94 protein-coding genes (2 of these 94 cut by a window edge) are annotated in these 115,343 nt (G+C 60.2%); 54 read left to right on the top strand and 40 right to left on the bottom strand.

Annotated features, from left to right (window positions below; translation table 11 throughout):
• The 5 genes from QD356_RS07320 to QD356_RS07300 all read right to left on the bottom strand — a co-directional run.
• A protein-coding gene (locus QD356_RS07320) for a polyketide synthase (RefSeq protein WP_279877359.1) crosses the window boundary here: on the bottom strand, positions 1-402 show its start. It extends 7,860 nt beyond the left edge of the window; 402 of the gene's 8,262 nt are visible here — the first part of the coding sequence; it begins with the start codon at positions 400-402; the stop codon falls past the left edge of the window.
• Positions 399-2,120 (bottom strand): LTA synthase family protein, encoded by a 1,722-nt coding sequence (locus QD356_RS07315; RefSeq protein WP_192839515.1) that lies wholly within the window; start codon positions 2,118-2,120, stop codon positions 399-401. Before QD356_RS07315 ends, QD356_RS07320 begins: the two co-directional genes overlap by 4 nt.
• 377 nt (positions 2,121-2,497) lie before the next feature.
• Complete coding sequence (locus QD356_RS07310) at positions 2,498-3,382, bottom strand: SDR family NAD(P)-dependent oxidoreductase (RefSeq protein WP_225996697.1); 885 nt, start codon at positions 3,380-3,382, stop codon at positions 2,498-2,500.
• A gap of 132 nt (positions 3,383-3,514) precedes the next feature.
• Complete coding sequence (locus tag QD356_RS07305; RefSeq protein WP_279877353.1) at positions 3,515-4,885, bottom strand: capsular biosynthesis protein; 1,371 nt, start codon at positions 4,883-4,885, stop codon at positions 3,515-3,517.
• Positions 4,886-4,987: 102 nt separating this feature from the next.
• A complete protein-coding gene (locus QD356_RS07300) occupies positions 4,988-7,354 on the bottom strand; it encodes a capsular polysaccharide biosynthesis protein (RefSeq protein ID WP_225996695.1) in 2,367 nt (788 codons plus the stop codon).
• A gap of 369 nt (positions 7,355-7,723) precedes the next feature.
• On the opposite strand from QD356_RS07300, the gene QD356_RS07295 reads away from it, so the two are divergent.
• From QD356_RS07295 to QD356_RS07195, 21 genes are all read left to right on the top strand, one after another.
• Positions 7,724-9,484, top strand: coding sequence for an SLC13 family permease (locus tag QD356_RS07295; protein ID WP_192839514.1), 1,761 nt, complete (start codon positions 7,724-7,726; stop codon positions 9,482-9,484).
• A 146-nt stretch (positions 9,485-9,630) separates the two neighbouring features.
• Positions 9,631-10,479: a 3'(2'),5'-bisphosphate nucleotidase CysQ gene (cysQ, locus tag QD356_RS07290; RefSeq protein WP_192839513.1), complete on the top strand. Its 849-nt coding sequence runs from the start codon at positions 9,631-9,633 to the stop codon at positions 10,477-10,479.
• 161 nt (positions 10,480-10,640) lie between these two features.
• Positions 10,641-11,582 (top strand): sulfate adenylyltransferase subunit CysD, encoded by a 942-nt coding sequence (gene cysD, locus QD356_RS07285; RefSeq protein ID WP_035158792.1) that lies wholly within the window; start codon positions 10,641-10,643, stop codon positions 11,580-11,582.
• A gap of 165 nt (positions 11,583-11,747) precedes the next feature.
• Positions 11,748-13,664 carry a sulfate adenylyltransferase subunit CysN gene (gene cysN, locus QD356_RS07280; protein WP_165873953.1) on the top strand — a complete coding sequence of 639 codons (1,917 nt, stop codon included), beginning with the start codon at positions 11,748-11,750 and terminating at the stop codon, positions 13,662-13,664.
• A 62-nt stretch (positions 13,665-13,726) separates the two neighbouring features.
• Positions 13,727-14,155: a DVU3141 family protein gene (locus QD356_RS07275; RefSeq protein WP_192839359.1), complete on the top strand. Its 429-nt coding sequence runs from the start codon at positions 13,727-13,729 to the stop codon at positions 14,153-14,155.
• 251 nt (positions 14,156-14,406) lie between these two features.
• A complete protein-coding gene (locus QD356_RS07270) occupies positions 14,407-16,050 on the top strand; it encodes a polysaccharide biosynthesis/export family protein (RefSeq protein ID WP_225996653.1) in 1,644 nt (547 codons plus the stop codon).
• 26 nt (positions 16,051-16,076) lie between these two features.
• Positions 16,077-16,907, top strand: a complete 831-nt coding sequence (locus QD356_RS07265) for an ABC transporter permease (RefSeq protein ID WP_192839374.1) — start codon at positions 16,077-16,079, stop codon at positions 16,905-16,907.
• A gap of 3 nt (positions 16,908-16,910) precedes the next feature.
• Complete coding sequence (locus tag QD356_RS07260; RefSeq protein ID WP_192839357.1) at positions 16,911-17,993, top strand: chain-length determining protein; 1,083 nt, start codon at positions 16,911-16,913, stop codon at positions 17,991-17,993.
• A 3-nt stretch (positions 17,994-17,996) separates the two neighbouring features.
• The gene (locus QD356_RS07255) at positions 17,997-19,118 is read left to right on the top strand and encodes an ABC transporter ATP-binding protein (protein WP_192839356.1); all 1,122 of its coding nucleotides are present in this window, start codon (positions 17,997-17,999) and stop codon (positions 19,116-19,118) included.
• 123 nt (positions 19,119-19,241) lie between these two features.
• Positions 19,242-20,234, top strand: a complete 993-nt coding sequence (locus QD356_RS07250) for a glycosyltransferase (protein ID WP_192839355.1) — start codon at positions 19,242-19,244, stop codon at positions 20,232-20,234.
• Positions 20,227-21,060 (top strand): beta-1,6-N-acetylglucosaminyltransferase, encoded by an 834-nt coding sequence (locus tag QD356_RS07245; protein WP_192839354.1) that lies wholly within the window; start codon positions 20,227-20,229, stop codon positions 21,058-21,060. Before QD356_RS07250 ends, QD356_RS07245 begins: the two co-directional genes overlap by 8 nt.
• Before the next feature lie 20 nt (positions 21,061-21,080).
• The gene (locus QD356_RS07240) at positions 21,081-21,884 is read left to right on the top strand and encodes a capsular polysaccharide synthesis protein (protein WP_192839353.1); all 804 of its coding nucleotides are present in this window, start codon (positions 21,081-21,083) and stop codon (positions 21,882-21,884) included.
• 95 nt (positions 21,885-21,979) lie between these two features.
• Positions 21,980-22,795: a sulfotransferase gene (locus tag QD356_RS07235; RefSeq protein ID WP_192839352.1), complete on the top strand. Its 816-nt coding sequence runs from the start codon at positions 21,980-21,982 to the stop codon at positions 22,793-22,795.
• A complete protein-coding gene (locus QD356_RS07230; RefSeq protein ID WP_192839351.1) occupies positions 22,795-23,610 on the top strand; it encodes a hypothetical protein in 816 nt (271 codons plus the stop codon). The genes QD356_RS07235 and QD356_RS07230 overlap by 1 nt, the downstream gene beginning before the upstream one ends.
• 20 nt (positions 23,611-23,630) lie before the next feature.
• A complete protein-coding gene (locus QD356_RS07225; RefSeq protein ID WP_192839350.1) occupies positions 23,631-24,650 on the top strand; it encodes a glycosyltransferase family 2 protein in 1,020 nt (339 codons plus the stop codon).
• A gap of 2 nt (positions 24,651-24,652) precedes the next feature.
• The gene (locus QD356_RS07220; RefSeq protein ID WP_192839349.1) at positions 24,653-26,866 is read left to right on the top strand and encodes a beta-1,6-N-acetylglucosaminyltransferase; all 2,214 of its coding nucleotides are present in this window, start codon (positions 24,653-24,655) and stop codon (positions 26,864-26,866) included.
• A 77-nt stretch (positions 26,867-26,943) separates the two neighbouring features.
• Positions 26,944-27,960 carry a phytanoyl-CoA dioxygenase family protein gene (locus QD356_RS07215; RefSeq protein ID WP_192839348.1) on the top strand — a complete coding sequence of 339 codons (1,017 nt, stop codon included), beginning with the start codon at positions 26,944-26,946 and terminating at the stop codon, positions 27,958-27,960.
• A 441-nt stretch (positions 27,961-28,401) separates the two neighbouring features.
• Positions 28,402-29,475, top strand: coding sequence for a dTDP-glucose 4,6-dehydratase (gene rfbB, locus QD356_RS07210; protein WP_192839347.1), 1,074 nt, complete (start codon positions 28,402-28,404; stop codon positions 29,473-29,475).
• A 321-nt stretch (positions 29,476-29,796) separates the two neighbouring features.
• Positions 29,797-30,723 (top strand): glucose-1-phosphate thymidylyltransferase RfbA, encoded by a 927-nt coding sequence (rfbA, locus tag QD356_RS07205; protein WP_192839346.1) that lies wholly within the window; start codon positions 29,797-29,799, stop codon positions 30,721-30,723.
• Positions 30,724-31,047: 324 nt separating this feature from the next.
• The gene (locus tag QD356_RS07200; protein WP_192839345.1) at positions 31,048-32,100 is read left to right on the top strand and encodes a glycosyltransferase; all 1,053 of its coding nucleotides are present in this window, start codon (positions 31,048-31,050) and stop codon (positions 32,098-32,100) included.
• A gap of 192 nt (positions 32,101-32,292) precedes the next feature.
• The gene (locus QD356_RS07195) at positions 32,293-32,967 is read left to right on the top strand and encodes a DUF938 domain-containing protein (RefSeq protein WP_192839343.1); all 675 of its coding nucleotides are present in this window, start codon (positions 32,293-32,295) and stop codon (positions 32,965-32,967) included.
• A 182-nt stretch (positions 32,968-33,149) separates the two neighbouring features.
• On the opposite strand, the gene galU is transcribed toward QD356_RS07195, so the two are convergent.
• The 5 genes from galU to QD356_RS07170 form a co-directional block, all read right to left on the bottom strand.
• The gene (galU, locus tag QD356_RS07190) at positions 33,150-34,034 is read right to left on the bottom strand and encodes a UTP--glucose-1-phosphate uridylyltransferase GalU (RefSeq protein ID WP_107334490.1); all 885 of its coding nucleotides are present in this window, start codon (positions 34,032-34,034) and stop codon (positions 33,150-33,152) included.
• Between the two features lie 511 nt (positions 34,035-34,545).
• Positions 34,546-34,722, bottom strand: a complete 177-nt coding sequence (locus QD356_RS07185) for a hypothetical protein (RefSeq protein WP_159055698.1) — start codon at positions 34,720-34,722, stop codon at positions 34,546-34,548.
• 131 nt (positions 34,723-34,853) lie between these two features.
• Positions 34,854-35,171 (bottom strand): hypothetical protein, encoded by a 318-nt coding sequence (locus QD356_RS07180; RefSeq protein ID WP_192839341.1) that lies wholly within the window; start codon positions 35,169-35,171, stop codon positions 34,854-34,856.
• 86 nt (positions 35,172-35,257) lie between these two features.
• Complete coding sequence (locus QD356_RS07175) at positions 35,258-35,626, bottom strand: PH domain-containing protein (RefSeq protein ID WP_192839340.1); 369 nt, start codon at positions 35,624-35,626, stop codon at positions 35,258-35,260.
• Positions 35,627-35,906: 280 nt separating this feature from the next.
• The gene (locus tag QD356_RS07170; RefSeq protein WP_192839338.1) at positions 35,907-36,803 is read right to left on the bottom strand and encodes a LysR family transcriptional regulator; all 897 of its coding nucleotides are present in this window, start codon (positions 36,801-36,803) and stop codon (positions 35,907-35,909) included.
• 454 nt (positions 36,804-37,257) lie between these two features.
• Between QD356_RS07170 and QD356_RS07165 the strand changes: the two genes are divergently transcribed.
• The 11 genes from QD356_RS07165 (at position 37,258) to QD356_RS07115 (ending at position 53,783) form a co-directional block, all read left to right on the top strand.
• The gene (locus tag QD356_RS07165) at positions 37,258-38,775 is read left to right on the top strand and encodes a CoA-acylating methylmalonate-semialdehyde dehydrogenase (RefSeq protein WP_107334494.1); all 1,518 of its coding nucleotides are present in this window, start codon (positions 37,258-37,260) and stop codon (positions 38,773-38,775) included.
• 74 nt (positions 38,776-38,849) lie between these two features.
• Positions 38,850-40,649, top strand: coding sequence for a GMC family oxidoreductase N-terminal domain-containing protein (locus tag QD356_RS07160; RefSeq protein ID WP_192839336.1), 1,800 nt, complete (start codon positions 38,850-38,852; stop codon positions 40,647-40,649).
• Positions 40,650-40,675: 26 nt separating this feature from the next.
• Positions 40,676-42,088: a CaiB/BaiF CoA-transferase family protein gene (locus QD356_RS07155; protein ID WP_192839335.1), complete on the top strand. Its 1,413-nt coding sequence runs from the start codon at positions 40,676-40,678 to the stop codon at positions 42,086-42,088.
• A gap of 168 nt (positions 42,089-42,256) precedes the next feature.
• Positions 42,257-43,018: an enoyl-CoA hydratase-related protein gene (locus QD356_RS07150; RefSeq protein ID WP_131433075.1), complete on the top strand. Its 762-nt coding sequence runs from the start codon at positions 42,257-42,259 to the stop codon at positions 43,016-43,018.
• Between the two features lie 68 nt (positions 43,019-43,086).
• Positions 43,087-43,455 (top strand): tautomerase family protein, encoded by a 369-nt coding sequence (locus QD356_RS07145; protein ID WP_131432289.1) that lies wholly within the window; start codon positions 43,087-43,089, stop codon positions 43,453-43,455.
• A gap of 205 nt (positions 43,456-43,660) precedes the next feature.
• Complete coding sequence (locus QD356_RS07140) at positions 43,661-45,298, top strand: BCCT family transporter (RefSeq protein WP_192839333.1); 1,638 nt, start codon at positions 43,661-43,663, stop codon at positions 45,296-45,298.
• Between the two features lie 86 nt (positions 45,299-45,384).
• Positions 45,385-47,895: a CoA transferase gene (locus tag QD356_RS07135; protein ID WP_192839332.1), complete on the top strand. Its 2,511-nt coding sequence runs from the start codon at positions 45,385-45,387 to the stop codon at positions 47,893-47,895.
• 688 nt (positions 47,896-48,583) lie between these two features.
• A complete protein-coding gene (locus QD356_RS07130) occupies positions 48,584-50,191 on the top strand; it encodes a BCCT family transporter (RefSeq protein WP_192839331.1) in 1,608 nt (535 codons plus the stop codon).
• 710 nt (positions 50,192-50,901) lie between these two features.
• A complete protein-coding gene (locus QD356_RS07125; RefSeq protein WP_279877330.1) occupies positions 50,902-52,440 on the top strand; it encodes a catalase in 1,539 nt (512 codons plus the stop codon).
• Positions 52,441-52,622: 182 nt separating this feature from the next.
• Complete coding sequence (locus tag QD356_RS07120; RefSeq protein ID WP_225996652.1) at positions 52,623-53,213, top strand: ankyrin repeat domain-containing protein; 591 nt, start codon at positions 52,623-52,625, stop codon at positions 53,211-53,213.
• Between the two features lie 18 nt (positions 53,214-53,231).
• Entirely contained in the window at positions 53,232-53,783 is a 552-nt protein-coding gene (locus QD356_RS07115) for a hypothetical protein (protein WP_192839329.1), read from the top strand.
• Between the two features lie 330 nt (positions 53,784-54,113).
• Here the strand turns inward: QD356_RS07115 and QD356_RS07110 are convergent, their stop codons facing one another.
• From QD356_RS07110 to QD356_RS07100, 3 genes are all read right to left on the bottom strand, one after another.
• The gene (locus QD356_RS07110; RefSeq protein WP_192839327.1) at positions 54,114-54,809 is read right to left on the bottom strand and encodes a fibrobacter succinogenes major paralogous domain-containing protein; all 696 of its coding nucleotides are present in this window, start codon (positions 54,807-54,809) and stop codon (positions 54,114-54,116) included.
• Positions 54,810-54,858: 49 nt separating this feature from the next.
• Positions 54,859-55,809 (bottom strand): SDR family oxidoreductase, encoded by a 951-nt coding sequence (locus QD356_RS07105; RefSeq protein WP_192839325.1) that lies wholly within the window; start codon positions 55,807-55,809, stop codon positions 54,859-54,861.
• Positions 55,810-56,219: 410 nt separating this feature from the next.
• Positions 56,220-56,894, bottom strand: a complete 675-nt coding sequence (locus QD356_RS07100; protein ID WP_192839324.1) for an HAD-IA family hydrolase — start codon at positions 56,892-56,894, stop codon at positions 56,220-56,222.
• A gap of 276 nt (positions 56,895-57,170) precedes the next feature.
• Between QD356_RS07100 and QD356_RS07095 the strand changes: the two genes are divergently transcribed.
• Both QD356_RS07095 and QD356_RS07090 read left to right on the top strand, forming a co-directional pair.
• Positions 57,171-57,617, top strand: coding sequence for a MarR family transcriptional regulator (locus QD356_RS07095; protein ID WP_225996651.1), 447 nt, complete (start codon positions 57,171-57,173; stop codon positions 57,615-57,617).
• Positions 57,610-58,356, top strand: a complete 747-nt coding sequence (locus tag QD356_RS07090) for a siderophore-interacting protein (RefSeq protein WP_192839321.1) — start codon at positions 57,610-57,612, stop codon at positions 58,354-58,356. Before QD356_RS07095 ends, QD356_RS07090 begins: the two co-directional genes overlap by 8 nt.
• Positions 58,357-58,511: 155 nt before the next feature.
• Here the strand turns inward: QD356_RS07090 and QD356_RS07085 are convergent, their stop codons facing one another.
• A complete protein-coding gene (locus QD356_RS07085) occupies positions 58,512-59,411 on the bottom strand; it encodes a LysR substrate-binding domain-containing protein (RefSeq protein WP_192839320.1) in 900 nt (299 codons plus the stop codon).
• Between the two features lie 118 nt (positions 59,412-59,529).
• Here QD356_RS07085 and QD356_RS07080 point away from each other — a divergent pair, with 118 nt between their 5' ends.
• A complete protein-coding gene (locus QD356_RS07080; RefSeq protein WP_192839318.1) occupies positions 59,530-60,612 on the top strand; it encodes a tartrate dehydrogenase in 1,083 nt (360 codons plus the stop codon).
• 81 nt (positions 60,613-60,693) lie between these two features.
• Positions 60,694-61,968, top strand: coding sequence for an SLC13 family permease (locus tag QD356_RS07075; protein ID WP_192839317.1), 1,275 nt, complete (start codon positions 60,694-60,696; stop codon positions 61,966-61,968).
• Between the two features lie 132 nt (positions 61,969-62,100).
• Here QD356_RS07075 and QD356_RS07070 read toward each other — a convergent pair whose 3' ends face one another.
• Entirely contained in the window at positions 62,101-64,056 is a 1,956-nt protein-coding gene (locus tag QD356_RS07070) for a TonB-dependent receptor (protein ID WP_192839315.1), read from the bottom strand.
• Positions 64,057-64,337: 281 nt separating this feature from the next.
• Here QD356_RS07070 and QD356_RS07065 point away from each other — a divergent pair, with 281 nt between their 5' ends.
• Together QD356_RS07065 and QD356_RS07060 are read left to right on the top strand one after the other, a co-directional pair.
• Positions 64,338-64,772, top strand: a complete 435-nt coding sequence (locus QD356_RS07065; RefSeq protein WP_192839313.1) for a MarR family transcriptional regulator — start codon at positions 64,338-64,340, stop codon at positions 64,770-64,772.
• A gap of 81 nt (positions 64,773-64,853) precedes the next feature.
• On the top strand, positions 64,854-66,107 hold the full coding sequence (locus tag QD356_RS07060) for an FAD-dependent oxidoreductase (RefSeq protein WP_192839312.1): 1,254 nt from the start codon (positions 64,854-64,856) through the stop codon (positions 66,105-66,107).
• Between the two features lie 203 nt (positions 66,108-66,310).
• Here the strand turns inward: QD356_RS07060 and QD356_RS07055 are convergent, their stop codons facing one another.
• From QD356_RS07055 to QD356_RS07040, 4 genes are all read right to left on the bottom strand, one after another.
• Positions 66,311-67,855, bottom strand: a complete 1,545-nt coding sequence (locus tag QD356_RS07055; RefSeq protein ID WP_192839310.1) for a tripartite tricarboxylate transporter permease — start codon at positions 67,853-67,855, stop codon at positions 66,311-66,313.
• Between the two features lie 3 nt (positions 67,856-67,858).
• Positions 67,859-68,443 (bottom strand): tripartite tricarboxylate transporter TctB family protein, encoded by a 585-nt coding sequence (locus QD356_RS07050; protein ID WP_192839308.1) that lies wholly within the window; start codon positions 68,441-68,443, stop codon positions 67,859-67,861.
• Between the two features lie 113 nt (positions 68,444-68,556).
• Positions 68,557-69,651, bottom strand: coding sequence for a tripartite tricarboxylate transporter substrate binding protein (locus QD356_RS07045; RefSeq protein ID WP_225996650.1), 1,095 nt, complete (start codon positions 69,649-69,651; stop codon positions 68,557-68,559).
• Between the two features lie 129 nt (positions 69,652-69,780).
• Complete coding sequence (locus QD356_RS07040) at positions 69,781-70,527, bottom strand: ribonuclease activity regulator RraA (protein ID WP_052384648.1); 747 nt, start codon at positions 70,525-70,527, stop codon at positions 69,781-69,783.
• 503 nt (positions 70,528-71,030) lie between these two features.
• Between QD356_RS07040 and uxuA the strand changes: the two genes are divergently transcribed.
• Positions 71,031-72,206 (top strand): mannonate dehydratase, encoded by a 1,176-nt coding sequence (uxuA, locus tag QD356_RS07035; protein WP_192839306.1) that lies wholly within the window; start codon positions 71,031-71,033, stop codon positions 72,204-72,206.
• 175 nt (positions 72,207-72,381) lie between these two features.
• On the opposite strand, the gene QD356_RS07030 is transcribed toward uxuA, so the two are convergent.
• From QD356_RS07030 to QD356_RS06990, 9 genes are all read right to left on the bottom strand, one after another.
• Entirely contained in the window at positions 72,382-73,251 is an 870-nt protein-coding gene (locus QD356_RS07030) for a DUF4437 domain-containing protein (RefSeq protein WP_192839305.1), read from the bottom strand.
• Positions 73,252-73,666: 415 nt separating this feature from the next.
• On the bottom strand, positions 73,667-74,974 hold the full coding sequence (locus QD356_RS07025; RefSeq protein WP_054557135.1) for a TRAP transporter large permease: 1,308 nt from the start codon (positions 74,972-74,974) through the stop codon (positions 73,667-73,669).
• Positions 74,971-75,588 (bottom strand): TRAP transporter small permease, encoded by a 618-nt coding sequence (locus tag QD356_RS07020; protein WP_192839303.1) that lies wholly within the window; start codon positions 75,586-75,588, stop codon positions 74,971-74,973. Before QD356_RS07020 ends, QD356_RS07025 begins: the two co-directional genes overlap by 4 nt.
• 118 nt (positions 75,589-75,706) lie before the next feature.
• Positions 75,707-76,798: a TRAP transporter substrate-binding protein gene (locus QD356_RS07015; RefSeq protein WP_192839302.1), complete on the bottom strand. Its 1,092-nt coding sequence runs from the start codon at positions 76,796-76,798 to the stop codon at positions 75,707-75,709.
• Between the two features lie 190 nt (positions 76,799-76,988).
• Positions 76,989-78,131: a LacI family DNA-binding transcriptional regulator gene (locus QD356_RS07010; RefSeq protein WP_192839300.1), complete on the bottom strand. Its 1,143-nt coding sequence runs from the start codon at positions 78,129-78,131 to the stop codon at positions 76,989-76,991.
• Between the two features lie 145 nt (positions 78,132-78,276).
• Complete coding sequence (locus QD356_RS07005; RefSeq protein WP_225996649.1) at positions 78,277-79,329, bottom strand: D-glycerate dehydrogenase; 1,053 nt, start codon at positions 79,327-79,329, stop codon at positions 78,277-78,279.
• 61 nt (positions 79,330-79,390) lie between these two features.
• Positions 79,391-80,419, bottom strand: a complete 1,029-nt coding sequence (locus QD356_RS07000; RefSeq protein WP_225996648.1) for a sugar kinase — start codon at positions 80,417-80,419, stop codon at positions 79,391-79,393.
• 183 nt (positions 80,420-80,602) lie between these two features.
• The gene (locus QD356_RS06995; RefSeq protein ID WP_192839298.1) at positions 80,603-82,195 is read right to left on the bottom strand and encodes an aldehyde dehydrogenase (NADP(+)); all 1,593 of its coding nucleotides are present in this window, start codon (positions 82,193-82,195) and stop codon (positions 80,603-80,605) included.
• Positions 82,196-82,403: 208 nt separating this feature from the next.
• A complete protein-coding gene (locus QD356_RS06990; protein ID WP_192839297.1) occupies positions 82,404-83,180 on the bottom strand; it encodes an SDR family oxidoreductase in 777 nt (258 codons plus the stop codon).
• Positions 83,181-83,828: 648 nt separating this feature from the next.
• On the opposite strand from QD356_RS06990, the gene QD356_RS06985 reads away from it, so the two are divergent.
• The 4 genes from QD356_RS06985 (at position 83,829) to QD356_RS06970 (ending at position 87,660) form a co-directional block, all read left to right on the top strand.
• Positions 83,829-84,794, top strand: coding sequence for a tripartite tricarboxylate transporter substrate binding protein (locus QD356_RS06985; protein ID WP_192839296.1), 966 nt, complete (start codon positions 83,829-83,831; stop codon positions 84,792-84,794).
• 59 nt (positions 84,795-84,853) lie between these two features.
• Positions 84,854-85,324: a tripartite tricarboxylate transporter TctB family protein gene (locus QD356_RS06980; RefSeq protein WP_107334525.1), complete on the top strand. Its 471-nt coding sequence runs from the start codon at positions 84,854-84,856 to the stop codon at positions 85,322-85,324.
• Entirely contained in the window at positions 85,324-86,844 is a 1,521-nt protein-coding gene (locus QD356_RS06975; RefSeq protein ID WP_043334188.1) for a tripartite tricarboxylate transporter permease, read from the top strand. Before QD356_RS06980 ends, QD356_RS06975 begins: the two co-directional genes overlap by 1 nt.
• A 114-nt stretch (positions 86,845-86,958) precedes the next feature.
• Positions 86,959-87,660, top strand: a complete 702-nt coding sequence (locus QD356_RS06970; protein WP_107334526.1) for an FCD domain-containing protein — start codon at positions 86,959-86,961, stop codon at positions 87,658-87,660.
• 138 nt (positions 87,661-87,798) lie between these two features.
• Here QD356_RS06970 and QD356_RS06965 read toward each other — a convergent pair whose 3' ends face one another.
• Positions 87,799-88,551, bottom strand: a complete 753-nt coding sequence (locus QD356_RS06965) for a GntR family transcriptional regulator (RefSeq protein WP_192839294.1) — start codon at positions 88,549-88,551, stop codon at positions 87,799-87,801.
• A 151-nt stretch (positions 88,552-88,702) separates the two neighbouring features.
• Between QD356_RS06965 and QD356_RS06960 the strand changes: the two genes are divergently transcribed.
• Together QD356_RS06960 and QD356_RS06955 are read left to right on the top strand one after the other, a co-directional pair.
• Entirely contained in the window at positions 88,703-89,527 is an 825-nt protein-coding gene (locus tag QD356_RS06960) for an amidohydrolase family protein (RefSeq protein ID WP_192839292.1), read from the top strand.
• Between the two features lie 52 nt (positions 89,528-89,579).
• Positions 89,580-90,881, top strand: coding sequence for an SLC13 family permease (locus QD356_RS06955; protein ID WP_192839290.1), 1,302 nt, complete (start codon positions 89,580-89,582; stop codon positions 90,879-90,881).
• A 147-nt stretch (positions 90,882-91,028) separates the two neighbouring features.
• Here QD356_RS06955 and QD356_RS06950 read toward each other — a convergent pair whose 3' ends face one another.
• Positions 91,029-92,315, bottom strand: a complete 1,287-nt coding sequence (locus QD356_RS06950) for an FAD-dependent oxidoreductase (protein WP_192839289.1) — start codon at positions 92,313-92,315, stop codon at positions 91,029-91,031.
• A 235-nt stretch (positions 92,316-92,550) separates the two neighbouring features.
• Positions 92,551-93,978: a sodium:solute symporter family protein gene (locus QD356_RS06945; RefSeq protein ID WP_192839287.1), complete on the bottom strand. Its 1,428-nt coding sequence runs from the start codon at positions 93,976-93,978 to the stop codon at positions 92,551-92,553.
• A gap of 206 nt (positions 93,979-94,184) precedes the next feature.
• Between QD356_RS06945 and QD356_RS06940 the strand changes: the two genes are divergently transcribed.
• Positions 94,185-95,123 carry a LysR family transcriptional regulator gene (locus QD356_RS06940; protein WP_054557146.1) on the top strand — a complete coding sequence of 313 codons (939 nt, stop codon included), beginning with the start codon at positions 94,185-94,187 and terminating at the stop codon, positions 95,121-95,123.
• Positions 95,124-95,132: 9 nt separating this feature from the next.
• Here QD356_RS06940 and QD356_RS06935 read toward each other — a convergent pair whose 3' ends face one another.
• The gene (locus QD356_RS06935; RefSeq protein WP_192839286.1) at positions 95,133-97,193 is read right to left on the bottom strand and encodes a CocE/NonD family hydrolase; all 2,061 of its coding nucleotides are present in this window, start codon (positions 97,191-97,193) and stop codon (positions 95,133-95,135) included.
• 259 nt (positions 97,194-97,452) lie between these two features.
• Entirely contained in the window at positions 97,453-98,682 is a 1,230-nt protein-coding gene (locus QD356_RS06930; protein ID WP_192839285.1) for an aromatic ring-hydroxylating dioxygenase subunit alpha, read from the bottom strand.
• Between the two features lie 146 nt (positions 98,683-98,828).
• Between QD356_RS06930 and QD356_RS06925 the strand changes: the two genes are divergently transcribed.
• Positions 98,829-99,698 (top strand): LysR family transcriptional regulator, encoded by an 870-nt coding sequence (locus tag QD356_RS06925; RefSeq protein ID WP_192839284.1) that lies wholly within the window; start codon positions 98,829-98,831, stop codon positions 99,696-99,698.
• A gap of 59 nt (positions 99,699-99,757) precedes the next feature.
• Here the strand turns inward: QD356_RS06925 and QD356_RS06920 are convergent, their stop codons facing one another.
• Entirely contained in the window at positions 99,758-101,323 is a 1,566-nt protein-coding gene (locus tag QD356_RS06920) for an aldehyde dehydrogenase family protein (protein ID WP_225996647.1), read from the bottom strand.
• Positions 101,324-101,326: 3 nt separating this feature from the next.
• Positions 101,327-102,262 (bottom strand): NAD(P)-dependent oxidoreductase, encoded by a 936-nt coding sequence (locus QD356_RS06915; protein ID WP_192839283.1) that lies wholly within the window; start codon positions 102,260-102,262, stop codon positions 101,327-101,329.
• Positions 102,263-102,390: 128 nt separating this feature from the next.
• On the opposite strand from QD356_RS06915, the gene QD356_RS06910 reads away from it, so the two are divergent.
• The gene (locus tag QD356_RS06910) at positions 102,391-103,395 is read left to right on the top strand and encodes a LysR family transcriptional regulator (RefSeq protein ID WP_192839281.1); all 1,005 of its coding nucleotides are present in this window, start codon (positions 102,391-102,393) and stop codon (positions 103,393-103,395) included.
• Here QD356_RS06910 and QD356_RS06905 read toward each other — a convergent pair.
• Positions 103,375-104,298, bottom strand: a complete 924-nt coding sequence (locus tag QD356_RS06905) for a LysR substrate-binding domain-containing protein (RefSeq protein ID WP_192839280.1) — start codon at positions 104,296-104,298, stop codon at positions 103,375-103,377. The genes QD356_RS06910 and QD356_RS06905 overlap by 21 nt on opposite strands.
• Before the next feature lie 133 nt (positions 104,299-104,431).
• Between QD356_RS06905 and QD356_RS06900 the strand changes: the two genes are divergently transcribed.
• The 5 genes from QD356_RS06900 to QD356_RS17835 all read left to right on the top strand — a co-directional run bounded on the left by QD356_RS06900 (position 104,432) and on the right by QD356_RS17835 (position 109,280).
• The gene (locus QD356_RS06900; protein WP_192839278.1) at positions 104,432-104,908 is read left to right on the top strand and encodes a nuclear transport factor 2 family protein; all 477 of its coding nucleotides are present in this window, start codon (positions 104,432-104,434) and stop codon (positions 104,906-104,908) included.
• A gap of 87 nt (positions 104,909-104,995) precedes the next feature.
• Positions 104,996-105,637, top strand: coding sequence for a glutathione S-transferase (locus QD356_RS06895; RefSeq protein WP_192839276.1), 642 nt, complete (start codon positions 104,996-104,998; stop codon positions 105,635-105,637).
• 28 nt (positions 105,638-105,665) lie between these two features.
• Positions 105,666-107,819, top strand: coding sequence for a pyridoxamine 5'-phosphate oxidase family protein (locus QD356_RS06890; protein ID WP_192839274.1), 2,154 nt, complete (start codon positions 105,666-105,668; stop codon positions 107,817-107,819).
• Positions 107,820-108,057: 238 nt separating this feature from the next.
• The gene (locus QD356_RS06885; RefSeq protein WP_192839273.1) at positions 108,058-108,615 is read left to right on the top strand and encodes a DUF2628 domain-containing protein; all 558 of its coding nucleotides are present in this window, start codon (positions 108,058-108,060) and stop codon (positions 108,613-108,615) included.
• Positions 108,616-108,641: 26 nt separating this feature from the next.
• Positions 108,642-109,280, top strand: coding sequence for a cold shock and DUF1294 domain-containing protein (locus tag QD356_RS17835; protein ID WP_192839272.1), 639 nt, complete (start codon positions 108,642-108,644; stop codon positions 109,278-109,280).
• 94 nt (positions 109,281-109,374) lie between these two features.
• Here QD356_RS17835 and QD356_RS06870 read toward each other — a convergent pair whose 3' ends face one another.
• Entirely contained in the window at positions 109,375-110,316 is a 942-nt protein-coding gene (locus QD356_RS06870; protein WP_192839271.1) for a 2OG-Fe(II) oxygenase, read from the bottom strand.
• Positions 110,317-110,514: 198 nt separating this feature from the next.
• Positions 110,515-112,209 carry an L-lactate permease gene (locus QD356_RS06865; protein ID WP_192839269.1) on the bottom strand — a complete coding sequence of 565 codons (1,695 nt, stop codon included), beginning with the start codon at positions 112,207-112,209 and terminating at the stop codon, positions 110,515-110,517.
• 758 nt (positions 112,210-112,967) lie between these two features.
• Here QD356_RS06865 and QD356_RS06860 point away from each other — a divergent pair.
• Positions 112,968-113,930 carry a DMT family transporter gene (locus QD356_RS06860; RefSeq protein ID WP_192839267.1) on the top strand — a complete coding sequence of 321 codons (963 nt, stop codon included), beginning with the start codon at positions 112,968-112,970 and terminating at the stop codon, positions 113,928-113,930.
• 212 nt (positions 113,931-114,142) lie between these two features.
• Here the strand turns inward: QD356_RS06860 and QD356_RS06855 are convergent, their stop codons facing one another.
• Positions 114,143-114,826 carry a hypothetical protein gene (locus QD356_RS06855; RefSeq protein WP_192839265.1) on the bottom strand — a complete coding sequence of 228 codons (684 nt, stop codon included), beginning with the start codon at positions 114,824-114,826 and terminating at the stop codon, positions 114,143-114,145.
• A 175-nt stretch (positions 114,827-115,001) separates the two neighbouring features.
• Positions 115,002-115,343: the 3' portion of a YkvA family protein gene (locus QD356_RS06850; RefSeq protein ID WP_192839264.1), read on the bottom strand. Its footprint extends 99 nt past the window's final position; 342 of the gene's 441 nt are visible here — the last part of the coding sequence; its start codon lies off the right edge, out of view — the gene reads right to left on this strand; the stop codon is at positions 115,002-115,004.

Raw genomic sequence — 115,343 nt, 5'->3', positions numbered from 1 at the left:
GTCATCCGCCATGCGATAGGAATAATCCAGGCTGGCGATGCCCATGAAGACGCCACAGCGTGAGCCGCGCATCTTCTCGGCGGGGATGCCGGCGTGCTCGATGGCTTCCCAGCTCATCTCCAGCAGCATGCGCTGTTGGGGGTCCATGCTGGCGGCTTCGCGCGGGCTGATGCCGAAGAAGGCCGGGTCAAAGCCGGTGATGTCGCCCAGTGAACCTGCGGCGAAGCTGTAGCTCATGCCCGGGGCTTTCTTGTCCGGGTGCGAGAGAGACTCCTTGCTCCAGCGGTCGTCGGCGACTTCGGTCACCATGTCCTTGCCGGCCAGGAGGTCGTCCCACAGGGTGGCCTGAGTGGTGCCGGGGAAACGGCTGGCTGCGCCGATGATGGCAACGCGTCGGGTCATGACAAGCTCCTGAACTTCTGAGTCACGGCACTGTGGCGAGCATGTTTCGCGGTCGCCTTCAGCAGCGCACTTCCTAATGTATCGATATTGATGACGCGCGGGTCGCCCTTGCGGCATTGCTCGTCAGTCTTGAAGGGCCCTTCACAATCGAGGGCCCACTCCATCAGCTCCGGGTCCTTGTCGCGCACGGCCGCCATGGTCTGGCGGGCGGTGTCGTCGGACTCCGGCAGGGCGCTGGACCAGATGAAGCTGTCGGTCACGCCATTGGGCTCGCCCAGGGTCGCATAGACCTCGGGCATGATCGGCACATGGTCTCCATAGAAACACAGCAGCCCGCCGCGCGGCAGTCGCGCCAGCGCGGTGGTGAGCTGATCGATCATCGCGTCGGCATTCACCAGATGACGCAGATAGATGCCCAGTTCCTGACAGTTCTCCGGCAGGTTTCCGTCATACCATTCCGGCAGACGTGCGCTGTCGAAGGTTTCCAGATGCAGCGGGCCGTGATTCTCCATGGTGATCACCTGGATGAACAACGGCGTGTCGCCGGCTTCCAGCAGGCAGTCTTCCACCTTGGCGGCCACGGCGGCATCGCTGATGTACTGGCCGCTCCTGTCGGCATCGCTGAAGTGGGCGATGTCGAGGAATTCATCGAAACCGAGCTGTTTCAGCACCTGATTGCGCAGATAGAAGGTGCCGGGATAGGGATGGATGCACAGCGTGCGATAGCCCATTGCCTTGTAGCTGGCGGCCAGATTGGGCACGGCGCGACGCGCCAGCTGATGGTAGGGATTGAACTGGTGCACGCCGAGCTCCTCGGCGGTCAGCCCCGTCAGGAAGGCGGTCTCGGTGCGCACGGTATTGGCGCCCCATGCCGGCACGGCCAGACGGCCACACGGCAGCCCCTGGGCCAGGGCGGTGAAGTGGCAGCGATCCAGGTTCGGCAGCAGATCGTCACGTACCCGGGGATAGACGCGGCGGGCATCGAAGAAGGATTCGCTCTGCACGCTGACCACATGGGGCAGTGCCTTGGTGGCATCCTCATCATCGAGTTCGCGCAAGGTGGCGTCGAGTTCGCGCTGTGCCTCCTCCAACGGATTGCGCAGCGGCGTCAGCGGGCGACGCGCCAGCCGCGCATAGGCCAGCAGATAGGGCACCATGCCCAGCTCGCTCAGGTCGAACTCGGGGACCAGCATCACCTTGCTGGCCAGACGGTTGCCCAGGGCGTAGACCAGGAGGCTCGCGCCGAGCAGTACGCTGATCAACGGCACCAGCCATAGAGCGGCGTTGCCTGAGTAGGCGACGGAGAAGCCCAGCGCGGGCTCGAGCCAGAGTCCCAGACCGATCGCCAGCGCCCCGGCCGTGGTCGCGGCGATGGTCAGCCCGATACCGAAGAAGGGGATGTACAGGCGCGGGTGCTTGATGGCGTCGGTGAAGTACTCGAAGTCCTGGCTGAGGAAGGGTTCGCGCAGCGACACGTACTTGGTGTGGCTGACCTGAAGCACCACCAGCCACAGCGCATTGACGACGATCAGCGAGAACCAGGGGCGCTGGGTGATCAAGGTGCACAGTGACCAGCTGGCGCACCAGTAGCCGACATGTGCCAGCCTGGCGCTGACGGGGCGACGCCAGAATGCGGCTGGCGGTGTTGTCATCTGTTTCAGCAGCAGATGCTCAAGCCCCAGCGTCAACCCGAGGCCGACCAGCAGTGGCCCGGCCATGAAAGACACAAACGCAATGACAAACTCCATGTAATGCCGACCTCGTTAGCCTCTGCCGTCGCAGGGCTGTGTAGTGTCCGGTCGAGTACTCGACCCTGATCAAGATCCATGGCGACGAGGGGAGTGACAAGTCGGCCCCTCGCCGCAGTATTTTCAGGCGCTCTGGTGTCCAGATCCTGATCGTTCCAGCGTGTCCAACTGCCGCTATGGCGTTCCCGCCACTGTCTTCCTTATCGATCCTGCACGATGTACTCCAGTGGCAGGTGCTGGGGTATTACGCTAACTCATTGTCATGACAATGGAAAAATGCTGAGCCATCGCCTGCTGCTCATGGCGGGCCGGCTCGCGGTTCAGGCTCACGAAGACGCAAGCCCCGATCAATGAGTGTAATTGAACCACCCGAGCAGGCGCTGGGAGATTCCGGCGGGCAGGACACTCAACCACCAGCACCCGAAGTTGAGCGGGAAGGGGAAGCTGATACGCGCCCGGTTACGCGCTGCACCCTTGAGGATGCGGCGTGCGGCCTCCTCGGGTGGCATCTCGAAGGGCTTGGGCCCCGGCATGGCCTCACACATCGGCGAGGTGACATAGCCGGGCATGACGACGGTGACACCCACGCCATGGGGTTTGAGCCAGCTGCGCAGGCCTTCGCCATACGCCTTGACCGCCGCCTTGCTGCCGCTGTAGCTGGGCGTCAATGCCAGGCCATGCCACGCCGCGAGGGAGCTGAGCAGTACCAGCTGACCACTGCCGCGCTGCTTCATCGCCATGGCCAGATGATGGGCCATGCCCAGGGTGCCAATCACGTTGGTCTGCAGCAGGCGGCGTGAATCCTCCCAGCGCTCTCCGTTGCCCTGGGGGCCGATATCGGTATTCATGCCGGCGTTGGCGATGGCGATGTCCGGCACGCCGCGCGCGCAGACTTCATCCAGCCAGGTGAACAGGGTCTCTTCATCACACAGATTGAGTACCGTGCATTCCACCTCGGCGCCCAGCTTGCGGCAGTCGTTGGCGATCGCATCGAGCTTGCGCTGCTTGCGGCCGGTGAGGATCAGCGTGGTGCCCGTCTCGGCGTAGGCGCGTGCCAGGGCGCCGCCGATCTCGCCTGTGGCACCGGTGATCAGGACGCGTCGCAGGCGGCTGGCATCCTGCGTGGCTTTCGCACTGGCGTCGCTCTCTGCAGGCCGGCTATCCGCTCGGTGAGTGCCAGTGTCGCGCTCAGCGTCGCTAGGCTCTGGCTGCTGGGGGGGCATGGCCGTCATCTTTGGTCTCCTTGAATCCCGACACCGAAGGTCGGCAGTTCCCTTGCGTTTCTCGTTATGGTCGGGTGAGAGAGGCTGCCATCGTTGGCGTGTCTCACCGTTGTTGCGTGGTCCAGCAGTCTTTTCGCATGTTCAGCAGCGGCTCAACATGTTCTCCAGCGGCGAGCGTTCGGCGCACAGTATCTTGGAGGCGCCCAACACGGCCAGTTGCATACCCGGCTTGCAGTAGAAGCCGCCATTGAGCTGCACGGTATGAATCACCGTATTGCGGAAATGTCGGAAGAGCGTCGTGTCGGGGCGCTGGCCCTGGGTCCAGAAATCATGCAGCGAACCCTGGAAGGTCAGGCCCGGCAAGTTGAAGATCGGGTCACCCATGCAGAAGGTCGGGCAGCGATACTGCAGCGCCACGTTGCCGGTCGTGCTGTTGACCGTGATCATGCCCTTGGCCTGCTGCAGCAGCTTCTCCAGATTGCCGCTCTCCAGGTAGACGATACGCCCGATAAGGTCGTAGCGGCGCTCCAATGAGCGAATCAGCCCCGGGTAATCCACCAGGCCCATGTCGAGGGGATGGTTCTTGATCACCAGGCGGGCACCGCGTGGCGCATTCAGGGCGAAGCTCTTCATCACCCGCTGGATGACTTCCTGCATGTTGGCGAAGCGCGAGTGGTGGCGTATCTGGGCATCGGTATTCAGCTGCAGCGGCAGCATGTAGTAGGGCGCGCCACTGCCCATCAGCTGATCGATACGCTTGGCGTCACGTCGCTTGTACCAGCGCATCAAGGGCAGTCGTGTCGCATAGCCCGCGTATTCCTGCACGGCGTGAATGCTGTGCGGCCGGTAGCGCGGGAACAGCAGCGGATTGGCCGCGCCCGCCAGGTGGTAGGTGATGTCATGACGCGCACGCTCACGGAAGTAGGACTTGAAACGCTGCGGCGTGGGGGCATCTTCGAGGTGTTTGCCTGCCTCACGGAACCAGTCAGGGTCGCGTGGCAGCAGGGAGTGGCCATTGACGCCTTCGCGCTCCAGTGTCACCCAATAGGGACGGAAGTAGCCTTCTTCGAACACGTGGGTACGGATGCCGAGGTATTCCGCCTTGAGCACGGCATCACGATGTACCGGGCGTCGGTCGCCGAACAGCACCTGATCGGTGACGTGATGCTTGCGCCAGAGTTCGGCGATCCAATCCCCGAGGTCCTCGAGCTTGCCGCGATAGGCATACGCCTTGTCGTGGCGCCAGTAGAAGCTGTCGCCGCTGTTGAAGTTGACCTTGATGACCTCATGGCCATCCTGCTTGAGCTTTTTCGCCAGCTGCAGGAAGAAGGGCGAGCACACCCCCTGCAGCAACATGAAGACGCGCCGGCGTCCCCCCTCACGGGGGCGCAGCTGGATATCGGGTGCCTTCGATACTGCCCAGCCATCGCTGATGAGAGGGGCTGAAGGCTGATTCAGCGGGGGCGTCAAGACGGCATCATCAGACAGCTTTGCAAGAGCGCCATCGCTCATGATCCGCTCCAACGCCTGGCCAAGCCTTCCGCTGACAGGTATGTCGGCTCCGGTTGGTGGCGTGAGGCTGAGGGTTGGTGTCAGACGTCCATGTTCCATGAGTCAGTGCTTCCCGATGAACAATGCTCGATAGCCGCGATATAGCCGGGTTTTCCAGGGTAATGAAAGTCGCATGGTGCCATTCCTGAGCATGGTTCGTTGGCGTTCAAGTATCGTGACGACTGTTTCGGCATTGCATAAGTCCCCCCGATCGGGATCCACGTAGATCGGATATTCGATCAGCGCACCAGCGACAAGGGCATCCACGCTCAAGGTGCGCGTCCGTCTTGGACAGTCGATCTGGTCTTCGGTCAACCCCCAACCGGCATAGAAGGGCAGGCCATGGGTCGTGACGGGCACACCTCGTATCAGGGCTTCAAAGCCGGCCAACGAGCACAGCGTATGCAGGCGGTCGATCTGTGTGAACAGATCACTGATATTGCCCTTTGAAAGCTCGAGGTCATAGGTGCCGGGCGTTTGCGACACTTCTCCCACACGGCCTCCTGATACAACGTCAGGATGCGGCTTGTAGATCACGTAAGCTTCAGGATGCAATTCGCGCGCCGCCTCAAGCAAAGCCTGGTTGGTACGAATTCCGGGGCAGGCATGGCGAATGGAGGCGTCCGATTCCACCTGGCCCACCACAAGGACAATCTCCCGATCCTGAGCAAGCTCTCGTAAGTCGGGCAACGTGTCGTCCTGAGAGTTGTACTTGCTCAACCCTAGCGAAATGATGCGCTCTCTCAGCCGGCGTGCACGGGCCAGCTCTGCATCACTTGGCTCATGATGCTCCAGCCACTCTTCTAGCGTGCTGGCTCGACTGGCATCGAAATGCATGGCCTTGTCGTCAACTACCAGCGACAGGGGGCGGGTGAGGTCGACACCCAGGCCGACTGAGCGCAGAAAGCCATCTTCCATCATCCAGAGTTCACCACCTGCCTCTTTGACCTGCGCCTGGCGCTCTGGCGGCGTACGGCCAGCCCAGCTCAATATTCTCTGGGGGGGCGAGCCGGTGTCCTGCGGAGAAAGACGTTGCAGCGCGCGTTCAGGCTTCTTCTCGAAACGCAGCTGAGACCAGGGGCCAAGGAAATAACCGATGAACTTCTGCTTCCAGCCAGAAAACTCGAGCCCCTGCCAGTGACCTGCCAGTCTGGTAGCCATTCGCTTCTGGTCTGCAAGCAGCTGAATGATCTCTTCGAGCGCCGCGGCCTGCTGGGTATAGGGATTGGCATAGCGGCTGTATTCGAGATAGGCCGCGGCAAACACCTGCTCAAGCGTGCGTGACTCGCCTCGGCGCGGACATTGCTGCCGATCTACCGTCAGACCCCATCCGGCATAGAACGGCATGCCGTGGCAGGTCACCGGCAGGCCTGCCATCAGGGCCTCGAACCCAAGCTGGCTGGTCACGACATGGACGCCATCGACCTGTTCGAACAGGCACCAGGGGTTGATGTCGTCACTCAGAAGCGTGCAGCCAAGCTTGCGCGCCTCCTCCAGCAGATAGCCGCGCTTCTTGCCGGCGATCACATCCGGATGCACCTTGACCCACACCTCGGCTCCCTCGATGGCGCAGGCCTCCCTCAGCATGGCAAGGAAAGTCTCCGGGCTGGCCATGCCGCCCACGACAGACGCATCCTCGGCGGTCTGATCCACGATGAGAAGTCGCTGCATGCCAGGCTTTCGGGCAGGCAGCTTGCGCTCTGGTGCATGGTTGTACTTGCTCAAGCGATGCATGCGGAGGCTTTCGAGAGCCGCGCGTGCGCGCGCCAGCAATGCCTCTGCCTGACGCGTCGGCGCCTCACTGATCAGTTGCTCGAGATCGCTCGGTTGGCGCGCATCGTAATAGATGCCCTGATGATCGACCACCATCGCCATGCCAGGGTAACCGGCGCTTGCCAGGGTCAGAGAACGCAGGAAACCATCTTCCAATGCAACGTAGGGCAATCCATGTTCAAACGCATATTGGCGCGCACGTTTCGCCGTGGGTTTATGTCCCCAACCGACGACACGCATGATGTTTGTCGAAGATGTCTGGCCCACGAATTCTGGCGCAGTATTTATCCCTTTCGATGCCCCGAGTTCTGGCAAAGAATCAGCCTCGCTCGCTGATGGATGTTGTTCTTTTCCTACATTTTTTTTGCTCAGTGTGCCCGTCGGGGCACGTCGCCTGGCAGCGAAAGATAAATTCTTGAAGGTGAGCGAGTTGTCATTGTTCTGACACAAAAGGGGTGTAGGCCCTCTTGTCAGTGGCAGCAACTCGGGAATGAAGCAGGCAAGAAGAGGCTGACGAAAAATACCAGAAGAAAAACAGAGTGATGCCCCAGAGGTCGCGTCATGCGTGACATCTGCTGATCCGTGCCGAGCGTGAGAGGCGCAGGGCAGAGCACGCATGATAAGCCCCCATCCTTGGTTCATTGCCGCCTTCAGCATGCAGGGTGTCCGTTTCAGATAAGAAAAGTGACTGCTTACTCGTGATGCTCAGCACGCCAGGTGAGAGTGTCGTGTGAGACCGTTGACTCAGAGTCCGCAAATAGGGAAAGTACGCAAAGTGACGAACGAATTCAATCAAGTCTTTGCTCGCGATATTGGTAGCAGGCAAATGATTAACCTGTGCTTTATTTTGTTTGTCAGCTTTTTCACTGCATGCTTCAGCAGTAATAGCTTTACTGCTAAAGTGCCACGCTCTGCGATGCATTTTCATTAATGCTCGAGCTTCATGTGAACGTGAAGCGCAGGGCTTGACCAGTAAGAAGCGGCAGGATGCCAAGGGAACGCTAGTAGATGGAAATCGCGCAGCACATGGATGCTTTTGTCACCCTGGTGGTGACGGTAGGAGTGTTGGCAGGGCTTGTCTGGAATCGTTGGCCGGCGGAGTGGCTGATGATGGCTGCTGCCGTGTCGTTGATTCTGCTGGGCGTCATTTCTCCGGCGACCTTCCTGGCCGGATTCGCCAACCCGGGCATCATGACCATCGGCGCGCTTTTCGTGGTCGCCGCCGGCGTGCAGGAAACCGGGGCGCTGCGCTGGATGCTCGAACGTCTGCTCGGGCGCCCCAGCTCGCCTTCTTCAGCATTGGCACGCCTGATGCCGATCACCTCGCTGCTCAGCGCCTTCTTGAACAACACCCCCGTCGTCGCACTCTTCATTGGCCTGGTTCAGGGCTGGTGCGCGCGCATGAAGATCTCGCCTTCGCGTCTGCTGATGCCCATGAGCTATGCCGCCATCCTCGGCGGTACCTGCACCCTGATCGGCACCAGTACCAATCTGGTCGTCGACGGCCTGCTGCAGTCCCAGGCCAATCTGCCCGGGCTCGGCATCTTTGATATCTCTGCGCTGGGCGTGCCTGTGCTGATCATCGGCACCCTGTGGATGGTGCTGATCGGCTGGCGTTTCCTGCCCCAGCGCAAGGGGCTGGTCGAACAGCTCGGCAATGGTCGCGAGTATTCGGTGGCCATGCGAGTGGCCGACAAGGGGCCGCTGCACGACAAGAGCATCGAAGAGGCGGGGCTGCGCAGTCTTCAATTCGGCTATCTGGCCGAGATAGAACGTTCCGGCAAGCTGCTGTCCATGGTCGGCCCAGACACCATTCTCCAGTCCGGTGATCGTCTCATCTTCGTCGGTGTCGCGGACACGGCGCATGAAGTGCGTGTTTTCCGCGGGCTGGAGAGCGATGCCGCAGGCCTGGATCTGGATCATCACCAGCGCCGTATGGTCGAGGCCGTCATCGCCCCTAGCTCCCCCGTCGTCGGCATGAACGTGCGCGAAGCGCGCTTTCGTACTCGCTATCAATCCGTGATTCTCGCCGTGTCACGCGATGGTGAGCGAATCAACAGCAAGGTCGGTGACATCGTGCTGCGTCCCGGCGACACCCTGTTGCTGGAAGCCGCTGCCGATTTCACGCGCCTGCATCGCTATAACCGCGAATTCCTGCTGGTCAGTACGCTGGATGGCAATGGCATGCCCAATCTGACCAAGGCGCCCATCGCACTCGCCGTCATGAGCCTGATGATCATCACGCACCTGGCGGGCATGGCCGAGCTGGTCGAGGCGGCCGTGGCGGCCGCCATTCTGATGGTCTTTACCGGTTGCCTCCCGGCCTCGCAGGCGCGCGCCAGCATCGATGGCAGCGTGCTGGTCGTCATTGCCGCTGCCCTGGGGCTGGGACAGGCGATGACCGACAGCGGTGCGGCCCAGATGGTGGCGGACCAGCTCATGCAGCTGGGCGGGGGGTCGCCGCTTTTGATGCTGGCACTCGTCTATCTCACCACGACGCTATTTACCGAGATCATCACCAACAACGCCGCCGCCGTGTTGATGTTTCCGATCGCCATGGCGGTCAGCGAGCAGCTGGGGGTCTCATTGATGCCCTATGCGATTGCCATCATGTTCGCGGCCTCGGCCAGTTTTCTCACCCCGCTGGGCTATCAGACCAACCTGATGGTGATGGGCCCGGGGGGCTACAAGGTATCCGATTACATGAAAGTCGGTTTGCCGATGAGCATCATCGTCGGCGTCACCTCGGTCGCTCTGATTCCGCTGATCTGGCCCTTCTCGGGCTGATCTGGCCCTTCTCGGGCTGATCTGGCCATTCGCGGGCTGAGTCATTGACGGGTAGAACCAGGCTCTGCTTCGTCTGGCAGCCGCTGGCGAGCGTTACCCTTTACATCGTCAGCCTGGCTGGCGAATTCACACTGACAGGAAGACACATGACGGATACGACAGTGAGCACGACCGACAGCACGACACGCGCCATGTTGAATGCGTTGGAGGCCATTGCTCGCAAGGCGGGCGCTGCCATCATGGAGATCTACGAGAGCGGTGACTTCACGGTCGACATGAAGTCGGATGATTCCCCGCTGACCACGGCAGACCGCGCAGCACATGCCGTCATCGTCGACGGTCTGAAGGCCATGGAGGCCGAATTCGGCGCCACACCGATCCTGTCCGAGGAAGACGCGGACATCAGCTGGGACGTGCGCAGTGACTGGGCGCGTTACTGGCTGGTCGACCCGCTGGATGGCACCAAGGAATTCATCAAGCGCAATGGCGAATTCACCGTCAACATCGCGCTGATCGAGCAGGGCGTGCCGACCATGGGCGTCGTCTATGCGCCGGCCATCGAGACGCTCTACGTCGGTGCCCAGCAGGGAGAAGGCCAGGCCGCCATCGCCGAGAAGCAGGTTGGCGAGGGTGAGCGTCAGGCCATCGCCGTCAGTAATGTGCCGGGCTCCAGCGATAGCTGGCGCATCGTCGGGAGTCGCTCTCACCAGAGCGAAGAATTCAAGGCGTTCGTCGCCGACTTCGCTGCCTGCGATATCGTCGCCATGGGCAGTTCACTGAAGCTGTGCCTGGTAGCGGAAGGGGCGGCAGATCTCTACCCGCGCCTCGGCCCGACCTGTGAATGGGATACCGGTGCCGCGCATGCGGTGGTCGAAGCCGCGGGTGGCCAGGTGCTGAATGCCGAGACCCGTCAGGCGCTGCGCTACAACCAGCATGACAGCGTGCTCAACCCCTATTTCATCGTCTGTGCCAAGCCGGCCGCTCCCTGGGCATGAACCAGGCGCAAGGCAGGGGGTAGGCAAGCGTCACGGGACTGACGCCATGAAGATGTCAGTCTCGTGTCGGAGCAAAGATGTTCTCTTCTCAGTGATATTGGCGAACCATCACGTGCGAAGAGGATAAGGACAACTAGCAGAGTGATCTCAAGGAACCTGTAATGACTGCATCATCTACGGCCGACAAGCTCGGCATCACACCGGAACGTCAGACCCACCTCAAGCAGCTTGAGGCCGAATCCATTCACATCATCCGTGAAGTGGCAGCGGAATTTGCCAATCCGGTCATGCTGTACTCCATCGGCAAGGATTCCGCCGTCATGCTGCACCTGGCGCGCAAGGCCTTTGCGCCGGGCGTGCCGCCGTTCCCGCTGATGCATGTCAACACCACCTGGAAATTCCAGGAAATGATCAAGTTCCGCGACGAGATGGCTGCGGAAGTCGGCATGGAGTTGATCGAGCACATTAACCAGGAAGGCGTCGCGGCGGGCATCAACCCGTTCGATCACGGCAGTGCCAAGTACACCGACATCATGAAGACCGCTGGTCTCAAGCAGGCACTCGACAAGCACGGCTTCGATGCTGCCTTCGGTGGTGCACGTCGTGACGAGGAAGCCTCGCGGGCCAAGGAGCGCGTCTACTCCTTCCGTGACCAGTACCATCGCTGGGACCCCAAGAATCAGCGTCCGGAGCTGTGGAACATCTACAACTCCAAGATCAACAAGGGCGAGTCCATCCGCGTCTTCCCGCTCTCCAACTGGACCGAGCTGGACATCTGGCAGTACATCTATCTCGAATCCATCAAGATCGTGCCGCTGTACTACTCCGCCGTGCGTCCGGTCGTGAAGCGTGACGGCCTCGACATCATGGTCGATGACGACCGTCTGCCGCTGGCCGAAGGCGAAGTGCCGGAAATGAAGTCCGTGCGCTTCCGTACCCTGGGTTGCTACCCGCTGACCGGCGCCGTGGAATCCACCGCCGCGACCCTGCCGGAAATCATCCAGGAAATGCTGCTGACGCGTACCAGCGAGCGCTCCGGTCGTGCCATCGATCACGACCAGGCAGGCTCGATGGAGAAGAAGAAGCGCGAAGGTTATTTCTAGGCCAGGCGCCAGGTATCCGGCTCTGTCGCCAGTAACGGCGATGGCATGCTTCAAGGCAAGCAAGACTCAACGAAATTGACAGGACGAGGGATGTCCCAAGCGCTGGAAGCGTCGCGGCTCATACGCCACAAGACGCTCGCGCCGGACAAGCCTCGTTCAGGGAGAATGACAGTGTCACACCAGTCGACGATGATCGCGGAAAATATCGAAGCCTATCTCAAGGAACACGAGCAGAAAGACCTGCTGCGTTTCATCACCTGCGGCAGCGTGGATGACGGCAAGTCGACCCTGATCGGTCGCCTGCTCCACGACTCCAAGATGATCTATGAAGATCAGCTGGCCGCCATCACCCGCGATTCCAAGAAGAGCGGCACCACCGGCAAGGTCGATCTGGCGCTGCTGGTCGATGGCCTGCAGTCCGAGCGTGAGCAGGGCATCACCATCGATGTCGCCTACCGCTACTTCTCGACCGACAAGCGCAAGTTCATCATCGCCGATACCCCGGGGCATGAGCAGTACACCCGTAACATGGCGACCGGGGCGTCCACCGCGAGCCTGGCGATCATCCTGATCGATGCGCGTTATGGCGTGCAGACCCAGACCCGTCGCCACAGCTACATCTGCTCGCTGCTGGGCATCCAGCACCTGGTGGTCGCGGTCAACAAGATGGATATCGTCGACTACTCCCAGGAACGCTTCGACGAGATCGTCGCGGACTACAAGGAGTTCGCCAAGGACCTGGAAGTCCCGGATATCCGCTTCGTGCCGCTGTCCGCGCTGGAAGGCGACAACGTCGTGTCCATCAGCGAGCACACCCCGTGGTATGACGATGCCGCCTACGAAGCGCGTCCGCTGATGGACATCCTCGAGACCGTCGATGTCACCGAGGACAGCAACCTGACCGACCTGCGCTTCCCGGTGCAGTACGTCAACCGCCCGAACCTCAACTTCCGTGGCTACTGCGGCACCCTGGCCGCCGGTACCGTCTCACCGGGTCAGCAGATCAAGGTTCTGCCCTCCGGTAGCACCTCCACCGTCGAGCGCATCGTCACCTTCGATGGCGATCTCGACATCGCCTGGCCGGGGCAGGCCGTCACGCTGACCCTGACCGACGAGATCGATATCTCGCGTGGCGACATGATCGTCGCCGAAGATTCCGATCTGGAGCCGTGCACCGCCTTCACCGCTGACGTGGTGTGGATGCACGAGGACCCGCTGATCGTCGGCAAGGAATACGAGCTCAAGCTCGGCACCTCCAGTGTCATCGGACGCGTCGGTCGCATCATCCACCAGACCGACGTCAACACCATGGCGCGCAACGAAGCGGAGAACATCCCGCTCAACGGCATCGCCCGCGTGCAGGTCGAACTGACCCAGCCGCTGGCCATGGACAGCTACCAGCGTTCACCACATACCGGCAGTTTCGTGTTCATTGACCGCCTGTCCAACATCACCATCGGTGCGGGCATGGTCAAGGAGACCCTGAGCGCCAGCAACATCGTGTGGCACGACATGGCGGTCACCAAGCAGCGCCGCGCCGACCGCAACAAGCAGAAGCCGTGCATCATCTGGTTTACCGGTCTGTCCGGTGCCGGCAAGTCCACCGCCGCCAATGCGCTGGAACGTCAGCTGTTCGCCATGGGCTACAACACCTACCTGCTGGACGGCGACAACGTGCGTCACGGCCTGTGTGGTGATCTGGGCTTCAGCGAAGACGACCGCGCCGAGAACATCCGTCGTGTCGGCGAAGTCGCCAAGCTGATGGTCGATGCCGGCATGATCACCCTGGTCAGCTTCATCTCGCCGTTCCAGGCCGATCGCCAGACCGTGCGCGACATGGTCGGCACTGACGAGTTCATCGAAGTTTTCGTCAACACGCCGATCAGCGTCTGCGAAGAGCGCGATCCCAAGGGCCTGTACCGCAAGGCGCGTGCCGGAGAGATCAGCGACTTCACCGGCATCAGCTCGCCGTATGAAGCGCCGGAGAACCCGGAAATCGAGATCAACACGGGTGAACTGAGCCTCGAGCAGACCGCACTCAAGCTGGTCAATCAGCTCAAGCACTACAACGTCATCGGCTGATGCATTCACGCCGATCAGCCCTCGCCGCAAGGCGGGGGCGTTTGCCGTTTCAGGACTCACATATGACTTTATCCCGATTCAAACAGCGCTTGCCGCATGTCGTGCGTCTCGCGGCAGTGGCAGGCCTGGCACTGGCCATCACCGGTTGCGCGACCTCCTATCCGGAATCCACCGGTGCCGGCAGCACCAACCTGGCCAACCTGACCGGCGCTGCGTCACTGCCGGCGGATGTCTCGTCATTTCTCGACAGCGCCGCCCCCGGCAGCGTGATTGCCGTGCCGACCAGCCCCTGGGGCAGCAACGTCGAAGTGGTCGCCCATGAGCGCTACTTCGCGGCCAGCGGACGTATCTGTCGTGAGCTGACGGTCTCCAATCAGCGTGATCTGCCGAGCAAGGAACTGGCGTGCCGGACCAGCAATGACGGCAAGGCCGGTGAGGGCACCTGGGTGACCCAGCGGTTGGTGACTGGTCTGCTGGAAGAGGCCCGCTGAGGAACTTCTCGATAACTTCTCAGCAGCTTCTCGGCAACTTCTCGCTGAAAGGCCCGCACCTGGCTTGGCGTGAAACGACGATTGCAGGAAGCAGGCTGGCCTGGCCGACACTGTCATTCCTGACCGACACTGCTCTATTTTTTGCACGATTTTCTTTGCACTACGAGGGGCCTAGCCCGATGACAATTTCCAGATTCTTGCTCCGGGCCGGGTGCCTGGTGGCGGTAGCGTGCCTGAACGCCAGCCCTGCCATGGCAGCCGGCCTGGACAGTGGTTCCATCCTGTCCAGCAATGACCAGGCCTCCAGCATCCCGCAAAAGACGGATAGTGTAGAAGACAAGGCGCGTGCCGACTGGCGCAGCGGAACCTACGGGCCGCTGACCTCCCGTGCACAGACCGACCCTGATTCCTTGCCGCCGTTCGGCGAAAACCTCTTCACCGGTGGTTTCCGCGGCATGATGGCCGATGGCCTCAACAGCAGCTACACCATCAAGCCGGGTGATCAGATCACCCTGCGTGTCTGGGGTGGGGTCGAGATGGAGTCCGTGCTGCCTGTCGATGCGCAGGGCAACATCTTCCTGCCGGGCATCGGTCCGGTGAAGGTGCAGGGCACCACTAATGCCCAGCTGGATGGCAAGGTACGCAGCGCCATTCAAGAGGTGTATCCCGAGAACGTCAGCGTCTACACCAACCTGCAGGGCGTGCAGCCGGTGGGCGTCTTTGTCACTGGGTATGTCAAGAATCCGGGCCGCTACGCCGGGACCCCGAATGATTCCATGCTCTATTTCCTCGACCAGGCCGGCGGTATCGACCAGGCACTGGGCAGTTACCGCAAGATCAAGATCAAGCGCAATGGCCGCGTCATCAATACGGTCGATCTCTATGACTTCCTGATCAACGGCGAGATCGCTCGCCCGCAGTTCCGCGATGGCGATACCGTCGTCGTCGAGGAGCGTGGCCCGGCGATCAGCGTGGTCGGGGATGTCGAGCGTGATTATCGCTATGAGCTCACCGACTCGCGTCTGAGTGGCGAAGATGTGCTGAACCTGGCGCGCCTCAAGTCGGGCGTCTCTCACGTGCTGCTGCGTGGCTCACGTCCAGACGGTCCCATCTCGCGCTATCTGCCGGTGACGGAATTCCGCGCTGCTGATGTGCGTGCAGGGGATGAAGTGCTGTTCAGTGCCGATCAGCGTGATGAGACCATCGTCGTGCAGCTGGAAGGCAGCTTCTATGGCCCGTCGCGTTATGCATTGCCGCGTGATGCCCACCTGGGCGAACTGCTCAATGCCGTCGGGGTGCCGAAAGAGCTGACCGATTACCAGAGCGTTTCCATCCGCCGTGAAAGCGTCAAGGAACAGCAGGCGCAGGCATTGCAGGACAGTCTCAAGCGTCTTCAGGCCACCTATCTCGGCGCGTCTTCCTCGACCACTGAAGAATCTGAGCTTCGTGTCCAGGAAGCCGAGATGATCGAGAAGTTCGTCGAACAGGCGAAGAAGGAAGAACCGACCGGACGACTGGTCGTGGCACGTGAAGACGGCAACATCGCCGATGTGCGCCTGCAGGATGGCGATGTCATCACCATTCCGGAAATCAGCGATTCCCTGTTGATCAGCGGCGAAGTCGTGGTACCTCAGGCCATGGTCTACACCCAGGGCATGACGGTGATGGACTACATCAACAGCGCCGGTGGCTTCACGCAGCACGCGGATGAAGACCAGATTCTGGTCGTGCGCCAGAACGGCGCCGTGCGTCGTGCCGAGGAAGTCGAGCTGCGCTCTGGTGATCAGATTCTGGTACTGCCGGAACCGCCGACCAAGAACCTGCAGCTGGCCACCAGCATCACGCAGATTCTCTATCAGGTCGCCGTCGCCACCAAAGTCGCGATAGACCTCTGATCATGGCCAGTGACATGAACGGTGACATGAGTCTTCCATCATACCACTCTGCAGGTGACAACAAGAGCGGGCCCAAGGCCCGCTCCGCCTGGGCCGTGACGCGCAGTGTCTGGTACGCCATGTTCGTACGTGAAGCCGTCGGCCGTACCATGGCGGATCGCATGGGCTGGTTCTGGATGATTGCCGAGCCGATCGCCCTGGTCGCCATCATGGTATTCATTCGCTCCTTCGTTCGGGGCGACATGTTAATTACCAATGCGGAATTCATTCCTTGGTTGATCGCGGGGCTGATGGGCTTTCACCTCGTCAGGGAAGGGATGATTCGAGGGATGGGGGCCGTCAATGCCAACCAGGCGCTGTTTACCTATCGACAGGTACAGACATCGGACCCGGTCATCGTACGCAACTTCCTTGAGGGCATGCTCCGGACCTTCGTTTTTCTGCTCTTTATCGCAGGTGGCCTGCTGCTGGGGATACCGCTTGCCCCGGATGATGCCCTGTTCGCACTCTTCAGCTGGTTGTCCTTGTGGAGCCTGGGCCTGGGGCTGGGGCTGACACTTTCAGTACTCGCCACACTGGTGGAAGAGGTGGAGAGAATCGTCAAGATCATCAGCCTGCCATTGTTGATCACATCGGGCGTCATCTTCCCCATCAATCATATGCCGCATTGGCTGCTGGAGTACCTGATGTGGAACCCGATCCCTCACGGGCTTGAGTTGCTTCGTCTTGGCTTCTTTGAGAGCTATCACGTGGTAAAGGGAACGAGTCTGCTTTATCTATGGTTCTTCATCTTGTCATTGAATGCGCTGGGCCTGATGTTACATATCCGTTTTTCTCATAAACTCAAGGCGAAGTAATCCATGAAAGCCTTTATGACTCGTCAGCCCCATTGGGCATTTGCGCTGATTGCCATCGTACTGGTGACATTGTACTGGAGCCTGTGGGCGTCAGACCGTTATGTCTCCAGGGCGACCGTAGTACTGGAAAGCCCTCAAATTGCCACGACAGACTTCAGTGTCTCTTCCTTGTTCACGGGGGGCAGTACTGACAAGGACTTGCTGTTGTTGCGCGAATATCTGATGTCCACTGACATGTTGAAGTTGGCCGATGACAAGCTGGGCTTCAGGGAACACTACAGCCAACATGGTGACCTTTTCTCGTCATTGATGGATCAAGACGCTCCGATCGAAGAGCTTCACGACTATTATCTTCGCCGCGTGAATATTGAAATGGACGAATACGCGGGGGTACTGAATATTGAAGTGCAGGCCTATACTCCGGAATTTGCCCACAAGATGACTGAGTTGCTGCTCTCGGCAGGCGAAGCTCACATGAACGAGATGGGGCGTCGGTTGGCGGAAGAACAGGTCACGTTCCTAGAGAAACAATTAGCCCGTCTTGAAGGGCGTCTGGATGATGCCAGAGAAGCCCTGCTGAAATTCCAGAACAAGGAAGGGCTGGTCTCGCCGACGAGTACAGTGGAAAGCATCAATCAGGTAGTGGCGACCCTGGAAGGGCAATTGGCAACCTTGCAGGCTCAGCGCAAGGCACTGGGAAGCTTCCAGAGCAACCGCGCCTCTGACATGCGTCGCGTACAGGCGGAAATCGAGGCAATGCGTGAGCAGATCACCAAGCAACGTGATCGCCTGGCCCAGGCGACCGGGGGGTCACTCAACAGCATCTCATCCCAGTATGAAACGCTGGAACTCAAGGCCACCTTTGCACAAGAGACATACTCAAGCGCGCTGGCAGCGCTGGAAAACACACGTCTTGAAGCTGCCCGCAAGTTGAAGCAGGTAAGCGTGCTGCAAAGTCCTCTGATGCCTGAATATTCGACCCAGCCTGAACGCCTTTACAACATCACGGTCTTTGCCCTGATCACCATCTTCCTGGCCTTCATTGCCAGCATGTTGATGCTGATCATCAAAGAACATCGGGATTGAGTCATGATAGAGATCAAAAATCTCTACAAGCGCTACCACAATCACCACGGTAGCGAGTGGGTGCTGCGTGATATCAACCTCACGATTCCGACAGGTGTGAGTGTCGGCCTCATTGGTGCCAATGGTGCTGGCAAGTCAACCTTGCTCAGACTGATCGCCGGGATGGACACGCCAGAGCGAGGAGAAGTCATTCGCCATAGCCGGGTCTCCTGGCCAATCGGCCTGTCCGGTGGCATGCAAGGCAGCATGACCGGACGGCAGAATGTCAAATTCGTGGCACGCGCTCAGGGGCGTGGCACGGATGTGGCTGAAATCGTCGACTTCGTCGAAGACTTCGCGGAAATCGGCAAGGCCTTCGATGAGCCCGTCAAGACATACTCCTCCGGGATGCGCTCCCGTCTCTCCTTCGGGCTTTCCTTCGCGTTCGACTTTGATGTCTACATCTCGGATGAGGCGACCGCCGTAGGGGACAGGGCCTTCAAGGCCAAGGCGCAGGAGTTGTTTCAGCGTCGGGTTGGCCAGGCCTCACTGATCATGGTCTCTCATGGGGAGGGGATGCTGCGTGAACTCTGTCAGGCGGGAATCTATATCCGCCAAGGCGAGGCCATCTGGTATGACGACATCAACGATGCCATCCTTGCCTACCATCTCGATTCAGACAAGCAGGACCCGACGACAGAATCGAGCGAGGAGATTGCCCTCAGCGGAATGGACCCCGCCCTGTTGACCGCGGAAAAGCTGGCTGGCCTGCAAAAGATGATTCAGCAGAGGCAACCCAAGGTAGGCGGGTTGTGGCAGGTGATTCGTCAGGCCAAGGATGCAGGCTGGCCACATCAGGACATCAAGGTGCTCAATCAATTGCACCAGCACTGGAAAGGGGAGCTGGAAGAACTGAAAACCATCGTAGCTACCACACCGCAAGAGCAACGCAAACAGGCCAAACAGCAAGTCAACCAGAATCGTAAAAGGATTGAAGCTATAGAGCTGGGCCAGCAGCAAGTGGAATCAGGCAAGGTGCCCTTGAAAAAGCAAGATAAAGAAGTGCTCGACAAGGCGTTGCGTTTGATGAGGGAGCAGAAGGCGCAGTTGGAAGCCAGGTTGGATGCTCTGGACGGACTGGACTGATGGGGGTTCGCAGGTAGACCATGCCTCTGCTTGCACCAGCCAGTATATGCCAGGCCCAGACCCATCATGCGCTGGGGGCTACATCGTATTACCCATCTTCTTAACCGCCCTGCGAGTCTCACCATGTGTGCAGCAAGTCTCAATAATGTCATTGCCACCATCATCATCCCCATTCGCGCCCTGGAAGTAGAGCAGCGCGAGATACATCGACTGAAAAGACTGCTGAGCACTATTCCTAGTGGTTTTGAAGTCGTGGTGGTGGATGATGGAAGTCCGTTTTCCGTCAAGCGCTATCTCAAGCAGCTGGTGTCCAGCTGTTCGCATTATTCGGCGAAGATCACGCTGGTATCGCTGCAGACGCAATGGCGACGTTTTTCTCTGGCGCGAGCCCGAAACCGTGGTGTCAGAGCGGCAAGCGCTCCAGTCGTCATCTTTCACGATGTAGATTTCATCGGCTGCCCTTCAGTCTATGAGCGTATCCAGCAGCATATTCTCCAGATACGGTTGGCGGAAAAGCCGCAGAATTTCTTCTGCCTTCCGGTTGCCTTTCTGACAGAAGAGGGCAGCGATGAATTCATGCAGGCCTTCGAGAAAGGGCAAGAAGCATGGTGCTTCAAGGGGTGCCACAAGCATCTGGCGGGGAAACTGCAATTTCTGGTGCAAGGGAGTTCCGCCATTGTCTCGCAGCGCGAAGACCTGCTAGCCATGGGAGGGCATGATGAATCCTTCAAGGGGCATGGAGCAGAAGACTTCGAGCTGCTGCATCGCCTGGGGCAACGTTATCCGATAGCGCCTTTGCCGCCGGAATATCTGCGAAACATGGGGAGCGGAGATATTACCGAGTACCGCGGTTTCCGTGCGTATTTTTCCCTGTATGGCGAGCAAAGCCGTTTGGCAGGTACCACCCTGGTACATCTCTGGCATCCCAAGCGTGCATCCAAGGGCTACTATCGTCATAAGCAGAATTTTGCGCGATTGCAGAAAGTCATGCAGAAAGAACCAAAGATTGATAGCTCACTCAAGCATCGGGAATCGCTATTACCGAGAGAGAGCCATCCGCAGCACCGTAGCGAGACACCGACGCCTGTCGTCACTCAGGAGACAAATGATGAGTGAAGATTCTGAAGTGACAATCAGTTACCTGATTCTGTGTCATGACAGCCCAGATCGTATTGTTCGGCTGGTCACCAGGATTTTATCGGATGATGAGACTGGCCAGGTGGTCATTCATTTTGATAAAAACTCTTCACGCGCCAAATTCAATGAGTTGAAGGCAAGGCTTCATGGTACTTCGAGATGTCATATATTGGAGAATCGAGTCAGATGTGGCTGGGGGCAATGGTCGTTAGTTAAAGCAACAATGTGGATGCTTAGATTTTCTTATTCGAACATAATATCTGATTATTATTATTTGCTGAGTGAGCATTGCTTTCCGGCTAAACCCCTTATACAGCTCAAAAGTTTTTTGTATAATTCTAAAAACTTGAGTTATATTGAGGTATATGATGAGAACTGGATAAAGGGGGGGATTCGTGAAGATAGATATTTTTATAGGCATATAGTAAATAAAAAGAAGTATCCATTGCTTCACAAAAAATTATACAAGTTACAAAAGCTTTTTAAGTTTCGAAGAAGAAAGCCTAATAATATAGATGTACGTTTTGGTAGTCAGTGGTGGTGTATACACAAGAAAAATATTACCAAAATCGAGACTTTTTATAGTAGCTACTATGATTTTTTTAAACATTCTTACATACCAGATGAAATGTTTTACAACACTTTCTTTTACAATGCTGTTTGTGATTTGGAGTATACCTCTTTAAGTTTAACCTGCAATCATTTTAATGGTCGCGGTGTGCCGATGGTTTATAATATGCATAACTTAAATGAAGCGTTAACTAAGCTTGATACATTCGTTTTTTTTATTCGCAAAGTAAAATAAGTTATTAAGCAGGTGATGTTATGAAAATTATTTGGATATGTTGGCTACAAGGTGAAGATCAAGCACCACCTATTGTTAAAAATTGTATTGATTCTTGGCGAAAAAATAACCCTGAATGGAATGTTATAGTCATTACAAAAGATAATTTTGACTATTACTTAGAAGGCATAATTCCTAATAAGGTTATGCATAATATTTCAGGCCACTATGCAGCATTGTCCGATTTAATTAGAGTTGCCTTATTGCATAATCATGGCGGTGTATGGGCAGATGCAACAACTTTTTGTATAAAGCCTTTAAATACTTGGCTTTATGAAGCATCACCTAATAACTTTTTTTGCTTTAATAACGTCCACAAAGATAAAACCGCTTGTAGCTGGTTTATCTATTCCGATAAATACAATCCAATAATCTCTAATTGGCTTTACGTTTCTATTAGTTATTGGGAGTCGTTTAATGATAAGCCTAGTGTCAAAAAGATAAAAACTGATCCGGAAGTTTATAAGCTATTAAATGATACTAATACCTCATGGTTTAGTCCTACAGTTTCATCTAAGTTGAATATATTTCCATATTTTTGGTTTCATATGTTGCTAGATGAAAAAGTATTGAATAACTCATATATGGAGAAAATATATGGCTCTAAGACCACAGTATATAGTGGCAATTTGACGTTATCTCATAGAATGCGCGATTCAATGGATGAAAAAGTTATTTCTATATTAAGCGATAAATCTTTGCCGATGTTTAAGCTAACATATAAATACAATAAAAAAGAACTCCCGGTTGACTCTATAGCTTCATACTTCAGCGGGAGAATATAAATGGCTAAGTATAAACTTTAAGTTGTTTTTAGATTTAAAAAATCTAGCGTTATTATTGAAGGTAAATTCTATAAATATTGCTTCGGGATTATATGATGTTACCAAATTTCTTATGTATTGGTTCTCAAAAAGCAGGTACTAGTTGGCTGTACGATATGTTAAAGCAACATCCTGATATATGGCTTCCTGATATAAAAGAAGTACACTATTTTGATTATTATTTTGGCGAGGGTACTGGTGCAAAACAGTGGGCCCCTAAACATATAGAAAAGGCTATGGAAAGAATAAGAACAAAAAAGAATCCCTCTTCAAGCGATAAAGCTTATATTAATGGCCTTGAATTAACTAAACCACTTACTAAGGAATGGTACTCGGCTCTTTTCAATCATACACAAGCATACGAACGAGCGTTAAAAGGTGAAATTACACCCGAGTATAGCGCGATAAATGAGGCAGGCGTTAAGGAAATTAGAGAAGAGTTGGGTGATATAAAAATAATTTGGCTTATCCGAGATCCTATTGCTCGTGCTATAAGCCAAACCAAAATGGTAATTAACCGTTCCAAGTTAAATCCTGCTCTTATAGATGAAGGTAATATAGATAAATATGTGAGGTTTAAGGGTAGAGCTGACTATATTAAAAGTATTCCATTGTGGGAAAAATATTTTTCTGACATATTGTATTTACCCTATGGTGATATTAAAAGTAGGCCTGATTATTTACTTGATCAGTTAAGTGCTTTCCTAGAAGTAAAAAGTTTTGGATATAAAAATGCTAGTAAGGTAGTTCACAAAACTAAACCTGTTGAGCTTACAGCTAGTGCGGTTCAAGTTCTAGAAAGCTATTCTATGCCTCAATACGACTTTTTAGAGAAAAAATTTGGACCTGAGTTTATGAAGAGGATCAAGTGATGGATAATCTTATATTACATCTTGGTGTACATAAAACAGCCACTACTTATTTCCAGTCTAGATTATATAATTCAAAAAAAATCTTGAGCGACAATCGCGTAGGCTACCTTGGGTTAGATGCAACTCGTAGAGCTATTACATCGAAATTGCATGATAAGATTGAAATGTCGGATGAATTGAAGGATATTTATTCCACCTCCAAGTCTTTAATAATTTCTGATGAAAATATCATAGGTGGAACCGAAAGAATAACTAGTCAATTAATCTACCCTGATGTCTATAATAGACTTGTAGCTTTAAAAAAGAAGATAAAACATAATAATGTTGAAGCAAATATTACAATTCGTGATCCTGAAGCGTATCTAATATCTAGGTATTGCGAATATTTACGTCATTATCGCTTTGTTAGTATAGGACAATATTTTGATAGTTTTAATCTAAATGATTTTTCATGGAATCCCTTATTGTCAACTATTGAAGAGGCTCTTCAATGCAAAGTTAATGTGACATGTTTTGAAAATATTTTCGAGGATGAGGTGGGATACCTAAACTCTATTACTAATCTTGATATTGATTATGCTAGTGCCGGTGAAGGTTCCTCAATCAAGCGCTCAAAAATATCTCTAGAATCATATCGTATTTTGGAGCATCTAGCAGACCATTACCCAGCACATATGACTAGAAAGCTTGTTAATATGATGGACAATAACAAGCAAAAAGGAAAGCCCACTCCTTTACGTCCTTTCAGTGATGAGATTAGTCAGCGATTGAAGGAAAACTATGAGTCAGATAAGAAAAAGTTAAATCTCCTTTGATATAGAGATAGGATGGTAATATGCTGGGCTCAATATTGGAAAAAAGTAAACAGATATATATCAAGGATAGAACCTTAAGCGTCTTGCTTGAAAAAGCAAAGCGGCATTCTTCAGATATTGAAGTCTCCCAAGATAATACCAATAGTATCAAGGATGATGACATACTTCTTTTTGCTACCATGAAGAACGAAGGACATCGTCTAGAATATTTCTTTGATTACTATCGCTCTCTGGGTGTTAAGCATTTTATTATAGTAGATAATGGTTCTACAGATAATACTAGTCAAATTATAAAGAGCTATGCAGACATAAGTTCTTGGTACACCGAGGCAAGTTACAAAGATTCGAACTTCGGTATGCATTGGCTTAATCATCTGTTGAACGAATATGGTGTGGGTCATTGGTGCATGACATGCGACCCAGATGAATTTCTTGTCTATCCTTATATGCAGTCCCGAGATCTAAAAGATCTAACAGATTATCTTGACTCATTGAAAGAAGAAGCTTTCTTTACATTGATGGTTGATATGTATAGCAAAAGCCCAGTTGAAGAGGCTGTCTATACTCCTGGTCAAAACCCATTGGAAGTATGCCCCTACTTTGATAAAACAGGCTATTCAAAGTTTTATTATCATAAATATCGAAACCTTTTCGTCCAAGGAGGGGTGCGCCGCAGAGTTTTCAGTCGCAAGAACCCTTCGGCATCCCCCGCTTTGAATAAAGTACCGCTGATAAAATGGAAGAAAGGCTATGCTTATGTGGAATCCATGCACATGGCCTTGCCGAAGCATTTGAATGCCTGTTGCTATATTACCAAGACACACGGTGCGCTGTTGCACTATAAGTTTATTAGTCAGTTACAGGATAAAGTCAACGAAGAACTGGTAGCGAAACAACACTTCAATGATTCTGCAGAATACAAGATGTATGACGGAATCATCAAGGAAAGAACAGTCCTGTTCGATGAATCCGTATCTCAGGAATTTACCTCTTGGAAGGATCTCGCCCAGTTAGGACTTATCAATACAGGGGAGTGGTAATCGTGAAAGTATCTTTCGTTCTCTTGGCACATGAACATCCTGATAAACTCAAGGGGCTCATCACTTCTCTACTATCTACGGGTAGTAATATCTTTGTTCATCATGATGCTACCGCTTCGGGAGACCTGGAGCAGTCAGTCGCTGCCTGGAGACTGGATCAACTCCCCGGCAAGATTTACTTTGCTGAACGGGTCAAAGTGGTCTGGGGAGAATGGTCGATCATTCAGGCTACCTTGAATTGTCTGGAGCAGGTGAGGCTGCATGACAAGGATAGCGATTACCTCATGTTGCTATCGGGATCTTGTATGCCCGTCAAGCCAGTCAAGTTACTTGAGCAATATCTGGCTTCCAGCGGTAAAGATCATATCGAAGCTGTCAATGCTGAAAAGCATCAGTGGGTTACAGCAGGGCTCCAGAAACAGCGTTGGAGCAAATATCATCTGTTCAATTGGCGCTATCAGCCCTGGAAGTTTGAAAAAGCACTCGAAATTCAGCGCAAGCTGAAAATCAAGCGTGTTATCCCACTCAAGCATACCGCGCACATGGGGTCACAATGGTGGTGTCTGCGCCGCTCTACCGTAATGCGCATCATGTCACTGGTTGACAAGAAGCCGATACTCAAACGCTTCTATCGCTTTACTTGGGTGCCTGATGAACTTTTCTTTCAGACCTTGGTGGCAAACCTTGTACCGGAGGAAGAACGCGATAGTGAATTGCTCACGCGCTATACCTTCAACTCGTGGGGGATTCCCAGAGTCTATTATAATGATGACTATCCTGAATTACTTGGGGAAAGCAAATTCTTTGTCAGGAAAGTTTCACATCGTGCCAACGGGTTACGTGACAAATTAGCTGATATTGTCACCATGACAACAAGTGAGTACACCTCATTATTGTCAAGCGCTGATAGTGCGCGCGAAGCTTACCGCGAACGTCTGGAAATGAAAGCCTGGATTGAGCGTACTCGGTGGCATAGTCTTGAGTCGCATCAAGAAAACCCCTATGACTATATCAAGTCTATCCCCAACAACATGTTGGTGTTGATAGGCTCTGACACTCTGGCCAAACAGGCTGCTCTGGCTGAGCTCGACAAGCTCGACAGCACTGTGGTCTATGGCGACCTCTTCGATGATAACGAGGTGGGTGCTGGCTATCGCAGCAAGTCATCGCTGCCAGTCGCCGCCGATGACACGACGTTGATGCAACATAAATGGCATCAGCAGTTAGGAGATATCGCTTACCAGCATCCTGACAAGATCATCGTTTTCTCCTTGGGGGCCAATGCACTCGATTATATCGAGGTTCTGCGCTGGCATTCCGGCTGTAACCTGTTGATGGTCGATCGTGACAATATTGATCACATCGACAAGCCGGTCACCAAAGACCTCTACTTGAAAAGCAAGGTGCTGCATCTTCTGGAAGACAGGGCCTGTGAGCTGAACCGGGTGTCTACTGGTATCATCAGGCGTGTCGTGGAAGAGTTTCTCGACAAGCCCTGGAGCGTGCGCTCTTTCAAACACACTTTGTCGCGTCATCAGGCGCGTGTACGTTGGCCTGCACTGCTGACGGACAATTTCAATCATTGGGATTTCCTGAAGGCGATCTACTCAAAGATCATCGTTCTGGTATACGACAAGGCCGAACATGTCACTCCCATTGAGGCCTACCTGAAGGATACCCACGGGATCGAGCTGTATCATGATGCCCTGGGCGTGATCCCTGAAGGGGATGAGACACTTGATTGGCACTACTATCTGGCGGATCTGGCGCATCTTAACGCCAAGGTTGGCAATGGGGTCCTGGTCATGACCATGGACCATGCCACCATCAAGCGCCTCGATACTCTGCGTTGGAAGCGCCATCTTCTGGTGCTGGCGTTGGAAAGTGAAGGTGATGACCAGGCAGACCACCTCAAGATTGAATTCCAGCCTGAAGGGGCCAAGGTGGAAGGCCGTAGTTATTCTCATGGAGAAGTATTGCGTGAAGTGGACGCGATCATTGCCGATCGCCGTTGCAGTTACTCTGCTGTGCCCTATCACGATGACTTCTGGCTGGACGAAGTCATTACTGACTTTATCCAGATTACCCCTTTTTCCAAGGCTTCATTGGCCTCTGCTCAGAGCTTGAGAGCTGACAAGGGCGAGAAACCCATGCCGACGATGAAGCCGCAAAAGGCGAAGGCGCCAACACCAGCCCTTGCCACCAAGCGGTTGTAGAAGGATTCTCCCGGCTCATGTGTCATTCGCAGGCGCAGGAGTGGAGAAGCACTCACGAGATGTAAAGAGGCCTTTTCATGTCGAACCATCTAAAGACATTGTCTGCTGGCCTTGCGGTACTGACAGGTGCCAAGTCCTTCGTGGCCAATCCTGTGCTGGGGAACCCCGGGCTGAATCGTCGTGGGCTTCATCTGGTGCGCTTGCGCGCCGCGCATTGGATGATGCGTGTACGTCAGGCCTGGTTTGCCTATGGGGTGCCACGAGAGCAGCGCAAGGCTTTTCAGCATGATGGCTACCTGCTGCTGGAGGATTTTCTGCCTGCGGAGCAGTACGAGCGGTTGGTCAGGGAGGCTGAGGGGGCACGTGGCGAGATTCGTCAGTGCCGCCAGGCAGATACCTTGACCCGTCGTCGTGTAATGGCGCCGGAAAATGTCGCAGCCTTGCCAGAAATGCAGGCCTTGATGCGTGACAAGCGGTTCCGGCGCCTGATGCGTTACTGCAGTGGCCATGCGCGACAGCCCATCATGCATCTGGAGCGTATTCACAATGGCGTGCTGGAAAGCCATGAGCGTGACCCCCAGAAGTCCCTGCATGTGGATACCTTCCAGCCCACCATGAAGTTCTGGCTGTATCTGCAGGATGTGACGCCTGCCCAGGGGCCTTTCATGTTTGTCCCGGGCTCCACGCGCATGTCGTCAGCGCGTCTGTCATGGGAAAGGCACATGAGCCTGATCGCACGCGACCATCCCAATCGATACACGCAGCGTGGGTCTTTCCGTCTGGATGAAGGGGATCTCGAGCGATTTGGTCTAGGCGAGGTCAAGCACTTTGCCGTCAAGGCCAACACACTGTTGATCGCCAATACCTACGGCATGCATGGGCGTGGTGAAGCAGAGCAGGGCAGTACACGCTTTGCACTGTGGGGGATGAGTCGCACGACTCCCTTTTCCCCCTTGCCAGGGCTTGGCTTCGAGTGGATCAATCGTCTCCAATATCGTGTGCTGGAAGCCGAGCGGCAGCGTGATGATCGCAAGGCCGCCGCGCGAGGTGAGAAGGCTTCCTGGTTCGTGCCTGCTGACAATGGGGATCTTTGATTCAGGCTCATGTGACAGGGCGTTGTGACAGCGCCAGGAGTCAGTGAGCTTTATTGCTGACGTCAGATTTTGCGTGTCATCAAGCCCTGAGGCTCATCCTTTAGCCACCTTGGCAAGCCAGGCCTCCCTCATGATGGACGAGAGAGTGAAAAGCCCCGTTCGCTACGCGTTCGGGGCTTTTTTGTGCCTGTCATACTGGAGACGGAGTCATCTCGCTCTCTATATAAGTTGGTTCTCATTATGTGGGTATGCCATTCGGGCGAGGAATTTCAGCTGTGATACTGCACGCTAATCGGCCAAGGGCGGGCGGGGCGGTGGCGTATCATCAGGAGACAACAAGGGACGAGCCTGGGGACGTTGCGTGGCAGCCCCATGACTCTGCCCTTGATTCTCTGCACTCTCAATTTTCTTTCTGCGCCGAGTGCGTGGCTGAGGTGAAGCATGAAGTTCCTGATTACCGGCGGTGCCGGGTTCATCGGCTCTGCCGTGGTGCGCGAGCTGATCGATTCGACGTCCCATGAAGTGGTCAACCTGGACAAGCTGACCTATGCGGGCAATCTGGATTCGCTGGAGTCCGTCAGTGATCATCCGCGGTATGTCTTCGAGCATGCGGACATCTGTGATGTTGAGGCGCTGGCACGAATCTTCAGTGTGCATCAGCCGGATATCGTCATGCACCTTGCCGCCGAGAGCCATGTCGATCGCTCCATCGATGGGCCGGAGGCCTTCATCGAAACCAACGTCATGGGCACCTGCCGGTTGCTGGAGGCGTCACGCCGTTACTGGAAGCAATTGGCATTGGTTAACCCTGCCAAGGCTGAGACATTCCGCTTCCATCATATCTCGACCGATGAGGTGTTTGGTGATCTTGCAGAGGATGACCCCGGCTTCACGGAGCAGACACCCTATGCGCCGAGTTCGCCCTATTCGGCCAGCAAGGCGGGGTCGGACCATCTGGTAAGAGCCTGGCAGCGGACCTTCGGTCTACCGACAGTGATGACCAACTGCTCGAACAATTATGGCCCCTATCACTTCCCCGAGAAGTTGATTCCCCTGACCATCCTCAATGCCCTGGCGGGCAAGCCACTGCCGGTGTATGGCAATGGCCATCAGGTGCGCGATTGGTTGTATGTCGAGGACCACGCGCGTGCCTTGATCAAGGTGGCGTGCGAGGCGCCGCTGGGGGAGAGCTACAACATCGGCGGGCATAACGAGCAGCGCAATATCGACGTGGTACGCCTGATCTGTGAGACGTTGGAAGCCTTGGTGCCGCAAAAGCCTGAAGGCCTTGCGCACTACCGTGATCTGATCACCTTCGTGACCGACAGGCCCGGGCACGATCTGCGTTATGCCATTGATGCCGACAAGATAGCGCGTGATCTGGGGTGGCGGCCGCAGGAGACCTTCGAGTCGGGCCTGCGCAGGACGGTTCAGTGGTATCTGGATAATCCTGAGTGGTGGCAGCGGATTCGTGATGGCCGCTATCAGGGAGAGCGTCTGGGCGCCGAGATCTGATCCGGGCACCATGCAGGAGCTGAAGTGACTCAACGGCCTGAGGTGTCTTTGCATGAGTCTCATCATGCTCCTGCCTTGCCCAGCTCTGAGCTATATATATTGTTTTAGTGATATTTTGATAAGCAGTGCAAATAGCAATAAAATGCGCAATTTTGCGGCGAAAACCATGCTGCAGGCGGCCTTCTTGCTGTTTACGCTATGAGCTGAATCAGATGCTGCGTCAGGGAGCCCGGTGAGCTTGTCAGTTCACTGGGTCAGGGAGCGTAGGCACTGACTGATCCGCGACGACAGCGGAAATTCAGCAGGGACAGGGAGCGTAACATGGCACGGAAAGGCATCATTCTCGCGGGGGGCTCCGGCACTCGCTTGCACCCGATCACGTTAGGCGTTTCAAAGCAGTTGCTGCCTATCTACGACAAGCCGATGATCTTCTATCCCGCCTCGGTCCTGATGTTGGCCGGTATCCAGGACATCATGATCATCTCGACGCCAGAGGACTTGCCGCAATATCAGCAGCTGCTGGGCAGTGGTGAGCAATATGGCGTTCGCTTTGAATATGCCGTGCAGCCTAGCCCGGACGGGCTGGCTCAGGCTTTCCTGATCGCCGAGGACTTCATCGGTGATGATGATGTCTGCCTGGTGCTGGGGGACAACATCTTCCATGGCCCCAACTTCACGGGTCAGCTCAAGCACGCCGCGTCCCGCGCCACGGGGGCGACCGTCTTCGGGTATCTGGTGCAGGACCCGGAGCGCTTTGGCGTGGTGGAGTTCGACGAGCAGGGCAAGGCGCTTTCCATCGAAGAAAAGCCTACCCATCCTCGTTCGCCCTTCGCGGTGACCGGCCTTTATTTCTACGACAACGATGTCGTGGAGATCGCCAAGCGCGTCAAGCCTTCCTCTCGGGGGGAGCTGGAAATCACCTGCATCAACAATGCTTATCTGGAGCGGGGCGACCTGCATGTCGAGCGCTTGGGGCGTGGCTTCGCCTGGCTGGATACCGGCACGCATGACAGCCTGCTGGAGGCTGGGCAGTACGTGCAGACCATCGAGCATCGTCAGGGGCTCAAGATCGCTTGCCTGGAAGAGATCGCCTGGGGCAATGGCTGGATCGATGACGATGAGATGTTCGCGCTCGGCCAGCGCCTCAGCAAGACTGGCTATGGTCAGTACCTGCTCAAGCGTCTGGAGGATGTGCGCCGTGCCACCGCACTCGGTGAAGACCGCCACGAACTGATACGCGTGGCGTGATGAGAGTCAGCTTCACGCAAGGCACATGACCCGATTCGACATCGGGTTCATCAACCCCCAAGGCCCGCAGCTAACCCTGCGGGCCTTGTCGTTTCTGGTCTTGGGGCCGTCCAATCGGGCGCTGCCAGCGACGATTCAGCCCCAACGCAGGTAACACGTTGATTACATCCGCTACACACCAGCAAAATTTGAGTGGTGTGATGCCCAGAAATCATTAAGCTCAAAGTAAGCGTCCCAGAGTCAGTGTGTGCTCTCGCTCGCGCTTGTTTGGCGGTGACGCCGAACGTGCCGGGACCATGAATGCCTCGAGTAAAGGAGACTGACATGACCGCCTTCCCGACCACTCCTCGTTGGATCGTACTCAGTGATGAAGCCCAGGCGCTGGAAGATATCTACTTCTTCCTGCCTGCCATGGCCGCGTTGCGCAAGGAAGGCACACGTGTCGAGCGTTTTGAAACCCGCCGCTGGAAGTTCTCCCCCAAGCTTGCCCAGGCGCGCCTCACCGGCGCCTGCCTACTGATCGCGCGGAGCCTGGGGCGAGAATGGATCGAGATGCTGGAAACACACCGTGAGCAGCACGGCCGTATCTGCTACCTCGTCGATCATCTGTATTCGCCTGAGCTGTTGGCAGCGGAGCAGGGCACCTCCACCCCTGAAGCAGGCGCTGAGTCTGAAGCTGCCCAATTGCAGCAGCGATTGTTCGCGCTGGCGGATGAGGTCGTCGTGGTCAGCGAGCAGCTGGAGGCCGCTCTGGCGAGCCTGCACCCCAACGTCAGCCTGTTGACGCCACCACTGACCGGTAAGGTGCCGGGTCTGCATCATCTCGAGCAGAGCGACTGGTGCATCGGCTTTCACGGCACTCTGGCGCATCGTGAGGACATCCTCACACTGGCCCCGGTGCTGCGCGATATCCAGACGCGGCATTCGGACAGTGAGGTGGAACTGATGATGGGCCGTCATCTGCCGCTGGCGCTCAGCGATATTCCCCGCCTCAAGACGATGGAGGCCGTCAGTTGGGAGGCCTTTCAGGATTATTGCTCGCGGCGTCGGATCGCCATCGGTCTGGCGCCCTTGATGGAAAACTCCGACAACCGTGCCGCTTCCTGGCTACGATTTCTCGATATCACCCGCATGGGCGGGGTGGGCATCTACAGTCGCAGGGCGCCCTATGTGGATCTGATCGAGGACGGCGTCGATGGCCTGTTGGTGGGGGATGACCCGGCTGAATGGACAGCCGCCCTCGAGCGCCTGCTGGGCGATCGTGATGCGACGCGTGCCATGGCGCACAACGCCCAGCACAAGGCCCATGAGGTGGGGGACCCCCTGCGAGTGCTGGATTTCTGGCGGGCACGTTCGACGGTGGCGCGTGCCCGCTAGCGGAGCGGGTTCGTCTGTAATGGAATGCTATAGATCGCGGAAACGAGATAGTCCGGACGAGATAGCCTGATCGAAATCACCCGATCCAATCACTGTTTGCTCAAGCGCCGTGCCCCTCAGGGGTGCGGCGCTTTGTTATTATCTAGCCATCTTTTCGTTCTGAGTCATTTGTCCTGTTGAAAGGAGTGCTGCATGGCCACCCCCGAGTTACCCGATGACTTGCCCAGCGCGACGTCGCGATCATCGCAGAAGGATGCAGAGGTGGCGCACAGTCAGCGTCTCGCGAGCCCAGCGGTCGCTCGCAATCGTGACGTGATTCTCGATGTTCTGCGGGATGTGCTGGCACAGCGACGTCAGGTGCTGGAACTGGCCAGTGGCAGCGGCGAGCACGCGGTGCATTTCGCCTACGGATTGCCTCATCTGGAATGGCAACCCAGCGATGCCAGCCCGCGAGCACTGCAATCGATCGTGGATTGGCGCGCCGAAGCCGCACTGCCCAACCTCAAGGCGCCGATCACGCTGGATGTGCAGGCCGAGTGGCCTGAGGTGGCCTGCGATGCGCTGGTGGCGATCAATCTGATCCACATCTCGCCGTGGCGGGTCACGTCCGAGCTGATGTTGCAGGCCGGTCGACGCCTTCCGAAGGACGGCGTGCTGTATCTCTACGGCCCCTACAAGCGGGGAGGGCAGCACACGGCGCCGAGCAACGAAGGCTTTGATGTGCTGCTCAAGAGCCGCAATCCGCTATGGGGCGTGCGTGATCTGGAAGCGGTCATCGAGGAAGCGGAGCGCAACGGCTTGCGGCTCGACAAGGTGGTCGAGATGCCGGCGAACAATCTGAGTGTGGTCTTTCGGCATCAAGGGTAGAGGCGCGCCCTTGCATACTGAGCGAGTCGATAGTGTACAAATCAATGGGGTGAGGGCGGTGAATGCAACGGCCCCTGTGATCAAAGGATACAGGGGCCGAAGTATCAGGGATGAAAACAGTATGGTCAGGGCTTTAGCCCGTACGATACATGATTGATCCTGATGAAATGCATCAAGGACGGTTACTTGTCCTGATAGCGTGTCAGCAGCTCGCGGAAGCCTTCGCCGAAGGTCGGGTGACGCTTAGCGAAGGATAGCGTCGCTTCGAGATAGCCCAGCTGGTGGCCACAATCGTAGGTGTCACCCGCCATACGGTATGCCGCGACTGCCTTGTCATCACGCAGGGTGTCGATGGCATCGGTCAGCTGAATTTCACCACCAGCGCCAGGCGGTGTGTTCTCGAGCAGCTCGAAGATACGCCCCGGCAGCAAGTAACGACCGATGACAGCAAGAGTCGAGGGCTCGGTGCCCGCTGGCGGCTTTTCGACCATGCCAGTGATTCTGGCCGACTCGCCTGCTTCCGGTGCATCACCGTCGAGTGCGACGATACCGTACTTGTAGGCCATTTCTTGCGGGACATTCTCGACCATGATCTGCGCTGCCTGGGTGGCTTCATAGGCCTCCATCATCTGCGCGAGATCGTTCTTTTGCAGACCTTCTCCGTCGACCAGTACGTCGGGCAGCATGACGACAAATGGTTCGTCGCCGACAATCGGTTTGGCGCACAGGACGGCGTGTCCCAGACCCAGAGGTTCAGGCTGGCGCACGCTGATGATCTTGACGTCATCCGGGATGATGTTGCGCAGTTGTTCGAGCAGTTCGAGCTTGCCCTTGGCTTCCAGAGTTGTCTCCAACTCGAAGTGCTTGTCGAAGTGGTTCTCGATGGCGCTCTTGCTTGAATGCGTCACCAGGACGATTTCCTTGATACCGGCCGCGACCGCTTCTTCCACCACATATTGGATCACCGGCTTGTCGACAATGGTGATCATTTCCTTGGGGATGGCCTTGGAGGCCGGGAGGCAACGGGTGCCCAGGCCTGCTACAGGCAGTACAGCCTTGCGTATCATGAATCGTCTTCCTTGTTGATATATCCTGACGGCGCTTGGCGCCTGATGAAGTGGCCCCGGTAGCGAAAGTGACGTCGCCCCGTGCACCACATGAGGTAGATTATGCCAGCCCGAGGCTTTCGGGTGAAATCAGGGCCCTTTGAGGTTCGGGGCTGGGCGCAAGCAGTTGCCCATAGTGGAGTATCCGATCGCTGGTGCAAGCAACTACTTGAATCGCCTCCTTACCTTCAATAAGGGCCGCTATCTATGTACCTATATGTGTATTGATGCTTCCAACCTGACTGACATCAAACGGGGAATACCACAGCCCCTCCGCCACGCAACGAACGTTATAAAGAAGCCTGCTTGCGTAAGGTTGAGTGCAACGGGGAGACGCAAGCGAAAGCGATAGCGCCGGCCTGGGAGGTGGTCCAGCGGGCAGTGTCGAGGAAGGCGGAGTTTACCGGGGCAGACGTTTCCAGGCGATAGATTCGCGAAGGGCTACACATCAGGCTACCCCAGTGTCGGTAACTCACGCGTCTGGCGTCTCGCCGCCGTCGTCTTCCTTGAGCGAGCCTTCTGCCAGAGGGGATGAGAAAGGTTGCGGGTCGTGAGAGGCAGACCTTGCGTCACTTTCCATAGTAAAGGGCAGCAGGGCTGACAACAGGACAGCCGCGAACAGCGAGAACAATGAATCGAAGTGTTTCATGCGCATACCCCTCTAGACCGTGAGTGTGTCTACAGAGCCTATGCCGCCCAAGGCGTGATTGCCTTTCGGTAATCTCGATATGGGCTAGTGGCGCAACCGATGTCACCCCCTCAGGCCTAGTGGCCGAGGTATCAGCGAACGTCGGGTTCTCGCTCGGTATCATTCCAGTCGATCACATGGCTGATGATCTTCCACCCGGCCTTGCGTGCCGCTTTCTCGGCATGGATGCGCGCTTCCATTCGCGAGATGCTGTCGGTCTGCACCGTGAAGGGTACTTCCAATGCCAGTCGCTTCTGCTTGACGCCAAGCGTCACCCGCAGTCCCTTGAGGGGAGTGGTGGTCTCTCTGGCGCGTGGTGCTTCAGGACGCGCGCGAGGAGCGGTCTCGCGGGAGGTTGAGCTGGCGGTTCTGTTGGTACTGCGCACGAACTTGTCGAGTTCGCGTTTCATGCTTTCTTCGAATTGGTCGACTGACATGTCACTCATCTGGGTAACCCCGTTTGATCAAAGGAATTCACATCTGAAGCAGCAGGGAGTCAACACACATAGGTGGTGATGACTTGCGAGATTTCGGTAAGGCGTGTCTTGCCGGTAAATTCAAATCTCACCGTACCGAGTGCCGAGAAATAGATCGTGAGCTCTGAATCAAGATCAAAGGTGCCGGAAGTTTCGATGGAATAGGTTTCAATCTTCTTGTAAGGGAGGGAGGTGAAGTCTTTCTTGCTGCCTGTCAATCCTTGAACATTGACAGCGATAATACGCTTGTTGGTAAACACGACCCCGTCACGCATTGATTTATAGGCTGAAATGATTTCTTCGCCATCGGTCAGCAGGTCATTGACGCGTTCGGCATATTCATCGTTCTGTTTGAGTTTGAAAAAGCCTTTGTTATTGAAATCTATCATTGTATTACCTTGTGATTCGACAGTGCTGCCATCTGGGGATACTTCGATAGCGCATGAGCAGAGGCCATCCCTCGGCCTCTGGCGGGACATGCGGTTTTTTTCAGTATCACGACTAGAATAATCCATCCCGCGCCAACGGAGTAGCCCCGTGCCCTGACTCCAGAGCTCCGAGGTGATCAAGTGTGCTGCATGGCCGTGCAAGAAGGGAGAACGCGGAATGCACACCGGCCTCTCTGGTCAGCATGACGCTTGCTGTCCGGTCTCGGGAGGCCTCCTTCCTTCACTCGGACGGCCAGACCTCTTCGAGACTTTGCAGAGCGGCTTCGACACAGGGTTCGTGTTGCTTGTCGTGACGCCATACCACGCTCAAGGCGCAGGGCAGGCGGGTATCCGGCACGATATTGAGGCCGCGCTCCTGACGCTCGGCCAGCGCCAATACATCGCGGGCCAATGTCAGTCCGACGCCGGCTCGCACCAGGTCCAGCATGCAGACTTCCTGATCCACCTGCGCGACGCGGTGGGGGGTGCACTGACTGTCACGCATGGCATGCGCCAGCAGGCGTGAGTGAACGGAATTTTCCGGCGTCACGATCCACGGCAGGGCGGCCAGGGAGGGCCAGTCAGTCTCCGTCAGGCGCGATGACCAGCCGCTGGGGGCGAGAATGAAATAGTCGAAGAATGCCAGCTCGCGATAACAGAGGGAGTCGTCGCGTGGGCCTTCTCCGGGGGGAGCGAGGTAGAAGCCGATTTCCAGCTCATTCTGGCGCAGCGCCTTGAGGACACAGCCGCTCATGCCGTGGTGGAGTTCCGTTTCCAGATTGGGCGCGCGTTCCAGTAGATGGCGCAGCAAGCTGCCCAGACGAATGAATTCCGGGTCGACGATGGTGCCGATGCGCAGCTTGCCGCGCACTGTGCTGTGCAGTGCCGCGGCGGCCTGCTCGAAGCCACGTGCGCTGGCCAGGGTCTTCTCGGCACTGGGCAGCAAGGCCTGGCCATCGGCCGTCAACAACAGGCCATGGGGGTGACGCTCGAACAGGCTCAATCCCAGGCCTTCCTGCAATTGCTTGAGCTTGAGGCTGATCGCGGGCTGGGTGAGGTGCAACGCCTGCGCCGCTCGCGACACGCTGCCGGTGCGCGCCACGGTGACAAAGGCATTGAGTCGGGACAGATCCTGCATCAGTGACATCCATGTGTTTGGCATTTTCTGGCCGGCGAGACGCGTGCTGCTGGCCCTGCATCACGCATTGTGGCCTGAATGCGTTCGCTGCCACCTATTGGCCATTGGTCGCGGTAAGCCGTGTTCACCCGGGACAGTCTTCGTGATCGAAGCGCCTGCCGCTGTCGGTACTCCTTCCTTCTTTTTTGTTGTAACTGGTTGATTATAAAGGATTGAATGTTGCTCTGGTTCTCGAGGCAAGAGGAGGAGTTTTCGAGCGAAATCGGATATCAGCAATCGTTATATCTCACCCAAGAATTACTCAATTGCACCCTGCGCGTGGCGGCGTAATTTCATGAACACCTGCTGATGGCATGTCCTCGTTCGTCATTGACCAGGCGAAGGACCTTCAGCGCCAGACATGTGCATGACACAGGCTTATTCCTATAAAACACCGCCAGCGGAGATCAGCACCATGACGACAGCAGCCAACGCTATCCAGCATTTCATCAACGGCCAGGTGACCCGAGGCGATTCCAGCGCCACTCAGGATGTCTTCAATCCGGCCACCGGCAAGGTGACCGGCCAGGTCGCGCTGGCACGCAACAGTGATGTCGATGCCGCCGTGGCTGCTGCCGACGCCGCCTTCCCGGCCTGGGCCGACACGCCGCCGATTCGCCGTGCCCGAGTGATGTTCAAGTTCCTCGCGCTGCTCAACGAGCACAAGGACGAGCTGGCGGAGGCGATCACCCGCGAGCACGGCAAGGTATTCACCGACGCCCAGGGCGAAGTGGCACGCGGCATCGATATCGTCGAATTCGCCTGCGGTATCCCGCAGCTGCTCAAGGGTGACTTCACCGATCAGGTCAGCACCGGCATCGACAACTGGACGATGCGCCAGCCGCTGGGCGTCGTCGCCGGCATCACGCCTTTCAACTTCCCGGTGATGGTGCCGATGTGGATGTTCCCGGTGGCCATCGCGGCAGGCAACAGCTTCGTGCTCAAGCCGAGCCCGTTGGACCCCAGCGCCTCGCTGATGATGGCGGACCTGCTCAAGCAGGCGGGCCTGCCGGATGGCGTCTTCAACGTGGTGCAGGGCGACAAGGATTCCGTCGAGGCGCTGATCGATCATCCCAAGGTGCGCGCCCTGTCCTTCGTGGGCTCGACCCCGATCGCCAACCTGATCTACGAGCGCGGCGCCCGTCACGGCAAGCGCATCCAGGCACTGGGTGGCGCCAAGAACCACATGGTGGTGATGCCGGACGCCAATCTCGACAAGGCGGTGGATGCCCTGATCGGCGCGGCCTACGGTTCCGCCGGCGAGCGCTGCATGGCCATCAGCGTCGCGGTGATGGTGGGCGATGTGGCGGACACCCTGGTGCCGCGTCTGGCCGAGCGTGCCCGCGAGCTCAAGATCAAGGACGGCATGAACCTGGATGCCGAGATGGGCCCGATCGTCACCCGTCAGGCGCATGAGCGTATCTGCGGTTACATCGAAAAGGGCGTCGCGGAGGGCGCCGAGATGATCGTCGACGGGCGTGAATTCACCGGCAACGATATCGGCGGCGACAGCACTGAAGGCTTCTGGATGGGCGGCACGCTGTTCGATCACGTCACGCCGGACATGACCATCTACAAGGAAGAGATCTTCGGCCCGGTCCTGGCCTGTGTCCGCGTGCCGGACGTCGCGACCGCCATCCAGCTGATCAACGACCACGAATTCGGCAACGGCGTGAGCTGCTTCACCGAGAGCGGCAGTGTCGCGCGGGAATTCGGGCGCCGCATTCAGGTCGGCATGGTCGGCATCAACGTGCCGATTCCGGTCCCGATGGCCTGGCACGGTTTCGGTGGCTGGAAGAGCTCCCTGTTCGGGGATACCCACGCCTACGGAGAAGAGGGTGTGCGTTTCTATACCAAGCAGAAGTCCATCATGCAGCGCTGGTCGGATTCCATCGATGCCGGTGCCGAATTCGCCATGCCGACGGCCAAGTAAGTCGCTCGCGACTGCGGTCATCTGCATTCTGGTTATCTACCAGCATACGCCAGCTGTCTGGAGAGGGACGCGCCATGTCAGACAACAAGAACAATCCGCATCGATCCCCGGAGGGCGAGCAGGACGCTCGCCCCGCCAAACCGGGCGACGATCTCTCTGAATTCGATTACATCATCGTGGGCGCCGGTTCCGCCGGCTGCCTGATGGCCAATCGCCTCAGCGCCAACCCTGACCACCGCGTGTTGCTGGTCGAGGCGGGCGGACGTGACAACTACCACTGGATTCACATTCCGGTGGGCTATCTGTACTGCATCAACAATCCGCGCACCGACTGGATGTTCCGCACCGAGCCGGACAAGGGACTCAACGGCCGTTCGCTGATCTATCCGCGCGGCAAGACGCTGGGCGGCTGTTCCAGCATCAACGGCATGATCTACATGCGCGGCCAGGCGCGGGATTACGATCACTGGGCCGAGGTGTCCGGAGACGACGAGTGGCGTTGGGAGAAGTGTCTGGCTGACTTCATGCGTCACGAGGACCACGCGCTGCTGGATGACGGCGCCAGCAGTGACCCTGAGCAGCGTGATTTCCATGGTCACGGTGGGGAATGGCGCGTCGAGCGTCAACGCCTCAACTGGGAAGTGCTGGATGACTTCGCCAGTGCGGCCGAGCAGGCCGGCATTCCGCGCACCAAGGATTTCAATCGCGGCAGCAATGAAGGGGTGGCCTATTTCGAGGTCAACCAGCGTGCGGGCTGGCGCTGGAACACGGCCAAGGCCTTCCTGCGCCCGGCGCTCAAGCGCAGCAACCTGACGCTGTGGCATTCCACCCAGGTCAATCGTCTGCTGTTCGCGGGCGACGAGCAGGGCATGGGGGCTGACACAGGGTCTGAAACAGAGGCTGGCACAGGGGCGGCGGACGCAGCGAAGGAGGCGAAGGACGCCTCCGATCTGCGATGCACGGGGCTGCAGGTCGAGCGTGATGGCAAGGTCATCAACCTCTCGGCGAAGCGTGAGGTCGTGCTGTGTGCCGGCGCCATCGGCTCGCCACATCTGCTGCAGGTTTCGGGCGTCGGGCCCAGGGCATTGCTGGAGGAACACGGCGTCGAGGTGGTCAAGGACCTGCCCGGCGTCGGCGAGAACCTGCAGGACCACCTGCAGATTCGCTCGGTCTACAAGGTCACCAATGCCAAGACTCTGAACGCCATGGCCAGCACCTTGCTGGGCAAGATGGGCATCGGCATGCAGTACCTGTTCAAGCGTTCCGGGCCGATGAGCATGGCGCCGTCGCAGCTGGGGGCCTTCACGCGCAGCAGCGATGACTACGCCCATCCCAACATCCAGTACCACGTCCAGCCGCTGAGCCTCGAGGCCTTCGGGCAGCCGTTGCATCCCTTCCCGGCGATCACCGCGAGTGTCTGCAATCTCAACCCCACCAGCCGTGGCACGGTGCGTCTGCAGAGCGCCGACCCGCGTCAGGCCCCGGCCATCGCGCCCAACTACCTGAGCACGGAAGAAGACCGCAAGGTCGCGGCCGATTCCTTGCGGGTCACGCGGCGTATCGCCTCCCAGCCTGCCTTCGCGCGTTACAAGCCCGAAGAGATCAAGCCAGGGGTCGAGTACCAGACTGATGAAGAGCTCGCCAGGCTCGCTGGCGATATCGGCACCACCATCTTCCATCCGGTGGGCACCACGCGCATGGGGCGCGCGGATGACCCGATGGCGGTGGTCGACAGCCGTCTGCGTGTGCGCGGTATCCAGGGATTGCGGGTGGCCGATGCCGGCATCATGCCGACCATCGTCAGCGGCAATACCAACTCGCCGACCCTGATGATCGCGGAAAAAGCCGCGGGATGGATCCTGAACGCACAGTAATACGCCACGACTTTGGGAGTTGACCGATGGCCATCTCGACGCAGACGGAACTCAAGAAGGGGCCACTGGACGGGATCACCGTGCTGGATTTCTCACGGGTACTCGCCGGGCCTTATTGCACCATGGTGCTGGCTGACCTGGGCGCACGTGTCATCAAGGTGGAGAAGATCGGGACCGGAGACGATACCCGCGAATTCGGTCCCTTCGTGGAGGGAGAAAGCGCCTATTTCAGCTGCTTCAACCGCAACAAGGAAAGCATCGTGCTGGACATCAAGTCGCCTCGTGACCGCGAGCTGCTTGAGCGCCTGCTGGATGAGGCGGATGTGCTGGTGGAGAACTTCCGCCCCGGGGTGATGGACCGCCTGGGCTATGGCCCTGAGCGCCTGGCCAGAACGCATCCTCACCTGATCTATTCCTCGATCTCGGGCTTCGGGCACACCGGCCCCTTCAGCGAACTGCCCGGCTACGACATGGTCGTGCAGGCCATGGGCGGCATCATGAGCCTGACCGGCTGGCCTGATGGAGAGCCCGCCCGCGTGGGGACCAGCTTTGGCGACCTGAGCGCGGCGCTGTTTGCGGCGGTGGGCATTCTCGCATCGCTTTATAGCCGCACTCGGGATGCCCAGGGCACGCGGGTGGATATCGGCATGCTCGACTGCCAGGCGGCGCTGATGGAAACGGCGCTGGCGCGCTTCGATATCGAGGGCAAGGTGCCGCATCGCACCGGCGATTGCCATCCTTCGCTGGCGCCGTTTGAAAGCTTCAATGCGCAGGATGGCAAGCTCGTCATCGCGGCCGGCAACGACACCTTGTTCCTGTTGATGGCCGATGCCATCGGCGCGGCGCGGTTGGCCTTCGATCCGCGTTTTCTCAGCAACGACATGCGCTGCAGGAATCGTCCGGAACTGGTGATCGAGATGGAAATGATCCTGGTGCAGCAGCCGGTTCAGCATTGGGTGGATCTGCTCAATGAGGAGGGCGTGCCGTGCTCGCCGATCAATACCATCGACAAGCTGTTCGATCACCCGCAGCTGAAGGCCCGCAACATGATCGTTCAGGTCCAGGGTAAGGCCGGCAAGCCATTCAGGACGGCGGGCAATCCGATCAAGCTCACGGGGCGCCGGGACATCGACAGTCAGGTGCCCTGCAGTGCGCCGGGCCTTGGCCAGCATCGCGAGGCGATTCTGGACGAGTTGATGGCACGCCATGGTGCCTATCATCTGCCCGAATCTGACCGCCAGAAGCACGGCGGGCAGCCTGTCGAGAATGGTAGCGAACAGAGCGGTGATCAGAGCAGCGAGAATGGCAGCGCAGAGAAGGCCCGTCCGGCTCGCAAGTCATCAAGTAGCGACGCGAAAACGCGCGGCGCAGTGCCAGACGCCGCGTCATCCAGTGACGCGTCATCGCCCAGTACCGCAACGTCCTGCGATACGCAGTAAGTAAGCGGCTAGGCCGAATTTACGCAGAAGTTACGCCAGGACTCACGCCAGAGCTCACGCCAGAGTGACGCCACCCGACATCGGGAGACAAGAATGAACAAGATGGTGAAATCGCAACCCCAGGCCAAACAGCCGGCGTCTGACGCGCCGGAGCCGGAAACTCTCGAGATGATCGTCGTCGAGCGCCGCGAGCGCGTCGGGTTGATCATCCTCAATCGCCCCAAAAGCCTGAATGCGCTCAACCGCCAATTGGCCGAGGAGACGCTGGCGGTCCTCCGCGAGCTGGACGCCGACCCGGGCATCGGCGCCATCGTCATCACCGGCAATCCCCGCGCCTTTGCCGCCGGTGCGGACATCGAGGAAATGGCCGAGAAGTCTTTCACTGATTTCTACATGGATGACTTTCTCTCGCCCTGGGACGAGGTGCGCAGGATTTCCAAGCCGATCATCGCCGCCGTCAGTGGTTTTGCCCTCGGTGGCGGCTGTGAACTGGCCCTGCTGTGCGACTTCATCATCGCCTCGGAAGACGCCCAGTTTGGCCAGCCGGAAATCAAGCTGGGCATTCTGCCGGGCATCGGCGGATCACAGCGCCTGGCCCGCTCGGTCGGCAAGGCGATGACGATGGATATGGTATTGACCGGTCGCAACATCGGCGCTCAGGAGGCCAAGGAGATTGGCCTGGTGGCGCGGGTCGTGCCCAAGGATGAGTTGATGCAGAACGCGCTCGAGGCCGCGCATACCATCGCGGGCTACAACACGCCGGCGGTCAAGATGGCCAAGTCAGCCGTCAACACGGCATTCGAGACCCCGCTCAATGAGGGGCTTCGTCAAGAGCGTCTGCTCTTTCAGGCCGCCTTCGCGACCGAGGGGCAGAAGGAGGGCATGAGCGCCTTCGTTGCCAAGCGAGCGCCGGTCTTCCGTCATCGCTAGGCCCCGGGGTCTGGCAAGTTCGATGTTCATTCACCGCACCCCTTGCCCGGGTGCAAGCGGAGGCCATGATGCCCTTTGTCACCATCAATGTTCTGAAAGGCAAGTCTGATGCTTATCGCAAGGCGATTGCCGATGAGGTCAATGCCGCCGTCATCGAGACCCTGGATTTCCCGGCAGATGATCGCTACCAGGTGATCCATGAATGTGCCGATCAGGACCTCGAATTCCAGTCACGCGATCAGGACCGCGTGATGATGCATCTGGTGATGCGCAGCGGAAAGCCGGACCAGGCCAAGAAGGCGTTCTACGCCAGAGTGGTCGAGGCGCTGGGCAGAAACCCGGGGATTGCCCCCGGCAACGTCCTGATCACGATCTCGGAGAATCACGATATCGATTGGTCCTTCGAAGATGGTATTGCGCAATTCTGTCCCGATTGAGCGGGACTGACGAGTCTCGGCATCGTTTGTGCTGTGTCTGAGACGTGACGGCAATCGATGTGACGCGTCAGAGCTTCCGACTTTGGACAGCCAGACCCTTTAGACCCTTTCAACACCATGCGTTGAGTGGTCCACCAGCGATACGCCAATCGCGGTGGGCCTCGCCTAAACACCGAATCGCATAACCACAATAACGGTGATCAACATGAGCAGTTCTGCGCCCAAGACGGCTTCCGGCAGCGGGAGCCCGACACGCGAGCCCCGCGCCTCCCACAAGGCCCGCGACGAGATCGACTGGCGGGTTTTCCTGCCCTCGGTGCTCGTCATCGCTGGCCTCATCATTCCCATCATCCTGTTTCCCGAGTCCGGTGAGGCTGCCGTCAATGCGGCCTTCGCCTTCGCGACCGGCAATTTTGGCTGGCTTTACCTGCTGGCGGGCTTCTCCGTCGTCGTGTTCCTGATCGGTCTGGCGTTCAGCCGCTACGGCAACGTCCGTCTGGGCGGTCCGCAGGACACGCCGGAGTTCTCGTATTTCAGTTGGGTCGCGATGATCTTCGCCGGCGGCATCGGTATCGCCATCGTCAACTGGGCGTGGGTCGAACCGATCTACTATTTCACCGGCCCGCCATTTGACGTCAAGGCCGGCAGTGATGCGGCCGCCGAGTGGGCGCTGGCCTATGGCCAGTTCCATTGGGGGCTGACGCCCTGGGCGTTCTATTGCCTGCCGGCGATTCCCATCGCCTATTCCATGTATGTGCGCAACCGCCCGGGCGTGCGTCTGTCCGTGGCCTCCAGCGGCGTGCTCGGCAAGCGGGCCGATGGCTGGTGGGGCGTGTTGCTGGATGCCGTGGTGGTATTCGGCATAGTCGGCGGTGTCGGCACCTCGCTGGGGCTGGCGGTGCCGCTGGTATCACGACTGCTTGGCGATCTGCTGGGCATCGAGCCGTCCTTTGCGCTCAATCTTGGGGTGCTGCTGATCTGGACGGCGATCTTCTCCGCCAGTGTGTGGTTCGGGCTGGCCAAGGGCATCAAGATTCTCTCCGACATCAACGTGATTCTAGCCATCGCCTTGCTGGCCTTCACCTTCATCGCCGGGCCGTCGCTGTTCATGGTGGAAGGCTGGGTCAACAGTCTCGGCACCATGCTGTCGAGCTTCGTGACCATGAGCCTGTGGACCGACCCGGTGGGCGATTCGACCTTCTGGAAGGACTGGACCGTCTTCTACTGGGCCTGGTGGATCGCCTACGCGCCGATGATGGGGCTGTTCGTCGCCCGTATCTCGCGAGGGCGCACCATCCGTGAGCTGATCATCGCCGAGCTGGTGTTCGGCTCGCTGGGCTGCTGGGTGTTCTTCGCGGTCTGGGGCGGCTATGCGCTGGACCTGCAGGTGAGTGGCACCCTGGATGTCGCGGCTGCACTCAGTGACGGCGGTATCCCCGGCGCCGTGTCCGCGATTCTCGCCACGCTGCCGTTCTCCGAGCTGATCACCGCAAGCTTCATCCTGCTGTGCTTCATCTTCCTCGCCACCACCCTGGATAGCTCGGCCTATGTGCTGGCGTCGGTGACCACCCGTGAGCTCTCCGGGTATCAGGAGCCCAAGCGCAGCGTGCGTCTGATCTGGGCCTTTCTGATCGCCGGTGTCGGGGTGGCATTGATCCAGCTGGGCGGCCTCAAGGCGGTGCAGACCTCCACTATCGTGGTCGCGCTGCCGATGATTCCGGTACTGTTCATCCTGACCTGGTCGCTGGTGCGCTGGTTGCGCCAGGACTTCGCGCGCAAGGTGCTCGAACCGCATCTGGTGCTGGAGACTCCCAGCCCGCGCGATGACGCCAAGCCTCGCTGAGTGCACTTTTTCCTGTCTCTCTCAACACATGACGCTCACCGGGGCTGACGCAACCCGCATGCCCCCCGGACAGAAGGACCGCACCGATGACAACCCACTCCGAAACCCGCCTGCCGCTGACTGACGTCAAGGTCATCGATTTCGGTCAATACATGGCGGGCCCGGCCGTCGCCATGATCCTCGCCGACCTGGGCGCCACCGTGGTTCACGTCGACCCGCCCGGCGGGCCGATGTGGCAGTCGCCGGCCAACGCCACGCTCAATCGCAACAAGCTGATCGTCTCGCTGAACCTCAAGTCCGAGGAGGGCGTCGAGCAGGCGCTGGCGCTGATCGAGGAGGCCGACATCGTGATCGAGAGCTTCCGCCCCGGGGTCATGAAGCGGCTGGGCATCGACTTCCAGGCCCTGCGCGAGGAGCGCAATGAGCTGATCACGCTGTCGATTCCCGGCTTTGCCTCCAATGACACCCTGCGCCGCGACTGGCGCGCCTTTGAGAGCGTGATCGCCGCCAACTCCGGCGTCTTCACCGACATGGGTCTCAACCGGGTGCTGATGGGCATCAATCCGTCCTTCTCGCCGCTGCCGCTGGGCTCGGCCTACGGCACCATGCTGGCGGCTTCCTCGGTGGTGCTGGCGCTGCAGGCCCGCGAGCGGACCGGCATGGGCGACGAGATCGAGGTGCCGCTGGTCTGCGCGCTGATGGAAGGGCTCTGCTACAACTCGATCAAGATCGAGGGCCTGCCGGAGCGCTACAAGACCCAGCGCGAGAAGGAGATCGAACGTCGGCGTATCGAAGGCCAGCCGATGAATCTCGACTACGACGAGCTGCAGGAGCTGCTCGATCCCTTCTATCGCAGCTACAAGTGCAAGGATGGCCGCATGTTCTATGTGGTCTGTCCGAGTCACCGCGAGCACGCCAAGCGCTGTCTGAAGGTACTGGGCCTCTACGATGAGCTGGTCGCCGAAGGCATGAGCGAGGAGCCGGATACCTATCGCCCGAGCAGCGAATGGCAATCCGACATGTCGCTGGGCGTCTATCCGTTGCCCAAGTCCTGGGCGGACCATATCGCGGCGCGCATGAAGGAAGTCTTCCTCACGCGTACCTCCAAGGAATGGGAGAAGATCTTCGGCAAGGGCAAGTTCCCCGGCGCGCCGCAGCGCTGGCTGCAGGAGTGGATCCACGATGACCACGCCGAGACGGCGGGCCTGATGGTTGAGGTCGAGGACCCGGAATTCGGGCTGATGATCCAGCCCGGCCCGATGGTGTGGATGGCCGACAGCGGACAGGAGATGCTGACGCCCAGGCCGCGGCGCTGGGTGAGCGTCACCCATGCGCTGTCGGTGTTGACCCGCATCGAGACCAAGCTGCCGCGGGTGCGGGCACGCAATGCCCGCGATGGCTGGCTGGAAGGCGTCAAGATTCTGGATCTGTGCAACGTGATCGCCGGGCCGCACTCGGTGGCGTATCTGGCGCGCTTCGGTGCCGAGGTCATCAAGGTCGACCCGGCCAAGCCGTTCTATGACTGCTGGAATACCGTCATCTTCGGCCTGTCGCACATGCGCTCCAAGCGCTCGCTGCTGACCGACGTCAGACAGCCCCGCGGGCGCGCCATCCTGGATGAGCTGATTCGCCAGAGTGACGTGGTGGTCTGGAATGCCACCGACCGGCAGGTGGCCTCCATGGGCCTGAGCGAGGAGGCCATGCGCGAGCTGAATCCGGACGCCGTCTTCTGTCAGCTGGACTGCTTCAGTGGCGTGCTGCCCGGGCCGCGCACCAACTACCTCGGCTATGACGATCTGGTGCAGGCCACCACCGGCATCATGCTGCGCTTCGGTGGCAGCATGGACACTCCCGAGGAGCATGCTCACGTCGGCACCATCGATGTCATGTGCGGCTTTGGCGCATCGCTCGGGATTGCCACCGCGCTGTATCGCAAGCTCAAGACCGGTCGCACCTCGCGCATCAAGACCTCGCTGTCGGCACTGAGCGGTCTGGCCCAGCTGCCGTTCTGCTATGACTATGAGCGCCGTGGCCTGTTCGACGAGCCGTCCGGTCGTGAGGCGACTGGCTATGATGATCTGGCGCGTTTCTATTCAGCCTCCGATGGCATCCTGCTGGTCAGTGTCTATGAGTCGGAGCTGGAGAAATTCCGCAAGGTCGAGGGGTTGGAAGAATTGCCGGAAATCCCGCGTGAGGAGCGCGCCGCCTACCTGGCACCGCGTTTCATCAGCGCGCGAGCCAATGACTGGGTCGAGCGACTGCAGGCGGCGGATATCGCCGCGGCCGTGTGCGAGAACCTGGAGACATTGCGCTCCTACAACGTCCACCCGGCTGGCGAGCGGACCGGGATCGATGCCGGCAGCTATTCATTCTCGGTCTACTCGGACCACCCCAGCGGTCACGAGATCACCCAGCTTGATCCCTACGCCATCCGTCCGCGGCGTGGACGCATCTACCCGCTGTCGCCGGCCGAGAAATACGGCGCCTCGACTCGCTCGGTACTCAAGGGGCTTGATCACAGCGATGAAGAGATCGACCAGTTGATCGAGGAGGGCGTGGTGTCCGAAAGCTGGAGCGAGGAGTACCTGCCAAGCTGATCCCGCCATACGGTACCTGTCCACCGAGGGCCGCCGACTGAAGGCAGTCGATAGCGCCTTGGACGTTCCAACGCCCCATCTCGTGATTCACGAGGTGGGGCGTTTTTGTGACCTAGTACGTCAGCCAGTGCTGATCGCTCAAGACCGGCTTGTCTGACCCTGAGCTGGCAGGGGGGCAGCTTCCGGCGCATGAGAAGTGCTCAAGCGCTGAGCGTCTTGTGACACGAGGTGAACGTTGACGATGCTGCTCTTGATAGTGGCGCATCGGTTGGCATGACCCTCGTGATGCAAGGGGCGGTAAGACTGCCGCGTCAGGTGCTGGCTTCTGCGTGACAGTCGCCGCTCATGAGCGCTTGAGACCCCCAGGCCGCCGACATTGACGTGTCGGCGGCCTGTTCGCGTCTGGTGGAAACTTGGTCGAGGAGGGCGCGAAGAAGGCATGAGGAGAGCGCGAGGAGGGGGAGCGCGCAGCGCAGGGTTAATGAATAAAATTCATGTTTGCATGAGAAAATACCGTGTCGCGATTCATGCTCCCCGCGGTTGCCGAGAAAGTATAATGCGCGTGGAATAAAAAAATGTATAATACTGCGCTCTTTTCATTACGAAAAATTATTGAATACAGCGAACTGCCCGAGCAAGAGCGACGTCTCGCCCCTCTTGCTCGGGCTTTCTCACTAAGGTGGTAGTCGTGCAAGAAGCAGTTCCCCCCGCCAGTGATGGCGATCATCTGGACCCGCGTGTCTTCATCCCCGCCGTATTGGTCATCCTGGCCTTCATCGGCCCGGTCATCCTGTTCCCGGAGGCCAGCACCGCGCTGATCAATGCCGCTTTCTCCTTCGCCACCGGCAAGTTCGGCTGGCTGTATCTGGTGGCCGGCCTGAGCGTCGTCGGATTCCTCATCTGGCTGGCCTTCAGCCGCTACGGCAACGTCCGACTGGGCGGGGCAGAGGACACGCCCGATTTCTCCTACTTCAGCTGGGTGGCGATGATCTTCACCTGCGGGATGGGGATCGCGATCGTCAACTGGGCGTGGGTCGAGCCGATCTACTATTACACCTCGCCGGCCTATCACGTGGCGGCCAAGAGCCGTGAGGCCGCGGAGTGGGCGCTGGCCTTCGGTCAGTTCCACTGGGGGCTTACGCCGTGGGCCTTCTACTGCCTGCCGGGCCTGCCGATCGCCTACTCCATGTACGTCAAGAAGCGCCCGGGCGTGCGTCTGTCCGTCGCCTCGCGCGGTGTGCTGGGCCGTCATGCGGATGGCGCCTGGGGCGTGTTGCTGGATTCCATCGTCGTGTTCGGGATCGTCGGCGGCGTCGGCACCTCGCTGGGGCTGGCGGTACCGCTGGTATCTCAGCTGGTCAGTGGCATCCTCGGCATGGAAGCCAACTTCGGGCTGGAAGTCGCGGTGCTGTGCATCTGGACGGCGATGTTCTCCGCCAGTGTCTGGTTCGGTCTGGCCAAGGGCATCAAGATTCTCTCCGACGTCAACGTGATCCTGGCGATCTTCCTGCTGGCCTTCACCTTCATCGTCGGTGACTCGCAGTTCATGGTCGAAGGCTTCGTCAACAGCCTCGGCAAGACCCTGGGCAACTTCATCCCGATGAGCCTGTGGACCGACCCGGCGGGGGATTCCACCTTCTGGAAGGACTGGACCGTCTTCTACTGGGCCTGGTGGATCGCCTACGCGCCGATGGTGGGTCTGTTCGTGGCGCGTATCTCGCGCGGCCGTACCATTCGTGAGCTGATCATCGCGGAGCTGGTGTTCGGCTCGCTGGGAACCTGGGTATTCTTCGCGGTGTGGGGCGGTTACGCGCTGGATCTGCAGATCAGCGGCGCGCTGGACATCAAGGCGCTGCTGGACAGCGGCGGTATCCCGCTGGCGGTGGAAGGCATTCTGCAGACCCTGCCGTATGCCAAGCTGGTCACGGTGGCCTTCATTCTGCTGTGCTTCATCTTCCTGGCGACCACGCTGGACAGCTCGGCCTACGTGCTGGCCTCGGTGACCTCACGCAAGCTGTCCGGGTATCAGGAACCCAAGCGCTCGTTCCGCTTGATCTGGGCCTTCCTGATCGCGGCCGTCGGGGTCGCGCTGATCCAGTTGGGTGGCCTGCAGACGGTGCAGACCTCGACCATCGTGGTGGCGCTGCCGATGATTCCGGTGATGTTGATTCTGGCGCTCTCGATGCTGCGCTGGCTCAAGAATGACTTCCCCAAGGAAGAGCTGAATCCGGTACTGGTCATCGATGACATGCCGGCCTTCCAGCGCAAGCCGAAGAAGACGAATCGCCAGGCCTAACCGCGCCATGCGCTGAAAGAGACGGCGCAAGACCTAACGACAAGGGCCCCTCAACATGAGGGGCCCTTGTCGTTTCTGGCGTATGCAAACGCCTGACAGGGCGCAGGTTTGGCCTTGCTCAGGCATACCATGCCAAGCCCTTCGCTCGGCCACGTCTCTCGGCCATGTCTCTCGGTCCTTTCTCTTGGTCATCTCAGGCAGGGACGAGCAAGCCATATAGCGCTTGGCGAGAGGCGCTCAACAGTAGGCTCTCAGCAACAGGCGGCCGGCAGCGGACGACAAGGCAAAAAGGGGGAGTGGGCTGACGATGGGCCTTGATTCGTGCGTATTCGAGGTGGGCGACGGCCAGCATCGAGTATCTTGAGCCGCGCGGATTGGATGACAGGACGCAACAATCCTGGCCTGAACGGCTGGCCCTCAGGCCTTGGGTTGGCGGTCTCTTGCTGGGCGATTTATGAGGTAGGAGTTTGCATCTGACCTGAAAACCGCAGCAGCTCGACACCTGTATGCATGAACATGCAGCAAGTCGTGGCCGTCGTGGCGGACGCCACCCCGGGTTCCTCGCTGACGGGATGAATCAACTGGTGCTTATATTGCAACACGTTAGGTTTTCGCTATTCCCTGGTTAGTTATTATTTATTTTTGCTATGGGAACTTCTCGCCAATACTCCTTGCCCCGTTACTCCCTGATTTAACGAGGAATTTGCGAGATGCTGAACGTACGTTTTCCCATGAAGACCCTGACGGCCGTGATGGCGCTGGGCCTTTCTGCCAGCAGTCTGGCGCAGCAGGAAGTGATGACTCGTTCCAATGGTGCGCCGGTCGGCAACAACCAGAACTCCCTGACCGCCGGCCCGAACGGCCCGACACTCCTGCAGGACCACCACCTGCTGGAGAAGCTGGCGCACTTCGAGCGCGAGCGCATTCCGGAGCGTGTCGTCCACGCTCGCGGTACCGGTGCCTACGGTGAGTTCCGTGCCACCGCGGACCTGACCGACCTGACCGTCGCGGCACCTTTCCAGGACAAGGGCCAGGTGACGCCGGTCTTCGTGCGCTTCTCCAGCGTGATCAACAGCAAGGGCTCGCCGGAAACCCTGCGCGACCCGCGTGGCTTCGCCGTCAAGTTCTATACCGAGCAGGGCAACTGGGACATCGTGGGCATCAACTTCCCGGTGTTCTTCATCCGCGATGCGATGAAGTTCCCGGACATGATCCATGCGCTGAAGCCGGACCCGCGTACCAACCTGCAGGACCCGAATCGCTACTTCGATTTCTTCAGCCATATCCCCGAAAGCACCAACATGCTGACCTACCTCTACTCGCCGTTGGGGATTCCGACCAGCCTGCGTGAGATGGATGGTTCTGGCGTGCATGCCTTCAAGTTCGTCAATGCCGAAGGCGACTGGAAGTACGTGAAGTTCACCTGGAAGTCGCGTCAGGGTAACCACGGCATGACGCCGCAAGAAGCCGCCAAGGTGCAGTCCACTGACTTCAACCATCTGACCGATGACCTCTATACCCATCTGGATGCCGGCGATGACCCGGTCTGGGATCTCTATATCCAGACTCTGGATCCCAGCCAGCTGAACAGCTTCGATTTCAATCCGCTCGATACCACCAAGTTGTGGCCGGAAGACCTGATTCCTGCCCGCAAGGTCGGTGAGCTGACGCTGAATCGTACGCCGGACAACTTCTTCCAGGAAACCGAGCAGGCGGCCATGTCGCCGGCCAACCTGGTGCCGGGTGTCGAGCCGTCCGAAGACCGCATGCTGCAGGGGCGTCTGTTCGCCTACGCCGATGCCCAGCGTTATCGCCTGGGAGCCAACTTCATGCAGCTGCCGGTGAATGCGCCCAAGAATGAGGTGCACAACAACCATCAGGACGGCGCGGGTTACTCCAAGCCGCGTTCCGGCTCCATCAACTATCAGCCGAGCCGCAACGCCGACTCGCTGGTGGATGACAGCCAGTACGAGTACAAGCGCTACACCCTGAATGGCACCACCCAGCAGCAGCCGATCGGCAAGCAGCAGAACTTCGCTCAGGCCGGTGAGCTGTATCGCTCCTTCTCCGAGCAGGATCAGGACGCTCTGATCCAGGCGCTGGGAACTGACCTGGGCAAGGTCAAGAACGAGGAGATCCGCGAGATCATGGTCAGCCACTTCTACCAGGCCGACCACGAATACGGTGAGCGTCTGGCCAAGGTGGCAGACGTCGACATGGACGACGTGGAAGAGCTGATCGAGGACTGAGGCGTCTGAGGCAGCGGCTGAAAGCAGGGCTTAGAAAGAAAAGCGTGATGCGATCGCGAACAACCGCTGCCCGGAAGTCCCGGACCTGTTTCACCCGGCAGGGGAGCTTGCGCTCCTCTGCCGGCCGCAACACGAGCGCAACATGTGCGCCAGACGAGCGAAAGACGAGAGAGGAGCGCAAGATGCATACGATGCGAGCCACAGCCCCCACCGGGCAGCAACACGGCCTGGGCAGAAGATGGCTGGCGGTGTTGGCCAGTCTGCTGATGATGGTGATGGCGGGGCAGGCTGTCGCGGCTGGCGACATCGATATCTTTGACGCCGCACGCGATGGCGACAATGCCGCGATCCGGGAATATGTTCGGCAGGGCGGTGATCTCTCGGTCACCAATTCCCGCAGCTATACCCCTTTCATTCTCGCGGCCTACTACGGGCATACCGACACCCTGGCGCTACTGAAGTCCGCCGGAGCTGACGCCTGTGCACTCGATGAGAAGGGCAGCAATGCCTTCATGGGCGTGGCGTTTCGCGGCTTTGATGAAACAGCCAGATGGCTGATCGCCAATACCGACTGCGATGTGAATCATCGCAATTACAGTGGCCAGACGGCGCTGATGATGGCGTCTCTGTTCGGCAATGAAGACATCATCAAGCTGTTGCTGCAGGCAGGTGCGGACCCCTCGATCCAGGATGCGCGTGGCAATACTGCGCAGTCATTGGCGGCGGCCCAGGGCCTGTCACGTATCGTGACGCTGGTGAAGTTCAATATGTGAGGTCAGGCGTGGCCAAGGGTGGCCAGTGAAGCCTGTTCGGGGAATCTGTTGGCTGACAACGCGCTTGGCTCACAGGCCCTTGGCGCCACCAACCTGACGTTCTATCGATTTCACGTTCCATCGATTTTACGTTCCATCAATCTTGAGCTCTATCAATCTGACGTTCAGCAAATCGCTAGTCTTGCAGATCTGACCAACCCAACTAAAAAGACGAGAAGTGACACCATGAAAGCCATGAAAGTACTGTGTGTGACAGCTGCGCTGTGTGCTGTGAGCAATGCGGCATTTGCCGACAATGGCGAAAGCGACACCCGTGTCCGTGAGGCGTTGAGCGAGAGCCGTATCATGGGGCAGGCGCAGCCGGCCGAGCGCAGCACGCAAGTCTATGTGGAAAGCGGCATGAGCGTGGCGGCAGGCAGGGTGCAGCATGCCTTGAGTGAAGAAGGCAGCCGCGGACATGCTCGCAAGTGGGCCATTGAAGACAAGAATCACGCGACGGATTTCGTGAATGATGCCGGCAAGAGTGTCCCCGCCACCCGCATCGAACATGCCTTGAGCGAGAGCGCCTGACAGCCGATATCACCTCCGGGATGGAGTGTGCGTGACATCATGGTCGAGTCTTTCTGAGCGCTAGCTGCCAGCCAGCAATGATCAGCACGACACAATAACGTGAAGCCCGCCATTTGCGGAAAGACGCTGGACCATGACGATGTCATCTTGCTCCCGGAACCGGCAGGAACCCTTCAGCAAGGATTCTTGTTGAACCACGCTTTCAATCGCTGACGTCAGAATGTCTTCAATCGGCGTGACCTAGCGGATCAGAGTCCTTGCTCAAGCGCTTCTCGCGCCTATATCACTACCGACTGTGCCCCTCAAATTACCCCCAGTGTTGTGATCTGATCAGTCCTTTACGCATCTCACCGAGAACATGCCATCCTTGCCAAGTGTCGCTCGGCGGATCTCGCCCTTGTGCGGATTCCACCAGGAGTAGGCCAGAGTTCTGACAAACGCTTTCGTCGGCGTTGCCTCACTGCGGGTCCAGAATTCGGCGTAGGTGCCCTGGGTGATATACCAGCCCTTCCACTTCACGCCCGCCGGTCTGGCCGAAAAGCCGGTGAAATTGATGCGCGCCTGATCGAAGGACGTCAACAGGGAGTCGGGTTGAGCCGCCTTGAGCGTGATGGCGATATCGTCATCGCCACGCCAGCCCGTCGAGTCGATCTCCCTTTCTGTAATTCCGATGGCGCGTTCCAGCGCTTTCCAGTCCTCATCCGAGGCGACTCTCCAGCCCGCCGGGCAGAGATTGCGTGCATCACTGACATCGTGCCAGTCATACAGACGGCCATATGACAACAGGTTGTCGGGATCATCCTCGGGGATGAATGCCGTCCGGATGGGCGAGCCATCCTGAAAGCGAGTCGTTCTGAGGTTGTCGGCAAGCCAGGTCTGAGCGCCGATCTTCACGGTGTGATAGGTATTGCCTTCACTGTCCTGAATCGAGGTCTCCGGCTGGATGATCTCGTCATAAAGGCGGTTGGCAAACGACATGTTCGGAATCATCATCAGAAGACCTGTCACTAGCAGTGATACCTTCATGGGATTCACCTCCCTGAAGGTGGCGGGAAGGTCGGTGGTCGGCTCAAGGTCAAATCGACCAGCTCAACTGCGTTGCCTTCTCCGAGACTTGCCATAGCCGGGTCATGACGCTCTTCTCCAGAACGAATGCCCCCAATTCACACTCGCCCACCGGCCCGCCGAAATTCATCAGCCCCGTCGGGCCATGGTAGGCCCGCTGCCTGAGAGTCTCCTCGGTGGCGCACATGACTTCCGGGTAAGCGCCTTTCTCGGCCGTCTGCGTCATTCCCGTCTTCACCATCACTGCCCAGCTGAGTCGAGTCGCCAGATTGGCGTTGTCACGAATCAGTGAGGTGTTGGATGCGCCCGGGTGGCAGACAAAGACGTTTACTTGTCGGCCTGCCGCCTCAATCCTGTCCTGCAATTCATAGGCGAACATCATCTGCGCCAGCTTGCTGTGGCTATAGACCTTGTTCGGGTGATAGTTGTGCTCCCAGTTCATGTCATCGAACTGGATGGTTTTCAGGCCCATCTTGTGGCCTTCACTGGAGACCACGACGATCCGCCCGTTGGAGGCATCGATGCGCTCGAACAGCAGCCCGCACAGCAGGAAATGCCCGTAGTGATTCACGCCCAGCTGACTTTCAAAGCCATCGACGGTGAGTTGCTGTCGGGAAACCTGAGCGATGGCGCCATTGCAGATGAGGGCATCGATCTGCGGGACCTTCTCCAGCACTTCCGCGGCCGCGCTGCGCACGCAGGCCAGCTCCGCCAGATCCATGCGTATGTGACTGATATTCGCCGCGGGGCCAAACTCCGCTTTCAGCGCCGCGATGGCCGCCTCTGATCTGGTCGGGTTGCGATTCAGCATCACGACGGCGGCACCCTTGCTCAGCAATATGCGCGTTGCCTGAAAGCCCGCGCCGCTATTGGCGCCGGTGATGAGATAGGTCTTGCCGAGGAGCGAGCCGATTCTGTCCGGGGTCCAGCCCTTGGGGCCAAATGGGGTGTTGCGAGTCATGGTCAAGGTCCTGATGGCAGGTGTGCGGCGGTTGCGCTCGGGTCACGTCAGGCGCGCGCACGACAGCTGCGTCTGGCTGTCCGTGCGGTCGTGTCCTGCGAGCCTTGCGTGTCTGGTGCGTGTTTGCTGTAGAGACACTATAAGTATCGAGAAGGGCGATATATAGGCGCTATAGTCGCTAAAACTTGCCTATTCGTATCGGAAGGAGAGGGAGGCTTGCGCCATTCGCGATCGGGAGTGCTGGTGGCTGCGACAGGCAAAGCGAGTCACACCACGAGCAGCCTGTCTTGTGCGCCAGGCATGAAAAATCCCGCCTCAGGGGCGGGATTCTCGTTGCGGGATGTCATGAGACGGGGTTTCACGAGGCGAGGGGCATGGTGCGGGAACTGAGGGAGAAGGCGCGACGACGTCTAGTACTGCGCAGCGAGCTTCTGGGAAATCTGCGCCACCAGCCTCGGCAGCTCGCGCGCATGGTGCATGCGCAGTGCGCCACGCGGCGTTTCATGGCCGTCGTCGTGATGGGCGAAGTGGATGACCTGCATACCGGCATCCAGCCCTGCCTGTACCCCGACGATGGCATCATCGATCACCACGCAATGTGATGGCGAAAAGCCCATCTGCTCGGCCGCGAGTCGATAGATGCGCGGGTCAGGCTTCCACACGCCCAGGGTATAGGCGCTGTAGATATGGCCATCGAAGAAGCGCGCCAGGCGTGTGGTATCGAGCGCCAGACGCACCTTGCGCTCAGGCCCGTTGGACACCACGCCACAGGGGTAGCCTTCAAGCTCCATCAAGGCGGCTGACATGCCGGGCATCGCCGTGAGGTGTGCCTTCATCAACTCTTCCAGCAGGGCGCGCATCTCGCTTTCCATGCGCCGTGTGGGCGCTTCTTCCAGAACGCCATGAGCTGCCTCCAGCGTGCGCACGATGCTCATGAAGCGCATGCCGCGAAACTCGTTCATGTAGCGGTCGCTGGTAAACGGCAGACCATAGCGGGGCAGGGTGCTGGACATGGCCTCGGCGAGGAGGATTTCGCTATCAACCAGGGTGCCATCGGAATCAAACAGCAGGCAGAGTTCAGCCATCGATGCCTCTCGTGGGCGTCAGGAATGTGTGGCCTTCGACCTTAGCAGGTTCCCGCTCGCTGTCACCATGTCACGCAGCAAGAGTTGCCGAAAGCGCGCTTGGCAGTGGAGAGAAGCGTGATAGGCATATGAGATTTTCGGCATTAAGATGAGAATGCTTCTCGATCATATTCTTGTTGACAGTATCAACCATCTGACAATATAGTTGACCTATACCAACCACATGGTGAGTGACACATGAGTCAGGCATCACTCAATGATGTGCTGCATCAGCTGATGCATGTCTATCGCAGGCAGCTTCGTCTGGGCATTCAGCGCTACCAGCTTGATCTGCCTGTCACGCACATTCGGGTGCTGAAGGGCATTGGCCGTACCTCCGAGTGCACGGCGCACAAGATCGTGCAGCATCTGGGGCAGGACAAGGCGCGCGTGACGCGGGTGCTCAATGAATTGATGACGGCGGGATTGATCGTCAAGACGGAAAATCCGCAGGACCGTCGCAGCCTGTTTCTCGCCCCTACCGAGGCGGGCCACGACATGCTCAAAGAGATTGAAGCCCTGGAAGATGAGACCGCTCGGCGGATGGCGGGAGACCTCAGCGATGAGGAGGTCGCCACCTTCCTGAAAACGGCATCTGCCATGATCCACAATACAAGCGAGTGTGAAGCACGCGATGCTGAACAACTTGAAGGCGTTTGCCAGAGGAGTGCGCAAGATGGGTAAGCCCGCAATGCGAGAGCTTGAAGTGATTCGTTCCACCCCGGTGACGGAGCACATGCTGCGCGTCACCCTGGGCGGGGAGAATATCGGCTCCATCCCCGAGGGGCAGGAGAGCGCCTATATCAAACTGGTGTTTCCGCGCGGGGAAGGCGAGCGCCCGATGATGCGCACCTATACCATTCGTCATCAGCGTGCGACCGAGATCGATGTCGACTTCGCGCTGCACGACCACGCCGGCCCGGCATCTGCCTGGGCCGTCAGCGCCCAGCCCGGGGATCGCATCACCATCGGCGGCCCGGGGCCAAAGAAGCTGATCAACATGCAAGCCGACTGGTTCCTGCTGGCGGGTGACATGACAGCCTTGCCGGCGATCAGCGTCAATCTGGCCGAGCTGCCGGCAGACGCGCGCGGTCACGCCGTCATCGAGGTGACCAGCAAAGCCGATATCCAGACGCTTGAGCATCCGGCCGGCATCGAGCTGCACTGGGTCATCAATGCGCAACCGGACCCGAGCGGCCAGCCGCTGCTGGACAAGATCGCCTCCTTGCCGAGCCTGGAGGGCCAGGTATCTGTCTGGGCGGCCTGTGAATTCGGCAGCATGCGAGCGCTGCGTGCTCACCTCAAGCAGGTGCATGAGATTCCCAAGTCCCACTTCTACGTCTCCAGCTACTGGAAGATCGGGCAATCAGAAGACGGTCACAAGCTGGCCAAGCAACAGGACGCCGAGGCGGAAGGGGCGTGATCACGTCACTCCGGTGATCGCCTTGAGGTCTCTGAGCAAGTGAATGAGCTGCTTTCCCCCAATGCCCTGATGCACGCCTGCATCAGGGCATTTCGTTGTCGCAATGAAGCCCTGGCCCTGCAGAAAGCCCTGCGTCATTTGAAGGGATTGCGGTGTCACTTGAAGGGGTGGCGGGCCAGATAATCCTGGGTGTGCTCAATGAAATGGCGGATCCGAAGCGGCAGCACGGCATGATGTTGATAGACCAGATGGATGTCGGCATTGGGCAATTGATACTCCTCGAACAGTATCTTGAGCTCTCCTGCCTCGACATAAGGCGCCACATCCCATTCCGCTCGCAGCACGATTCCGCGGCCATCCAGGGCCCAGCGAAGGGCGCTTTCCCCATCATTGGTGGACAGGCTGCCGCCCACCTTGACGCTACAGGTTTCCTCACTGCCCTGAAATTTCCAGATGCTCCATGAGTCCCGATTCTGATGCAGGGTGATGCATTCGTGGTTGGCCAGTTCATCGGGATGCTGCGGGCACCCATGGCGGGCAAGGTAATGCGGAGAGGCACAGACGATGCGGCGATGTGAGGCGATCTTGCGTGCATGCAGATTGGAATCAGGCAGCTCGCCGAATCGAATGGCGACGTCAAAGGCACCATCGACCATGGCGTGCGGGATGTCGGAAAGATGCAATGTCACCTCGACCTGCGGATACGCCTGAACGAAGCCCGAGATGATGGGCGCCATGTACTTGCGCCCGAAGCCCAGCGGGGCGTTCACCTTTAGTCTTCCTCTTACCTGCCCCTCATGGCGGGAAAGCTGCTCTTCCATCTCCAGCACCTGGCTCAAGGTCTGTTCCGCATGGCGCTGATATATCTGGCCTTCGGGCGTGAGGCTCATGGAGCGCGTGCTGCGGTTAAATAATTGAATCTTGAGTCTTTTTTCAATGTTTGCCAGTCGCTTGCTGACGGCTGCCGGACTGATGTCCAGCACGCGGGCGGCGTTGGACATGCTGCCTTCCCGACAGAGCGTCAGGAAGAAATCGAGTTCTGTGAGCGATTGCATTTTCAACTTCCTGGTTGAAGGTGTTGTGAATGCTAGTGCATTGTCGGCTCGGTGGCTCGCTGGCTAGTGTGTGATCACGCCTTGATTCACCCACCCCAATGACAAGAGAGCCTACATCATGAATAGCCACCGTATTGCAGTCATCCCGGGCGATGGTATCGGTCTTGAAGTCATCGAAGCCGGCAAGCGTGTGCTGGAAGTGCTGGCGGAAGACAATACCGATGTCACCTTCGACTTCGTCGACTTCGACTGGAGCTCCGAGCGCTACCTCAAGACTGGCCAGTACATTCCGGATGGCGGCATCGAGGAGCTCAAGACCTTTGATGCCATCTATTTCGGCGCCGTAGGCAGTGAAAAGGTGCCGGATCACATCTCGCTGTGGGACCTGCGTCTCAAGATCTGCCAGGGGTTCGATCAGTACGCCAATGTGCGCCCCGCCCGTGTTTTCCCGGGGATCACCAGCCGTCTTCAGCAGGCGGAGGATATCGACTGGGTCATCATTCGCGAGAACAGTGAAGGGGAATACTCCGGGAATGGCGGCCGTGTCCACCAGGGGCTTCCGGAGGAGGTGGGGACTGAAGTCTCGATCTTCACTCGCAAGGGCATCGAGCGCATTCACCGCTTCGCCTTTGAAATGGCGCAGTCCCGTCCGCGCAAGCATCTCACGCTGGTGACCAAGTCCAATGCCCAGCGCCACGGCATGGTGTTGTGGGACGAGATCTTCTTCGAAGTCGCCAAGGACTACCCGGACGTCACGATCACGCGTGAACTGGTCGACGCCATCACGACACGCATGGTGCTCAAGCCCCACATGCTGGACGTCATCGTCGCGACCAACCTGCATGCCGATATCATTTCCGATCTCGCTGCGGCTCTGAGCGGCAGCCTGGGGATTGCCCCGACCGCCAACCTCAATCCGGAAGGCACCTTCCCCTCCATGTTCGAGCCTATCCACGGCTCTGCCTTCGATATCACCGGCAAGGGCATCGCCAATCCGGTGGGCGCCTTCTGGACGGCCGTCATGATGCTGGAGCATCTGGGTGAGACGGCACTGGCCAAGCGCCTCATGACCGCCATTGAAGAAGTGGTCGCTTCGGGTCTGCATGCGCCAGACCTGGGCGGCAGCGCCACCACGCGCGAGATCACCGATGCCGTCTGTGAACGGGTTCGCGCGACTCGTCAGAGCGCCGCCATCGCCTGACGCAGTTCTTGCAACATCCAGGGGGCAGGAACGCCATGCCTGCCCCCTGCGCGTGAAGGTTCCAACCACAAGGACAATAAAATGGACGCGCAACTTCTGACGCTGGCCATTCTCATGGTCGCGATCGTACTGTTCGTCTCGGAAAAGATTCCGCTTGCCCTGACTGCCATGCTGGTACTGATCAGTCTCGTGCTGGGCGACATCCTCACGCCAGAGGAAGCCTTTTCCGGGTTCATCAACAAGAACGTGATTCTCTTCTGCGCGATGTTCGTCGTCGGCGGTGCCTTGTTCGAAACCGGCATGGCCAATCGTATCGGTGGCATCGTGACGCATTTCGCCAAGACAGAGCGACAGCTGCTGCTGGCCATCATGCTGGTAACAGCGATTCTGTCCGGCTTTCTGTCCAATACCGGCACGGCTGCCGTCTTGATTCCTGCGGTGGTCGGTATCGCCAGTCGCTCCGGGATTCGCCGCTCCAAGCTTCTGATGCCGCTCGCCTTCGCTTCGGCAATGGGCGGTAATCTGTCCTTGATCGGGGCACCGGGCAACCTGATCGTCGACAGCACCTTGAGCAAGATGACCGATGGCGCTCAGTCCTTCGGTTTCTTCTCCTTTGCGATGATCGGCATTCCGATGATGATCTTCGGCCTGCTGTACTTCCTGACCATCGGCTACAAGCTCCTGCCGGATCGTCCCGGTGGCGATGGGGTCGAGATGTATGACGAGCAACCGACCATGGCCCCGCTCTGGAAGCAGTACCTGGCGTTGGGTGTGCTGGTACTCACCATCCTGGCGATGGTCTTCGATGACGTGATCGGTTTCCCCATGCATGTCATCGGTGTCACAGGGGCACTGCTGCTGGTCTTGACGGGGGTCATGAAGGAGCGCCGTGCGCTGGATGCCATCGACTCCCGCGTCATCTTCCTCTTCGCAGGCATGCTGCCCATGGCCATCGCCATGCAGAAGACGGGGTTGGGCACGATGATGGCGGAGCACGTGGTCGCCTATCTGGGCGAAGCCCCATCACCGCGCGTGTTGCTCAGTGTGCTGTTCGTGATATCCGCGGGACTCTCGCAGTTCATGTCCAATACGGCCACGACAGCCCTGTTGGCCCCTATCGGCGGTGCGATCTCGGTGGGATTGGGCGCTGACCCCAGTGCGGTATTGATGGCGATCTGCATCGGCGGCTCCTGTGCCTTTGCAACGCCGCTGGGCATGCCGGCCAACACCATGGTGTTGGGGATCGGGGGATATCGCTTCAATGATTACGTCAAGGCGGGCCTGCCCCTGGTGGTCGTGGGCTATCTGGTCAGCGTCGTGTTGCTGCCCATCATCTGGCCTTTCTATCCGGCCTGATACCTGGGTTCCATTTTACCCAGGCTGATATGCGCGCCATGAAAAATGCCCCACAGGCCTGGCCTGTGGGGCATTTTTTCGTCAGCTGATCGCGAGCTGTTCTTGAGCTGATCGCGAAAATCAGGGACTGAGTCAGAAGCGGTAGCTGGCACCCAGGCGGACGTCGCGGCCCGGTTCCAGCATGCTGTCACCGCTGCTGAGCAGGTAGCTGCTGTGGTCGCTGTAGCGCTTGTCGAACACGTTGTTGACCGCCAGTGTCAGGGTCAGATCCTGCCAGGAGGCCGGGGTCCACTGGGCGCGGATGTCGTGCGTCACGTAGCCCGGCTTCTCCTCGTCGCCTTCTGCCACCCGTTCCAGACGTTCCACCGCGTTCAGGGTGTAGCCCAGGGTGACGTTGTGGTTTGGCAAGCGATACTGATGATCCCAGGTCCACTTGTCGCCAGTGGAGGCGCCGATGTTCATCTCGTCACCCAGCGGGTCGCCGTCGTTGTTCTTCATCACCACCTTGGCGTAGCCCAGGCGCGTGTCGTAGCCGCCCACGCCCCAGTTCAGGCTGGCTTCATAGCCACGGCTCTCGACTTCGCCCTCCAGGTTGTAGAGCACCGCCGGATCACTGCCGCGATCATAGGCCTGATAGTTCTCGATATCGGTATGGAAGCCGGTCAGCGCGAAGCCGAGGCGATCTCCCGCCATCAGGGCATCGCGCTGATGCCAATCCAGACCGATTTCGCGCTGGCGAGCGCGTTCCGGCTCAAGCCCCTCCGCGATGGTGACATCATCGCCGATCAGGATCACTTCACGTGCCTTGGCACCGCGAATGGCCTCGCCGTAGCCGGCATGCAGGGTGAGGTTGTCAGTGGCATCGACACTCAGAATCGCGTTGGGGGAGACCTCGCTGCCACTGACGCTGCCCGCCTCGCCGTAATCACTGTCGTAATCATCCAGCCGCGCGCCAACGGACAGGGCCCACGGGCCCAGCGTCATGCGGTTCTGGGCGTAGACTCCCAGGTTGCGTGAGGTGTCTTCGTTGTTGGGGCCGGCGCTGCCGGCGTCATCGGAGCGACGAGTGTCCTGATCATGGAAGTCCACGCCAGTGGTCAGCGCATGTGCCACGTCACCCGTCTTGAGGCGCAAGGTGTTGCGGACATCCGCGCCGAATTCGCGGGAACGGCTGGTGCTGCCGGCCTCGACACGATCCAGTTCCTGGGTGGTGTGATAGAGGGTGGTTCTGGTGTCGATCAGGTCATTGCCCGGGTGCCAGGCATGATTGACGGTGAAGGTCTCGCGCTCCATTTCCTGATAGGTCGGCTGCTGACTGCTGAAGCTCGGCATGTGCGGACGCGTGAAATAGGTGCCGTGATCGGTGGTGCGCTCGGCGCTGATGCGCAGGTCCTGATCATTGACGTCCAGCAATGACATCTTGAGCAGGTAGCCGCGCTGCTGGCCTGCGGTCTGTTCCTGCTCACCGCCATCGCCAACCGCATAGTCATCGCTGTTGCGGCCGCTGACATATCCCATCAGACCAAGATTCTCCCCCAGACGACCATAGAACGCCGTGGTGCCGGAGGTGGCGTCCGCCGCACTTTCGGTGCCGACGGAGACGCGTGCGCCCAGGTCCTGACCGGGCTTGAGCAGGTCCTGCGCATCCTTGGTCTCGAAGCGGAGGCTGCCGCCAAGCGCGCCCGGGCCATCATCGGCGGTCGCGGGGCCTTTATCGACTTCTGCCTGCTTGAGCAGGGCCGGGTCAATGGTCAATCGGCCAGTATGGTGGAAGAGATAGCCGCCCTGACGCGCGCCATCGATGGTGACGTTCAGGTTGGTGTCTTCTAGGCCGCGTACATAGACTTTCTGGCCGATGGCGATGCCACCGCCGACACTGACGCCCGGTTCGGCGCGGAACAGGTCTTCCAGGTCGCGTGCCTGACGCTGATCGATCTCTTCAGCGCTGATCACGACATTCTGTTCGAGACGGTCTTCGCTGATGACGAGGGTGGACATGTCGTCAGCCGAGGCGTGGCCCGAGAGGCTCAGGGTCAACGCACTGGCGGAGAGGACGGCTGCGGTAAGCGGATGGAGGCGGAGGTGCACGTGATATCCCTTGCTTTGAATAGTTATATGTTGCGGCTGGCAATGCTAATCGTTCTCAATAATGAATTGCAAGATTCTTGCACAATTCTTGCCTGCAAGGTCTGCTGGCGTCGTATCGGGGAGACAGGTCGCGATCGAGTTGCTCGCGCAAGGCATGCCACGTGCAAGCCGATAGGGTTGCTGGATAAGGGCTGCCGGATATCGGTGCGCTCTGTATCGTGCTCGGTTATCGTGGCAAGCCATGCCCCCCTTTTTTGACCACCGTCACGTGAGGCACCAGAGTGGATCAAGCAGAAGCACTGTACGAAGCCGTCAATCAGCTCATTCGTGTCCATCAGTTTCGCGACAGGGAAAGCATCTGCCACCACAACGTCTCCGTCGCTCAATGCTATGCGCTGGAAACGCTGGTCAAGCGCGGACCGCTGAGACTGCAGGCGCTGGCGGACGAGATGTACCTCGACAAGAGCACGACAAGCCGGGTCGCCGACTCGCTGATCCGCAAGCACTATGTACGCAAGATCGAGGACCCCAACGACCGGCGTGCCGTTGAGCTCTCGCTGACCCCCGAGGGCAGGGCGCTGTACCAGCAGATTCACGCCGAGCTGGTCGCGGAAGAGGCCTCCATGATCGAGGGCCTGTCGCCGGAGGTCGTGGAGGGCGCAGTGACACTGCTCAACAAGCTGACCCTTGCCGCGCGGCAGCGCCTGGGTGACTGATTGAGCGCCTGGGTGTAGACATTGGCGTGGAGGGATACTAGGTTTGTTGTCACTGACAACATATTGCTGCGAGAGACTGCCATGAGTCGTGATATCACAAGCCTGCCGGTGGCCATCATCGGCGCCGGGCCGATAGGGCTGAGCGCCGCCGTCCATCTGCTGGAGGCAGGGTTGGAGCCGATTCTCTTCGAGTCGGGCGCGCACGCAGGCGCCAACCTGGCCAGCTGGGGACATGTGCGCATGTTCTCGCCCTGGTCATGGAATATCGACGCTTTAGCGGCCGAGTTGCTGCAGGAACAGGGTTGGCAGGCCCCGGACGCTGCTGCCTATCCCACCGGGGCCGAGTTTCTCGACCACTATGTCGCACCGCTCGCCGCGCACCCGTTGATCAGCTCGCGCCTGCATGTCGATAGCCGCATCACCCATGTCAGTCGACAACAGCATGATGTGCTGCGCAGTGGCGGACGCGATGAGGCGCCCTTCGTGCTGCGCGTCGAGGGGCCTGACGGCCCGCGCGATGTGCTGGCCCGCGCGGTGATCGATGCCTCCGGCACCTACCAGACCCCCAACTGGATCGGGGCGCACGGCATTCCCGCCATTGGTGAGCAAGCGGCGGCCGAAGTCATCGCCTATGGCGTGCCGGACATTCGCGGCACACAAGCGGCTGAGTATGCCGGCAAGTCGGTACTCGTGATCGGCAGCGGTCACTCGGCGCTGAATGCGCTGCAGGACCTGATCGTGCTGGCAGACCACGAAGCGGGGATGCGAATCGTCTGGGGTGTGCGCTGCGCCAATATCGATGAGATCATCCGCCCGGCGCCCAATGATGAGCTGGAGGAGCGCAAGGCACTCGAACTGCGCATCAAGGCGCTGCTTGAGGAAGGCCGGATCGAGGTAGTGACCGGGCTTGCCGTCGAGGCGATCGATCATCAAGCGGGGCGCTGGGTCGTACAGAGTGGCGAACACCGGCTGCCAGCGGTGGATCGCATCATCGCGGCCACTGGCTTCCGTCCCTCTCTGGGGCTGCTGTCTGAATTGCGTGTCTCGCTGGACCCCGCGACGCAGAGCCCTATCAAGCTTGCGCCGCTGATCGACCCCAACCAGCACAGCTGCGGGTCGGTGCCGGAACACGGCGCGGCCGAACTGCTGCATGCCGAGCCAGGCTTGTTCATCCTCGGCATCAAGAGTTACGGCAGAGCGCCGACCTTCCTGATGCGCACCGGCTATCAGCAGGTCAGATCCGTGGTGGCCGCGCTGGCAGACCCCGCCTCCATTCGCCCGGCGCCTGTCTGCAATGCCCCAGCTACCCGCAACGCCTGCTCTGCACCCGCCTGATCGTCGCGCGCAGGCCTGGGAGTGTGATGTATGGGCGTGATGTGTTGGCAGTAGTGGTGATCGGTTGGTCCGCGCGACGAGAGAACATGAAAATGCCCGCTACCTTTCGGTAGCGGGCATTTTTCGTTCAGGCATGGGGCGTGTGGCTGGGCTCATCCCCGGGAGCGTGTGGATAGGCTCGTTCCCGGGAGCTTGTAAAAGGCTCAGCCCGTCGAACCTGCCTTCGCGGGGGCCGCCTGCTTCAACTGCACCGGCTTGCGAATGCCGAGGAAGTAGACGAAGACCACCGTCAGCACGACGAAGAACAGGCTGTCCGGCGTGGTGATGAAGGTCATCGGGTTGCCGTTGGAGAGCGTCAGCGCGCGACGCAGGAATTCTTCCAGGTTCGGGCCGAGGATGAAGCCGAGCAGCAGCGTGATCACCGGATAATCATGTTTGCGCATCAGGTAGGCGACGATGCCCAGCACCAGCGTCATCATCATCTGGAACACGGAGTAGGTGGCTACGAAGCTGCCGACCACGGCCAGCAGTGCGATGGCGCCATAGAGCACATCCTTGCGGATCGTGACGATGCGCAGGAAGTACGGGCCCATCAGGTAGAGCGTGAGAGGAATCAGGATCAGCGCGCTGAACAGCAGTGAGGCCAGCATCGGTGCGATCAGGCCGGATTGCGAGGCCATCAGCTGCGGCCCCGGCTGGATGCCGTTGATCACCAGTACCCCCAGCACGATGGCCGTCACCGGGTCGCCCGGAATCCCGAAGGTCAGCATCGGCACCAGGGCGCCACCGCACACGGCATTGTTGGCGCTTTCGGCGGCGGCGATGCCTTGGGGATTGCCCTTGCCGAAGCTCTCCGGCTTCTTCGAGGTGCGCACGGTTTCCACGTAGGCGAGAAAACCACCCATTGAGCCCCCTGCGCCAGGTAGAGTGCCGACCATGTAGCCGATCAAGGTCGATTTCAGGTAGCAGCCGAGGCCGATCTCGCGAATGGCGCTCAGCGGCGGAATGAAATCACGCCGCTTGAGCTGCTTGCTGGCCTTGAGTTGCTGGCGGATGGCGGCGTCCTTCTTGCGGTTGCCGACCTGGATCAACAGCTCGCTGATGGCGAAGGTACCGATGATGACCGGCATCAGATCGATCCCGGCGGTCAGCTCGCTGATGCCGAAGGTGAAGCGGGCCAGCGGCTGCATGGCGTCCAGCCCGACGGTCGCGAGCATCAGGCCCAGGCAGGCGGTGATGCCGGCCTTGCGGATGTTGCCGCGTTGGGCGACCACGATCACGATCAGCGCGAAGGCGATCAGAGCACACTTGCCCGTCGTCTTGACCAGCAGTGAGGCCTCGGCGATGAAGGGGGCCAGCACGATCAACAGCAGCGCGCCGAGGCTGCCGCCGATCATCGAGCCGAAGGAGGCATGGCCCAGCGCCAGCGCGCCTTCGCCACGCTGCTGCATGGGATAGCCTTCCAGCGCTGTCATCATCGAGGACGGCGCGCCGGGAATATTGATGGTGGTGGCCGTGATGCTGCCGCCACACATGCCGGCCATGTAGATGCTGGCACACGCCATCAGGGCGGTGGTGACATCGAGGCTATAGGTCAGCGGCAGCAGCAGGGCGAGTGCCAGCGTCGCGGTCAGACCCGGGATGGCCGAGAAGATGGTGCCGATCACGAAGCCGGCGACCACGTAGAACAGGATGACGGGGTCTAGCAGCAGGGCGAAGCTCGAGAATACCTGGGCAATGAATTCCATGGGTCAGCTCCCGTTGCCCAGGCCGAGCGCAGACAGATCCAGCGCAGGGAGATGGACGTTGAACAGTTGCTCGAAGAGCCCATAGCCCAGCGCGGAAATGGCGCAGGCGATCACTGCCTTGCTGACCCACTTGTCACGCCCCGCGAACAGCAGCATCACGGCGAAGACATACAGCGCTGACGACAGCAGGTAACCCAGGTGCGAGAACGCCAGGATATAGAGCGCGGTCACCAGCATCAGGCGCAGCGCCGGCGAGAAGCGAGGCGAGCTTGCGTCGCTGTCCGCGCTGGAGGCGTCATTGTTGGCGGTCTCGGTGCTGGTGGACTCAGCGCTGTCGGACTTGCTACTGCGGGAGTCGCGGCTCGCCCGTTGTTGGCTCACCAGCTGCGCCACGCAGAGCACGAGCGCGATGCTGCCGATCAACACGGGGAAGAAGGAGGCCGTCAGGCGGCCATTGTCCAATGGCGGCGCCATCTGGAAGGCACTGATCAGATAGAGGGCGCTGATGGCGGTCATGGCCAGCGTCAGCGGTGTCGCCCCGCTGAGCAGCCAGTGACGCCGGACGGGAGGAGAGGCGGAAGGAGACATGACAGAATTCCCTGGCGGCGCCCGTGGCCGGGCGCCGCTTGACGATGGAAGTGAAGGAGGACGGGTAGACGTGGGATTGCAGCGGCACTCAGAGGTGCCGCCTGCCAGCGCGTCTACAGGCCGAGTTCATCCATGGCAGTGAAGGTCTTCTGTTGGTAGTCCTCGATCCAGGCGTTGACCTCATCGGCCCCCAGCCAGCTGGGCGTGACGCCGACTCCCGTGATCCACTTCTGGAATTCTGGTGTCTCGTAGGCGCTGTGGTAGGCGCTTTCCAGGGTGCTGACCACATCTTCCGGGGTGCCCTTGGGCACGGCCAGCACGATGAAGCTGCCGGTCTCGAGATTGCCGCCCAGTTCGCTCATCGGCGGCACCTCCGGGTAGGCCGGATTCTGCTCGGAGGAGAACTCGACGAGGCCGTGGGCGTCGCCGGAATCCAGAATGCCGGAGAAGTCTCCCAGGCTTGAGATGGCGCCGTCGATCTCACCGGAGAGCAGAGCCTCGGCCTCGGCGGTGGAAGAGCCCGGGTAGGTGATGACATTGAATTCGACGCCCGCTGCCGCTTCCAGGCGGCGTACCGCCAGATAAGGGCCAGAGCCCTGCGGAGCGACGCCGATCCTCACGGTGCCGGGGTTTGCGCGTGCGGCCTCGATCAGTTGCTCATAATTCTCGTAACCGGACTGCCTGGAGACCACGATGGCATCCGCTTCCTTGGTAATGCGGGCGAAGGGGATCATCCGGTCCAGCGAATAGCCGGGCACCAGATTGCCGCGTGGCAGGGTGATGATGCTGTCATAGGTCATCACGCCGACGGTATGGCCATCGGGACGCGCCTTGCTGAGCTGCATCAGGCCGGTGGCGGTGATGGCACCGCCGATGTTCTCGACGTAGATCGATTTCGGCAGGTCCTGCTCGGCAAGGTTGCTGATCTTGCGACTGATAGCGTCGGCACCACCGCCGGCCGGCCATGGCACGATCAGGCGAATGTCTCGCACGGGATAGTCGGCCTGCACGCCGCTGCTGACAAAGGGTGAGGCCGCCACCATGCCGGACAGGGCCAGCGGCGCGAGCAAGGCCAGCAGCGGACGACTGCGGCGCTTGCGGTCTGCGCGGGATTGCTGACTGGCATCAGGGTTGGCGTGCACGTTGGCCTGACGGCTGTTGTGAAGGCTATTCAGATGGCTATTGAGACGGCTGTTCAGACGGGTCATGGCATGACTCCAGTGTTGTTATGGTTGTGGTCACTCGAGGCGCATTGAGGCAGGAGGGATGGCGGACGACAGGTCGGCGTGGCCTGTCGTCCGTGGCCGCCGTGGACAAGACGGCGGCTGGCGAGCCGATTACTGCTTGGCGGCCATATAGCGTTCGAATTCTGCACGCGCTTCGTCGGTCGGCGGATACAGGCCGATCACCGGCGTGCCGTTGCGTACCTTTTCCAGCACGTAATCCTCGAAATCTTCCATCTGGCTGGCTTCCTCGGCGATCTCGTCGGCCAGTTCCAGCGGTACGACCATGACACCATCGGCATCGCCGACCAGTACATCGCCCGGGAAGACCGGCACGCCACCGCAACCGATCGGCACCTGCAGTTCCACTGCATGGTGCTTGGTCAGGTTGGTCGGCGCGCTCGGCTTGGCGCAGAAGATCGGCAGGTTCATCTCGGCGGCGGCGCCTGAATCACGAATGCCGGCATCGGAGACGAAGCCCGCGCACTGACGATACTCCAGACGTGTCAGCAGAATGCTGCCGGCGCTGGCGGCCGAGGCGTCCTGGCGGCAGTCAGACACCATCACGTGACCGGCCGGCACGGTTTCCACCGCCAGACGCTGCGGGTGCTTGGGGTCGCGGAAGGCGGCGACGGTATCGATGTCTTCCCGCGCCGGGATGTAACGCAGTGTGAAGGCCTGGCCCACCATCTGGGTGGTCCTGTTGTTCATCTGCACCACGTTCTGGATGAAGGTGTTCCGCAGACCGCGCTTGAACAGCAGGGTGTGCAGGGAGGCGGTAGAGGCGCGCATCAAACGCTCGCGGGTCACGGAGGAGAGCTCGGCGTAGCTGGGATGCTCTGTGGAGGTAATGGCAGTCATATGGCGTCCGTCGTCAGTATAGGTAAGGAGTCTCGGCTCTCGGCAACGTGCCTGGCCCAAGTGATAAGTCGACACGTGCGTCTGATGTGCTTTCGAGACTCACTATAGGGGGGAAGAGGTGACTGATCAAACAAATATTGACAACTTTTGATGAGCAATAAGTCTAGTGTCGTGACCCGAAAAGCGCGTCTTGGTGGCCGCCAACAGGCATGTCACCACAGAGCAGTGACAGTTATTACGCAAAAAGGGTTTATGGAGAACTATTGGGTTTTTTCTTCAATATTCTGATTTAAAAAGATTTTTAGTGAGTCGTGAGCGTGATGGGTATCTGGTCGGCCTGGTATCTCGAGACGCGATCTAGCGTTGGGCCCATCTTCAGAGAGAAGTGCGCCGGGAGAGCCGCTCGCCGGCAGCGACATAGGTCGCATGGCAGCACCTGACACAAGTTGTCATATTTTGTCGGCAGGTGGCATTTGCCCCCCTTTGACCGTCAAGGAGATGACATGGAAGCGACATGGCGCTGGTTCGGTCCCGCGGACCCCATCACGCTCGAGGAAATTCGCCAGACCGGCGCGACAGGTATCGTGACGGCGCTGCATGAGATTCCCAACGGCGAGGTCTGGCCGCTGGAAGCCATTCGTGAGCGCAAGGCGCAGATCGAGGCGGCCGGGCTCAGGTGGTCAGTGGTCGAGAGCATTCCGGTGCATGAGAGCATCAAGCAGGCGGCGCCCGGCAGTGATCGCCATATCGCCAACTATCAGCAGTCGCTGCGCCACCTGGCGGAATGCGGGATCGGCACCGTGTGCTACAACTTCATGCCGGTGCTGGACTGGACGCGCACCGACCTCGCCTGGCAGCTGCCGGAGGGCGGCACTGCGTTGCGTTTTGATCAGGATGCCTTCGCGGCCTTTGATCTCTATCTGCTGGAGCGCCCCGGCGCCGAGCACGAGTACAGCAGCGAAGAGCAGCAGGCCGCGCGCAGGCATCTGGCGTCGCTCGATGATGCCGGACGCGAGAAGTTGATCCGCACCATCATCGCGGGGCTGCCGGGGGCGGAAGAAGGCTACACGCTGGCCCAGTTCCGAGCGGCGCTTGCGGCCTATGACGGTATCGATGCCGCGCGACTGCGCCAGCACCTGGCCACTTTCCTCAAGGCCATCGTGCCGGTGGCGGAAGAGGTCGGCATTCGACTGGCCATCCACCCCGATGATCCGCCGCGGCCGATGTTTGGCCTGCCACGCGTGGTCTCGAGCATGGTGGATGCCGATTGGCTGCTGGGCGTCGTGCCCAGCCCCGCCAATGGCCTGACGTTCTGTACCGGCTCCTACGGGGCCAATCCGGAGATCGACCTGTGCATCATGGCGCGACGCTTCGCCCCACATATCCACTTTGCCCATCTGCGGGCCACCGGGCGTGACAGCGAGGACAAGCGCTCCTTCCATGAGGCTGAGCATCTCGAGGGTGACCTGGACATGGTGGACATCATCAGCGTGCTGGTCGCGGAGGAGCGTCGTCGCCTGGTATCGGGCGGCGCGCCCTTGCCGATGCGCCCGGATCACGGCCACCACATTCTGGATGACGCCAGGCGCGAGACCCGCCCGGGGTACCCGCTGTATGGGCGCATGAAGGGGCTGGCGGAAATCCGTGGCCTCGAAATGGCTATTCAAAGACTGGCTTGACGGCGTCGCCTGATGGCGGGTACGCATACCAACGCAACACAAACACGAACGGCCACCCGCGGTCTTGAGACCGGGGTGGCCGCTCGTGTTTGCTGCAGGTCGCGATGTCTGCTGATTCAGAACTCAGATCTCAGAGCCAAGAGCTCAGAGCCAAGAGTTCAGACGACCTCAGGTTTCAGTCTTCGACGATGTCGAAATCACCATTGGTGCGCACGTAGAGCAGGGTCTCGCCGTCGGCGCTGGTGGTGATGTCATGGGTGATCTCGCCCTGAGAGCCGAAGTAGCTGCCGGTCGCCAGGCTCTGGCTGTCGTCCTTGCCTTCGGTCTCGTGAGTCAGGTCGCCCTTGATGACCACGGCACGGAATTCGTCGGCGTGGCTTTTGATCTCGCCGGAGAAGTCGGCCGGCAGTTTCACCAGGCGGCCGCTCAGCTGGCCGACGTCCGGGTTGCCCCACAGGAAGGCGGTCTTCGGGCCTTGCTCGGCGTCGTCGCTGCCCGGCAGGTTGATCCAGCGGATGTCATTGGCATCCAGCCACACCATGTTGTTCTCGGCGACATTCAGCGGCTCTTCATCGTTGTGGAAGGCCTCGGATTCCGGCTGTACCAGGTAGGGCCCTTCATTGATCTCGATGTAGGCCATGTTGACCTTGTCTCTGGCCGCGGTGATGTGCGATTCGCCTGCCGGCTGGATCCAGAACGAGCCTGCGGGCAGCCACTGCTCATCGGCGTTCTTGTCATCGTTGTGGACCTCGCCCTGGATGACCACGCCACGGTAGGTGATGTTGTGGATGTGGGGCGGTGAGGAGAAGCCTTCGTTGAACTTCACCAGGAAGCCCGAAGCGCCATCCTTGGTGCGGTCGCCCCACAGGTCGCCGGCCGCCGGGCTCTGGTCACCGCGCAGCGGGTTCAGGTAGCCCCAGTCGATGTCGGACTGCTGGACGACTTCACTGGACGGCGTGAGCGTGGAGTGGTCATCGGCGTGGGCGGTCATGCTGGCGAAGGCGACCGAGAGGCCGAGAAGAGCAAGGGAGAAGGGACGTTTCATGGTGGCTGCCTGTCTGGTCATGGGAAGAAGGGGGACAATGCCGATGCGCTGGCAATCGACGCAGTGAATCTTGGAACGGGCAGGCGGCGGGATATAGCGGCAGATGGCGTAAAGACTTTCAATCAAAACATGATAATCGGCCGTTCATCTTGGGCGTGTTATCGGCGACAGGCCTCAAGGCGATACCATGACACACGGCGTGGCGCTCACCTTGAGGTGAGGATAATTTCTCGACAGATCACGACGTTGGCGCGCTTTTGGCGCGGGTTGGTGCCGCTGGTTCGGCCCGACCCGCCGGGGAGAGGCGGGCAAAAATGAGCCGCAAGAGGCAGGCAGGGAGGTGTGCGAGGACGAGAAATGGGCAGTTCCGGACATTCCTCAAACAGTTTTCGGAATGTCCGGATAATGCGCCGGTTCAGACGAAGTCAGGGGCGATGAGGCGCGGAATGGTCAGCACGAATTCCGGGAACAGGATCATCAGCAGGATCACGGCCAGCATCACGCCCAGATACAGCATGGTAGTCGCCATGGCCTTGAGCAGAGGAATGCCGCCTATCTTGGCGGAAATCATCAGACACAGGCCGTAGGGCGGCGTGATCAGGCCCAGCCCCAGCGCCATCACGCCAATGACACCGAACTGCACGGGGTGCACGCCTGCCGACATCGCCAACGGATAGAAGATGGGCGCCATGATCGCCATCGCGGGCAGGGCATCCATGAAGGTGCCGATCACCAGCAGCACGATGGTCATCACGATCAACAGCACCGTCGGGTCGGTGATGCTGACGCCCGCCATCAGCTTGGGTGGAATCTGATAGAAGCTGATCAGATAGCCGAAGATGGCCGCGCCCACCAGGCTGAACAGCGACAGCGAGCACAGTCTGACGGTGTCGGTGGAAGCATTGAGCAACTTGGTGAGATCCAGCTCGCGATAGACCACGAAGCCCAGCGCCAGCGCATAGACCACCGCGATCACCGCGGCTTCGGTGGGCGTCACGATGCCCAGGGTGATCCCACCGATGATGACGATCGGAATTCCGGCGGCCAGCAGGCCATCCTTGCCGGAGCTGGCCAGCTCCTTGAGGGTGGCGCGCTTGCGCACCGGCACATCATAGCGGCGGACATAGCGGGTATTGAGCAGCAGCTGGGCCACGCCGATCATCACGCCGGGCAGGATACCGCCCAGAAACAGGCCGGCGATCGAGGTATTGGTCAGCGCGCCCCATACGATCATGTTGATCGACGGCGGGATGATGGTGCCCATCACGGAGGAGGCCGCGGTGACCGCGACGGCGAAGCTGACCGGATAGCCTTCGCGTTTCATGGCCGGAATCAGCACCGTGCCCACGCCGGCACTGTCGGCGGTGGAGGAGCCGGACACCCCGGCAAACAGCATGCTGACCAGCACATTGACGTGAGCCAGCGCGCCACGGAAGTGGCCGACCAGGCGCATGCACAGCGTGATCAGCCGGTCGGTGATCCTGGCGGCATTCATCAGGTTGCCGGCCAGCAGGAACAGCGGCACGGCCAGCAGCACGAAGGAATCCATGCCGTTGTACATGCGCTGGAACATGATCCAGTAGGTCAGGCGCGGGTCGAGCAGAATCAGCGTCGTCGCCGTCAGCACCAGCGCCATGGCGATGGGGATGCCGATCACGATCAACACGCCCAGCACGCCGAACAGCAGCCAGGGCATCAGGTAGAGCCAGTCCATTGGCATCATGACAGGGGCCTCCGATCAGTCGCGCCATGCGCATGGCTGGCGATGGCGGGAGACAGAACCGCTGCCGTCTCCTCGGGTATTGCCAGTTCTTCCGCCTCATTGGGCGTATTGAGCGCCTTCTCCATGGCCTGCATGCCGTGCAGCCAGGCATGCAGCAGCCGTTGCAGGCTGAACAGCACGATGAAGATGCCGCTGACGGTGAATACCGAGTAGACGTAGATCATCGACAGTCCCGAGGCCATGGCACTGCGGCGCAGACCGGAAAGGGCGAAGTCCTTGCCGTGCACGATGAACAGCACCCCCAGCAACAGGCAGGCGAGATCACGGATCCAGCGCGTGACGAGATCGGCACGGCTGCCACGCGCAAAGGCTTCCAGCACGAAGTGATCGGCGTGCAGCACCCCGACCGCGGTGCCCAGCATCACCATCCACTGGAAGGCGAAGCGGCTGAATTCCTCGGTCCAGAACAGACGCGGCAGGAAGGCCAGATTGCGACTGGCGATCTGATAGATGATGAAGACGATGAAGCTTGCCAGCAGCGCCAGCAAGACGAGATAGAGCAGACGTTCGAGCGTCCGGTTCAGGCGCGAAAGCCCTGAGAGCACAGGATGCATGGCACTGTCCTCAAGAAGAGTGCGAGGGGGGAGGAGCTCGACGCAAGGCGGCGAGATCATTCAAGCCAACCTGAAGGCGGGGCAGCCAGACGCTGCAGGGCTGCCCCCCAGGCGTGGCTTACTTGACCGCACGCACCTTGTCGTAGATTTCCTTGAGGCCCATCTCGGCGATCACTTCCTTGAGTGGCTCGGCCACGATTTCCTGCATGCGCTCACGGTCGATCTCATGCAGCTTGGCACCCTGCTTCTCGAGCTCGGCGAGGGCGTCCGCATCCTGCTCCAGCTGCACCTTGCGGGCATAGGCCGCCGCGTCATGGGCCGACTCCATCAGGGTCTTCTGCTGCTGCTCATCCAGGTTGTCCCAGGACATCTTGGACATGGTCAGCAGGCGCACGGTGATGTCGTGCTCGGACAGCGCGATGTTGGGCGCGACTTCGTGGAAGCGCATGCGCAGGGTCCATTCCGGCTCGTTGAGCAGGCCGTGGATCGCGCCCAGCTGGATGGCGGTGTAGATCTCCTTCCAGGCCACCACGCTCGGTTCGACCCCGAGTGCCTGCCAGGCGACGATCAGCGGCTTGGTCGGGTTGGTACGCAGCTTGAGGCCCTTGAGGTCATCGAGTGAGGTGACCTCGCGCGAGCTGACGATATGTCGCTTGCCGCCCCCGAAGTAGGCCAGCACCTTCACATCGGTCTCGTCACTGATCTTCTGGGCAATCTCCTGGCCGACATCGCCATCCAGTACCTTCTGCCAGTGATCGACATCGCGATACAGGAAAGGAATCGTGAAGACGTTGGCGGTGGGCGAGAAGTCGGTGATCAGCCCGGGGCTGACAATGGACATGTCCAGCGCGCCGGCCATCTGTTGCTCGAACATCTCGGTCTCATGGCCCAGCACCGAGTTGCCCATGATGGTCATGGTGATGTCGCCATCGGTCTTCTCGGCGAGCAGGTCTCGCAGGCGCTCGGCGCCGAGTTGATAGGCGGTATCTTCGGTGCCGGCGTGGCCGAAGCGCAGCTCCATCGCCTGGGCGCTGGCCGAGACACCGAGCGTGGCACCCAGCAGGGTGCCGGTGGTGGCCGCAATGGCCAGGCTCTTGCCTAGCCCTTTGCCCAGCCGGGATCCCAGGCGTGATGAGCGCTGGGAGGGAGAGGTGGGAATAGAGGTAGAAGTAGAAAGAGAGGTATTGGTTGGATTGATCCAATTCAGCATGATGGCGTTTTCCTTGGCGTTGTTTGTTGTTGTGCCTTGCATCTTCTGGTCTTGCAGTCTTGCAGTCTTGCAGTCTTGCCGTCTTGCGCTTGCCAGACCGACAGTCTCCAGACTGCCGGTCCATGCTCGGGGGCTGTGCGGCTTGTCGATGCTCTCCAGGCATGACTCGCCGTTCAGCTGAAGCTTGGTGTCAGTCCTGCGGTGGCGTCGCGACGCTGGCGTCGTCGGGACTCCCGCAGGAGCGGCGAATCTTGAGTTCCGGCGGCATGATGACGCTCTCTCGCTCGCCGCCGGGATTGGCGATCCGGCGCAAGGCCAGGCGCGCCGCCTGCTCCCCGATGGCGTAGGGATGCGTGGCGATACTGGTCAGGGGCGGGTCGCCCAGTTCGGCTTCCTCGACGTCATCGGTGCCGATCACGGCGCAGTCGCGGCCGGGCTCGAGCCCCATCTGGCGCAGCCCCAGCATGGCGCCGAAGGCTACCAGGTCGTTGTGGCAGACCACCGCCGTCGGGCGCGGGCTTTCCTGCATCAGACTCTTGATCAGTTCATGACCGACGCGTCGGGTCACGCCATTGCCGCGTACCAGGCGGCGATAGGCCAGGCCGTGGCGGTCCAGCGCAGCCTGATAGCCCAGCCAGCGGTCATGGCTGACCGAGTGATCCGCGCCGCCGATGAAGGCGATGCGCTGATGGCCCAGGCCGACGAGATGATTGACGGCCATCTCGGCCACGCGCCGGAAATCGGTGCCGGCGTAATCGAAGGGCGGCGCGTCCAGATAGCGCATCACCTGGATGCAGGGCATGCCCCAGTCGGCCAGTTGATGGATCAGGTTGGGGTCTGTGTGTTCGGCGGGGCACAGCAGCAGACCATCGACGCGATGTTCACGCATGCGCTCGATGAAGCGCTGCTGACGCTCGGGGGAATCCTCGCTGTTGGCGAGAAATGACACATAGCCTTCCTGATGCAGGGCGGCATCGATACCCGCGACCATAGAGCCGAAGAAGGGGTTGGCGATGTCATAGACCACCACGCCCAGGGTGGCGGTGCGGCTGCCACGCATGGCGGCGGCGCCACGGTTGTAGACATAGCCCAGCGCCTTGATGGAGGCCTGGACCTTCTCGCGGGTGCGCTTCGCCACCAGCGGGCTTTCGCGCAGCACCAGCGAGACCGTGCTGCGCGAGACCTTGGCGTGGGCCGCGATATCCTGGAGCGTGATGCTGCTCGAGGCGCCCTGGGTTGAATGGCCCTGAGTCGAATGGCTCTGTGATGAAGAGGCCTGCGATGACGGGTCGGCATCTTCCCGAGCAGGGGGTGGCGTGATGGGCGCTTTCATGGCGTCGTTCCTGGGTATTTTCTTGTTGTCATCCCAAGCCTGGGCTGGGGCGCTGGCGTTTTGGATTGTTCCAATTCCTTGTCGTCAGCATAGAGCAATCCCTCGGCTATCCCTTCAGCACTTTGGTCTGGCAGGCGGGCCCGTGCTAGCGGCGCGTCCAGTGGGCTTCATTGACCGCGCTCAAGGGGGATTCGCCTGCCAGCGCCAGCAGCAGGTTGTCCAGCGCACGCTGCGCCATGGCGCGCCGGGTCTCATGGGTCGCCGAGCCGATATGCGGCAGCGCCACGACCTGCGGCAGGCGCGTCAGCGGCGAGCTTGCCGGCAGCGGTTCCTGCTCGAAGACATCCAGCCCCGCCCCACGAATGCCGTCGCGCTCGAGACACTCGATCAAGGCGCCTTCATCGATGACGCGCCCGCGGGCGATGTTGATCAGAAAGGCGCTGGCGGGCATCAACTCCAGTTCGCGCTTGCCGATCAGGCGTTCGGTCTGCTCGCTGAGCGGGACGGTGACGCACACGAAGTCGCTGGTCTTGAGCAGTGAGTCCAGTTCGACACGGGTCGCGCCGAGTTCGCTTTCCAGCTCAGGCTTGGGGGAGGCGTTCGAGTACTGGATGCACATGTTGAAGCCGAGCGCGCCGCGCCGCGCGATCGCCGCGCCGATGCGTCCCATGCCGATCATGCCCAGTGTCTTGCCGTGCACATCCGTGCCGAAGTGGGACGGTGTGAGGCTCTCTGTCCATTGGCCATCGCGAACCTTGCAGGCCAGCTCCACCGCGCGCCGCGCCGTGGCCATGATCAACAGGAAGCCGGTGTCCGCCGTGGTCTCGGTCAGCACATCCGGGGTATTGCACAACAGGATGCCGCGCGCGTTCATCGCCTCCAGCGGGTAGTTGTCATAGCCCACCGAGACCGAGCAGATCACGCGCAGGCTGGGGGCGGCGTCCAGCAGCGCTGACGTGATCACATGGCCTGAGCTGATCAGACCGTGGGCGTCATGCAGGGCATCGCGCAGCGCGTCTTCCCGTGCCTGTGCGGACAGGCCATCCGGCAACACCACGACATCATGATGCTCGCGCAGGGTGCTCATCTGGTCATCGTCGAGTGCCTTGAGCACCACGACCTTGCGGCGGGGCAGGGGGGTGGCCGCATCGCTGGCCATCTGGCTGGCACCTTGGGGCGAGTAGTGCTGTGCGTGCATGGAGGTCTCCTTGAGTTCATGAGCGTTCGACACGAACGGATCGACAGGCGCGGATCGCGGCTCAGGACACGAGACTGGCGGCCTCTCCGTTCTCGATCGCCGTGAGTGTCTGGCGATCCGGCAGACCTTCCATGTCACCGCGCACCTGCACCGCGCGACTGCCCAGCAGGTTGGCGCGCAGCATGGCAGCTTCAGGTGACAGTCCATCGAGCAAGGCGCTGATGGCGCCCACCGCAAAGGCATCGCCGGCACCGACGGTATCGACGACCTGGTCGACGCGCTGGCCGGGAACACTGAAGGCGGCTTCCTGGCCGCCGATCAGCCCACGGTAATAGCTGCCCTCGGGGCCGAGCTTGATGATGACGGCCTTGGCGCCTTGTTCGAGGTAGTGGCCCGCGATGGCCTCGGGGGTCTTGTGGCCGGTCAGACGTTCGCCTTCCGCCAGTCCCGGCAGCACCCAGTCAGCGCGGCTTGCCAGCTGATTGAGGGTGTCGCGCATCTCACGCTCGCTCGACCACAGGGTGGGGCGCAGATTGGGGTCAAAGGAGATGCTGGCGCCTGAGGCGCGGGCCTGCTCGAAGAGGTGGAAGGACAGCTCGCGGCAGCTGGGGGAGATGGCCGGCGGAATGCCGGTGGCATGCAGGTGGCGCAGGGCGCTGAAATCGATGCCATCGGCATCGCGTGCATTCATGCGGCTGGCGGCGCTGCCCTGGCGGAAGTACTCCACGTGGGGGTCTTCGCCCTGACTGGCGCGCGCCTTGAACATCAGGCCGGTGGGCGCCTCGCTGTCCCGGGTCAGATGGCGGCAGTCCAGGCCATTGTCTTGCAGGGTCTGGCTCAGAAAGCACCCGAGACTGTCGTCACCCACGCGGCTCAGCCAGCCGACATGAAAGCCCAGGCGGGCGAGGCCGATGGCGACGTTGGTGTCGGCCCCGGCGATACGGCGCTCGTAATGTGAGACGTGCGCAAGATCTCCCTCGCTCTCGGCGACCAGCATGGCCATGGCTTCGCCAAAGGCGAGGATTTCCAGTGGCGAGGAAGAAGGGGAAGAGGTGGGCGTCGCAGACGCGCTGGCTTGCTCAGACATCATGGCGTGTCCTTTGTCTTGGAGACATTCCTTGTATTTGTCAGGCATGACGGCGCGGCTGGCGAAGCCGCGCCGTCATGGTAGTGCTGCACCGATAGTGCTGCGCCGTCTTGCTGGTCGCGCGCGTCACTTGTTGCGTACTGATTGTCGCGTACCCGTTGCCGACAGACCCAGTGATGGCGCGACTCAGTGCTGGCGCTTGCCGTCCACCAGGCGTGGCAGGTCGGCGCCGTCACGCAGGGTCGGGCTCAGCAGCGCTTCGGGCAGGTCCTGGTAGCACACCGGGCGCAGGAAGCGTTCGATCGCCGCGCTGCCCACCGAGGTGGTGCGGCTGTCGGAGGTGGCAGGCCAGGGGCCGCCGTGGACCATCGCCTGACAGACCTCGACACCGGTCGGCCAGCCATTGGCGAGGATGCGACCCGCGCGACGCTCCAGTACCGGCATCAGGCTGCGCGCGGCAGCGATATCGGCATCGTCCAGATGCAGGGTGGCGGTCAGCTGGCCTTCCAGGTGCTCGCAGACCGCACGCATCTCGTCCAGATCGCGACAGGCGATGACCAGTGAGCTGGCACCGAAGACTTCTTCCTGCAATGCGGCTTCACTCAGGAAGTCGCTGCCGGTGGTGCGGAACAGCGCGGTCTGACACGGGCTTGCGTTGTCGCCATCCAGCGCACCGCGCGCCACTTCCTGTACCTGAGGCAGGGCGGAAAGCTTCTCCACGCCACCGCGGTAGGCGTCGTGAATGCCCGGCGTCAGCATCGTCTGGCAGGCACTGGCCGCGACATTGTCGGCGGCGGTGTTGAGGAAGCGCTCCAGCGCTTCACCTTCGAGTGCCAGCACCAGCCCCGGATTGGTGCAGAACTGGCCGGCACCCATGTTGAGCGAGGCGATGAAGGCCTGTCCCAGCGCTTCGGCGCGGGCCTCAAGCGCGGCCGGCATCAGCAGTACCGGGTTGATGCTGCTCATCTCGGCGTAGACCGGAATCGGTTGCGGGCGGGCTTGAGCCGTCTTGAGCAGCGCCGTGCCGCCACTGCGCGAGCCGGTGAAGCCCACGGCCTGGATGCGCGGGTCATTGACCAGTGCCTGGCCCAGGGTGTTGCCGCTGCCGTAGAGCAGCGAGAAGACGCCTTCCGGCAGGTTGCAGCGCTTCACGGCACGCTGGATGGCGCCGCCGACCAGCTCGGATGTGCCCGGGTGAGCGGAATGCGCCTTGACGATGACCGGGCAGCCCGCCGCGAGGGCCGAGGCGGTATCGCCACCGGCCACCGAGAAGGCCAGCGGGAAGTTGCTGGCCCCGAACACCGCCACAGGGCCGAGACCGATGCGCCGCTGGCGCAGGTCGGCACGTGGCATCGGGCTGCGCTCCGGCATGGCCGGGTCGATGCGCACATCCAACCATTCCCCGGCGCGTACGACGCCGGCGAACAGACGCAGCTGACCGCAGGTGCGGCCGCGTTCGCCTTCCAGACGTGCGCGTGGCAGGCCGGTTTCCTGAAGGGCGCGTTCGGTGATCTGCTCGCCGATGGCCTCGATTTCCTCGGCGATGGTCTCGAGGAAGCCGGCGCGGGTCTCGGCATCCGTCTCCCGGAAGCTGTCGAAGGCGTCATGCGCCAGCTGGCAGGCCAGCTCCACCTCGCGGGCACCACCGGCCGGATAGGCGGGGTCCAGTCGTTCGCCATTGGCAGGATTGATGGCATGAACCGGCTTGCCGTCAGCCAGCAGGCTCTGCTGGCCGATGAGCTGATGGCCGCGCAGTGTCGTCTGATCGGAAGGTGACATGAGGCGTCTCTCTTTTCGTTGGGCGTGCTGTGCGTGGGACGTACGGAGCGTGGGGCCTGGGGTGCGTGGTAGGTGCTGTGCGTAGGACGCGCGGAGGGCCAGGGGGGCAGGCGCCTCGACAGGCCAGGCCGGTCGAGGCGTCACCGCCTTGGGGATTGCGCGTCACTTCACGTCATTCCACCGCGCTGAAGGTGACAGGCGACCTGCCTTACGGGCACATCTGGCCGCCGTTGATGTCGATCACCTGACCGGTGATGTAGCCACTGGTGGCGTGCGAGGCGAGGAACAGGAAGGTCGGCGCGCATTCTTCGGAGGTGCCGAAACGGCCCATGGCGATGCTGCCGGCGATCTTGGTGCGCAGCTCTTCGCTCTTGTCGGCATGGAAGACGGTATCGATGGTGCCCGGCGACACGATGTTGAAGCGCACGTTGTCCTTGGTGAATTCCTTCACCCAGTTGCGATGCAGGTTGTGCAGCATGGCCTTGGTGCCGCCGTAAAGAGAGGCGCCCAGACCGCCGCCTTCGCGACCCGCGATGGAGCCGGTGCTGATGACGCTGGCGGTGGTGCCGGAGTCCTTGGCGGAGGCCTTCAGGTGCGGCATGGCGTACTTGGTGGTCATGATCGCGGAGCGCAGGTTCAGGTCCATCACCAGGTCGAAGGCGGCATCGTCCAGACTCTCGAGTCCTGCTCGCACACCCAGGCCACCGGCGTTGTTGACCAACACGTCCATGCCGCCGAAGGCCTTGGTGAAGTCTTCCACCAGTGCGGCGCAGCCTTCGCTGATGGACAGGTCACGTGCGAAATATTCAAAGCGCGCGCCGGTCGCTTCCATCTGCTGAATGGCATCGCGCGCGGCATCGTCCTGCTGACGGCTGTTGATGCCGACCACGGCACCCTCACGGGCGAAGGCGACAGCGGCTGCCAGGCCAATGCCCTTGGTAGAGCCGGTGATGAGAACTTTCTTCTGCTTGAGATCGGTGAACATGTGGGATTCCTGACGGTGGAAAGCCGTACGCTCTTGGAGGCGGCATGGCGAATGAAAGGTGGAGGGGCCTGCGGCGAGCATCGGCTCCCTCTCGGCACGAGTCACCTTAGCCCAGACAAACAGGATCGACAAACAAATAATGACAACTAGCGAATAGTGCTTTAGTGCAGTCCCGCCTCTCGACTGACATGAGAAGGCTGTCCTGAGGCCTGGCTCGCGCGGTATTGACTGGGGCTGAAGGGGGAGGGGACTGTGCTTATCAGGCAAGAGACAGATTTGTCGTAAAATCTCTGATGAAGCTGATAAATCAATGGCTTGTGGCAATTCAGGCGATGCTGATCGGCCAACGAGCCGCAAGACGTTGCGGCCATTGGATAAGGGTCGCAGGGGCCGGGGTCGGCTATCCTAGGGGTTGATCCGGCCAGCCCGTCACGACCTGCAACCCCCGCTCCCTCCCTGCTGTCCATTTTTGGATTGGTCTAAAGTTCAAGTTGTCATAACTTGTAAAATTCGTGCATCCCGCTGACACTGATCTGCGTATTCGGGGCAGTCATCGCCAACCCCCAAAGCGGCTGCCCCACGCTGCAACGCCACAATCGACACAGCCACGCAACGCCTCCATAACAAGACAACGAGAGAGTCTTCGCCATGCGTAAATTGTCACAAGTCCTCTGTGCCTCCGTGCTGACCCTGTCCGCTTCCGCGGTGATGGCAGCCGACTATCCCTACAAGCCCATCACGCTGATCGTGCCCTGGTCTGCAGGTGGCGGTACCGATGCGGTCGGTCGTCAGCTGGCGGCGGGCCTGCAGGAAGAGCTCGGTCAGCCGGTCAATGTGGTCAACAAGACCGGCGGTTCCGGGGTGGTGGGGCACATGGCCATGAAGATGGCGCGTCCCGACGGTTATACCCTGGGGCTGGGCACGGCAGAGATCGCCACCTATCAGCACATCGGCACCGCGCAACTGTCCTATGAGGACTTCACGCCGATCGCGCTGCTCAATCTGGACTACGCCTCCTTCACGGTGAATGCCGATTCCGAATGGAAGACGCTGGATGATGCATTGTCGGCGCTGAAGGCCAACCCCAGTGACTACACTGTGTCCGGTTCTGCGCCGGGAGCGGCCTACCATCTGTCCTTCGCGGGCTTTTTGGATCAACAGGGCATCAACCCGAATGACGTGACGCTGGTACCCAGCGAAGGCGCGGCACCGGGCCTGCAGGAACTCGCCGCCGGTGGCGTGGATATCGTGTTCTCCTCGCTGCCGGAAATCGAATCCATGCGCCAGTCGGGTCGCGTCAAGGCGCTGGCGGTACTCGCCAATGAGCGTGTCGATTCCTTCGAGGACATTCCGTCTGCCAAGGAGTTGACCGGCTCCGAGTGGAGCCAGGGCTCCTGGCGTGGTCTGGTCGGCCCTGAGGGTCTGCCGGAAGAGGTCACCGCGCGTCTGTCTGAAGCCACCGAGAAGGTCTGGAAGTCCGAGCAGTTCCAGGACTTCATGGCCAGCCGCGGTTACGGCACCGTGTGGGAAGATGCCGAAGGGTTCCGTGCCTTCATGAAAGATCAGGACGAAAAGAACGCTGCCACCATCGACAAGCTGGGGCTGGCCAACTGAGCACGTCGCATCGCTTCGTGTTCGAACGTTTCCTCCTGAGTCTTCATGAGTAACCGCACATGCGTACCAACGACAAGGTAACGGGTGTGGTGACGGCAGCCTTCGGGGCTGCCGTCATATATGCCTCCCTCGACCTGAAGAACCTGCCGCGCCAGGAATATGGGGCCGGTACCTTTCCCACCGTCATCGGCGCACTGCTGATACTGTTCGGGGCCATCCTGCTCGTCCGTGGGCTGCGCAATCGTGAAGTCTGGTTTGCCTGGCAGCACCCCGTGCCGCTGATCACCTTCATTCTGACGCTGGTGGCCATCTGTGCCTCCATCATCGCCTACATCTATCTCACCCCGGTGGTCGGCTTCCCCGTGGTGTCCTTCGTATTGCTCACCTTGCTGCTCTACACCTTCCATCATCGTCGCTGGATGCCCGCTGCCGGCATCGCGGTGACGGCGACAGGGGTGATCTGGGGCGTGTTCGGCCAGTTGCTGCACGTGCCGCTCGAGCTGGGACTGCTGGAAAAGGTGATCTACTGATGAGTGACTTACTGCAAGCCGCCACGATGGTGTTCACCTGGGAAGTGATGCTGATCATCCTGGCCGCCTCCCTGTTCGGGCTGTTCATGGGCGCGATCCCGGGCCTGACCGCCACCATGGCCACGGCCCTGCTGGTGCCGGTCACCTTCTTCATGGACCCGCTGCCGGCCATCGCCGCCATCGTGTCCGCCACGGCCATGGCGATCGTGGCCGGGGACATTCCCGGGGCGCTGTTGCGAATCCCCGGTACGCCAGCCTCGGCGGTCTATACCGAGGAAGCCTATGCCATGGGCAAGCAGGGCAAGGTGGGCCTGGCGCTGGGTCTCAACGTGACCTGCTCGATGATCGGCGGCGTGATCGGGGTGCTGATCCTGGCCTTCTTCGCACCGCGCATTGCCGAGTTCGCCATCCAGTTCACCAGCGATGAGTACTTCTGGCTGGCACTGCTGGGGCTGTCCTGCGCGATCCTCGTCTCGGGGCGTGATCCGCTCAAGGGCGGCATCTCGATGCTGGCGGGCCTGGTCATCGCGATGGTGGGCATGGACAGTGTCTCCGGCCAGATGCGTTTTACCTTCGGCAACTACGACCTGCTGGCCGGTATTTCCATCCTGCCGGTGCTGATCGGCCTGTTCGCGATCTCCGAGCTGATTCGCCGCATGCCCGAGACGCGCAATCCGGCGCCGATCGTGCCGCCGGTCATCAAGCGTCCCTTCGAGGGCGTCGGCTCGACCCTGTGGAAGTACAAGGGCGGCGTGCTGCGCGGCGGGGCACTGGGAACCGTGATCGGCTCTCTGCCCGGCGCCGGTGCCGATATCGCCTCCTGGATCAGCTATGCCGTCAGCCGCAAGTTCTCCCGAACGCCGGAGAAGTTCGGCAAGGGTCATCCCGAAGGCCTGGTATCGGCCAGTTCCGCGAACAATGCGTCGCTGTCCGGTGCCTACATTCCGGCGCTGGTGTTCGGTATCCCGGGTGATACGGTGACGGCGATCATCATCGGCGTCCTGATGACCAAGGGCATCACCCCGGGGCCGGACGTCTTCACCGACCAGGCACCGCTGGTGAACGCCATCTTCATGGTCTTCGTGCTGGCCAACCTGCTGCTGCTGCCGCTGGGCTTCATGGCGATCCGCGGGGCGCGTCACATCCTGTCGATTCCCACCGGCATCCTGTTCCCGCTGATCCTGATGTTCTGCATCGTCGGTGCCTTCGCGGCCAACAATGCCATGTTCGATATCTGGATCATGCTTGGCATCGGCCTGATGGGCTTCTTCATGGCCGAGAACGACTTTCCGGTCGGCCCGATGATTCTGGCGGTGATTCTCGGGCCGATCGTCGAGAGCAACTTCATGCGTTCGATTCTCAAGTCCAATGGCGACCTGACCGCCTTCGTGGACCGCCCCATCGCCATGGTGCTGGCCATCGCCGCGGTGGCGGTGTGGAGCATGATCATCGTCAATGGCGTGAAGGCAGGGCGCAAGGCACCGCAGGCAGAGGAAGCGACTCAGCCCCAGGATGCCTGAACGGGCGTCTGCCGCGCGGCCTTTCCTCAACTGGCAGGGTTTCCGGTAGAATTGCACACCATCCGACATGCCTGAAGGTGGACCAAGAGTGATGAGAAAGGGCGACATGACACGATGAGTGACGCAGCCAAGCATTCACTGGCGCTGGTGGTCTACGAGAAGATTCTGGCGGCCATCATCAGCGGTGATTATCCCGTCAACAAGAAGCTGCCCACCGAGGCGCGCCTGTGCGAGCTGTATGAGGTGTCGCGTCCTGTGCTGCGTGATGCGCTGGCGCGGCTGCGCGAGGACAATCTCGTCGTCTCGCGGAGGGGCTCGGGCAGCTTCGTCATCAATCGACCCGACAGCGCCGTGCTCGAATTCGCGCGCATCTCCAGCATCGCCGACATCCAGCGTTGCTTCGAGTTTCGCACCAATGTCGAGGCCAGTGCGGCGGGCCTTGCCGCACTGCGGCGCACCCCGGAGCAGTTGGAGCACATTCGCCAGCGCTTCGAAGCCATCAACCAGGCCAATCTCAACCATGATCGCGCCTCGGATGAAGACTTCGAGTTCCATCTGGCGATCACCGAAGCGGCCAGCAATCACTACTACGCCACCGTGCTGCGCTCGCTCAACCAGAGCATCAAGGAGGGCATGAACCTGACGCGCGGCCTGTCACTGCGCGCCTCGGAGGAACGCCTGCGCATCGTCCAGGATGAGCATCAGGCGATCATCGATGCGATTGCCGACAAGGACGCCGCGGCGGCCGAAAGCGCGATGCGGGCGCATCTCGAAGGGGCGCGCCGACGCATGTTCGAAGGCGTTCATGCGCCCTGACGACTGGCTTGCCAGGCGACCCACTGTCTACGACAAGGCCCCTGATCGGTGACGTTCAGGGGCCTTGTCGTAGATGGGCTCTGACAGCACGCAGATTGGCCTCGCGTTGTCACATCCTGCCGTTTCCCTTCCGTTGCCTCAGGCGATCTCGATCTGATAACGGAACTCGCTGGCGATACCGTAGGAGCGCCTCAGCTCCAACGGAGTGCCATCAAAGCCGCTGGCGATACGGTCGATCACCACGACTGGTGTCTCGAGGGCTACACCTAGTAGCTCAGAGGTAGATGCGTCTGCCACGCCGATGGAGAGTGTTTCCCGCGCATGGGCGACCAGCTGCCCACATAGTGTTTCGTAGGTCGGGTAGAGCAGGTCACCCAGTGCATCCTTCGGGGTCTCGAGCAGTGCGGCAAAGCGCTTCTGAGGGAGCCAGATCCGCTCATGGAACAGCGGTTTTCCCTCCAGGCGGCGTAGACGCTCCAAGTGGATGACTCCTGCTCTGGCTCCAAGGTTCAGTGCCTGCCTGACATGCTGGCTGGCAGGCGCGCTCTCCAATGACAGGATATCGCTCTCCGGAATCCGGGTAATGCCCTGCGAGTCGACCTGACGGAAGAAGCGCGACAACGAATGCGTGAATTCCGGGCGGCGAACGAAGGTACCGCGTCCTTGCTGGCGCTCCAGGATACCGTCCTGCACCAGTGTCTCGATGGCCTTGCGAACCGTGCCGATCGCGACTTCATACTCTCGCGTCATCTCGGCTTCGGTCGGGATGGGGGTGCCCGGCACCCAATGCCCCTCGGCGATCTGCAGAAGGAATTCATCGCGAAGGCGCTGGTAAAGCGGTAGTCGGCTGTCCGTTCCAGTGATCCCCCGAACTGACCGTGCTTGCGGCATGCATTACTCCTTTGGTCATGGGTCTCTGCTATCAGCGTAAGTTTTACGCTAACCTGTCACTCGAAATACATATATATGTTTGCATGAATTGCAGGCGGTATGGCCTGATATTCCTGCCTCCTCACATACACACCGATAGTGAGTGACCCTGATGACTGTAGATTCACTGACTTCCTGTCGTGGCGTTGATTGCCACGCCCACGTCTTTCTTCATGACCTCCCCATGGTGGAAGGTCGTCGCTATTGCCCTGAGTATGATGCCACGGTCGACGCATATCTGGCGCAGCTGGATTCGCAGGGGCTGTCACATGGCCTGCTGGTCCAGCCAAGCTTTCTGGGCACCGACAATCGTTTCCTGCTGCAGGCGCTTGCCGCATCTCCTGAGCGCCTCAAGGGCGTGGTAGTGGTCGACAGTGCCATCTCCATGCCGGAGCTGGATCGCATGGAAGCGGAGGGCGTGGTCGGCATTCGCCTCAATCTGATCGGTGCGACACCGGCGGACTATCTAGGGGAGGAATGGCTATCGCTCTATCGTGAGCTGGCGCGCCGCCGATGGCATGTAGAAATCCAGCGCAGCGTGGCCGATCTCGCCGACTTTCTGCCGAGCTTGATCGAGACCGGCGTGACACTGGTGATCGACCACTTCGGCCTGCCGAAGGAGGGTGAGCTTACCCCTGGACTCCCTGATCATCAGCGCTTTCTGACGCTGGTGAGCTCTCCGCAGCTGTGGGTCAAGGTTTCCGCGCCGTATCGCTCGGGCGCAACGCTTGAGCAGTCACGACGCTCGCTCGCCGTGTTGCGCCAGGCCATGGGCAATGACCAGCGGCTGATCTGGGGCAGCGACTGGCCGCACACCCGTTTCGAACACGTGGCCGATCATGCAGCCCAGACCCGGCGCATGCGCGAGCTGTTGTTGAGCCCGGAGCTGATCGAACAGGTAATGATCCACAACCCGCGTCGTTTGCTGCAGCTGTAACTTCATCGTCCTGCCACATCTGCCCTGTCTCCACATAACAAGAGTGTTCGCCATGTCGAGTCTTGTCGTCATACTGGCCATCGTGGTCTCGATCGTCTTGGGCTATCGCTTGCGCCTGAACATCGGTCTGTTCGCCATTGCCTTCTCCTATCTGATTGGCTGCTTCTGGCTTGGAATGTCGCCCAACGAGGTGATCGGCCTATGGCCGCTGAAGATCTTCTTCATCATCTTCTCGGTCTGTCTGTTCTATAACTTCGCCATCGTCAACGGCACGCTTGAGAAGCTGGCGGAACATCTGCTGTACCGCTGTCGCAATGTGCCAGCCTTGTTGCCGTTTGCCATCTTCTTTTCGTCGGTGATCATCTCGGCGTTGGGTGCAGGCTACTACACGGTACTGGCCTTCATGGCGCCCATCACGCTGCTGTTGTGTGACAAGACTCGCCTGTCGCTGATCGTCGGTGCCATGGCGGTCAACTACGGCGCGTTGGCGGGGGCCAACTTCGTTTCCAGTCAGAGTGGCATCATCTTTCAAGGTTTGATGACCGGTGCCGGTATCTCGTCCGGTGATGCCTTCCATTACAGTTTCGGCATCTTCCTGGCGACCATGGTCGTGCCCATCGTGGTGCTGGGACTGCTGGTGCTGTTCTCGCTGCGAGGAAGTCAGGGCGGTGTGCAGATTACCGATGCAGCCCAGCCCTCGCCGATGAACCGTGAGCAGCGACTGACATTGCGTCTGACGTTGCTGTTGATGGTCACTGTATTGGCACCGCCGATCACCGCGATGATCCTGCCGGATAATGCGCTGGTGGCTTACGTCAACGACCGCATCAACATAGGGCTGATTGCCAGCGTGTTCTCGGTGATCGCGTTGCTGATGAAGCTGGGGGATGAGCGCAAGGCGATCGCTTCGCTGCCGTGGGGCACTATCATCATGATCTGTGGTGTCGGCATGCTGATCTCGATTGCCATCAAGGTCGGCACTATCGATCTTCTGGCTTCCTGGGTGAGCGGCAATATCCCGGTCTACGCGGTGCCGATCGTATTTGGAGTGATCTCAGCGATCATGTCGCTTTTCGCCAGCACTTTGGGAGTGGTGACGCCTGCGCTGTTCCCTGTCGTGCCGGCGTTGGCCACCCAGCTGGGAATTGACCCGATGATCCTGTTTGTCGCCATTGTCATCGGTGCTCAGTCCACCGCCATCTCGCCATTCTCTTCCGGCGGTAGCCTGATTCTGGGTTCATGCCCCAGTGAAGAGCGTCGCAATGACCTACTGCCCAAGCTGCTGTTCAAGGCAGCGCCGTTGGGCTTCGGGGCTGCGCTGATCTTCAATTTCCTGTTCGCTTTCGTGTATTGAGGAGCGGAAATTTTCTCTCCACCTTCTGTAAGCAGAAGCTCTTGCAAGCTCTGACGCAAGAAACAAGAAGCCCCTGACAGGTTCGCCTGTCAGGGGCTTTCGTCTTCATGGGCAAGAGTGCAGTTCTGCTTGCTCAGGCGAGCGGGATCATTGGCAGAACCTGGCGGGCGACAGGCTGCGCGCGTATTCCGGCAGGGGTTCGTGCGCCACCGTGCGTGCCACCAGATCGCCCGTCTCGGCCGAGAGTGTCAGGCCCAGGTGGCCATGCCCGTAGGCGAGCAGCAGGCCGGGGCAGCCGGGCATTTCGCCCACTACCGGCAGGCCATCGGGAGTGGAGTGGCGCACGCCCATCCAGTGGCGGGCGACGTCGAGCGGCTGACCGAAGAGTGTCTCGCCCCATTGCTTGAGGGCTTGCCAACGCTGCGGCGAGGCGGGACGAGATGGCGCGCAGAACTCGGTGGTGCCCGCCAGGCGAATGCCTGCGGCCATGGGCGAGGCGTAGAAGTGGTGCGCCAGCCAGCCCACCGGGCGTGAGAGCGGGAGCGAGGTGGCGAGTTCGATGTGATAGCCGCGCTCGCTGACCACCGGCAGTCGCTTGCCGAGTCCTGCCAGCAGCGTATTGCTCGCGATACCGGCGCAGATCACCACATGCGAGACCTCCTGCGAGGTGGCGGCGGTGTCGATGCGCCAGCCACCGCTGGAAAGTGGCGTGAGGGCGTCGACATGTTGCGCCGTCCACTCAAGGCCGCCTTCTTCGAGCTGTGCGAAGAGCTGGCGGCTGAGTGACAGCGGACTGGTGAGATGGCGGGTATCAGGGAAGTAGAGGCCGCCTGCCAGTCCCTTCGAGTTGAGCGAAGGTTCCAGATCCCGCAACTGGTTCGCGCCCAGTGCCTGACATTCGACTCCGTCATGACGTTTCGCCTGAGCCATCTTCTCCAGCGATGCCGGGGTGATGGCGGTGTCGCGCTGGATCTGCAGGCAACCTGTCTGGCTGGCCAGTACAGTGGGCGCTCTGGTCTGCAGGTCATCGATCAGAGCATGCTGTCGTTCGACGGCATTGGCCAGCAGGGCGATCAGGTCCGCCTTGTGGCGCTGGAAATTGGAGGGCGTTGCCGCCTTGAGGAAGCGCCAGCCGAAGTCCGCCAGGGCAGGCGTGTGGCGCAGGGCGATGGCAAGGGAGGGCTGTCTGCTCAGCAGGTGGCCCGGCAGTTGACGCAGGGTATCGCCGTTGGCCATCGGCGAGGTGGCGTAGTTGGCGATGAGGCCGGCATTGCCGAAGGAGGTGCCTTCGCCGACGGGGTTCGGGTCATACAGTCGAACGTGATAGCCACGTGCCTGCAAGGCGCGGCAGGTCGCCAGGCCGATGATGCCGGCGCCAATGACGGCAATGCTGTCGTGGCTCGCCACTAGGGCGGCGGGGGATTGCGGGGTCATCGCGCGTACTCTCTTTGCCGGTCATGCCGGGCGGATTGCCCGACATGATCGGCGTGATGAAGACGGTGGCAGGGCCATGACAGAGCCTTGGAAGACTCATGGTCGAGCGGCGCAGGCCCTGCCGGTGGCTCAGTTGTCGCGGTAGAACTTCCAGGAGGCGATGGCGATGCCCACGGCGGTGAGGATGCTCAGCAGGCAGATCACATACAGGGTCAGTCCGAACATGGTCAGGTCCTCAGGAGTGGGTGGGCTGGGTCGGGGCGTTCTTGCCGTTGTGGTCCGGCGCCGCGTTCAAGAACTGATAGACGAGGGTGAAGACCACGATATTGGCGATGACGCCGGCGATCAGCGGCGTAATGCCGCTCAATGCCTCAAGCTCCAGGCCGCTCCACTTCCAGACGCTGGTGGCCAGTGCCCCGGCGAGCATCGCGGCGATGCCGGCACGCTTGCAGCGAATCTTGAACAGCACGGCGAAGATGAACGGCAGCAGGATGGTCGGTGCCCACAGCGCGTAGCTCAGCAGCAGCGCATCGATGATCGAGGTGGCGTAAAGCGCGAAGACGATGGCGCCCAGTCCGATGGCCAGATTGACGCCGCGCTCGATCCACAGCTGCTGCTTGCCGGACATGGCGGGATTGATGAAGGGCTTGTAGATGTCGGTCACGAAGATGACCGCTGCCGAGTTCAGGTAGGAGTCCGCCGTCGACATCACCACGGCCAGCAGTGAGGCGAGCACCAGGCCGGTCAGGCCCAGTGGCAGGGCGTCACGAATCAGTTCCGGCATGGCCTGATCCGGCGAGATCTGCGGATAGAGCACCAGCGCGATCAGGCCGATGGTGGAGCTGACGGCATAGAACAGCAGGCCGAAGCCGCCGGCCAGCGAGTAGCCGATCTTGGCATGACGCGAATCCGGTGCCGACAGGGCGCGCTGGGTGTAGGGCGGGACGAGGGTCTCGCCGAGCAGGAAGGCGATGAAGATGCTGATGAACATCAGCGGCGTGTAATCGCCCATGATGCTGAAGTGCTCGGTGGGCAGCGCGGTGATCAGGGCATCGGGGCCACCGATCTTGTCGAGCCCGACGATCATGGTGATGGGCAGGAAGACCGCGAGCATCACGAACTGCACCACGTCGGTCTGGATCACGGCCCACATGCCGCCGGCCGTGGAGTACACCAGCACCACTGCCATGCCGATCAGGATGCCGGTGCTGATCTCGATGCCCAGGATGGCATTGAAGACGGTGCCGATGGCCAGCGCCTGAGCGCCAAGGATGCCGACGCAGAAGATCAGCGAGAAGATGCCGGTCAGCAGGCGAGCGCTGCGACCATAGTGATGCGCCATGATGTCACCGACCGTCTGGGCGCCCGCATAGCGCTTTAGGCGCGGTGCGATGTAGAGGCCTGCGATGATGGTGGCGATGGGAAAGGCGGAGGCCGCGAACATGAAGGCGTAGCCCTCATCGAAGGCCTTGCCGGCGCGGCCCATCGAGGCGCCCCCGCCGAGGAAGGAAGCGGCGAGCGTGGCGAACAGCACCGGCCAGATGATCTTGTTGCCGGCGACGGCGAAGTCGGCACTGCTGGAGGTCTTCTTGGCACTGCGGTAGCCGATGTAGAGCAGTATCGCGAAATACAGCAATAGCCCCATGAGGTCGATCATATGCATTGTCTGTGGCCCTTTGTTGTTGGTTATGAGGGTCTGGTCAGCTTCCTCCCGCAGGGGGTATAAGCACAACTAAAGGCTGTCTATTAAGTCATAAGAACAATTTAGAGTCTGCCCGAGAAAGGCTAGTCTCGAGAATCCGGACATGAGTGCCCCGCCGCGAGAGCTTTGCCACAAGAGCCCAGCCACGAGATGAGAGCCCAGCCGTCATGAAACTCAGACACAACCTGCGTCAATTGCAGATCTTTCAGGAAGTGGTACGCACGGGCAGTCTCTCCCAGGCAGCGCGTCGCCTGGCCATCACCCAGCCCGCGGTAAGCACGGCGATCACCAATCTGGAAAGCGAAGTCGGCTTTCTGCTCTTTCGTCGTAACCACTACGGCACCCAGTTGACGCCGGAAGCCGTCCATCTGGCCGAAGGGGTCGACAAGGTGCTGGCCTCGGTGGGCCACCTGGATGAGCTGACCGATGGACTGCGTGACGGCCATGCCGGCAAGCTCACCGTGGCCTCGATGCCGGGGCTGTCTCCCACGGTGATGCCCCGAGTGATGGCGCGCTATCTGGTCGATTTTCCCGACAGCCGCCTGTCGTTGCAGACGTTCAGCTCGCGCAAGATCGCCGAGTGGGTCGCCGAGGGCCAGTTCGATCTCGGCGTCATCGAGTCGGACGCCGCCATCGAGGAGCTGGTGCTCGAGGAGTATCGGCTGTGCATGGCGCTTGCGGTTCCCGAAGGCAATCCTCTCGCCGAGAAGGCATCACTGAGCCCGGCGGACCTGGCCGGGGAGACCATCATCACGCTGGACCAGCATCACCAGAGCACTCTGAAACTCGCGCGGGCCTTCCAGCAGGTCGGCATGACCTTGCAGGCGAGCATCGAGACCCATCTGTTTCCCTCGGTCGCGATGCTCGTCAATGAAGGGCTGGGGATCGCCCTGATCGATCCGGTGACGGCGGAGGCGATGCTGGCACGTCGCGATTGCCATCTGCGCATCGTGCCCTTCACACCGACCATCACTCTGGATGTCGCGCTGGTCACCTCGCGCTTCCATCCCGTCTCGCGTCAGGGGCAGCGCTTCATGCCCTATCTGGCGGCGGAGCTGGCCGCCTGGCAGCAACGCTCGCAGGACAGATACGCGCCAGGCGCCTGAGCGGGCGCCTCAGACCGATGTTCTCGGCAGAGTGCGCTGCCAGTCACGGCGGTGGACTTCCTCGTCGTCTTGCCAGGCGATCTGCTCGGCTTCGAGATAGAAGTTCTCGGCGTCGCAGCGCATGCGGTAGTGGCTCTCGACGCGGACGTCGAACTGGCCCGAGGTGGTCTCGCCAAGCGCACTGTCACGCCCGAGTTGATCGCGGCCGGCGTGGTAGTGCCAGACGATCTCGGCACGCGTGCGATTCGCATCTTGCGGGTGCGCGGTATAGCGCTCGGTACAGCGATACTCGACCCGCATGCCGGTGTCCTCGAGCGTCATCGCGCCCAGGTCATCCGCGACGATGGTGGTGACTTCGCCGCTGGCCGCATCTTCGACCACGCTGCGACTCGGCCTGGCGGCACGCTGCTCGCTGATGTTGGCCGGTGGGGCGGATTCCGGTGCCGCGAAGGGGTTGTCGACGGCCTCGCCGGTAAAGACCGGCAACGCGAGTGACTGCAGGCCCGGTTGCAGGGTCAGTGCCGCTCGCCGGGGCGCCGGCCACACCATCGGGAAGTTGGCTGACGCCAGTGCCACGCGTAGACGGTGGCCGGCCGGAATCCGATAGCCCGCCATGTCCAGTTCCAGCTCGATATTGACGGGCTCACCGGGAGTGAGAGGTTGCGGAGTGTCATGATCGCGCAGCGCGAGGTTGAGCACGCCGTAGGTGATGCGTGCGACCTGGCCATCGGGCTGCACGTCATTCAGGCGCACCGTCAGCTGGCCACAGGTCTGGTCACTGGCCAGTGACAGCGTGACCCTGGGCTTGCCGAGGATATCCAGCGGCGCGTCGAGCGGTTCACTGTCAAAGCACACGGCGAGTGCATCATCGAGCCGCTGATCTCCCGGCAGGTCAGGCCCGAACCAGATGGCGCAATACTCGCCCTGATGACGACCAGCGGTGAGGGGAGAATCCACCACGACCGGCCTGGACAGTGCCTGCTGGCCCTGACGTGTGTCGTCGCTCAGGCCTGATTCGCTCAGGGACATCTCGTGCATCTCGACATCGCTGGCGGGCCAGCCATCCGTCTGCACCCAGCGCCCCGGACGTTCGGCATACATCGTCTTCGGCGGCAGGGAGTCCTGCAGATAGAAGGTGGCGGACGGCTCGTCCATCACGCCGTTTTCCTCGCCTTTCAGCCAGTGGTTCCACCAGCGCAGCGCTTCCTGCAGGAAGCCGATGGCCGGATTGGGCACCGCGAAGTGCGGATACTTGTGAATCCACGGGCCGATCAGCGCCTTGCGCGGGCAGCTCAGGTTTTCCATCATCCGCCCGACGGTGTTCTTGTAGGCATCTCCCCAGCCACCGATGGCATAGACCGCCGCTTCGATATCGGCGTAATTGGTGTTGATGGAGCCCTGCTTCCAGTATTCATCGCGGTGCTGATGCGAAAGCCACGTCTCGGCCAGCAGCGGCATCTCGTCCAAGCGCTCCTGCCACATGGCGCGCCACTCATCACCCACCAGGCGCGGGTCCGGCGGGGCCGCGGAGAAACTCAGCATGGTGGCGGCCCAGGCCAGGTTCTCGTTGAGCAGGCAGCCACCCTTGTAGTGGATGTCATCCGTGTAGCGATCATCGGTGGAGCAGAGGGTGATGATGGCCTTGAGTGGCTCGGGCCGGTGCGCGGCCAGTTGCAGCGAATTGAAGCCGCCCCAGGAGATGCCCATCATGCCGAGCTTGCCGCTGCACCACGGGTGATTGACGATCCAGTCGATCACCTCCAGCGCATCGGACTGCTCCAGTGGCAGATATTCATCTTCCATCAGCCCCTGGGATTCGCCGTTGCCGCGCATGTCGACGCGCACTGAGGCGTAGCCGTGGCCCGCGAAGTAGGGGTGGGTGAGGGCATCACGCGCGACGGTGCCGTCACTCTTGCGGTAGGGCAGGTATTCGAGGATGGCCGGCACTGGCGCCTGTTCCGCGTCTTCCGGCAGCCAGATTCTGGCGGCCAGCTGGGTGCCGTCAGAGAGCGGAATCAGCGTGTGCTCGATCTCGCGGACGCGATGGGGGAAGTCGGTCTTGACGCGCATTCACGTATCCTTGTGTCGTCGGGGCGATGGACGGATGCCTTGTCTCGGGAGTACTGCTTGTCACGGAAGTACTGCTTGCCACTGGCCGCGACGCCGGGACTCAGAATTCGGAAATCAGAAGTCGGAAGTCGATGCTGGCGCATGCCGTCAAACGCCGCAAGGCGCCGTGGAGGGAAATCCACGGCGCCTTGCGGTGTCATGCGTGAGCCGTCCTGGCTGAGTCGTCAGGGTAGAGCCGAATCGAGGCTCGGCGTCTGCGTCATGAAGCCACGGCGGTGAGCGGGATCAAGCGCGGGCCAAGAGTCTCGCAGTACCAATCCACGAAGCCCTGGACGCTGACTTCATGCACCGGTGAATACGGGCCCGGCACATAGCCGCGTGAGTTCACTCCCTGTTGATTGTCCTCCACGACACGGCGATCTTCGCTGTTGGTATTGAGCCAGACCCGGGTCAGGTGTTCGAGATCATAATCGACGCCCTCCACGGCATCCTTGTGCACCAGCCAGCAAGTGACCAGCTCCGTCTCGGTGGGGCTGATGGGCGTCACGCGAAACGTCATGCAGTGGTCGGGCAGGAAGTAAGCCCAGGTGCTGGGGTAGTGGAACTGGTTCAGCACGCCGGCATCTTCCTTGTGGACCTGACCGAGCCGTTTGCCGTGTACCCCGAAACTCCCGTCCAGGGTGAAGCTTTTCGCGCCTTCCACCAACGGCATGCGTGACAGGCGGAATTGCCCGTTCTGTGCCACGACATAGCGCGACGCCAGCCCTTCGGCCTCACAAGCCGCAAAATGGTCGGCGATGAAATCGGGGACTTCGTGCTCGCCGATGAAGGAAATGCGCGGATCTTCAGGGAAGGTGCGAATCAGGCTGGGGTGATTGGCGCAGCAGTGATAACACTCGCGATTGTTTTCCCAGACCAGCTTCCAGTTGCCGTTCTCGATCACCCGGGATTCGAACGCCACCTTGGCATTGTCGAGGTCATGCGCTGCCAGATAGGGCGTCGCGACCTCGATGTATGACGCGATATCGGGGGCCTCATCGGCAAGGCATACATGAATCAGGCCGGAGATCGTGCGGCAATGAACGGCGATCAAACCGTGGTCCTCGAGCACGAAGTCGGGCCCCATGTCGCGCGCCCACTGCAGGGTGCCGTCGAGGTCATAGGTCCATTGATGATAGGGGCACACCAGTTTCGGGGTCTTGCCCTTGTCGGTCTTGCACAGCACCGACCCTCTATGACGGCAGGTATTGTGAAAGGCGCGGATCTCGTCGTCCGCGCCACGAATCACCACGATGTGGTACTCGCCGATCCGGTACGTCAGATAGCTGCCACGACCGGGCAGCTCACAGGCTGGCGCGACGAACAGCCATTCCTTGTAGTGGACCTGCTCCAGATCCTGCCTGAAGATCTCGAGATCGGTGTAGAACGCTCTTTCCAGGGCGTGGCCGGGTTGGCGGCGAGACAAGAGCTCAGTGGTCAATCGCGACATGAGACGCTCCTTTGTCAGGAATCATTGTTGTTATTGCCCTGCCGCGAGCGCATGTGAGCGCGTCAGCATCACGGGAAATGCTATTCAAGCGCAGAAAGTCATACAATCGATTGCATGCCCTTCATTGATCGGTTCTGGTGATTGAAATGGATATCAAGCTTGTCACGACGTTTCTGGATGTCTTCGAGAGCCGCAATTTCAATCGCACGGCTGATCGCCTTGAACTGACGCAATCCAGCATCAGCGGGCGGATTCGCGCGCTGGAGGCGGAGGTCGGGGCACAGTTGTTCGAGAGGGGGCGTGCCGGCGCGACGCCAACGCCTGCCGGCATTCGGTTCGAGCCGCATGCCAGGCTTCTGGTCGCCACCTGGGACCAGGCGCGTCGCGACACGGGGGCGAGCGAGGAGCGCGATCGTCTGCTGCGTCTGGCCGGACAGTTCAGCTTGATGCGGCCCGTGCTCGTGGATTGGGTGATCAACATTCGTGCCCGCGATCAGCGCACCGCGGTCGATCTGCAGGCGGACTACTCGCTGCAGATCATCAAGGATGTGTCGCATGGCGCCATCGATATCGGCGTGCTGTATTCACCGCAGTATCTTCCTGATCTCGAGATTCAGCAGGTCGGGGAAGAGCGGTTCGTGATGGTATCGACGCATGGCCGCCATCTCGCCCAGATTCCCAAGGACACCTACCTCAATACCGACTACACCTCCTACTTTCGCCAGCGCCACCAGACGCTGTTGCCGGAGCTGGCCAACTCGGCCATTACGGTCAGTTTCGAAGGCATCGCCGTCGAGTTTCTGCGCAGAACGGGAGGGAGCACATACGTTCCTTCCCGTATCGTCGCGGACCTTGCCTCCACGATGGAGGGCCTGTGTGTCGTCGAGGATGCCCCGCAGATACTGCATCCGATCTTCACGGCTGTGCATCGTCGCCGCTGCCACTATCCGGATATCGTTCAGGCACTCACGGTGCTGAAGGAGACACTCGACACGGCTGGGGGAGCGGCCGAGTGACCCCGTCAACGACCGCTGCCCCGAGTGCTGTCCTCTGACAGGCACACGATCACATCTCGCTACTCCAGACTCGCCCCATAGCCGAAGCTGGCGGCGGGCTCGGCTGACGTCTCGACCCACACGCTCTTCACTTCGCTGTACTCTCGCAGCGCATCCAGCCCTGAGGAGCGGCCATAGCCGCTTTCACCGTAGCCACCAAAGGGCGAGCTGACGTGAATGGTCTTGTAGCCATTGACCCAGAAGGTGCCGGCACGCACCTGGCGTGCCACGCGGTGGGCGCGACCGACATCACGCGTCCAGACGGCGCCGGCCAGCCCGAAGCGACTGTCGTTGGCGATGCGGATGGCGTCGGCTTCCTCCTCGAAGGGAATGGCGACTACGACCGGGCCGAAGATCTCTTCCTGCGCGCAGGCCATGGCGTTGTCACCCAGCAGTACCGTCGGGGCGACATGATAGCCGCCGGTGTCTGGAATGGGTTCTGCTGAGCCATCGGCGAGGCGCGCGCCGTCCTCGATGGCGCCGGCAAGCATCGACCTCACATGCTGGTATTGCTTCGCGTTGTTGATCGGGCCGATCTGGGTTGCCGGGTCCTGCGGGTCACCGAGGGTGAATTGCGTGGCGGCCTCGGCCAGCGCAGTGGTGAACTTGTCGAAGATCGAGGCCTGCACCAGCAGGCGCGAGCCGGACACGCAGCTCTGGCCGGCGCCGGAGAAGATGGCCGCCTGGGCGCCGCGCAGGGCCACCTCGAGATCGGCATCCTCGAACACGATGTTGGCGGACTTGCCGCCCAGCTCCAGCACGCAGGGAATGCAGCGCTGCGCCGCGGCGGTGGCGATGTGGCGGCCGGTGGCGGGCGAGCCGACGAACACCACCTTGCGAATGTCGCCCTCGGCGATCAACGCCTGGCCGATGCTATGGCCGTAGCCGGCGATGACATTGACCAGCCCGCGCGGCACACCGGCGCGCTCGATCAACACGCCCAGCGCCAGCGAGGACAGCGCCGTCAGCTCCGAGGGCTTGAGAATCACCGCATTGCCGGCGGTGATGGCCGGGGCGATCTGCCAGCCAGCGGTGAAGATGGGCGCGTTCCACGGCGTGATCTGCAGCACGGTGCCCAGCGGCTCGTAGGTGACGTAGTTGAGGTGCGAGGTCGGGACCGGAATCACCTCACCGTGCAGCTTGTCGGCCCAGCCCGCGTAGTACTCGAACATCTCGGCGACCTTGGCCACCTCGACCCGCGCATCGCGAATCGGCTTGTTGGCGCTCAGCGCCTCCAGTTCGGCCAGGGTGTCGGCCTGTTCTCGGACCAGGCTGCCTATGCGGTAGATGGCGCGCCCGCGGGCCTGGGCGGTCAGGGCGGCCCATTGCTGCTGGGCCTCGCGGCTGGCGGCATTGGCAAGCGCGACCTGAGAGATGTCGGCATCCGGGAAGGACAGCATCAGGCTGTCATCCTGGGCGTTGCGCACCTCGATGCTCTCTCCGCTTCCTTTGATGAACTCGCCACCGATCAGGCTGCTGACGACAAGAGTGTCGTCATGAGATTGGCTGCTGTCCTGAAACGCCTGCATCAGTTCGGCGATACGCTGGGTCGTTGAGAATGCCGGGGTCATGTCGTGGGTCAGCATGGCTTATGCTCCGTGGCCAAAGAGAGTCGGGTCAGTGCGTTGCACGATGGCGCAGAAATCCTCGCTGTCATCCAGCGTCGCGCGGCTCTCGTTCCATAGCTGGGCGACGGCGTTGGCGAGGGGCAGTTCCATCCCGAGCTGTTGCGCCAGCTCACTGGCCAACCCGACATCCTTTCGCATCAAGCCCATGGTGAAGCCGGAATCAAAGGCCTTGTTGATCACCCAGTTGGGGAACATCACCTGGCTCGCGCCACTGCGCCCGGAACCCGCATTCACGCCTTCCAGCAACTTCTCGGGGGAGACGCCCGCTCTGGCGGCCATGGCAACGGCTTCCGCCGTGCTGATCAGGTGACAGGCGGCCAGCATGTTGTTGGCGATCTTGGCGACATTGCCCGCCCCACAGCGACCGACGTGCACTCGGCTGCCGCTCATGGCCTCCAGCACCGGCATGGCGCGTGCCAGCACCTCATCCTCGGCGCCGATCACCATCGACATGCTGCCGCTCGCGGCGCCCTTGGGGCCGCCGGACACCGGGGCGTCGATGAAGTCGATACCGCGCGTCGCCAGCGCCGCTGCCACCTTGCGGCTGGTCTCGGGAGTCGAGGTGGTGGTGTCGATTACGATCAGTCCCGGCCTGGCCAGGGCCAGCAGGCTTTCGGTCTTATGGTGGTCGTCTGCTGCATCGCTGATTGGCGCGTCTTCGCCGCCCAGACACAGGCGTTCGACATGCTCGGCCTTGGGCAGCGAGAGGATCACCACCTCAACCTTCTCGAGCAGCTCGGTGAGGAAACCAACCGGCGTGACGCCTGCCGCAGCCGCCTTGTCACGCGCAGCCTGAGAGAGATCGAACCCGAATACGGGGAAGTCGTGGCGAGCTAGGGTTGCGGCCATGCCGCCGCCCATGTTGCCCAATCCGATGACACCGACGGTTGTTGTCATTGTGTGATTCCTGTCGTGGTGAAAGGGGGACTAGCACCCGGTGACTCGAGTATGGACAGCGCTTCTGTGTTCCAGCAATAATCCCGAATTCAATTTAATGTTGCCTTCAAGGCAATGCTGGGGGCGTGATGAGTCTGGTGCAGGATCGACGTATCAGTCACTTCCATGAGGCGGCAAGACTCGGTAGCGTGCGCGCGGCGGCGGATTTCCTGAATGTGGCGCCTTCCGCAGTCAGTCGGCAGATCACCCAGCTGGAGCATGAGCTGGGCATGCCGCTGCTTGAGCGCCATCGCCGCGGGGTCAAACCGACGGAGGCGGGCGAGCGGGTGCTGGAGTATTACCGGCAGCGTCTGGCGCAGCAGGAGGTACTGCTCGAGTCGTTGCAGTCATTGAAGGGGCTGCAGAGCGGCTCGCTGGTGCTGGCGATCGGTGAGGGCTTCATCGAGGGGCTGGCGGGGCCATTGAGTCGTTTCTCCGCGCACTATCCGGGCATCGAACTCAAGGTGAATCTGTGTGGAACCAATGAAGTGATCCGGCAGGTGGTCGAGGACGAGGCGCATCTGGGGCTGGTGTTTCACCCGACTCGTGATCCGAAGATTCGCACGCATGTCTCGCGGCCGCAGCCGGTGTGTGCGGTGGTCAATCCGCAGCATGCCTTGGCTCGACAGTTCGGGGGGCAGCCGCTCAGGGCTCAACAGTTCGGGGCTCAGGAAGGCTCAAGGCGGGCGGCAGGCAAGCTCGAGCCGCTGTCGCTGGCGGCGCTGGCCAGTCACTCCCTGGCCCTGCCGGAGGTGTCATTCGGCATCCGCCAGATCGTGGCCCAGGCCGAACATCAGGCCGGTGTGATGCTGAGCCCGACCCTGACCTGCAACGCCCTCGCCATGCTCAAGCAATTCGCGCTGCATGGCGGAGTGACGCTGCTGCCGGAATTCGTGGTCTCCGAGGAGGTCGCCGCCGGCCGCCTGTGTCGAATTCCACTGCAGGAAGCTCAGTTCGTCACGCCGCATGTGCAGTTGATCAGCCGACTGGGCCGTCAGTTGAGCGATGGCGCCAGTCGGCTGTCGAGCCTGTTGCAACAGGACATGACGGCCTTCAGCCCGTCGGAGGGGGGCTCAGTCGGTCAATCGCGCTGACGGTGAGGGATTCAGTACAGAATTGGCGCGCAGGCGTTCGGCGGCAAAATCCAGGAAGGTGCGGACCTTGGCCACCGCGCCGCGCCCCTCACTGTGCAACAGGTGGATTGGCAGCGGCGGTGGCTCTAGCTCCTCCAGTACGGCCTGCAGGCGACCCTCGGCGAGATCCTCGCCGACCTGATAGGACAGCACGCGGGTGATGCCCCAACCACTGCGGGCCGCCTCGATGCAGGCGGCAATGCTGCTCATCGTTAGCCGGGGGCTCACTCGTATGGCGTGTTCTCCTGCGTGGCCGAAGCGCCACTCCTTGCTGGCATTCATGTTGCTCGAGGCAACGATGCGCTGTCCGGCCAAGGCCTCCAGCGAGTCCGGCGTGCCCTCGCGGGCGAAATAGCTCGGTGAGCCACACACCACGCGCCGCACGCTGCCGACTCTCAGTGCCGAAAGCCCCGAGGACGGCAGGGAGCCGATACGCACGGCGATATCGAAGCCTTCCTCGATCATGTTGACCACGCGGTCCACCATGACCACCTCGGCGCGCATCTCGGGGTAGTGTTCGAGGTATTCCATCAGCAGTGGCATCACATGGAGACGGCCGAATTCGGTGGGACAGGTGATGCGCAATACGCCAGTGGGGCGTGTTGCGGCGCCGCTGACACCATCCTCCGCTGCCTGAAGCTCCGCCAGGATGCGCCGTGCATCCGCCAGATACCGCTCACCGATCTCGGTCAGGCGCACGCGACGTGTGGTGCGCGTGAACAGACGTGCGCCCAGGCGGGCTTCCAGGGCATTGATGCCGCGTGTCACCGAGGGGGCGCTCATGCCCAGCGCCCGGCTGCCTGCCGCGAAGCTTTCGGCGTCCGCCACGGCCACGAAGACCTCCAGTGTCTGCAGTCGGTCCATCTGTGGCTCCCATTGGCGTTGATTATTGTCATTATCTGAAATGATCAATTGTGTCTGCTGAGGATTCTAGCAGCCACATGAGGAGAGTAGTGTGGGGATGTGTTTGATCACCCCAACCGCTGGAGCCTCTTTCATGTCAGCCAATCTCCCCCGCCATCCCTTGCCACCGTTCACGCCAGACACTGCGGCACACAAGGTGCGTCTTGCCGAAGATGGCTGGAATAGCCGTGACCCCGAGAAGGTAGCGTTGGCGTATTCCCCGGACACCCGCTGGCGCAATCGCGCCGAATTCGTGACCGGCCGTGATGAGGTGGTGGCCTTCCTGACCCGCAAGTGGGCAAGCGAGCTCGACTACCGCCTGATCAAGGAGCTGTGGGCCAGCGCAGGGAATCGGATCGCCGTGCGTTACGCCTATGAATATCGCAATGACAGCGGCCAGTGGTTTCGCGCCTACGGCAATGAGAACTGGCAGTTTGATGAGCAGGGCCTGATGACCCATCGCCACGCCAGCATCAATGAACACCCCATCGCGCAGAGCGAGCGCAAGTTCCATTGGCCATTGGGGCGCCGACCGGATGACCACCCCGGGTTGAGCGATTTCGGCTTCTGAGTCGTCATCGCCAGCCACGTTTCCTGCAGCGCACTGCGCTTTGCCGCTCTCGACTCTTTCCACTTTCCTCACATTGTCAGGTGAATCATGAACTCACGCTTTGCTGCCGCGTCAGCCCCCATCCGTCTGTTCCGCAATCCGAAGTCCGGGCACTGTCACCGCGTCGAGCTGATGCTGGCGCTGTTGGACATTCCCTATGAGACGGTGGATCTCGACATGGCCAATGGCGCGCACAAGGCGCCCGACTTCCTCAGGATCAGTCCGTTCGGGCAGGTGCCGGCCATCGAGGACAATGGCGTCTTCCTGAGTGATTCCAACGCCATCCTCGTCTATCTGGCCCAGCGCTATGACGGCGAACGACGCTTCATGCCCGGCGACGCCCTGGCAGCGGCCCAAGTGCAACGCTGGCTCTCGGTCGCGGCCGGCGAGATTGCCGCTGGCCCCTGCACGGCCCGTCTGGTGACCGTCTTCGGTGCCCCCTTTGACCACGAGCAGGCCATCGCCCGCGCGCATGCCCTGTTCGCCGTCATGGAGTCCCATCTGGATCAGCGGCAATACCTGGTGGAGGAGCGCCTGACGTTGGCCGACATCGCGGGTTACAGCTATATCGCGCATGCCCCGGAGGGGGGTGTCAGCCTGAGTCCTTATCCCGCCATTCGTGGCTGGCTTGCGCGTATCGAAGCCGAACCGGGATTCGTGGGCATGGCGATGAGCCCGGTACTGGCCTGAGCTCCACCGTCATTCTGAGGGTTTGTCCATGAATGAGCATCGGCAGGTGTTTCATGCAGGTGAGCGACGTGTCCAGGCTCGCGCAGGCGTGCCGGAGCATTATCTCGAGCAGGTCGCCCCCTACGTGCGCGACCGGATGCCTGAGCAGCATGTCGCGTTCTTCGCGAGTCTGCCGGTGCTGTTCATGGGCGTGCCTGACAGCGACGGCTGGCCGTGGGCGGTGGTGAGCCTTGCGCCGCCCGGGCAGCTTTGCAATGCCACGCCCGGTGAGCTGCAGGTGCATGCACGACCGGCGCTGGGGAAATTGCTGGGGCTGGATTTCACTCCCGGTACCAGGATCGGCGTGCTGGGGCTGGATCTGGCCAGTCGGCGGCGCAATCGCCTGAATGGCACCCTGCTTGCCCCTGAAGCGGTGGCGGGCATGCGGCCCGATGGGCTGCGGATCCGGGTCGATCAGAGCTTCGGCAACTGTCCGCAATACATCCAGCAACGTGAGATCGACTGGGCTGTCGAGCAGGCGAAAGCGCTGGTCAGCCGCGAGGTGGCACTCAATGACGAGGCGACATGGAACGATGAAGAGGCGCGCGCCTTGCTGGCCCAGGCGGACACCTTCTTCATCGCGACCCGCGCAGGTGAGCTGGACGATGCTGCGCCCAACGGCGTGGATGTCTCGCATCGTGGCGGCAGGCCAGGCTTTCTGCACCTGAATGCCGATGGCAGCCTGTCGTTTCCCGATTTTGCCGGCAATCACTTCTTCAACACCCTGGGCAATATCGAGTTGGATCCCCGCGTCAGCCTGTTGATTCCCGACTTCATCACGGGCGAGGCGTTGGTGCTCAAGGGGCACGCCCGGGTCGACTGGAACCCCCAGCGGGCAGCGCTGGTCGCGGGCGCCGAGCGCATCGTGGATGTGGTGCCGGAGCGGGTACTGCATGTCGAGCATGCCTTGCCGGCGCAGGGGCGTCTGATCGAACTCTCGCCGTCGCTTGAGCAGACCGGTGACTGGCCGGCCCCTGATGAGGCGCCCGTACCCTTGCGTCGTCTGCGCGTCATCGACAAGGTGCGCGAAAGTGACTCGATCACCTCCTTTTATCTGGCGCCATGGCTGCTAGCGGGGCAGGAGCGCGAACCGGCGGAAATCGACGCCTATCACCCCGGCCAGTTTCTGACCCTGCGTCTGGCCTCTACGCCACGCAAGCCCTTGTCCTGCGGCGAGATCGCGGTGATGCGTAGCTACAGCATTTCGCAGGCCTGGCGGGCGGGGCAGAGTGCCTATCGCATCTCGGTACGCCGCGACCCCAAGGGACTTGCCTCACGACTGCTGCATGATGAATTCGCGGTGGGCGATGTGCTGGAAGCGACACTCCCGGCGGGGGATTTCGTGTTGCAGAACTTGCCCGCACCTTGCGTGCTGCTGTCATCCGGCGTCGGCATCACGCCGATGATCGCCATGCTGGAGGCCTTGATACAGCAGGCAGAAGCGGGCCATCCGCCGCTCGGCGAGGTGGTCTTCCTGCATGCTGCGCGTAATGGGCGTGAGCTGGCATTTCTCGACACGCTGGAGCGCTGGTCGCGCGCCCATGCGTGGCTGCATCTGCATATCGCCTTGTCGCGCCCGAGTGCGGCGGATCTCGTGGCCGGGCGGCATCAATCTGTGGGCAGATTGGAGCTGGTGAGTCTGGTGGGCAGCCTGCCGGACCTTGCCTCCAGCCATGTCTATCTGTGTGGTTCCGAGGGCTTCATGCGCGCGCAATATGCTTCCTTGCTGGCGCTGGGGTTACTGCGGGAGCAACTGCATCACGAATTCTTCGGGCGTGGTTCGCTGGAGGAGGGGGAGGCAACCTCGGTCGCGCTATCGCCAGACTTCCAGGCGAGCTTGCCGGAGCGTGCTCGGGTCACCTTCACGCCTCGCGTGGCACCCGGGCAGCCATCGGCCAGCGACGTGGGCATCACACGACAGTGGACACCCCAACAGGGCAGTCTGCTTGAGCTGGCCGAGCAGTCAGGCGTGAATACCCTGTCCAGTTGCCGTGTCGGGCGCTGTGGCAGCTGCGCATTGCGACTGCTCGAGGGTGAGGTCAAGTATCCCGAGCTGCCACAGGCCGGCGTGGCTCAGGGACAGGTGCTGATGTGCTGTGCCTATCCGGCCAATGATCAGCCGCTGGTCATCCAGACGCTTTGAGCTGCGTCGTCGGGTGCGAATGGCTCGGCGCGAAGGGCTCGGTGCGAATGGCTCGGTGTGAATGGCTGGGCATGAATGATAGGGCGCGGCTGACAAGCTTGAGGAGAATCAGTGAGATAGCGATAGATCAGTTCATGGTCCTGACAAGTGGCTGGCGGTATAGTACGAAGCGTGTGTCATTTATCCGAGCCTGTCGCAGCTTGTTGCCCGCTCGGCATCACAGACAAGGATTTTCACGATGGCTTCATTTCGTATTCTGACGCATCCCGGGCACGGGACGCGTGCCGTCAAGATCGGCTGGTCATGGCCAGCATTCTTCTTCGGCCTGTTCTGGGCGCTCTACAAGCGCATGTGGCTGCTGGCGGCTAGTCTGTTCGGCTTCATCGTGCTCAGCTCGGTCTTCATTCCGGCGACCCAGGGAGGGCAGCTGATCTCCAATATCCTGTTCCTGGGCCTCAACTTGACCATCAGCCTCAAGGGCAACCTGTGGTACGCGAGCCTGCTGGAAACCCAGGGCTATCAAGAGCAGGCCCAGGTCTCGGCGCGCAACCCCGATGATGCGCTGGCCGTGTACGCCAATTCGCAAAAGGCCTCTGCTGCCGATATCCGCGATCATGAACAAGGCGGCGCTCACTCACGGGATCAGGACTTATGGGGCGATCAGCGTGACGAGCGGGAGCGCAAGGATGGCAGGGGTGACAGAGTCGAAAGAGATGAAAAAGATGACGACGACAACGACGATGGTGGCCCCGGCGGCAAGGGCGGCGGCAACACCACGGGTACCTTCGTCGGCTAAGGGCCTGCCCAGGAAGAGATGAGACGATGAACCTTCAAGGACGATTGACGCGCTGGAACGATGACAAGGGCTTTGGCTTCATCACCCCGGCGTCGGGTGGCAAGGATGTCTTTGCCCATATCAGCGCCTACCAGGGGCGCGGGCGACCCAAGGCCAGCGCGCAGGTGCACTATCAGTTGGGCATGGATGACAACAATCGCCCACGTGCCATCCGCTTTCGCACCCATGGGGCCGGAGCTTCGAGTACGTCCGCTGGTGTCATGTTCTCGTGGCTGATGGCGTTGGTCGTCGCGGTCGTTCTCGGGGCGGGATGGCAGCTAGGGCATCTGCCGTGGATGTTGCCTGCAGCGTATCTGGGCATGAGCCTGGTGGCGTACATGGCGTATCGGGTAGATAAACTGGCCGCTGCTGAGAGTGAACAGAGAGTTCGCGAGGATACCTTGCACTTCATGGAGCTGCTGTGTGGCTGGCCGGGCGCGCTGATCGCCCAGCAGAGCCTGCGCCACAAGACGCGCAAGGCAAGCTACCGATTCGTGTTCTTGTGTGCAGTATTGCTCAATATCGCCGCCGTGAGCTGGCTGACTCTCTCGCCGGATGCCGCGACCCTTCGTGATCTGCTCGGCTTTCCCGTCATGGCAGGCGAGGCCATGATCAGGTGGTCATGAGCGGATAACCAAGCGCCGTTATCGAGCGCATGACAACGACAAAGGGGGCCTATCAAGGGCCCCCTTTGTGGTTTTTTCTCACTAGCGATAGCCATCAGAACGGTGCGAAATCATCCTGTTCGGCGCTCGAGGCGATCCAGCGGTCTCTGGCAGGTATCGCCCGACGCTGGGCGCCCTGTGGCGGTATCTGGCCTCGCTCACCATACAGCCACAGCACCAGGTTGGAGCGCTGGCCGCTGGTGATCGGCTGCGCGGCATGCGGCACATTACCGCGATGCAGCATGGCCGAGCCGGGCGTGAACGAGAAGCGCACTGCGTCGCCGCTCGCGGCGTCCAGAACGTCCAGTTCAGAGCCCTCGAAGGTCTCGTCGGGCAGGTTCATGTTGATGTTGAGAGTCACGGACGAGGCGTCGGTATGCGGCCGAATCGAGGCGTCCGTGGTGGGCTGGTAGTGGATCGAGAAGCCGAAGGACTGGCTGTCGTAGCCGATGATTTCCGGGAACAGCAGCCGCGAGATCGGGCGCATGTAGGTGTCCAGCAGCTGCTGATAGAACGCCTGGAAACCCGGTGCCGCCAGATAGCCCTCTGAGCGACGGTCGAGCATGGCGCCGCGTCGATTGAGCACGATGCCGTAGGGCGGGCGCAGCGGAATGCCGGCGTCCCATGCCTGTTCCAGCATGTTGCGCAAATCAGCAATTCGCTCGACATCGAAGAGCTGGAACTGATAGACGTCAGTGGCGACTTCTGTCATCAGCGCCTTGACGTCCGTCTCGCGCTCGGGATTTTCCCACGCCTGCTTGACGGCAGTGCGCAGCGCCTCGTCGATCAGTCCACTATCGAGGATGGCGAGGTCGTCTTGCTCGACGGCTTCCCATTCACGCCAGGCGTCACTCAGCAGCTGACGATGGCTGTCCCAGAATTGCTGGACGGAGGGAGCGCGTCGCAGCATGGCCTCGCGGGAAGGAAGTTCAAGCTCGCGGGCCTGCTGCAACCGGGTCTGCTGTAGTCGGGTAGGGTGCAATACAGAATGGGTCATGGGATGTCTGCTCCAGAAACTTGCGACATGAAGGCTGCCGTTTCGGCGATGTTGGGCAATTTATTACGCCGTGCCTTGTTGATAAACAGGCCCCTGGAGTAAACACATTCAATATTCTGTTGATGATCTCCAAACGACAGCAGGCCCGCACACAATGCGGGCCTGCTGTCGTGTGCCAGAGTGATACGAGGCGTGTTGTCAGCTCATCAAGCCGTCGACCACACCCAGGCCGTGGAAGGCGATCATGCCGATGATGCCAGCGAAGATCACGTAGTAGAGTGTCGGCAGGATCGTCTTGCGAAGCGTGACGCCTTCGCGACCCAGGAGGCCGACGGTGGCCGAGGCGGCTACCACGTTGTGGATGGCGATCATGTTGCCGGCAGCCGCGCCGACCGCCTGGAGGGCGACCATCATGGCGCTGGAGATGCCCAGAGCCTGGGCGACGTTGAACTGGAAATCGGCCAGCATCAGGTTGGAGACGGTGTTGGAGCCGGCGATGAAGGCCCCGAGGGCACCGACACTCGGCGCGAACAGCGGATAGATATCGCCCACGCTATCGGCGATGAACTGCGCCATCGCCACCGGCATCGACACCAGGTCCGCCTCGTTGACGCCGGAGTTGATCAGGATGCGCACCATCGGAATCGTGAACAGCAGCACGAAGCCTGCGCCGAGGATGGTGCGGCTGGATTCGCTGACGGCAGCACTGACGTCTCGCATTCGCATGCGGTGCAGCACGATGGTCAGCAGTACCACGACCACCAGAATACCGCCGGGCAGGTACAAGGGCTGCAGGCTGCCGGAGATGTCAGCTTCTCCGAGAATGCCGCTCCAGCCGAAGCTCCACGAGGTCAGCGCTTCCTTGATCGGCGCGATGACGCGCGACATCACCAGCAACACCGCGAGCAGCACGTACGGCAGCCACCCCATGCCGACCGAGAGCGGCTTGCGACCCTCGACGGGCTCAAGCGTCATGTCCAGCTTGCCGATCCACTCCGCGGGCCAGCTGTCAGCGTTCGGGAAGTCCCAGGTCCGGCTGGGCAGCAAAAAGCCCTTGCGCGCCGCGGGTACCACGATGGCGAGCCCCACCATGGCGCCGATCATCGACGGAAATTCCGGCCCCAGCAGCATGCCCGCCAATACGTAAGGCACCACGAAGCAGACACCGGCGAACAGCGCGAAGGGCGCGACTTCCAGCCCTTCACGCCAGGAGCGATTGGCACCGAAGAAGCGCACCATCACCGCAACCATGATCAACGGCATGCAGATCCCGATGATGCCGTGGGTGATGGCGACTTCAGACGTCACCAGCTGGAAGTAGGCGTCCCAGCTCGAGCCATTCGCGGCCAGTGTCTCGCTGACACCGGCCTTGTCGAGGCCACCGGAGACCCCGACCACGATCGGCGTGCCGACCGCACCGAAGGAAACTGGCGTCGATTGCACCATCATGCCCACCACGACCGCCGCCAGGGCCGGGAAGCCAAGCGCTACCATCAAGGGGGCGGCGACGGCGGCAGGGGTGCCGAAGCCGGAGGCACCTTCGATGAAGCAGCCGAACAGCCAGGCGACGATGATGGCCTGTACGCGGCGGTCCGGGCTGATGCCGGAGAAGCCGTTGCGTATCGCGGCAATGCCGCCGGAATGCTTGAGGGTATTGAGCAGCAGCAGGGCGCCGAAGATGATCCACAGGATCGCGACCGTCAGTATCAGCCCTTGGAGTGACGAGGCCAGGACACGAGAGAAGGTCATGTCCCAGGCCAGCAGGGCGATCAGTGCAGTGACCACGAAGACGATGGGCATGGCGAGGCGGGCGGCCATGCGAAAGCCGATCAACAGCACCCCGGCGAGCAGCAATGGCACGAAGGCCAATAGTGCCAATAGCGACTGATTCATGTGCAGCACTCTCCCTATGTTGCGTGGCGAACGTCGTTTTATAAGACTTTGTTGTTGGTGGGTGCGTGGTTATGTCGCACCTGACGCTAGCTCAAGGTAAGAGAGACCATTTATTTCTGCTACTTGAGGTCATCTGGTATTACCAGTGATGATCACGAGGTTTATTTGTGCCAACTCATTGATAGTCAATGCCTCTGTGAGGTGTTGCAGCCCACTCATCACGCGCAGCAGGTCAACTTATTAGACTAAAAGGCGGCAGTTTACCGGGTGAGAGGCGTCTGCTTTCTGAGCGTGACAGGAAGGGTGTGCGGCCAATGACATCTGCATGTCACGCGCTTCACGTGCCCAAAGCGCCCCAATAGAAGGAGGAATGGCGAACAAGACGCTGGTCGGGTGGGGGTGTCTTGCACGCCATAAGGGCGGACTCACGCCTTGCTGGCTTGCGTGAATCCCCTCTTTCTGGTGGTCGTCATTGCCTCGAGATGCTGGGCGAAATGAAGCCCTGCTCAGGCAAGGATATATCCACTGATTATTCAAGAAGTCGTGCACGATTCAATGACAAGTCACTAGTAGCCGTCATGTCTGTCATGCATTGGCGACAGGTATTCAAGTTTAACTTTCGTTGGCTGATTGAGGATAACAATTGGATACCATTTAAATAAAAGAAAGTACAAATAAACCGGCTGTGTATATTTACAGGGTGTGGGCGTGTCTTGTTACGCTGTCTTTCCTCAATCAATCACGTCTATGGAGAGCGCATGGCACAATGGGGCACGTTATTGGTCATTCTTGCAGCCCTCCAGTGGGGGATTACCGGTGGGCTGGGAAGTCAGTTGATGTCGTGGGGCTGGCAGGCCGAAGTCATTTCGTTCTGGCGCGCCATGGTGGGGTTCATCTGCATGCTGGGCTGGATGTTTCTGCTGGGCTATCACAAGCGCCCGGCCGACTCCACGCGGGGTCTGTTGGGGTGGTCATTGTTGGCGGGGCTGGGTGTCGCCGGCAATTTCATGTTCTATTTCAAGAGCGTCAATGAAAGCAGCGTCGCGGTGGCTGCCACGCTGATGTACAGCGCGCCCATCTTTGTCTATATCGCCTCTTTCCTGGCGCGGGTCGAGAAACCGACGCCGGTCAAGTTGGGGTCGATCGTGGTGGTGATGATCGGCATCGTATTGCTGACAGGCGTGCTGCAATCCGGCTCTGCCTCTGTCACCCCATTGGGCATCGCCTTTGGCTTGTTGGCGGGCGTGTCTTATGCCGTGTTCATCTTTGCCTTCAAGTCCGCTTCGCGGCATGGCAGTGTGCCGGGCATCCTGGCCATCGCGCTGGGCTTGAGCACCTTGATCATGGTGCCGTTCACGGATATGGGGCAGGCGATTGCGGTGCCCTTCGCCGATGAGTGGTGGGTCTTCATCCTGTTCGGGCTGGTGGGCGGTGGCCTATCCTTCTATTGCTATATTGACGGGCTGCGTCATAGCTTGCCGTCGGTCGCCTCCATCGTCGCCATGATCGAGCCGATCACTGCCACTCTCTACGGCCTATTGATTCTGGGGCAGGGGCTGAGTGCCATGCAGGTAGGCGGCATGGTGCTGATTCTGCTCGCGATCACGGTGCTGAGCCTGGCGCAGAATCGCCCGGATGTGCTGCTGCGCATGCCGCTCGGGCTGCGCAAGGCCAGGCCGAAAGATTCGCAGTCGAATCAGGCGGAACAGGCAAATAGATGAAGCCTTTTGAGCTCTGAACCAGCGCCTTCACTCTGCTTGTGATCGTGATGAATGCCGCGAGGTACACGATGCGCGAGTCTCCAGGGCAATAGCGAAGGGATGAAGGGCCCTGAAACACGACAACGCCTCGTCAGCATGGCTGGCGAGGCGTTGTCGTGTTGTGACGTATTTGAAGTCGAGTGATGCCAGTACGTGCTGGATCTGCCTCGCCGTCAGCTATCGCTGAGCACGGCGGCAAGTTCAGGGCTCGGTCGGCTGGCGTTGACGAAGAAGTCATTCATCGTCAGCAGCAGGTATTTCTTCATCATGTTCTGGGCCGGCAGGAAGATGCGATCACCGAAGTCGAAGTTGCCTGCCTGGTGTGGCACGGAGTCCTGAACGGCGTAATCCTTGCTGAACAGCAACTGCTCGTTCTTGTCGTAGAGACGATACTGGACATCGAAATCGGCAATGATATCGAAATCTTCATTGGCGACACCGAAGGTCAGCAGATTCTTGGTCAGGTTCTGGGCGATCAGGTAATCAAGATAGACAGGGCCACGATTCTCATGGGCCTGGATTTCCACCTGCAGGCGGTAGTCGCTGGCACGTGCATCATGGGTGATGCGCGAAGACGCGGGCAGTTGCTCACGCAGCAATTGATTGAAGTGGGTCATCGCCGGTGAACAGGCGCGCGACAGCTTGATGTTGCCCAGTGGTTGCATGGCCTGTTGGGCTGCGCCGGAAAACAGGTTGGCCTGTGGCTGGCTGTAATAGACGTCGGAATAGAACACCTTGTGCTGGTAGGCCTGCGCCTCCACCGGTGTGACCTTCGGGACATCGATCTGCGCGCGCGACACGCAGCCGGCCATCACCATGAGGGCAATGCCCGCGCTAGCGAGTTTCATCAATGGCATGGGCATACGAGTGACGGGCATATGACGAATTCTCGGGCGTGGCGAAGTTGTCGCTCACCGTAACATGCGCATGTGACAAGGCTAAACACGGGCCAGACAACGCCTTTCAACCATTGTTAACTTTTGTTGAATATTGTTGCATTTGTATATGTGAAGACTCGCAAGAGGCGCCAGTTCAATCGAACCAGCGCTTGAGCGTCGTCTCCGCGCGCGCGGAATGTTCCGGTTTGATATGCGCGGCGACGATGGCGACGGCACCCGCCATCAGCGTCAGGTCATCGGTGTAGCCAAGCAGTGGCGTGAAGTCGGGCAGACCATCAATGGGCGAGATGAAATAGCCCAGCGCCCCATAGATGGTGGTGCGCGCCCAGAGAGGCGTATCGGGGTCCTGGGCGGCGAAATACATGCGAAATGCAGGGTTGAGCACGCGCTTGCCGGCCTTTCTGGCGGCGCCGCTCACCTTGCGCCAGAAGCCGGCCTCAGAGTAGTCCTCGGCATGGGCGTCGAGGGCCTCCTG

Origin of the sequence: Cobetia sp. 2AS (genome assembly GCF_029846355.1) — a bacterium.
GTDB classification, from domain to species: Bacteria; Pseudomonadota; Gammaproteobacteria; order Pseudomonadales; family Halomonadaceae; genus Cobetia; species Cobetia amphilecti.
This window is presented reverse-complemented; position numbering and strand designations above follow the sequence as displayed.

Bases quoted from the DNA above. Each gene is read 5' to 3' on its own strand.
- QD356_RS07270 (WP_225996653.1), top strand. From the start codon at position 14,407: ATGGCAGCCGGCCTGGACAGTGGTTCCATCCTGTCCAGCAATGACCAG.
- QD356_RS07050 (WP_192839308.1), bottom strand. From the start codon at position 68,443: ATGTCTCCTTCCGCCTCTCCTCCCGTCCGGCGTCACTGGCTGCTCAGC.
- QD356_RS07195 (WP_192839343.1), top strand. From the start codon at position 32,293: ATGGCCACCCCCGAGTTACCCGATGACTTGCCCAGCGCGACGTCGCGA.
- QD356_RS06860 (WP_192839267.1), top strand. From the start codon at position 112,968: ATGGCACAATGGGGCACGTTATTGGTCATTCTTGCAGCCCTCCAGTGG.
- QD356_RS07255 (WP_192839356.1), top strand. From the start codon at position 17,997: ATGATAGAGATCAAAAATCTCTACAAGCGCTACCACAATCACCACGGT.
- QD356_RS07105 (WP_192839325.1), bottom strand. From the start codon at position 55,809: ATGACTCGCAACACCCCATTTGGCCCCAAGGGCTGGACCCCGGACAGA.
- QD356_RS07145 (WP_131432289.1), top strand. From the start codon at position 43,087: ATGCCCTTTGTCACCATCAATGTTCTGAAAGGCAAGTCTGATGCTTAT.
- QD356_RS07310 (WP_225996697.1), bottom strand. From the start codon at position 3,382: ATGACGGCCATGCCCCCCCAGCAGCCAGAGCCTAGCGACGCTGAGCGC.
- QD356_RS07120 (WP_225996652.1), top strand. From the start codon at position 52,623: ATGCATACGATGCGAGCCACAGCCCCCACCGGGCAGCAACACGGCCTG.
- QD356_RS07080 (WP_192839318.1), top strand. From the start codon at position 59,530: ATGAATAGCCACCGTATTGCAGTCATCCCGGGCGATGGTATCGGTCTT.
- QD356_RS07085 (WP_192839320.1), bottom strand. From the start codon at position 59,411: ATGCAATCGCTCACAGAACTCGATTTCTTCCTGACGCTCTGTCGGGAA.
- QD356_RS06890 (WP_192839274.1), top strand. From the start codon at position 105,666: ATGAATGAGCATCGGCAGGTGTTTCATGCAGGTGAGCGACGTGTCCAG.
- QD356_RS07015 (WP_192839302.1), bottom strand. From the start codon at position 76,798: ATGCTGAATTGGATCAATCCAACCAATACCTCTCTTTCTACTTCTACC.
- rfbB (WP_192839347.1), top strand. From the start codon at position 28,402: ATGAAGTTCCTGATTACCGGCGGTGCCGGGTTCATCGGCTCTGCCGTG.
- QD356_RS07275 (WP_192839359.1), top strand. From the start codon at position 13,727: ATGACTTTATCCCGATTCAAACAGCGCTTGCCGCATGTCGTGCGTCTC.
- QD356_RS07260 (WP_192839357.1), top strand. From the start codon at position 16,911: ATGAAAGCCTTTATGACTCGTCAGCCCCATTGGGCATTTGCGCTGATT.
- QD356_RS06905 (WP_192839280.1), bottom strand. From the start codon at position 104,298: ATGGACCGACTGCAGACACTGGAGGTCTTCGTGGCCGTGGCGGACGCC.
- QD356_RS07175 (WP_192839340.1), bottom strand. From the start codon at position 35,626: ATGATAGATTTCAATAACAAAGGCTTTTTCAAACTCAAACAGAACGAT.
- QD356_RS06920 (WP_225996647.1), bottom strand. From the start codon at position 101,323: ATGCTGACCCACGACATGACCCCGGCATTCTCAACGACCCAGCGTATC.
- QD356_RS07250 (WP_192839355.1), top strand. From the start codon at position 19,242: ATGTGTGCAGCAAGTCTCAATAATGTCATTGCCACCATCATCATCCCC.
- QD356_RS07110 (WP_192839327.1), bottom strand. From the start codon at position 54,809: ATGAAGGTATCACTGCTAGTGACAGGTCTTCTGATGATGATTCCGAAC.
- QD356_RS07090 (WP_192839321.1), top strand. From the start codon at position 57,610: ATGGGTAAGCCCGCAATGCGAGAGCTTGAAGTGATTCGTTCCACCCCG.
- QD356_RS06955 (WP_192839290.1), top strand. From the start codon at position 89,580: ATGTCGAGTCTTGTCGTCATACTGGCCATCGTGGTCTCGATCGTCTTG.
- QD356_RS06980 (WP_107334525.1), top strand. From the start codon at position 84,854: ATGCGTACCAACGACAAGGTAACGGGTGTGGTGACGGCAGCCTTCGGG.
- QD356_RS07295 (WP_192839514.1), top strand. From the start codon at position 7,724: ATGGATGCTTTTGTCACCCTGGTGGTGACGGTAGGAGTGTTGGCAGGG.
- QD356_RS07000 (WP_225996648.1), bottom strand. From the start codon at position 80,419: ATGATGTCTGAGCAAGCCAGCGCGTCTGCGACGCCCACCTCTTCCCCT.
- QD356_RS06975 (WP_043334188.1), top strand. From the start codon at position 85,324: ATGAGTGACTTACTGCAAGCCGCCACGATGGTGTTCACCTGGGAAGTG.
- QD356_RS07060 (WP_192839312.1), top strand. From the start codon at position 64,854: ATGAGTCGTGATATCACAAGCCTGCCGGTGGCCATCATCGGCGCCGGG.
- QD356_RS07045 (WP_225996650.1), bottom strand. From the start codon at position 69,651: ATGACCCGTCTGAACAGCCGTCTCAATAGCCATCTGAATAGCCTTCAC.
- galU (WP_107334490.1), bottom strand. From the start codon at position 34,034: ATGATACGCAAGGCTGTACTGCCTGTAGCAGGCCTGGGCACCCGTTGC.
- QD356_RS06935 (WP_192839286.1), bottom strand. From the start codon at position 97,193: ATGCGCGTCAAGACCGACTTCCCCCATCGCGTCCGCGAGATCGAGCAC.
- QD356_RS07025 (WP_054557135.1), bottom strand. From the start codon at position 74,974: ATGATGCCAATGGACTGGCTCTACCTGATGCCCTGGCTGCTGTTCGGC.
- QD356_RS07055 (WP_192839310.1), bottom strand. From the start codon at position 67,855: ATGGAATTCATTGCCCAGGTATTCTCGAGCTTCGCCCTGCTGCTAGAC.
- QD356_RS07140 (WP_192839333.1), top strand. From the start codon at position 43,661: ATGAGCAGTTCTGCGCCCAAGACGGCTTCCGGCAGCGGGAGCCCGACA.
- QD356_RS06885 (WP_192839273.1), top strand. From the start codon at position 108,058: ATGGCTTCATTTCGTATTCTGACGCATCCCGGGCACGGGACGCGTGCC.
- QD356_RS07010 (WP_192839300.1), bottom strand. From the start codon at position 78,131: ATGAAAGCGCCCATCACGCCACCCCCTGCTCGGGAAGATGCCGACCCG.
- QD356_RS07300 (WP_225996695.1), bottom strand. From the start codon at position 7,354: ATGCTGAAGGCGGCAATGAACCAAGGATGGGGGCTTATCATGCGTGCT.
- QD356_RS06945 (WP_192839287.1), bottom strand. From the start codon at position 93,978: ATGCATATGATCGACCTCATGGGGCTATTGCTGTATTTCGCGATACTG.
- QD356_RS07160 (WP_192839336.1), top strand. From the start codon at position 38,850: ATGTCAGACAACAAGAACAATCCGCATCGATCCCCGGAGGGCGAGCAG.
- QD356_RS07135 (WP_192839332.1), top strand. From the start codon at position 45,385: ATGACAACCCACTCCGAAACCCGCCTGCCGCTGACTGACGTCAAGGTC.
- QD356_RS07180 (WP_192839341.1), bottom strand. From the start codon at position 35,171: ATGAAACGCGAACTCGACAAGTTCGTGCGCAGTACCAACAGAACCGCC.
- QD356_RS07315 (WP_192839515.1), bottom strand. From the start codon at position 2,120: ATGGCCGGGCCACTGCTGGTCGGCCTCGGGTTGACGCTGGGGCTTGAG.
- QD356_RS06950 (WP_192839289.1), bottom strand. From the start codon at position 92,315: ATGACCCCGCAATCCCCCGCCGCCCTAGTGGCGAGCCACGACAGCATT.
- QD356_RS07265 (WP_192839374.1), top strand. From the start codon at position 16,077: ATGAGTCTTCCATCATACCACTCTGCAGGTGACAACAAGAGCGGGCCC.
- QD356_RS06915 (WP_192839283.1), bottom strand. From the start codon at position 102,262: ATGACAACAACCGTCGGTGTCATCGGATTGGGCAACATGGGCGGCGGC.
- QD356_RS06985 (WP_192839296.1), top strand. From the start codon at position 83,829: ATGCGTAAATTGTCACAAGTCCTCTGTGCCTCCGTGCTGACCCTGTCC.
- QD356_RS07305 (WP_279877353.1), bottom strand. From the start codon at position 4,885: ATGAGCGATGGCGCTCTTGCAAAGCTGTCTGATGATGCCGTCTTGACG.
- QD356_RS06930 (WP_192839285.1), bottom strand. From the start codon at position 98,682: ATGTCGCGATTGACCACTGAGCTCTTGTCTCGCCGCCAACCCGGCCAC.
- QD356_RS07150 (WP_131433075.1), top strand. From the start codon at position 42,257: ATGATCGTCGTCGAGCGCCGCGAGCGCGTCGGGTTGATCATCCTCAAT.
- QD356_RS07125 (WP_279877330.1), top strand. From the start codon at position 50,902: ATGCTGAACGTACGTTTTCCCATGAAGACCCTGACGGCCGTGATGGCG.
- QD356_RS07040 (WP_052384648.1), bottom strand. From the start codon at position 70,527: ATGACTGCCATTACCTCCACAGAGCATCCCAGCTACGCCGAGCTCTCC.
- QD356_RS07100 (WP_192839324.1), bottom strand. From the start codon at position 56,894: ATGGCTGAACTCTGCCTGCTGTTTGATTCCGATGGCACCCTGGTTGAT.
- QD356_RS06970 (WP_107334526.1), top strand. From the start codon at position 86,959: ATGAGTGACGCAGCCAAGCATTCACTGGCGCTGGTGGTCTACGAGAAG.
- QD356_RS07075 (WP_192839317.1), top strand. From the start codon at position 60,694: ATGGACGCGCAACTTCTGACGCTGGCCATTCTCATGGTCGCGATCGTA.
- QD356_RS07020 (WP_192839303.1), bottom strand. From the start codon at position 75,588: ATGCATCCTGTGCTCTCAGGGCTTTCGCGCCTGAACCGGACGCTCGAA.
- QD356_RS06895 (WP_192839276.1), top strand. From the start codon at position 104,996: ATGAACTCACGCTTTGCTGCCGCGTCAGCCCCCATCCGTCTGTTCCGC.
- QD356_RS07165 (WP_107334494.1), top strand. From the start codon at position 37,258: ATGACGACAGCAGCCAACGCTATCCAGCATTTCATCAACGGCCAGGTG.
- QD356_RS07095 (WP_225996651.1), top strand. From the start codon at position 57,171: ATGCATGTCTATCGCAGGCAGCTTCGTCTGGGCATTCAGCGCTACCAG.
- cysN (WP_165873953.1), top strand. From the start codon at position 11,748: ATGACAGTGTCACACCAGTCGACGATGATCGCGGAAAATATCGAAGCC.
- QD356_RS06865 (WP_192839269.1), bottom strand. From the start codon at position 112,209: ATGAATCAGTCGCTATTGGCACTATTGGCCTTCGTGCCATTGCTGCTC.
- QD356_RS07215 (WP_192839348.1), top strand. From the start codon at position 26,944: ATGTCGAACCATCTAAAGACATTGTCTGCTGGCCTTGCGGTACTGACA.
- rfbA (WP_192839346.1), top strand. From the start codon at position 29,797: ATGGCACGGAAAGGCATCATTCTCGCGGGGGGCTCCGGCACTCGCTTG.
- QD356_RS06995 (WP_192839298.1), bottom strand. From the start codon at position 82,195: ATGTCACCTTCCGATCAGACGACACTGCGCGGCCATCAGCTCATCGGC.
- QD356_RS06910 (WP_192839281.1), top strand. From the start codon at position 102,391: ATGAGTCTGGTGCAGGATCGACGTATCAGTCACTTCCATGAGGCGGCA.
- uxuA (WP_192839306.1), top strand. From the start codon at position 71,031: ATGGAAGCGACATGGCGCTGGTTCGGTCCCGCGGACCCCATCACGCTC.
- QD356_RS07225 (WP_192839350.1), top strand. From the start codon at position 23,631: ATGCTGGGCTCAATATTGGAAAAAAGTAAACAGATATATATCAAGGAT.
- QD356_RS06960 (WP_192839292.1), top strand. From the start codon at position 88,703: ATGACTGTAGATTCACTGACTTCCTGTCGTGGCGTTGATTGCCACGCC.
- QD356_RS07200 (WP_192839345.1), top strand. From the start codon at position 31,048: ATGACCGCCTTCCCGACCACTCCTCGTTGGATCGTACTCAGTGATGAA.
- QD356_RS07030 (WP_192839305.1), bottom strand. From the start codon at position 73,251: ATGAAACGTCCCTTCTCCCTTGCTCTTCTCGGCCTCTCGGTCGCCTTC.
- QD356_RS07170 (WP_192839338.1), bottom strand. From the start codon at position 36,803: ATGCAGGATCTGTCCCGACTCAATGCCTTTGTCACCGTGGCGCGCACC.
- QD356_RS06940 (WP_054557146.1), top strand. From the start codon at position 94,185: ATGAAACTCAGACACAACCTGCGTCAATTGCAGATCTTTCAGGAAGTG.
- QD356_RS17835 (WP_192839272.1), top strand. From the start codon at position 108,642: ATGAACCTTCAAGGACGATTGACGCGCTGGAACGATGACAAGGGCTTT.
- cysQ (WP_192839513.1), top strand. From the start codon at position 9,631: ATGACGGATACGACAGTGAGCACGACCGACAGCACGACACGCGCCATG.
- QD356_RS07185 (WP_159055698.1), bottom strand. From the start codon at position 34,722: ATGAAACACTTCGATTCATTGTTCTCGCTGTTCGCGGCTGTCCTGTTG.
- QD356_RS06900 (WP_192839278.1), top strand. From the start codon at position 104,432: ATGTCAGCCAATCTCCCCCGCCATCCCTTGCCACCGTTCACGCCAGAC.
- cysD (WP_035158792.1), top strand. From the start codon at position 10,641: ATGACTGCATCATCTACGGCCGACAAGCTCGGCATCACACCGGAACGT.
- QD356_RS07240 (WP_192839353.1), top strand. From the start codon at position 21,081: ATGAAAATTATTTGGATATGTTGGCTACAAGGTGAAGATCAAGCACCA.
- QD356_RS07230 (WP_192839351.1), top strand. From the start codon at position 22,795: ATGGATAATCTTATATTACATCTTGGTGTACATAAAACAGCCACTACT.
- QD356_RS07235 (WP_192839352.1), top strand. From the start codon at position 21,980: ATGTTACCAAATTTCTTATGTATTGGTTCTCAAAAAGCAGGTACTAGT.
- QD356_RS06870 (WP_192839271.1), bottom strand. From the start codon at position 110,316: ATGACCCATTCTGTATTGCACCCTACCCGACTACAGCAGACCCGGTTG.
- QD356_RS07005 (WP_225996649.1), bottom strand. From the start codon at position 79,329: ATGCACGCACAGCACTACTCGCCCCAAGGTGCCAGCCAGATGGCCAGC.
- QD356_RS07155 (WP_192839335.1), top strand. From the start codon at position 40,676: ATGGCCATCTCGACGCAGACGGAACTCAAGAAGGGGCCACTGGACGGG.
- QD356_RS06990 (WP_192839297.1), bottom strand. From the start codon at position 83,180: ATGTTCACCGATCTCAAGCAGAAGAAAGTTCTCATCACCGGCTCTACC.
- QD356_RS06855 (WP_192839265.1), bottom strand. From the start codon at position 114,826: ATGCCATTGATGAAACTCGCTAGCGCGGGCATTGCCCTCATGGTGATG.
- QD356_RS06925 (WP_192839284.1), top strand. From the start codon at position 98,829: ATGGATATCAAGCTTGTCACGACGTTTCTGGATGTCTTCGAGAGCCGC.
- QD356_RS06965 (WP_192839294.1), bottom strand. From the start codon at position 88,551: ATGCCGCAAGCACGGTCAGTTCGGGGGATCACTGGAACGGACAGCCGA.
- QD356_RS07245 (WP_192839354.1), top strand. From the start codon at position 20,227: ATGAGTGAAGATTCTGAAGTGACAATCAGTTACCTGATTCTGTGTCAT.